Consider the following 82,034-nt stretch of genomic DNA (forward strand, 5'->3'; position numbering starts at 1 on the left):
TTCGAACGGTGCGCTCTAGCTTTTCCATGTTTTGGTGACGTTTCACTAATTTATTCGTTTCATCGTTTGTAGATTGTACTCCGATTTCAAATCGGAAAATACCCGGAGGTGCATTGTCATTTAAAAACTGTAGTAACTCTGGTGGCATAATGTCCGCGGTAATTTCAAACTGGAATTGACATCCTTGGTGATTATCAATTAAAAACTGAAAAATCTCTTTCGCATATTCCCGTTGAATATTAAAAGTACGGTCGACAAATTTAATCATTTTCGCACCATTTTCAATCAAGTACAATAAGTCCCTTTTCACTATTTCAATGTCAAAATAGCGGACACCGTACTCGATGGACGATAAGCAAAACTGACAACTAAAAGGACAGCCGCGACTCGTTTCAAAATAAGTAATCCGTTTAGACAAAGCTTCTTTATCTTCTTCAAATCGATAAGGACTAGGAAGAGTCGTCAAATCCAATTTTGGCCGTGGTGGATTGATGACAACTTCCCCATCTTTTCGGTGAGCTAGTCCTAATATGAGGTGGTACTCTTCGTTACTAGAGATTTCATCAAGCAACTGTTTAAACGTTTCTTCTCCTTCATTGCGAACGATAAAATCGACAAAAGGGATTCGCTCCATCCAATATTCCGTGTCGTATGTTACTTCCGGGCCACCAAATACGATTTTTAGCTCTGGCTTAATCTTTTTCAACATGGATGCTACAACAATCGTTTCTTCAATGTTCCAAATATAACAAGAAAAACCGATGACGTCGGGATTTTTTTCAAATAAATCGGTCACGATGTTCATCGCCGGGTCATGGATTGTATACTCTGCCATTTCAACATCATATTCAGGTTCCGCATATGCTTTTAAATAACGTAACGCTAAGCACGTATGGATATACTTTGCATTTAGCGTACTTACAACTACACGCATTCTCGGTGTCCTCCTTTATCACGAAAAAACATCTTCGTTTCATTATCTCAAATGGACGAATAAAAAGAAAGGAACGGACAATAAGCCGATATTATGTAAAAGAAATAAAAGAGACCGATTTGCACGTGAGAGATGATATAATAAGTTCATTACATAAAATATAAGAAGGAGGATCCTATTGGCGAACGTCATCTGTCCAATTTGCCATCATGCCAATCATTGTGAAGCAGGAGAGAACAAACAGTGCTGGTGTACGGAAGAGGAATTTCCTAAAAAAATTTTTGACCTCGTCCCGGAAGAAAGCCTTTATAAGCATTGCATTTGTAAAAATTGCTTAACAGAATTTAAAGAAAAAGAATTTTTAGAAAACAGCTAAACATATCACTTTTTTCAAGAAGTGGTTGAGACATAACTATATCATTCCGAACAAAATACGAATAATGACTATCGCTTCGGTAGAATACTTCGCTTTCCGCGGGCACGGCCTCCTCGCGGGAAACCACCGCTCTTAGGTCTTCCGACGGACAGGATGTGTGAGTAGCGGACGTTGCGACAGAACGTCGCGGTTTTAGTCCGCCTCCATTTTACCCTACGCATGGAGTCTACGTATTCTGCCTACGCTAGTATAGGTTAAAAAGGAAAGGAGCTGTCCAAAAAGTCATGATTGGTGACTTTTTGGACATTTTTTTGTTACCACTTCATCAAAAATTGCTTCTGGAAACGCCTCTTGACCGAATAGGCATGTTTCCAACACCAAATTGTTGATGGAAGTAAGTCGTGGATGGGTCATGCCATCGTTTCATCAAAGTATTGCTTGTGGAAGCAAGCCATGGATCGCTCATGCCACCGTTTCATTCAAAAATAGTTTGTGGAAACAAGCTATGAACGGATCATGGTACCGTTTCTGCGCTAAATGATTGTTCAAAGGAACTCTCAATTTATTTTTCAGAACTTATTAAACAGCCTCTTCTTTGTGATTAAAATACTTTTGTCTCATCCTCTTCTTTCGTTAAAATACACATTCTTTCATTTTTAAAAAAATAAGAAAACAAAACCCAAGGGATACTTTCTTCATCTTTTATCTACACTATACAAAAACATAACTCTTTCCTTACTCCTGATGATCTTTTTTCATGAAAAAGTTGCAAGAACAAAAATACCCCTTATAGTATATTTGTATACCTCAATGGGTATAAAACAGGTAGAAAGGAGGAAGGTTTTGGTTGAAGAAGCTGTACGTATTTCCACAGAAACATTTACTCATTAGTGTCCCGCTTACATTAATTCTCGGTTTTATCGTTGGTTCTCTCGTAGATACATCGGTACTGCGACCGACGATTCTTTTCGCAACAATCATTATGATATATGCAACAATGGTTGGCTTTAAATTTAAAGAACTAACCTCCTTTCAAGGTTCCAAAGGGTTAGGTTTGTCTTTGTTGCTTAATTTTATCGTTATTCCTCTCGTTGCTTACGGGATAGGCGTATTGTTTTTACGAGACTATCCACTGATGTTTGCAGGACTTGCGTTATCAGCGTTGCTTCCGACAAGTGGAATGACAATTTCGTGGACAGCAATTCAAAAAGGGAATGTCGCATTAGCAGTAAAGCTCACGGTCTTTGGACTCATCATTGGGTCATTGTTAACCCCATGGTATTTGCTTCTCATGGTCGGAGAATATGTGGAAGTGAATATTTTACGGACGTTTCAAACGATTTTAATGGTCGTTTTTGTTCCGATGATTCTCGGACATATTACGTTTAAAATACTCATGAAAAAATATTCCCAAGAGCAATTTCAAAAGAAAATTAAACCATCCTTTGGACCGTTAAGCATATGGGCGATGTTATATGTCGTGTTTGTCAGTGTCAGCACGCAAGCGTCAACTATTCTTGCAAACGTACAATTCATTATTGTCGCTCTTATCGTCTTAATTTTGTTTTACCTGTTGAACTTTGTCATTAGCACGATGACAGCGAAAGCGTTTCTGCCACGAAAAGATGGCATTGCATTAGTAAATGGTACTGTATTGCGCAATTTATCGATTGCCATTGGAATTGCTGCCACTTCTTTCGGAGCGGAAGCAGCTCTCCTCGTGACAATTGCTTTTATCGTGCAACAACAAAGTATTGCTTACTACAGTAAATTATCACTGAAATATTGGTTTAAACCAAAAACAGCAAATTTAACATAAAGGAGAAGATCATCATGAAAAATATGAAAGTGTTAGTTCGTACAGAAACAGATGGAATGACAACATTTGCGAAGGCTGGAAAACATGAGTTGATTATCGATGAAGGAAGTCAATTAGGTGGAAATGATAAAGGGGCCAACCCCATGCAAACCGTTCTCAGTGCCCTTGCCGGATGTGAAAACGTCACGGCGCACGTCATTGCAAAAGAAATGGAATTTGATTTACATGACATTTCTTTTCGTATCACGGGGGAATTTAATCCAAAAGGTTTCATGGGAGACCCAAATGTAAAGCCATATTTTGAATCAATTCACGTTTAAGCTACCGTTACAACATCTGAAACGGAAAGTCGCATCAAAGAATTGCAACGACAAGTCGAATCTCGTTGCCCAGTGTATACGTTAATAAAAGCAGCAGGCGTCACATTAAACGATACGTGGAAAAAAGCATAACAAAACTACAACCACGAGCATTGCTTAAGAAGTGATGCTCGTGGTTGTTTTGCTTATCTCTTCTTCTACTACCAGTTTCTTCTCTCTTTTTCGAAACACCATGCTTGATAAAAGAATGCTGCATTCATATAAAAAGATGAGCGGTATGATGACAAGTACGTCTGACAAAAAGTCCGGTGGAGTAATCATGACAGAAATAACGACGAGAAAAAAATACGCGTACTTCCGCCATTGTCTCAACCGAATTGGAGTGACAATCCCTAAACTAGTAAGGAACATCACTACCACCGGCAATTCAAACAAAAATCCAAAAGGAAGCGTCATATGTAATAAAAACTTAAAATATTTCTCTGTCGTAAAAAATGTCGTAAACATATCTTCTGAAAGAGAAAGCAAAAAATGCATGACAATCGGAAATAAAATAAAGTAGCCAAACAAAATACCAACGACAAAAAGCAAAGATAACAGAGGGATATATGCAGCGGTTACTTTCCGCTCTCTTTCTGTTAGTGCCGGACTGACATAACGCCACGTTTGGTAGGCCGCAACCGGAATCACACATATGATAGCGACGACCGTTGCAATCATAACATATACCCAAAGGATATCGGAAGGGCCTAAAACAGCCAATGGCATAGAAATATCTTTCACGAGCCAATGATAAATGTCATTGACAAAAAGAAATGAAACAAAAAGAAATGCAAGAAAAGCACCGACGGTAATGAATATCCGTTTTCGTAATTCGGTCAATTCCGCCACAACGTCCACATTGGATTCATCCATCTTCTTCTTCCTTTCTTCCAATGAATCGAGTAGGAGGAGGGGATGAACCTCCGTCCTCTCACACCACCGTACGTACGGTTCGCGTATACGGCGGTTCAATTAAGATGGGTAACGCAAGACTTCCTTCCGTGAATAGCTTATCTTCTTATGCCAGCAGTCACTCCACCCTCCAAGAGGTCTTCCACGGAATTCACCGTTTCCTTCCTCAAGTGAGGTACTCGCGTTTTCTGTGTTCATCATGACTGACTGAATGCAAAGGGCTATTCTCTCTTCATTGTTCCGTCCTTCCAAACCGTTCTAGACCGATTTGTACTATGACCTCTGCTGACTTCTGATGGTTCAGCTACTCCTCATGAAGTAGGTTATGAAGGGTACTTCACGTATCCATCAGACCTCCCTGGGTAAGGATGTCATCTTTCCTTCCATCTATCCGCTTCATTTACTCTGTATCACCTTTGGCATGTCTTGCAAACTCATCCAATGATACCTAGCCTTGTATGAAGTTCGTGTTCCTCGAGACCTAGTTTCGCGCCCGCTTCCTTCAGATTCCGCGTCGCCACGGACACCCTTGCGTTAAGCTAACCACTACTTCTGCCTTCGTGGCTCGGGACTCTCATCCTATAGATTACACCCATGCCAGGCGCACAATGAAGAAAAGATGCAAGCTATTCACTTACATCTTCTCTCTTTAATTTAAGAAACGGCGTCATCTTTTTCCTTTTTCTTCTCTTTTTTATAATCATCGCTCACAAGTTCACTGGCAGATTGCTTAAATTCTTTTAAAGTGGTACCAAAAGCTCGTCCGATTTCAGGTAATTTTGACGGTCCAAAAATAATCAAAGCAATGACTAAAATAAGAATTAAGCCTGGAATCCCAATATTAAACGGCATTTAGCTTTCTCTCCTTTTAAAATTCATATTTAAATCCCGTAATGGCAATTACCGCCGGTCGAGGCATATTGTCTCCTGCGCGATGAGGCCACATGCTCGTAGGATGATGAAAATCTTCCGTCATTTCTCCTGGATGCTGGACGGAGAGAAACAAGGTTGTTTCGTCTGGTGTAAACCACGGACCTGTCATTTCTGCTTCCACTGGAGCAGAAGCAAATTGATACGCTTCTCCGGCATGCTCTCCGACGGTAGGAATGACAAATACACCGTTGTTTGCAAATGGAGTGAACACATTTTTATTAAGAGAGCCAGAGGAGATATCTGTAACCGTCCATAAATTGGCGTCACTATCAAAACTTAAATTGTCCGGTGCACTAAACCCGCTTTGTGGACCTCCTGCAGCAAAAATTTCAAAATGGAATTCTAAAGATCCTAGATCATTATCTTTCTCAATAAAGCGAGTGACATGTCCATGAATGTTTCCGTGACGATCATTGTTTGTATGGGCAATGAAAATCGAACGATCAAATGGACTGATTTCCACATCTTCCGGACGATCTGTCGGCGTGCCACCAATTAACATTGCCGCTTCATGGGTATGGACACATACGTCGGCTTGAGTTTGAAACTTTTCTAGCAATTCGGCATTACCATCTGCTGCTTTTCGTACCTCTTCAATCGTTAATGGTAACCAGCGTCCTTGTTTCATATCCGCGACGTAAAGCGTTCCTTCTTCTAATAACTTTGAATTTTCTTTCCCGCGGGATTCGACATACTTGTCTTTACTTATGTATTTATACACACCGGCGTCTTTCTTGTCGTCCCCCATATATACAACAAGGCGACCATCTTTTGTCGTGCCTACTGCTGCGTTTTCGTGATTGAAACGTCCAAGCGCAGTATGTTTGCGAGGTTGAAAGTTCGGATCAAATGGATCTATTTCCACGACCCATCCATAATGAGTATCATCTAAACCTGCGTCAGCTGCTGTCTCTTCAAAGTTTTCTTCACAGGAGAGCACCGTGTTCCAAGGAGTTCTTCCCCCGGAACAATTTGCAAAGGTACCTTGTGCCATTTTTGCTCCGTTCACCGCTTCACTGCCTCTTGCAGGTCCTCTCAATTCAAAAGGAGTAAAACCATCTATGCGACGAGCATATTTGGAATCTGTGTTCATTTTCCAAACGCCTTCGCTGTCTCTTTCAATTTCAATAATCGAACCACCTTGAACTTCTAATATTTTTTTTATTTGTTCTTGGGAAAAAGCACCATTTTTCTTTGGACCAGACACAAACACTTCACTGCTATATTCATGATTTACCCAAAGAAGTCCATGTCTGTTTGATCCATTGATTGGCAAATACATGGTGAAATCGTTGTTAAAGCCAAATTTTTCTCCTTTGTTATTAATTACGTCTCCGTAAGCCGCAATGACATCATATTTGTACCCTTTTGGCAGGATGACTTCATCTTCTTTAGAAGGTTGAATCGGAGTGAAATTTAAACTAGCTACTCGTTTTTCTTTTCCAAATAAATGACTGCTTGCTTTAAATTCTGCGTTTTCTTGGGCGTTTACTGTGTCAGAAGATAATACACTTCCTAAACCGGTTGAAGCTACTGTCATTGCAGTGACACCCGTTCCTACGTACGTTAAAAATTTCCGGCGATTTTTGTTTACTTCCACAACGATCCCTCCAAATGGTGATGTACTTCTAAACACTTTTCATCTTAAAGAAAGATTGTTAATCTAGCGTGGAAAAGTTATTAATCCTTATTAAAGATTTGTAAAGTAAAGAAAATTGTAAAAGTAACCATAAAAAAGGAACCTATCGGATGCTATTACGATAGGTCCCTTCGTTTTTACCTTGTCTGTTGATAAGCTTCTTGTACTTTCGGAATGAGATCGTCCCATTCAGCGTCAGGTGTTTTATTGATTGTCACAAAATCACCATACCCGAAAATATTATCAACACCATCTAATTCAAGCAGTGCTTTGGCAAATGGATGGTCGGTACTATCTCCAGGTTTTAAAGAAGTACTCTCTTCAAAAAGTGTTTCATTCGCCGTAAACTTGATCGCATTCGGATTCGGAGTTTGACCTACTTTTAATTCCATTATAATCCCCCTATCAATCCGCATCTTTACTCATATTCTATCCTATCATTCACCAATTAAAAAGAAAAAATTTATGACTCTATAATGATGAACGCTTTTTACAAAACGGTTCTTGTTCAACAAAATAACACAAGATGTTACTTAGTCAGACATTGACTAATCAATTACTTATTATTTATACTTTTTACAGACTCCTTCGACAATGATTGCAATCAAAGGGGAGATGTTTATGGATCATCGCTCATTGCTTTTACTCGGACTACTGATGAACCAAAGTCAACACGGATACCAAATTCACGACTTCATCGAAACAAATTTACCATTTGTGACGGATATAAAAAAAGCAACAGCCTATGCGCACTTAGACAAATTAAGCAAAGACAAGTACATTGATGTAAAAGTTGAATACGATGGAAACAGACCTCCTCGGAAAGTGTATTCTATTAATGAAAAAGGAGTCGCTTATTTTAAAGAGTTACTTGCTTTTAATTTATCGACAGCGGATACCGTCTTTTATAAAGGGGATATTGGATTATTATTTCTTCATCATCTTCCTAAACAAGACGTCATTCGCTACTTACAACAAAGACGCGACAAAGTGAAAGAAGAAAAACATAAAGTAGACCAAACACCTATACATAGCAAAAGTACTGGGGTGAACATTGCCATGTTACATCAACAAACGATGCTTCAAGCCGAATTATCTTTTCTCGAACGAACGATGAACCAGTTAAAGAACGAAGTGGAGTGAACATCTTTTGACTACAAAAAAAGCGTTACCTGTTTTGTTTGCCGTGATGTTTTTCGTCATGGTCGGATTTGGAATTATTATTCCGGTCTTACCCTTTTATGCGGAAGAATTAGGAGCTTCTCCTTTCCAATTAGGATTATTAATGGCCGTGTACTCAATCATGCAATTTATTTTTGCTCCTATGTGGGGGAGACTGTCTGATCGCGTAGGAAGAAAACCACTCATGTTATTAGGTATTTTAGGACTTTCCTTTTCCTTTTTCTTCATGGCATTGGCCGAAGAATTATGGGTTTTATTTGCAGCACGAATTCTTGGTGGCTTTTTATCTTCTGCCAATATGCCTACCGTACAAGCATATGTTGCTGATATTACTTCAGAAGAAGACCGAGGAAAAGGAATGGGAATTGTCGGAGCAGCGGTGGGACTTGGCTTTGTATTTGGTCCGGCAATAGGTGGTATCTTTTCACAAATGAGTCTTGCGATGCCGTTTTATGTCGCCGGTTTTTCTTCTCTCGTCACATTTTTACTCGTTTTATTTGTCGTCAAAGAATCCCTGCCTCAAGGAGAACGTGGCCAAAACGTTGCGGCAGAAAAAATACCTTTTCTCCAATCATTTAAAAGCTCTTTAACCATTCTTTACTTTCTACAATTTTTTGTGTCCATTTCTCTTGCTGGATTGGAAGCAACTTTTGCTTATTTTGCCGCGGAACGAGCAGGATTAGGAACAGTGGAACTTGGCTACATCTTTATGATTATGGGATTTGCTGGCGCATTGGTGCAAGGTGGACTCGTCGGTCGCATGACGAAAAAATTTGGGGAAGGAATCGTCATTCAAATTGGAATTATTATGTCGGCTTTTGGATTTGGTCTCATACTGTTAGTCGACAACTTTCTGACTGCTGCCATCTTTTTAAGCCTCTTTGGCATCGGCAACGGCGTCATTCGTCCAAGCGTTTCTGCTCTCATTACAAAAACTGCAACAAAGGGGTATGGAAGGGCAACGGGAATGTTGTCTTCCTTTGATTCCCTCGGACGAATCATCGGTCCTCCTTTTGGTGGCTGGTTATTTTCCATCGCCGTGGGACTTCCGTATATTACCGGAATCGTTCTCTCTGCAGTAGCTTTTTTCTTGTATTACGTGTATTACATGCAGCAAAAAAAGAAAGTTCCTACCACCGCCACACACGCATTAAAATGAGAAAAGTAAGGACGGGTATTTGTCCTTACTTTTCTTTTCGGTAGACCTTCATTAATTCTTGCACCGCTTGGGCAAGAGGAATTTCTCCTGTTGTTACTTTCTTTTTCATTTCCGGGAGAGTCTTTTTAATTTGTTGATGTTCGTAAAATGACATTTTTAATTCATCTTCAATGAGACGATCCATCCACTCTGACAGTTGATTTGCGCGATTTTCTTCAAAATAACCGCTTTCTTTCATTTTTCGTTCATAATCTTTAATCACTTCCCATATCGTTGGCACGCCATCTCCTGTTAAGGCAGAAACAGTGTAAGCTTTTGTTTTCCAGCCAGGACTTGCTGGTTTTAGATAATGAAGCAAGCGGTTGAATTCAGCTTTAGCTGCTCGTGCTTTTTGGACGTTATCACCGTCTGCTTTATTGATAAAAATCGCATCGGCAATTTCCATGATTCCTTTTTTCATTCCTTGTAATTCATCTCCTGCACCGGTAAGCATAATGACAAGGAAAAAGTCGACCATCGAACGTACGGTAATTTCATTCTGTCCTACACCGACCGTTTCAACAATGATGACATCATAACCGGCTGCTTCACAGATAAGCATCGTCTCTCTACTTTTTCTCGCAACACCACCAAGGCTACCACCGGATGGAGAAGGCCGGACATAGGCATTCGGATGTCGCGAAAGCTTTTCCATTCTCGTTTTATCCCCGAGTATACTTCCTCGGCTAATTGCAGAGGAAGGATCGACTGCAAGTACCGCCACGCGATGATCTTGCTCACAAAGCATGGTGCCAAATGCTTCAATAAGGGTACTTTTCCCTGCCCCAGGTACGCCGGTAAAACCGATGCGAATTGATTTCCCCGTGTAAGGCATGAGGCGTCTCAACAATTCTTGTGCCATGTCAAAATGTTTCGGTGAATTGCTTTCCACTAATGTTATTGCCCGAGCAATCATGGCTCGGTCTTGATTTAACACACCATTGACGTAATCATCCACCGTTAACTTTTTTCTTTTTCGTGGTTTTGTTTCTTCACCCACGCGCGACTCCTCCTTTCCATTTTCTTTCTCTCCAAGAATTTGTCCGGTCGCATGTTGTTTTCACTTATGTTGTAAGAAAAGGCTGTCCTGCTTTTTTTGCAAGCCAGCCTTTCAACTTTTATTAATCATCTAAACGTCGGTTAATTTCTTCTAGTACTTTTTTTGCTGCAACTGGAATAACCGTTCCTGGCCCAAAAATAGCAGCGGCTCCTTTTTCTTTCAAGAAATCATAATCTTGAGCCGGAATGACGCCACCGACGATGGTGACAATATCTTCCCGACCGTGTTTCTTTAATTCTTCCACCACTTGAGGAAGCAATGTTTTGTGTCCTGCTGCTAAAGAACTCATTCCTAACACGTGGACGTCATTTTCCACTGCTTGCAGAGCTGCTTCTTCAGGTGTTTGGAAAAGCGGTCCAATGTCTACGTCAAACCCTAAGTCCGCAAAAGCAGTAGCAATCACTTTCGCCCCGCGATCGTGTCCGTCTTGTCCCATTTTCGCGACCATTATGCGCGGACGTCTTCCTTCTCTTTCCGCAAATTCATCGGTCATTTTCCGTACTTCTTCCATCATCTCTTCTTCTCCAAATTCTGAACTGTACACCCCACTAATGGAACGGGTGACTGCTTCATGTCTTCCACATACTTTTTCAATCGCATCGGAAATTTCTCCAAGACTTGCGCGAGCTCGAGCTGCTTCCACCGCTAAAGCGAGCAAGTTTCCTTCTCCACTTTCCGCTGCTTTCGTAATGGCGGAAAGCGTTTCCTTCACTTGATCTTCGTTCCGCTCTTGACGGAGCTTTTCTAATCGTTCCAGTTGGGCGTTTCGCACAGCGGTATTATCAATATCAAGAATGTCCAGTGGTTCTTCATGATCGACACGATATTTGTTCACTCCAACGACCGTTTCACGACCAGAGTCAATATGTGCTTGACGTCGAGCTGCCGCTTCTTCAATTCGCATCTTCGGAAGTCCCGCTTCAATTGCTTTCGTCATTCCCCCTATTTCATCGATTTCCTCGATATGTTTCCATGCTTTCGCAGCAAGTTCTGCGGTTAATTTTTCAACATAGTAAGACCCGCCCCATGGATCAACGACATTTGTAATGCCAGTCTCTTCTTGTAAGTATAGTTGCGTGTTTCGGGCAATTCGGGCGGAAAAATCTGTTGGAAGGGCTATAGCTTCGTCCAATGCATTCGTATGAAGAGACTGCGTATGTCCCATTGCTGCTGCCATCGCTTCAATGCAAGTCCGGACAACGTTATTATATGGATCTTGTTCGGTTAAACTCCAGCCGGACGTTTGAGAATGGGTGCGCAGTGCCATGGACTTTGGATTCTTTGGATGAAAAGGTTTCATTAAACGTGCCCACAACAGTCTTGCCGCACGCATTTTTGCAATTTCCATATAATGATCCATTCCAATCGCCCAGAAAAATGAAAGCCGTGGCGCGAATTGGTCGATATCAAGCCCTGCTTTTAAGCCGGTGCGAACATATTCTAAGCCGTCTGCGAGAGTGTAACCAAGTTCTAAGTCTGCAGTCGCTCCCGCTTCTTGCATATGATATCCCGAAATTGAAATGCTGTTAAATTTCGGCATATTTTCTGATGTATAAGCAAAAATATCGGCGATTATCCGCATAGACATTTCCGGCGGATAAATGTACGTATTCCGCACCATATATTCTTTTAAAATGTCATTTTGAATCGTTCCTGCGAGTTGTTCTTTTTTCACTCCTTGTTCTTCCGCTGCCACGATATAAAAGGCCATGACAGGAAGAACCGCCCCGTTCATCGTCATCGACACAGACATTTGATCGAGAGGAATACCATCAAACAATATTTTCATATCTAAAATGGAATCCACCGCAACCCCTGCTTTTCCAACGTCCCCGACCACCCGGGGATGATCGGAGTCGTAGCCGCGGTGGGTCGCAAGGTCAAAAGCAATAGAGAGTCCTTTTTGACCGGCAGCTAAGTTTCTACGGTAAAAAGCATTGGACTCTTCCGCAGTTGAATATCCCGCGTATTGACGTACCGTCCACGGTCGGGTGATATACATGCTTGGATACGGACCTCGTAAATACGGAGCAATTCCTGAGACATAGCCGGTATGTGGAAGGTCTTTCGTGTCATCAGACGTATATAGCGGTTCAACCGGAATCTTTTCCACGGTACGAGAAGTTAAAGTTTTTAAGCTTTTCCCGGTCTGTTTTTGGATATCTTTTTCCCACTTGTCTTGATTGGAAGTTACTTTGCCAGCGTCATAAGATATTTTCGTAAAATCGGGATGCCTCATTGTTCCACCGCTCCTTTCACACGTTGAAGCCAGTGTAAAGTTTCATAAACGTTCGAATGACGATGAATCGTACCATCTAAACCTTTTTCTTTCCATAAAGCCTCATCGAATAATTGTCCGGCAAGTAATACTGTTTTATCCGGCGCTTGTTTTTTTATACCTTCTACAATTGATAGACCGTATGTTTCATATGCTTCATCCCGGCCACATAAAACGATGATCGTTTCTTTGCTTTTCACCGCTTGTGCGATCGCTGTTTCCGCGTCATCAAAACCGTCCGTTTTTTCTATCTCAAAACCACCTGTCTGCAAAAATCCAGCCGCAAAATCAGCCCGGGCTTTATGGTGAGCAAGAGGACCTAATCCGACTAAAAGAGCGGATAAAGGCTCATTTTTCGTTTGTTTGAATTGTTCCGCTCGCTCACGAAGAGATTCAAATAACTCCGCTTCTCTAAATACTGGAAGCGATGTAATCGGTTCTTGTTCTTCTTTCCAGCTGCATGCTACCCGTTGTGAAAATAGTGTTGTATTCTCGGAAGCAAATTCTATTAGTTGAGCTGTTTTATTCTCGTTATCTTGCAGTTCATTATGAACAATGCGGGAAGCATTGTTTGCTTCGAAGTAACGAACAATTTCTTTTTCATCGCTTTCTGGTGTCACGGATACTGGTTTTTCATATATATCCGCATATTTATTTACACCTACGTAGACTCTTTCTTGATGCTCCACTTGCTCTTTTCTTTGTTTTCGAAGCGTTTCTAATTGTGTTTGAATTCGTCCTTCTCGAAGGGCTTTTTCAAAACCACCGTCCGCTTCAATGTCTTGAAATAATCTCCACGCTTTTTCCCCAAGTTCATGAGTAATGTTTTCTACATAGTAAGAACCGCCAGCTGGATCGATCGTGCGTCCGAGATGGGATTCTTCTTGCAAAATAATTTGCGTGTTCCGGGCAATTCGTCGCGAAAAAGAAGTTGGACGTTGAAACACTTCATCAAAAGGAGTAACTTCCACACTGTCAACTCCTCCTGCTGCTAATGAAAACGCTTCTGTTGTAGCTCGCAACATATTGACGTACGGGTCATATTTCGCTTTTGTCTTTTTCGAAGTGACGCCATACACAGTCATCGTGCGCTGTTCTTCATTGATGTCGTAAGCGGTTTGAACATGGGACCATAGCACTCTTAAAGCACGAAACTTGGCAATTTCCATAAAGAAGTTTGCCCCCGCCGGTAAATGGAACTGCATGTGGGAGATGGTTTTTTCTGGTTCAATTCCCCTCTCCGCTAACTCTTTAATATAAGTAACAGCGGTGGCGATGATATAGGCAAGCTCTTCCGTTGCACTGGCACCAGCAAGATGATACGGTTCGCTGGAGACGAGAATCGTTTTCACATCCACCTTTTCTTCATCGCACCAACGGATCACATCCGCCACGTGGTCAAAGCATGTGGACAAAGGAAGTGGAAGAGTGCCGTATTTCACCCAATATCCAAAAGGATCCGCAGCAACGCTTCCTTTGATAAACTTTGTCGCACCTTTCTTTTTCATCGCAGCCATCCACATGGAGAATAGTGGTAGTGGATCCGGACCGGTCTCTACATGAAAAGGATGAGCGTCCAAGTCGATTCCATCAAGTAACGTCAGTAAATCGTCTACGGAAGTAACAAGAACCCCTTGGTCTTTGATATTGTCTCGCGAAATTTCACGATGTTCCCAAAGCGCCTCGTTCCATTCAATTTTCACCGCATGTTGTCCCCGCTCCAGTCCTTCTTTGATGACTTGATTTGCAAGCGCTGGAACTCTTTCCGATACGGATTGGGAAATTTCCCACGGACGAGACGGAAGTTTTCCCGCTTCTGTCCCTCTCACATAAGGAGACTGTCCCGGCATCGTATGTTGATATGGAAGCTTGTCCCGATCTTCTTCTCGATATAAAGGCTTTAACGTAATTCCTTCCAACGTTTTTGTGAAGAGTGCTTCTTCAATAGAACGACCTTTTAGCGACTTTTCTGTCACTTTCTCCCATTCTTCTTGCGTAGGAACCGGAAAGTCACAAATTTCTTCTAACACTTGACGGATACCTTCTTCATGACTCATCAACTTCCCCTCCTTTATTACAAAGGTATGTTGCCGTGTTTTTTCTTCGGATTTTCTTTTTTCTTATTGCGAAGCATTTCTAACGCACTGCGTAAATATTTTCTCGTATCTCTCGGATCAATGACATCGTCTACCATCCCGTTGCTTGCCGCAACATACGGATTTGCAAAGCGCTCGCGATATTCTTGAATTTTTTCTTGACGCGTCTGTTCTGGATTGTCACTTTCATTGATTTCTTTCGCAAAGATAATGTTGGCAGCTCCTTCAGGTCCCATCACGGCAATTTCTGCATTTGGCCAGGCGTATACCATATCTGCGCCAATTGCCTTACTGTTTAAAGCAACATAAGCACCGCCAAAAGCCTTTCGTAAAATGACCGTAATTCTCGGTACCGTCGCTTCCGAATAAGCATATAAAATTTTTGCTCCGTGACGAATAATTCCTCCATGTTCTTGTTGCACGCCAGGGATAAATCCGCTCACATCTTCAAACGTAATTATCGGAATGTTGAAACAGTCACAAAAACGGATAAATCGTGCACATTTATCAGAAGAGTCAATATCTAGGCCACCTGCCATCATTTTCGGATTGTTCGCAACAATGCCGACGGTCTCGCCATCAATTCGCCCGAAACCGATGACAATATTTTTCGCAAATTTCGGTTGCACTTCCATAAAATCGCCGTCATCTAACACTCGTTTGACCACTTCGCGCACATCGTATACTTTCATCGCGTCAATTGGAACAATGTCCAGCATGTCATCAATTCTCTCTTCAAAATCAATGTTATTTTTTGGTTCTTTTCGTGGTGGTTTCTCCTCAAAGTTTTGTGGTAAATAAGAGATGAGGCGACGTACTTCATTTAATACATCTTCTTCCGTTGCCCCTGTAAAGTGAGCATTTCCGCTTTTCGTTGCATGGACTTTTGCTCCACCAAGGTCTTCTGCGTTGATTTTAGCGCCAGTGACCGTTTCAATCACTTTCGGTCCCGTAATAAACATCTTGCTTGTCTTTTCCACCATAAAAACGAAGTCAGTAATAGCTGGAGAATAAACCGCTCCCCCAGCAGATGGACCCATGATGACGGAAATTTGGGGCACAACACCAGAGTAAATGGAATTTCGGTAAAAGACGTGGCCATATCCATCCAATGAAAGAACCCCTTCTTGGATTCTTGCTCCGCCAGAGTCACTTAAACCGATTATTGGTGCGCCATTTTCTGCAGCGAGATCCATCACTTTCGCAATTTTTAACGCATGCATTTCTCCAAGGGCACCGCCGTAAACAGTAAAGTCTTGCGCAAACACAAAAACAAGACGGTCATCAATTTTTCCGTAGCCCGTGACCACACCTTCTCCCGGTGCTTCTTGGTCCGCATAGTCCATTCCCCGATTTTCAATAAATGGATTGACTTCAATAAACGTGCCTTCATCTAGAAGAATGTCAATTCTCTCTCTTGCCGTCAGCTTCCCCCGTTCGTGCTGGGCATCAATGCGATCTTGTCCACCGCCTAATTGGACTTTTTCCCGTCTGCGTTCCATTTCCTCTATTCGGTCAAATATATCACTCATCGGAAAAAGCCTCCCTTTCTTTATTTTTGACATTATGTTTGATTCATCCGAGGTTCAGTAGATCCTCCCACTGAACCCGGTATGTGTGATTTACGCTTGTTTGACACGGAAAAGCGGTTGTCCATATTCCACAAGTTCTTCGTTTTCTACAAGAATCTCGACAATTTCTCCAGACACTTCTGCTTCCAATTCGTTCATCAACTTCATTGCTTCTACGATACAAACGACCGTATCTTCTTCCACTTTATCCCCAACTTTGACGTAAGGATCTGCATCTGGCGCCGGGGCCCGATAAAATGTCCCGACCATTGGAGATGTAATCTCAACAATGGAGTCATCATCCGCTGGTGCTGGTGCTTTTGTTTCTTCTTTTCCTTCTGATTTGGTTGTGGATTCTACGGCAGGTGCTTCTTGAGCGGTTGGAGGTGCTGCATCAGGTACACTTGCTTCTTCTGCTACTGGCTGAACGACTGCTTGTCCAACAGCTCCTTGTTTTCTAATCGTTAATTTTTCTTTGTTTTCCCCTTTAATTTCTAGCTCTGCGACACTTGAATTGTCCAATGCCCGAATTAACTCTTTAATTTCATTCACTTTAAACATCGTTAAACACTCCTTTTTTCTTGACCGTTTAATTTTTTTGTTTTTAAAAAGAAACGTTGATACTTTGGATTCTTTAATGCTTCTTCTGTTAAAACGGAATGCATCACTAAATCAGCAAAAATTTCCGCAATTTCTTCTACGGAATATTTCCCATCCGCTTTGTACCATTTGTACGTCCAGTTAATCATTCCAAATATCGCCATGGATGTAATTGGAACCGGTAACTCTTCTCTAAACTCACCGCATCTTTTTCCTTCTTCTACAACAGAAAACATCATTTCTTTGTAAATATCCCGCTTTTTCTTAATGCTGTTAAAATACGTCGGTGACAAATAAATGCTTTCTTGGTAAAAAACCGTCACATGCGCTCGGTACATGTCAAACATTGTGACAAAAGAACGTACCGTTTCGTACAATTTTTCGGCAGGGGTATCGTACTTGGAATGGGCTTCTTTTGCTTTATCAATGACATACGTAATAAATGAATCGTGAATGGTATAAAGCAGTTCATCTTTTGATTTAAAGTTGTGGTAAAACCCACCTTTGGATGTGTTGCTATCTTTTACAATTTTGTCAACGGTGACTGCGTGAAAGCCGTGCTCCTCAAACAGTCGTAATGCGGATTCAGTAATCCTATCTTTTGTGGATTTGGCCGGCACATCTATCACCTGCTTTCACTAGCTACTAGTCCTCTTCTAACACATTGTACATTTCTAAAAACTTCGTGTTAAAGTCGCCATCTTGAAACTTTTCATGATCCATTAATTTCAGATGGAATGGAATCGTCGTATCGACGCCTTCAATGACAAATTCCTGTAATGCTCGTTTCATCCGCGTAATCGCTTCCTTACGGGTGTTTCCGCGAACAATCAATTTTGCCACCATTGAATCGTAGTGGGGTGTAATCGAGTAACCCGGATACACGGCGCTATCAATGCGCACTCCAAGTCCTCCAGGCGGTAAGTACATATCAATTTTCCCAGGGGAAGGCATGAAGTTTTTGAGTGGATTTTCGGCGTTAATTCGGCACTCAATCGCCCATCCGTTAATTTCAATATCTTCTTGGGATACAGAGAGCTTTTCCCCTGCGGCAGCGCGAATTTGTTCCTTAATGAGGTCCATTCCCGTTACTTCTTCAGTTACCGGGTGTTCCACTTGAATTCGCGTGTTCATTTCCATGAAGTAGAAATTTTTATGTTTATCCAATAAAAACTCCACCGTACCAGCGCCACAATAGTTCACTGCTTTTGCCGCCTGTATCGCTGCTTGTCCCATTGCTTCCCGTGTTTTTTCATCAAGTGCCGGGGATGGAGCTTCTTCCACAAGCTTTTGGTGACGACGTTGAATGGAGCAGTCCCTCTCTCCGAAATGAACGACATTTCCGTGGGCATCTGCCATAATTTGAATTTCGACGTGACGAGGTTCTTCAACAAATTTCTCCATATAGACGCCCGCATCACCAAAGGCTGTCTCTGCTTCTCGTTGTGCCATTTTAATCGCTTTTTTCAAATCTTCCGGGTCTTCTGCCACCCGCATGCCTTTTCCACCACCTCCGGCTGTCGCTTTGACGATGACCGGATAACCAATTTCATCCGCTCGCTTTAATGCTTCTTCTTCTTTTTCAATGATGCCATCTGTACCGGGAACGATAGGTACCCCTGCTTTTTCCATCGTCTCTCGGGCAACGGCTTTTGCTCCCATTTTATTAATTGCTTCGGGAGACGGTCCAATGAAAGTAAGATCGTGATCAGCACACATTTCGGCAAATTCTGCATTTTCCGCCAAAAAGCCATATCCTGGATGAATCGCTTCGGCTCCCGTTTTTAATGCTGTCGACACAAGATTGTTTTTATTTAAATAACTTTCGGCTGATGAATAAGGACCAATACAATAAGCTTCATCTGCCATCATGACATGAAGTGCTTCTTTATCCGCTTCGGAATAAACTGCAACGGTTTCAATTCCGAGTTCACGGCAAGCACGAATGATGCGCACCGCAATCTCCCCACGGTTTGCAATCAATACTCTTTTAAACATGATGTAGCACCTTCTCTCGTTTAAAATTCTTACATCAAGAATACATGGAATGCTTCATAATTACTGCAACACCTAGACCGACTAGTCAGTCTGGCCGTAATCCGATTGTAAGAAAATTTCTATCATTTGTCAAGTTTGTTCGCAAAGAAAAACTTTTCTTCTTATACCGTTTCCTATCCCTTTTCTCTTATACACCGGCAACGATTGAAACAATGTGAAAAGTCTCCAACAGTCATATGTGTACCATTGGAGACTTTAAATCCATTTATTTATTCGGGTAATTCTGGGATGTCGATTTCTGGTACGTCGCCACTAATGGCATGCAAATAAGCAACTAAAGCTTCCTTTTCTTCCTCCGTAAGACCTAGCGGCTGAATGAATTCGGATTGATTTACATGTCCATCACCGCCGCGGTCGTAATAGTCGACTACTTCTTCTATCGTGTCGAATCTACCATCATGCATGTACGGCGCCGTGGCTGCAATGCCGCGCAAGCCCATCGTGCGGAATTTCCCCATGTCTTCTTCCTCTTGCGTCACGTCATATCTTCCAGGGTCATCACTGTCTATTCCGACATGATGGTAATTATTGTCGGTAAAGTTTGGTCCGGAATGACATGTTAAACAGTTCCCTTTTGTCACGAAAATTTCCATTCCAAATTTTTCTTGTTCCGTCAAAGCATCATTATCTCCAGCGATGAAACGATCGTGTTTCGTGTCATCTAAAATAATCGTTCTTTCAAATGCTGCAATTGCTTTGGCAATATTTTCCGCATTGATTTTTCCATCGAACACTTCGTCAAACATCGGTTGATATCCTTCAATTCCTTCCACTGTTTCTACTAATCCATCTAATGTTTGATTCATTTCCATTGGATTTTGAATCGGTCCAAGGGCTTGTTCTTCTAGGCTATTCGCTCTTCCATCCCAAAATAATTCATCATAGTACGCCGTGTTGATGACACTCGGCGTATGTCTATCTAACAAAACTCCTTCAAATCCTTTAGATTTTGCCTTATTATCCGCATACCCGGCTCCAGGCGCATGACATGATAAACAACTTAATGTTTGGTCTCCAGAAAGACGATGGTCAACAAATAACGTTTTTCCAAGCTCCACTTTCTCCTCTGTCATCGGATTATCTTTAGGAACCGGCACAGGACCTAGTGGTTCAAAATATCCTCGTAACTCACTATCCGTTAATGTACGTGGGGACGATGCTGGAATGCTTTCTTTTGCTTCCTGCTGCTCTTGATTTAATTCACCATCTACAGCTGCTTCTTCCCCATTACACCCCGTCATCAACGAGAGTATGAAAAGGAAGAAAAGAACAACTCCCCCTCGTCGTAACATGCTTCTCTCCATCCTCTATTCACTCCCCCATATACGAATATTCGAATCACTCATGACCATATACCTATACATTTTCTCTATCAGATCAATTAGTGATTCTAAATTCATTATAAAGTAATCGTTTTATGTATAATGATGGAAAAAAATGAATACTTTACAACATTTGTCGAATTTTTTCGAAATGGATGGTTGTATAAAAAAATCTCCAACTGCATCACGAAAGACACGGTTGGAGATGATTTTTTTATGACGTGATAGCTGACGGATTTTCCTTGCCATCTCTCTTGAGAAGAAGCTCCCCATTATCGTTTAAATGACCATACACGTTGCGTGTGTTTTCCGTAAAAATGTAGCTTTGTTTTCCAACTTTGATGACGGTATCTTCCATTGCAAGCTGTATTTGAATGGCTGCATTTTCCGGAACTTCAATGATTGATTTTACTCCGGTTTTAGAGCCTACCATTCCAATTTCTACTCCTTTTCGAGCAAAGATCGTTCCGCCTACAAAAGAACGGGGGATACGCACCTGCCCTCCTGCTTGAATCGTTGTATGGGAACAACCTTTTCCGGTTACTAATACATCTCCGCTACTTGCAATCGTACTATGCAAAGCGGAAGAAAAAGTCACATCTCCTCCTTGATGAGCATGTGTTTGTCTGGTGGATTGGAGCCATTTCATTTGTTTCAACAAAAGACTTAATTCTTCTTTCGTTTGTACCCCTCGTTCATGTAAAATGATGAACGACCGATACAACCTTTGAGCAACATAGAGCCATTCTTCATGAATGACACTTTTTTCTCGTTCTACTTGTTCAATAAATTGTTTTACTTTTGGAAGGAAAGTTTGGAATCGTTTTTCGATGAGTAAAGAGAGAAGTGATTTGAATTCGGCAGGATCATGAATCTTTAGCTTAGTAGAGGATGCTTCATATAGTTGATGGATGGAGTAGATGATTTGTTGCATTTTTTGATTGAGTAAGGCAAGTTGTTGAATTAATTCTTTTTCCTTAAAATAGTGACTGCCTACAATCACTTTACTTTGAACAATGCTATTTTTTACAAGAAGTGCATTTCCAGCTGTTGCTGCGGCATGCCATATATTTCCATGAACATGCAAATCTCCATACGCTTTTACGACCATTGTCTCTTCAATGTTTCCTAACACTTCTACGTCTCCAACAAAATCAATGTTACCGCTTTCCATGTTGACATTTCCTTGTTGCGTAAACTGAGGAAGTACAGATAGACGAACGATTCTTCCGCTTTCTTCTACTTGAGGTCTTCCTCTTTGTGTTGATTTACATAAAGAGGGTTCCTTTTCCTCCTCGATCACACCTTCTCCCAACTTTAAAATCACAGGTTTTCCGTGGCGTGGCATGACCTCTTCTCCATACACATTTCGACCTTTTTGTCCTTCAATTGGTGGTATTACTTTGGCAATGACGGTGTTTTTATCGACATTGGGAATTTCTCGTGAATAGCGAAAATCAATCGTACCATCTTCTAATTGCTTCCCAACAACATGTTTCTTTTTTACATCTACATAGTACACAATTTTCCCATCGGTTCCGTGTACCACTTCTTTTCCTTGGGCAATGGTGTACGTTCCTGGCGTTTCAGCGGCAAGCGCCCTTTCTATTTCTTCTCGTTGGATTCCGTAAGCAATTTGTTTTTCTGTTAATGCTTGATAAATATCCTCTAAAGTGACGGTTTGTCTCTGTTCTTTCTTTTCTTCTAATTCTAAAACGAACGTCTCAGCCGGCTCTGTATCTTTTAATACGTAATGAAGAATGTAACCGGGGGTGATGTGCAATTGTACGCGTTGCTTGTCTTCTGTCACTTCGATGGACCAATTCGTCTTCTTTTCGGTGGTAGGCAAAATAAAAGTGATATCGTCTTCCTCTTTCATCACGAACCCTTCTTGCTTTTCGACTCCGTTATGAAATAATCGCGCATCCGGATGGGGGTAGATGACGGGGCCATTTTCACCGTTTTTTACATAAATATGATTATCTTTCGCCCAAGCTAGACCAGTATTATTTCTTGCTTTTCCCGTTTCTTCTTTTGTAGACGGTTTAGCATAAGGTCGCACGTGAATGACCGTCATTTTTTTCTGAAAGCCGAAAAAAGAAAACTTTTCCTCTGATGTAATTTTTTCAATTACGAGGTTTTCTCGACTCGTTTGCAGCGTTTTTTCCGCTTTTTGAAAAGCTTCTTCGGCATTTTTACCTGTAAATTTCATCTGATCACCTCCTCGTGAGGGTCAATATTCCCTTCAATTGATGACATAGTGAGGTGCTTATATTATATAGGTCTACTCATTTTATAGCAAGAATTGTCTCTTTTTTTCGACAATTATACGGACTATTTAGTGAACAAAAGGACTGCTTCATGCAGCCCTCCGTGATTATTGTTGGTTCATTTCTTCTTTTATTACGAATCGTCTTGCTTGCTCCTTAATGTCTTCCATGTCCCGCATCATGCGTTCATATTTTTCTTTTCCTATGCGATACGCTTTTTCTTCTCTTTTTTTCATGCGATCTTTTGCTGCTTGTGGGTAGGTCTTGATGGTTTCCATCCGGTTGGATAGATTCTCTCGGACTTCTTTACCGCCTGTTGGTGCAGTAAGCAACACTGCCATAAAAGAAACGAAAAATCCGGTAATAATACCTGTAAAAAGGCAAGTACTACGATTCATTCACATCTTTTCCTTTCTTTATATCTTTCAATGTTTGGCGCTTTTGATACATAAAATAGACAAAAGAAAGAAGCCCGTAAATTCCGCTTAAATCTTTTTCCTTCGTTACTTCTTTGCCTTTCTCAGATGACTTCTTTATCGTATTTGTTACATCGACAAGAGAAGACGATAATTTTCTCGACGCTTCCCCTGCATCCGCAATCATGTAAAAAATTGGATTCAATGCATGTAACTTTTCATTTAAATCAAGAATCGTTTCATTGCTATTATGGATAACTACTTCCGTCTCTTTTAACATGCCATCCAATTGTTCTGGCAGTTTTTCAATCGTTTTGTTTGTGTTTTCGAGTATGTTGCTTAAGCGATTCAATACGTTAATAATAAATACTGTCAAAACTGCAAAGGCAATGGCAATGATAAGTATACTAATTCCAATCAAATCCACTCAAACCATCCTCCATTCTCTCATATGTGCCTAATCTATATTTCGACTTTTACTTCTTAATTCCTTTCTTGTTCGATCACATCTAACAGATTGCCAATATACTCTCCAATAATCGGCAACGTGACGAACTGCGAAAGGAGGAATAACAATAGTGCGATAATCATAGCAGTTCCTACTGTCATGCCTAATCCGCGCGCAACTCCTGCGATGATATTCGTTTTAATAACTTCCTTTGGATTGGTATAATGATAAGCTAAGTCTTTCATACGGGACTGGGTTGTCATTGTCTCTAGACGGTCAACAATTTTTTCTAGCTGTTTTACTTCTTCATTCGACATTGGACGACGCTTTTTCTCTAGACGCCTTCGTTCGAGTTCATCTCGTCTTGCCATGGAACCCTCTCCCTCATTGCAACCTGATTTCGTTGTTATTGTATACCCAACCTTTCCTTTCATTAAACGGAGAAACAACAAAGAAACGGTCGCAAGAGAAGTACTTTAGCGATTATCAATTGTTTCAGGATACATATCGTGATACAGCAAACGTTTCTCTGCCATCTCTTCATATTTCGTATTCGGTCTCCCGTAATTAACATACGGATCGATGGATATCCCTCCCCGCGGGGTAAATTTTCCCCATACTTCAATATAACGAGGATCCATCAATTCCACGAGATCATTCAAAATGACATTCACTGCATCTTCATGAAAGCCACCATGGTTGCGAAAGCTAAATAAATATAACTTTAACGATTTACTTTCCACCATTTTTTTATCGGGAATGTAACTAATGTATAGCGTCGCAAAGTCTGGTTGTCCCGTTTTAGGGCATAGGGTCGTGAATTCGGGACAATTAAATTTTACAAAGTAATCTCGGTTCGGATGATTATTATCGAAGGTTTCTAATAGTTGCGGATTGTATTCAAACGTGTATGTTGTCTTTTCACTGCCGAGATGGGTAAGCCGTTCAACGTCTTTTCTATCAGACATATTCTACACTCCTTGTTTATTCCCCCAAAGCAGCGTATGAAGTTGTGGGAGAACTTTTACATTTCGTAACTCTTTTGATTGCATCACTTGCTCCACTAACCACTCATATTTTCTCAGTAAATGAGATAATAACCACTCCGTATCATCTTGTTTCGTTTCGTCATTCCCCGTTTGTAAAAAAAGTGGTACATGAGGGTAACGTGCATGCACTTTCTTCGCGTAACGGAGATCGTGCTTATCAAAAATCACTACTTTTAAACTTACCCTCCTCTGCGATCGTTCTGTTAACCGTTGAATATACAGATCAAGCTTTTTCCAATCCGTTGTCATGTTAGAGCTTGGCGGTTTTGGAGAAATCGTCACGTCATCAATCATCATCATCCATTCTTGCCAGATGGAACCTTGCGTCTCCACTGCCGTTTTCATCCCTTTTTCTTTAAGTAGTGTAATCAACGCTTCTAACTGGGAGTAAAGTGCCGGATTCCCTCCAGAGATTGTGACGTGGCAAAACGTATCTTTTCCTTTTTCTTCTAATTTCTGCAAAATTTCTTCTGCAGTAAGTAACGTGGCACGTTGCGATCCATCCCACGTAAAAGATGAATCACACCATGCACACCGATAATCACAACCACCAACTCGGACAAACATCGTCTTTTGGCCGATCACCATTCCTTCTCCTTGTACGGTGGGACCGAATATTTCCAACACAGGTATCTTTTTCATGAGTGAAAATCCTCTTTCTTCGGTCGATAGACGACATAACTGGTCGGCGTTTCACGGACGAGCACTTGCACACAACGGGGCTGATTCGGCTCTTTATCTAATTCTTGTTGGACTAACTTCCAAATCGTGCGAGCCACTACTTCCGTCGTTGGAAAATAGTTAGGGTCCTCTTTATTTGCAAAAAGAGGATCTTCATTCAGCAGGTGGTGATCGAAACGACTGTGTACAATTTCCTTTAAACGCTGAAAATTAATGAGAAAACCGGTCTCATTTAACGTATCTCCCGCAATGGTTATGTTGATGACATACGTATGACCATGCATATTGGCACATTTTCCTGCCTCCTTCGCAGGAATGAAGTGCGCCGCAGAAAGATGCATGTCTTTATTTAGTTCATAGCGAAAGTCATGGGGTACTTGTGGATAAAACTGATGAAGCATTATTTTTCCCATCCCTTTTCTAACATGTATTGTTCATACCCTTGTCTCCGCAAACGGCACGCTGGACATTCCCCACAACCGTCCCCACGAATGCCGTTGTAACAAGTGAGGGTTTTTTCTTTCACATAGGAGAGCTTTCCCAATTGATCCGCTAACTCCCACGTTTCTTTCTTATCTCGCCACATCAAAGGTGTATGAAGGACGAGATTTTTATCAAGCGCTAAATTAATCGAGACGTTTAATGACTTGACAAAGCTATCACGACAGTCTGGATAGCCACTATAATCCGTTTCGGACACACCAGTCACGATATGTTTCGCTCCATGTTGAGAAGCGTAAATAGCTGCAAAAGAGAAAAACAATAAGTTTCTCCCTTCCACAAATGTGTTCGGCATCTCTTCGCCATCTTGTATTTCCATTTCTTCTCTCGTTAATGCGTTCGGTGCAAGTTGATTTAACAAACTCATATCTAAAATCGCATGTTGTACTCCAACTTCCTGTGCGATTTCTTTTGCCACTTCTATTTCTTCACGATGCCGCTGTCCGTAATCAAAAGTCACCGCTCGTACTTCTTGAAATTTTTTTAATGCCCAAAACAAACACGTTGTACTATCTTGTCCGCCACTAAAAACAACCACTGCTTTTTCTTTTGCCAAACTCAAGACCAATACCTCTTTTCTATCTGAAACTATCACGAGTCTTCCTCAGTATAAAGAGCAGTTTTATTATAACATGTCCGTTCTCTCTTCGCTTCCTTCACCGCTCTTATCAAAAAAGCCGTCCAAAAAGAACGACTTTTCGGACAGCTTTTGTATAAAACATTATCGGATCGCTTCTTTCCAATGAAAAAAAACCGGTTCTTTGAGACGATGTTGAATCGTAAGGAAATGCATCCAAGTTAACAAAACAACCCCCGCGTTCATCCCAATAATAATTCCATCCATTTGAAGCGACGGAAGCGAACCTAAAACAAACATACATACATAGGAAAAGAACGTTGACCAAACAGCATGGTAAAAGGCATCTTTGATTAGCCCGAGTCCAATGAGAAACGCTTGCATCGGAATGACAAAAAAATGAAAGAAAAAGTAGGGAACGAGCAATTGTAAATAAAGACTTGCTAACGATTCATCGAAAAATAAAGCGGTTAACGGATCAGCAAAAGAATAAAAAAGGATAGCAGCAGGTGTTGCATACACCATTGTTCCTTTCATCGCATTCCAAAATAAACGCTTCAGCTGTGGGATATTTTTTTGGGCATAAAGGCGCGAAACGGCAGGGATAAACACGATTAACAATACGTGCGCAATAAAAGCAGGAAAAAAACCAATGGCAAAAGCGACCCCAGCGAGCTCCCCGTACTGGGATACCGCAATCTCTTCTTCCACACCAGCTTGCATAAGAGCAAATTTAATTAAAAAAGGCTTCACCGCAAAAGAAGCGGCATGAAAAACACGAAGACCAGTCGTCGGAAGAGAAACGGAAAACAACCGGCGAAACACCGTATCGTTTTCGATCGTTTCACTCATTTCCTTTTTCATTCCCTTTATATCTTTCCACAAAAAAAGCGATAAAAACGTAAGTACAACTGCTTCTGTTGCAATGAGCGTACTAATACTAAGAAGAATAGCAACTTCCCCTGAAACACGTAGCAATTGAAACAAAAGGATGAGAAGGACGAGTTGAACGGCTCTTCGTAAAAAGTTCGCTCCGGCAATCATCGTCATTTTACTTACACCCATAAAATATCCTCTTGCGACAGAAGAAAAGGAGATGATTGGAATCAATATAAACAAGAGAAATGGCAAAGCCTCATGATAAGAATTAAATACTGGAATTAACGGAAATAGAAGGATTGCCCCCACCATGCAAAAGAGTGTAAAAGCTGTGACGAAACGAATCACATGTTGCAGTAAACTTAAATGATAGCTCTCCTTCGTCTCCGCAATCATTTTCGACAAAGAGACCGGGATTTCAAAACTGGCAATAACGACGAGAAACATAATCGTCGGAAGAAGAGACATATACATGCCAAGTCCCTCTTCCCCTAATTCCCGGGCCAGCATCATTTGAATGAGAAACTCCAAACATTCTCCTAAAAAAGCAGCGATGAGCAACACAACGATATTTCCCCACATGCGACCGCGCATCCCTGTCCCCCCTCGTCCTACATTGATTGTATGACGAACAAATAAAAGAAATGCGGAGGCAATCGATTAGCGCGAATAGCGATGGAGGGGCGGTGCAAAAAGTTGCTTTTTGGCTTCTTCAGCAATCCAAAACGCTCGAGCGCCTAGATTTCGGAGCCAGACATAATAGCGGAGGCAACCGATTAGGGGCGTTGGCGATGAACGAGTGGTGAAGATAAACAATAAAAAAGAGAGAAAGCCGATTAGCTGCGACAAGCGATGAAGGAAACAGAAGGCCCTCTGATCTGAGCCTTGCAATTCCGAGGCTACACGAAAAACGGAATCTTGAAAGTCATGCGACCACTCAATAATTTTTATTGAAAATTAGCGGTCGTATGAAATCATCGTGCGACACTTATTTTCCCTTTCTTAGAAGTAACATGTCGTATGAAACATAAAATAAGCGTTTCTCTCCCATTGATTACCACTTTTACTTGCTATACGACACTTTTTCATGATTTTGATGCAAATAGACGTCCCATGAACTGTTCATGCGACGATTCAATTTTCTTTTTTGCCAAAAACACGTCGTATGAAGCGATATTTCACCTTTTGATCGCCTGATTTTTCCCATTTCTTCTTTCAGCGACATATTTACCGAGCTTATGCGAGATTAGATGTTCCATGAAAAGGTCATGCGACGTCTATTTTTTCTTTCCGAGCAAAAATTGGTCGTATGACCCGAGACCCTAAGCATAAAACACGTAATTTTTCTCATCCACCTCCATCATACGACACTTTTTCCCCGTTTCACACTGAAATCAGTCAGACAGGATTCGAGTTCGTATCCTTTTTTCAATTACCTGTTCCTCTACTTATTTTCAAGTCAGCCGTGAAACGACAGAAACCACTATTATTTTTACTTTTGCATCCTTCTAAACTACTCAAGCGGCTGGATTTCGAAACTATGGGAAAGGAAGGCGGAAACAATCGGTTATGGCTAAGCCGGGGAAGATAGAATCAAAACCAAAAAAACCATCAGCTCCTTCTTTTGAATCAAAGAAAGCTGATGGTTCACTTTCATTATTTTGTATCAAAGTCAAGCTCAATCTCATACCCTTGTTCTGAAATAACTTTTCCATTTTTATATTCTCCGATTAGCATGTTGTATTCTTCTGTTAACTCCTGAAACTGTTCTAGGTCCTTTTTGTCTAATGCTTCATCAATCATGCGTTGCAACCGCTCTTTGTTAAATTGAAAAACCGCATATTCCATTGTCATCTGTGCATACAGAGATTGAAGTACTTGGCGGGATGGACGCCTTCCATGCTTTTTAGACTTAATTTTTTTCATAAAGTGCTGTTCATGAGTAGGATGTAACATTTTCGTCGAACCCCCTGTCCTTTTACCGGTATCGTCCGGTTGACTTTTTCATATCTCGGCGGGCGACGCGCGTATGAAGTAACTGGCCCGGGCGATCACGTCTTGTTTTGGTTTACAGACTACATACCCGCATGCCTTCTTCTTTAAACGCCTTTTTCTTTTTCTCCTCTTCCCCAATCAACGCCTAAACCCTCATCTCTGCACGCGGATAAAATAGTTTTACGCTTCTTATGAAACGTGTTGTAATAACATACTATGTGCAAAAATGAAAGTCATGCGGGCGATTCTCCTTTTTTAAGAAAATTGTGTCAATAATATAGCTGCGTCTCCCCTCCGAGAGCGCTGTACGAGTTGATGTTCCCCTTTTTTAAAATAAGATAAAAAGGATAATGACTATGATGTATGCGCTTACTTTATAGTATAACGCATATTGCGAATTTTTTAAAATAATTGATTTATATTTTTACATTCCAAATAACTCCATTTGAAAATAAGAACATACGATCGTATAATAAAAAAGCGAAGGAATCCGTTTTAGGTGCGAAAGCTATCATGCGCCCTTTTACAGAATTCATATGAAAAGATGATACTCCTTTTAACTCGAACATCAGTCGACACTGAGTGAAATTTTCACGCGAAAAAGTTCTATGAATGGTTCATGGATAGCGTTTTGGAGAGAAAACTTGGAGTCACTGCGCTTATTGTTAGACAACGAAAACAGCTCTAGGAGGGATCCGAATGTCCATCACGGAAGAAGATCATATGATGATTCATTATTTTATTTTACTCCCTCTCGTCAAAACAGTATTAGAAAAAGATCGGCAACTAATTGCCAATAGTAGCATGAAAATAAAAGAGCCTTATTTCCAACTTATTGAGTCAGCATTGCAACGTTTACACCGAGATATGCGTGCTATTAAACAGTTTATGCAAAAACATCGCATTCAGGTCCTCTTTCAAGAAAATGATGGCACATTTTCACGTTATTCTTACACGTGTCGCGGGTATGAAGGTAAAAGCAGTTACTTAAATGCCAACTTAAAACGACAAGCAAAACGTGCGATAGACGTCTATTTTACTGGCAGCTCTCCTCTTCAACACGACCACGTCTTCCATTCATGATAGAATCTCCAATTGACAAAATTTTGCTATCAGAGTACATTACAATTATCTTTGGTAATGAAAAGCAGGGGGAGATGGCTGTGAAAAAACAATGTGCAGTCATTGGATTAGGCCGTTTTGGTGTCAGTGTAAGTTCAGAGTTATATAAGCTAGGACATGATGTCCTTGCGATTGATATCAATGAGGAAAAAGTGAACGAAGCTGTGCATCATTCCACATACAGTGTCGTTGCCGATGGAACAGACGAAAAAGAGTTGCGAAACCTTGGAATTGCTAACTTTGATCACGTTATCGTCGCCATCGGAGATAATTTACAAGCGAGTATCCTTTGCACGTTACTATTAAAAGAGATGAAAGTACCTTCTGTCTGGACGAAAGCGCAAAATCACTATCACCATAAAGTATTAGAAAAAATCGGAGCAGACAAAATTATTCATCCCGAACACGATATGGCAAATAGGATTGCACAACATTTAATTTCTGATAAAGTGATGGATTATATTGAGCTTTCAGACGAATACTCTATTGTAGAGATCGCTTCTTCCCCTTCTATGGATGGAAAAACGTTAGCTGAACTAGATATTCGTGCAAAATTTGGCATTACGATTTTAGGTATCAAAAGAAAAAAAGACATCAACATTTCTCCATTAGCTGACGATACAATACGTGAAGGTGACATATTAATCGTGATAGGTCATAGAAAAGACTTGAAACGCTTTGAACAACATGCTTAAAAAAAGAATGTACTACATTTTTTACTACATCCATTAGAGGAGTGACATTTGTTGAAGAAAGATTCTTACGAATACGAAACAGAAAAACCTGGTACTGTGTTTATCGTCTCAACGATTATTGTCTTCCTTTTTGTCGTCTGGGGATTTATCCGTCCAGATCAACTAGCAAAAGTCGCCAATGCCGGACTTGATTTTATGATTGAAACATTTGGCTGGTATTACATGATAGTGGCATCATTATTTGTATTATTTGTCATTTTTTTAGCAGTCAGTCCGTATGGAAAACTCCGCTTAGGAAAACCGGATGATCGTCCGGAGTTCTCCTTCTATTCATGGATCGCCATGCTCTTTGCTGCTGGTATAGGAGTCGGTTTCGTTTTTTGGGGAGTGGCGGAACCTGTTCTTTATTATGAAGATACCCCCCTTGGACAAACGGTGTCCTCTGATACAGAAGCAGCACGACTTGCATTAAATTACGGGATTTTCCATTGGGCCATTCATCCATGGGCCATCTTTTCCTTAGCTGCACTTGCGCTAGGTTACGTGCAATTTCGGAAAGATCAACCGGCGCTTATTAGCTCAGCGTTTTATCCATTATTCGGAAATAGCGTGCGAGGAAAATTAGGACAAGTGATTGATATTTTAGCCGTTCTCGCAACTTCAACAGGAGTTGCAACGACATTTGGCTTAAGTGCCATGCAAATTAGTGGTGGACTTTCCCATTTAACGGGTCTTCCTAATACTACCGCTACCCAGCTCATCATTATTGCCATTGTCGCCGTGTTATTTATGATTTCTACAGCTTCAGGATTAGATAAAGGGATTCGCTATCTTAGCAATATTAATTTAACCATCGCAGCGATTCTTTTACTATTTGTTCTCTTTGTAGGACCTACTGTGTCCCTTTTGGAAAATTTCACAAGTTCCCTTGGAGGCTATGTGTCCAATCTCATTCCGATGAGTTTAACGATGACACCATTTTCTGACAATTCTTGGCTTGGTACAAATACGATCTTTTATTGGGCTTGGCACATTTCTTGGGCTCCTTTTATGGGATTATTTATCGCACGTATTTCTCGGGGACGTACGATACGACAATTTGTCGCAGGGGCGTTGCTTCTTCCCGCTTTCTTAGCAGTGCTATGGTTTAGCGTCTTCGGAGGAGCTGCCCTTCATCTCGAAATAACAGGAATCGCACCAATTGTGGAAATTGTTCATGATACCGTCGAACTGGCATTATTTGTAACACTGGAACAATATCCACTTGCTTTCATTACCTGTGGAATTGCGGTCATACTTATTGTCATTTTTTTCATTACTTCCGCTGACTCCGCATCCTATACACTCGGTGCGATGACTTCGAAAGGAAGTTTACATCCAAATCTCTTTTCCAAATTAACATGGGGGATATTAATCGCAGGCACGGCAGCTGTGTTGTTGTTATCCAACGGTCTCGAAGCTTTACAGACCGCTTCGATTATAGCTGCTTTACCGTTTTCTTTTATCATGATTATGATGATTATCTCTATGGTAAAAATGTTTGAAGGAGATAGAAAAAAACTACAACAACAACAAATAGAAAAGCGACGAGAAGCCTTCAAAGAAGAAGTACGAGAAGAAATATTTGAAGAATTAGAAGAAGCAATTGACGATTTTGACAGAGAAGCAATCGAAAATAAAACAACCGATGAAAATACAAATAAAAACTCTTAACTAAAAGGAACTGTCCAAAAAGTCTTCAATGGTGACTTTTTGGACAGTTTTTTAGAAAAAGGATAGATGTAGGAAGTTGTTGCTATTAATTGCTTATGCTCTAGCTTGCGGCAATACTCCGTGGGCGAATATACCACCCTCACACCCAATTGGAAACAAACCATACAAGTCTCATGGCGACTTTTCAGCATAAAACTGATTGTGGAAGCAAGTCATGACCCGTGCATGACCCGTGCATGACACTGCTTCAGGGGATACTTTCTTTTGGTTACATGCCATGAAGTCTTATGGCATCGTTTCAGCTCTAACTCTTTGCTCGAATCAACCCATAACCGGTTCTTGGCATCACTTCAACACCAAATTGCTTTTGGAAACCAGCCATAGGTCGCTCATGACTTATGAATCGGTGCTAAGATGTGCGAAAGACAGCGCAAAAATTAGATGAAGGACCAACATAAAGCGATTGTACAAGTTTCTTATCTTATAAAGAAGCTGCTGGACCGAAAAATTCAAAATGAACGCGTTCGGATGGGATGTTCAATTCTTCGGTGAGTATTTGATTCGTCGCTTTTAAAAATGGAACGGGACCGCAGAAATAATATTCCGCTTCTTCACTTGGGAGAAGGGATTGCAACCATTCCGCATCAATCCGACCTTCTTTTTGTACGTATGGATCCTTTTTATCTTCTTCTGTGACACGATCATAACAAACATGGTAAGAAACCGTGTCTTTTTCATTTGCTACTTTGGAAGTATAGTCATGAAATGCATGTAAGTGACGGTTTTGTGCTGCTTGGATAAACGTCACCGGATGATCTTCTTCAATGAGCGTATTAAACATGCTCATAAGCGGAGTTAAACCGACTCCACCACTGATTAAAACAACTGGTTTATTATTCGTTTGAAGGACGAAATCACCAGCAGGAGCGGTTAACTCTAAAATATCTCCTTCATTCATTTTTTCATGCAAGAAAGTAGATACTACTCCAGGTGGATATTCTTCACTTCCGTCTTCTCGTTTTACGCTAATTCTGAAATAATCTTTTCCGGGTGCATCGGACAAAGAATATTGACGAAGATGTAAGTATTCTTCTCCTGGTATTTCTGCTTTTACCGTCACGTATTGTCCCGGTTGAAATTGTGGCAATTCTTTTCCATCGGTAGGACGAAGGTAAAAGGAAGTGATGACGTCGCTTTCTTTTACTTTCTTATCAATGACAAATGGTCGGAAGCCATACCATCCTCCCTCCATTTTAGCTGCTTCTTCATACATTTCTTGTTCCACATCAATAAATACTTGTGCAATGACACCGTAAGCTTCTTCCCACGCATTGATTACTTCATCTGTCGCCGCTTCTCCAAGCACTTCTTTCATTGCTCCAAGTAAATTTTCCCCAACGATTGGGTATTGTTCCGGTTTTACCTGTAAACTACGGTGCTTGTGAGCGATTTGTTTCACTACTGGCAAAATATTTTCTAGTTGTTCAATATTTTTCGCTGCAGCCAAAACAGAATTAGCAAGGGCTTGTGGTTGACGCCCAATTTTTTGGTGCGTATGGTTAAAAATATTTAATAATTCCGGGTTATTGCTGAACATTCGCTTGTAAAAATGCTTCGTAATTTCCGTTCCTCGTTCTTCTAAAATCGGAGCAGTTGCTTTCACAATTTCAATGACTTGAGGGTCTAATGTCGTTTTACTTTTGCTCATGATTACTCCTCCTTCAATGACTATTAAATAAGTATTTGTTTTACATGTTTTATTCTAGCATAAAAAAACTTTTAATATATATGTAAAATGCATATTAAAGTGTCAATTTCGTGAATTTATGATAAAATAAATGCAAATAATGATGAAGGAGTACCCGTATGCAACTTACTTTATATACAGACTATTCCCTTCGAGTGCTCATTTATTTAGAGACAGTCCCTTCTAATCAATTAACGAGCATTAAAGAAATTGCGAACGCGTATCAAATTTCTTATCACCATTTAACAAAAGTGGGACATGAACTAGCGAAGTTGGGATTGATTGAGTCCATTAAAGGAAGAAACGGGGGGATTCGTTTAGCAAAAAAGCCACATGAAATTAATATCGGTTGGGTCGTTCGTCATACGGAAGATAATTTAACTTTAGTAGAATGTTTCGATGAAAACAGTAACCAATGTGTGCTAAGCGGACATTGTCGTTTAAAAGGAATACTTCATGAAGCGTTACAAGCATATTTACATGTGTTAGATAAGTACACGCTCGCTGATCTTACTTCCAATCGTTCCATGCTTCAAGAATTACTCTTATCCTCCCAACCTCCAGTGGAATAGAGAAAACAGGGCAGTTACCCGCCCTGTTTTCTTTGATCAATCGTTCGGTAACGAAAAGTAACTGATTTACCGTCTTCAATTGAATGTATATGAATCAAAGAATGAGAACTTTGATGATTACTGATTCGTTGAAAGGCGATTGCTTCGGCCATATTTAATAATGTCGTTCGCTCTTTTTCAAATACATACAACACACGCGTATTGCAGCGTCGGATCATCGGGACGGTAAAAGCTTTCTCATCTCTCACATGTTTTCGATATTGAAACCAGCCGCTCCACTGTCCCGCTTCCTTTTCAAGAAATGGCAGCAATCCACTGGATATATGAACGAGCCATAAATAATACTCCGTTCGATTTCGAAACCATTGCGGAGATAATGTCAACCACCGGGATTTTAACAACTCAATGAGTACATCTTGGCTTCGCTCTTGTAGTGGATAAGACATCGCTTTGAAAATGACGTCATTTAACGTATCTTGCACGGCTCGTTTCCATTCTTTCACGTGGCATCCGTTCATTCGTACAAACTGATGTTCATCTTTATAAAAAAATCCGAAATGCTCGTTCATATTTCCATCCTCCTTTCCTTTCTACTTTCCATTGTACGTCTCAAGGGGAAAGATTGTAAACGCTTATTTTTGAAAAATATGACAACAACATGGTTGGGACATAACTAAATCATTCCAATCAAAATACGAACAATGATTACCGCTTCGGCAGAATACTTCGCTTTCCGCGGGCACGGCCTCAGCCTCCTCGCGGGAAACCACCGCTCTTAGGTCTTCCGACGCACAGGATGTGTGAGTAGCGGACGTTGCGACAGGACGTCGGGATTTTATTCCGCCTCCATTTACCCTACGCCGGAGTCTCCGTATTCTGCCTATGCTAAAACCACTCTAAAAAGGAAAATCCGAGCTAATGGATAGTTCGGATTTTTTATGATTCATATATTTTTGTCCCAACCTCATTTATAAATACTGTAATAAAGAAGTTGCCACGGTAAAATAAATAAGCAAGCTAATCACATCATTCAAAGTGGTAATAAAAGGACCGGAAGCAATGGCTGGATCCAGCTTCAATTTATCTATCACAAGAGGAACAATGGTGCCAATCACACTCGCCATCCCGAGGGATAAAATGATGGAAACACCTACGATGATGCCGATAAGCATTTCTTGATAAATAAGCGCTAAAAGAACCATGATGACAATGCCAGCCATCAAACCAATTAACAGTCCGGTGGAAAATTCTCGCAGAAATGTCTTTCCCCATCCTTTTTTTTCGAGCGTTCCTGTTGCCAACGCACGAACAGAAACAGCGAGAGATTGGGTTCCGGTATTTCCTGCCGAACCCATTATCATCGGAATAAACGCCGCTAGCAAGACAACTGCTTCTAATGTTTCTTCAAATTGACCGATGACTTCAGCCGTTAAAAGCCCAAAAAACATTAATAAAATAATCCATGGTGCCCGCTTTCTTGCTGCTTGGAAAGAAGTTAATGAGACATCCGTCGAACCGCGTGAAGCAGTGATTTCTCCAAAGTCTTCCGTTGTTTCTTCTTCTAATACGTCAATCACATCATCCACTGTCACAATCCCAACAAGTAAATTGTGATCAGTTACAACGGGTGCGGCTAAAAAGTCATACTTTTGAATGATTTGCGCCACTTCTTCCTGGTCCGTTTTCACATGGACAGAAACGACTTGCGTACTCATAATATCTTCAATTTTTTCATCGCTATGAGATGTGATTAAATCCCGAATGGAAGTAACACCAACGAGCAGCCCTTTTCGATCTACAACGTACAAATAATAAATTGTCTCTGCGGCAGGTCCTTCCCGCCGCAATTGTTCAATCACTTCTTCTACCGTATCCGTTTTTTTAATCGCGATGAACTCCTTTGTCATAATGGCGCCGGCTGTTTCTTCTTCGTACGTTAGCAGCTCTCGTACGTCTTCAGCCTCTTCTTTATTCATCGCTTGCAAAATTTTTGTTCGACTATTCTCTTTCACTTCAGAAAGAAAGTCCGCCACGTTATCAGCAAACATATGATTAAACATTTCAGCAGCATACAATTCATGCAACTCTAAAACGATCGTCTTTTGTTCTTCAATCTCCAATCCCTCAAATATTTCTGCAAATTCATCCGGGCTTATATATTCATAAACACGCATTCGTTCCTCCGTTTGTAAACGAAGAAATACATCCGTTTGATCCATCGGATGAAGCTCCAGAAATAGATGACGGAATGTGTCTACATCTTGTTGTTGTAAAGAAAGAATGATTTGTTCAATATACTCTTCTCGTGTTTGTTCATTTAATTTCACCATCGGTTACTCCTCCTGCCAAAAAAATAATCCTCTCACCCGATACATCGTTTTAGTTTTTCTCATTGGTTCATGTATTCCTTTTTTCGTGAAATTCTCATTCCTTCGAGATGTTGCTATTTTCTCCAACTCGCTCACCTTTCCTTATTTTTTCAGAATACGAACTATATTTTACCTGTTTGCTATATCAGTAGCAAGGCATTCTTTGTATCCATGACAACATCTTGACGACGATCCGGTTTCACTTGCTAAATAAAAGGAAATTCTCTAAAGTAAAATGGGTGGCTATTTTTGAGAAAGGAAGATAGTACATGGAGAAAAAACATATTTACAAATCTCCAAAACCGATCTCCATTGTCGTCATGGTGTTCGCAAGCATTACAATTCTGTTTTCCATCGCCTCCATCGTTGCAAGCACGATAGAAAAAAATATTTACGAAAATTATGATGGGAATGCCACAGTAGAGCAACTGACGGAAGAAGATTTTTCTACCATCTCTTCGATTGTGTTAAACATCGATATACCTAGCATTTTATTTTTTATTGCTGCCATTGCTCTATACCTCGTATGGATTTATCGTATTCATGCAAACGGTATCGCGCTACAATTAGAAAAAGTAAGAAACTATCCCGGTTGGGCCGTCACTTTTTATCTCCTCCCACTCATTAACATGATCGTCCCGCTGCTTTCTCTTCTTCAAATCGATAAGTCGAGCGCAAAGTTAGTATCAGAAAGAGAAAAATCACCTCAAAAACGGAAACATGCCATCATTTTCATTTGGTGGATTCTCTTTTGGACATCTTATTTTGTCTCGCTCGCAGGAAGCTTCGGTGGAGATGAAACCATTCAATCGATGAAAGAACAAGTCCCTTTCATGATCGCCTCAGAAATCATGTATATCGTATCAGGTCTCTTCTTTTTGTATGTCATACACTACTTAACAAACATACAAGTTAGAATTGCCTCCCATCAAAAAAAATAGCAAAAAAGAAAACCGCTCCGTTATTTCTCTTCGAAGGAAGCGGTTTTCTTATCACTCATTCTTTTTCATCAACAAAGACAAAAAGCCGTTGTAAACTGCATGGGCAGTGATTGGTGCCCAAAGTGCTTCTGTCCATAAAAACAATCCCCCTAAACCGAGCCCCATGATAAAAATGATGACGTGAATCAACACACTCCCTTTATATTGCGGGATGTGCAATGCCATGAAAATAGCCGAGACAATCACTAATGAAAAAACAGGGGAAAAATAGGAAACAAGCACTCCAAGCATTGCTCCTCGAAACAAAATTTCTTCTGATAGCCCAGCACCAAGCGCAATGGTCACAATGCCGTATCTTTTCTTTAGAATCTGAATAATAAGCTCGGTATATTCATTTTTTGGAAGCTGGATCCACTTCATTTTATATAGGAAGACAACGATTACTGCAAACAATATTCCTATGATACATCCACTGAAGACTTGATCGAGCAATCCATCTATCTTCCATAACGATCGAATATATTCTATCCGATTTCCACCGTAAAAAATGACGATCATGAGAAAACCAATGAGGACAAATATTCCAAAACTTTCCCAAACACTTTTTAATGGAATATCTTGAGGGAATTTATTCGAATTTTCCACGCACGCGACACTCCTTTTCATAGAGATCCAACAAGAAAACCTCCGTTTTACTTCATCGTACGAACGGAGGTATAGGAAAAGTCTTATTTCTTAGGAAGGAGCTATTTCTTCCATGTAACCTTGAATATGTTCTTCTGTCATGCCGCCTTCAATCACACGAACCACTTCTCCATTTTTATCGATAAGGAAAGTGGAAGGTAGTGGGCCTACCCCATAATAATCAACTACACTCCGATTCGGATCTCTTAAAATCGGAAAAGACAAGTCATGACGGTTAACGAAACGTTCCGTGACCAGCTCCGATTCTCCTACGTTCACAGCCAAGATCTCTACTCCTCGGTCTTTAAACACTTGGTATTGATTGTCCATATAGGGCATTTCTTTTTCGCAAGGCGGGCAATACGTTCCCCAGAAATTTAAAAAGACGCCTTGCCCACGATAATCTTCTAATTCTACCTTTTCCCCTTCCAACGTTGTTAAAACAAAATTAGGCGCAATATCTCCTTCTTGAATGAGTGTTTTTTCCTCTGCAATGAAGTTTGCATAAAGAACATATCCAAGTAAAATCGCAATGGCTCCTAAAATCGAAGAACGCATCATGAACCGCTTCCGCTTTTTATTCGGTAATATTTGCATGATGTTTCACCCCCTATATGCTTCCATTATACTGAAAGAAATAGACTTTCTCCCATTCAAAATATAGCAAAACATTGAAAGTTGAGATTGTTTATATTTGAGCGACTGCCTTTTCTATTGGTATGTCCCCTCCAATGACATCAAAAGATTTCCGATACGTATTCGGATTGTCCAGGACGGACAGAAGGACATGAGCTACGTCCGCTCTCGTAATCTCACCAGTTTCTTCAATTGTTTCTTGAATATGAACGTGACCCGTTGGCGCATCATTTGTCAAAATTCCCGGACGGATGATAGTGTAATCAAGACCGCTATCTCTTAAATAGTCATCTGCTACCATTTTTGCAACGAGATAATGTCGAATTGATTCGGGGCCTTTTTCCGGCGTTTTCGCTCGCATGGAACTGATCATACAAAAACGGTGAATGCCATGTTTTTTCGCAGCATCCACAGACTTCATCGCTCCCCACAAGTCAACGAGCAAAGTCTTGTCTCCACCTGTGTGACCACCGGATCCCGCAGCGAATATCACGGCATCTACCTCGGTAAATGCATGGTGAATATCTTTTTCCAAATCAGCAATGACTACTTCACTTGCACCTAGTTGAAGTAAGTCCTCTTTTTGTTCTTCCTTTCGAATCATCGCTTTCACTTGAATCTCTTTTTTCTCTTGGCTTGCTTTTTTCACAAATTCTCTCGCTATTTTTCCATTGGCACCAATTAATAGAACGTTCATTCTCATCACCTCATTTTTTTCATTTCTTCCTTCATTTTAACGGTTTTTACGTAGAATGAAAAATAATACAACGATTCTCTCCTCCTTTTCATCCCATTCCCCTCATATAGAAAGTGAAAGGGGGGATGACGATGGCTGAAATGATGAACAGTCGTCTCACATTAGAATTGGATGGAGGAGTCAACGAACATGGAGAAACCGTGTTCAAATATAAACACTTTAACAATGTAAAAGTGAATGCGGAAGATGCCTCGCTCAGAGAAGTTGCCTATGCGTTAAGTACCTTACAAGAGCGCCCACTTTTAATGGTACGTCGTGTCAATGAATACGATATTTCTTAATAAGCTAAAAGGAGGAAACTTTCATGAGCAAACGATTAGAACTACGTTTTCAAAACGAAGAAGGACGAAATGTGACCATTGCGTTAGATGAACCGGTGGAACCGACCGATGAAGAACAAATCTCCCAAGTGATGGACACGCTTCTTGAAGAGAATGTGTTCATATCGAATGGAGGAGATTTAACAAAAAAACGAGATGCCCGTATCGTAGAGCGGACGGTCACAACGGTTTATGAAAATTAAAACAAATGGGGCTTGCAGAAACGGCAAGCCCATTTTCACTTCATCTGAAAGGAGGATACGTCCACGATGGAATCTTGGTTAACGATTATAGGGGACCACGGAATGACAGCAGCTATCGCATTTTATTTACTTCACCGAGTCGAAAAAAAATTAGATCTGCTCATTCAAGTGGTCCAAACAGGGCATACTTTTTCCTATTCAAAAGGCACCTCCGCTTCAAAAGAAACTTCTTCTCCTTCCCGTTTTTCTTCATAACTCATCATCCGTTTTTCTAGGTGTGCTTCCATGGTCCAACAAGGACGCGTTGCACACCTTTTTAAATTTACTTTCGTCTTTCTCACTTCAAATGCACGCTTCATTGCCTGTTTTACGCACCGTTCGACTTGTGACACTGTTGTTTTGGACCTGATAGATTTCCTTCATTTCTATTCGTCTCGATACAAGGTATAATCAACAATGAAAAGGAGGAAAAAGTCATGCAACCAGCTCCGATCACAACAACGGAACGAATCATTACGCTCGATATATTAAGAGGGTTTGCTTTGTTAGGAATCATATTAGCAAACATCTTGTCTTTTAAGTCACCTTTATTACAAACTCAATCAACCGTTGAGTCAATCGCCACTTCCCCAGAAGGAGCAGACGCCGTTGGAGCTTTTTTATTAGAGTGGCTTGTCATCGGTAAATTTTACCCATTGTTTTCTTTTTTATTTGGACTCGGTTTCTTTATTTTATATGACAGATTACAAAGGCGCCAAGCACCGGCGAAAAAGTTATACATACGTAGGTTACTGTTTTTATTCATTCTCGGACTTCTACATCTAATTTTTCTTTGGTCCGGTGATATTCTTCATACGTATGCAATTGCCGGCTTTTTTCTATTGCTCTTTGTCGGACGACAACCGAAAAACGTTCTTTATTGGTCCATCGGCTTCATTTCTTTGTCAGCATTTTTCTATTTTTTCTTCATCAGTCTCGGTAATTTCGTCGTGTTTTATCTTGATGATCCGAATATGACAAAAGCTACAAACGAGCTGGTTCAACTCGCTTTTTCTGTTTACGGAACGGGAACGTACGGGGAACTATTATCGTTTCGCCTCTCTCATGAAATTCCGATCATTGCTAGTAACGTAACTTTTGTTCTTTTTCCCATCATCGGTTTATTTTTACTCGGGATGTTTGTCGGGATGAAAGGATATCTTCATCATTCAAGCAAACATCTTTCGTTCTGGAAAAAACTATTTATTGTATCTCTTTTCTTCGGTGGAGGTCTTTCTTTTGTTTACGCGTGTCTCACCCAAGGTTATAGTCCTCTTCCGGCTTGGATTGCTTCGGGAATGGCAGAAGGACTGAATATGATCGCTGGACCATTGTTGATGCTTTCGTATGTGTCTTCTTTCGTCCTTTTCTTCCACAATAGAAAAACCGGACGCATCTCCAAACAGTTGGCACGGGTTGGTCGCATGGCGCTTACTAACTACATTATCCAAACAATCATCTGCTTTTTCCTATTTTATGGGGTTGGATTTGGATGGTTTGGTCAAGTAAGCATCGTCGAAAGTATGGGGATTGCAGTCCTGATCTTTCTTGTCCAAGTGCTTGTCAGTTCACTATATCTTCGTTATTTTCAACAAGGGCCGCTCGAAAAAATTTGGCGTGCCTGGATGTATCGAACTTGATAACAAAGACGGGCTGATTTCCCGTCTTTTTCTTTTTATTCGATTTGGTTCATTTCATTCATCATCATGTCATACGTCATCGGACCCAAGCTAATATATTGAATGGTTCCTTCTGAATCAATCAAATAAGACATCGGAATCGGCTGCACACCATATTTGTCCGCCACATTCGATTCTTCATCAATCAAAATTGGAAAAGTAAGCTCAAAGTCTTCCACAAAACGTTCCACTTGTTCTATATTTGGCTCCGTTTCAAATAAATTGATAGCCAAAACAATCACATCATCCTCTTTGTACAACGTTTGCATATCCGGCATTTCCGCTCGACAAGGAGGGCACCAAGAAGCCCAGAAGTTGAGAAAAATTTTCTCCCCTTTAAAGTCAGACAAGCTTATTTCTTCACCGGAAAGCGTTCGCAGAGTGAAAGGAGGTGCTTGTTCCCCCACTTGTGGCATATTACTTACATCTCTCTCTTCTAATTCTACGCCACTATCTACCATCTCCATCTCCCTCATCATTTCTTCCGTTTTTTGTTCATTGTACGTATTCCAAAAAGCCCAACCTAACATTCCTACTAAAATGACACCGACAATAGCAATTCTCATTTTCCGCCTCCGTTTGTTTTTATGTATTTCGTCTTTGAACAAATAAATGGATACCACTGCTTAACAAGACGAAGAGCAGTAACAATATAAACCAGTTCATCGACACGTAAATAAATAACATTTTTATGGAGTGAGAGAGCAAACTGACTACGATCATACTCCCGCTATATATAAATAGAAGAACATAAAACTGCAACCAAGGTGGCGTTCTCTTCCGCAATGCAATATAAAGAAAAAACAAGACGAGATATACGGTCATCACGATCAAGGATGAAAGGGAAGACGTAGCGGTTACAGCAATATACATCCGGTAGAAAAAGTCAGTGAATATGTAAAGAAAGAAAAAATAAAGCATCATGATGTACCAAGCCGTTTGATTGTTTTTTAATTTAAAAGACATATACAAAACTACAGCAAACCAAGCAAGTCCCCAGTCAACGGATGTCCCGGGTCTGGCAAGGATAGAAAGGGGATCACGAAATGCACTGTTTATTTCGTAAATAAACGGGGCTAGCTGGTACACAATGATTAACATAGATAAAGCATGGACACGTAAATCATTCCTTAACTTCTTATCCAATGGGGGAAAATCATACGTATAATGAAGAATAACGACGGCAAGAAGATAAGCGAACAAAATGACAATCCATTCTTTCTGAATCATGAAAGAGCCGATTTGCCACATTCCGCTCATTTCACACACACCTTTTCTTTCTATGATAATCACATTTTGTGAAGTTTTTATGAAGAAAAAAAGAAAAGAGGATGAAACAAAACTTCAGTAATCGCTAAAATCTTGGTAAGGTTCTCTTTTGTATATTTAAAAATGAAAATGATGAAAAACGACACTTTTTTCGTGCAATCCGAACAACAGTGGTAGTAAGAGGATTAGGTGATTCAAAGCCTTTTTTGTTTCATGCGACGAATGATGCTTAAAAAAAGAAGATGAATCGTTCCATGAACGTTTCATGCGACGCTTCATTTTGTCAAACACCGGTCAAATGGTCATATGGTAGTTAAAATTGGAAGAAATTAGGATGGAAACAGGTCGCAACACGTTTCATACGACCTTTTATTAATGCAATGAAGTGTCGTATCAAAGATTCATACGACGAAATATCACACAAAATTCCTACTGAATGGTCTCATGACGGATAAGTAGCAATTGGGGGATTGCGTTGCATTCGGCCGTCCTACTTACTATCCGCGTACATCATATGATAGACATAGAATCTTATACTTCTTGTGTTAGAGACACAGAGAAATGCGCTTTTCGTGGGAAACTTAAGGAAATATACCGTTAGAAATAGTAACCCAACCAAAGAAGAAAGGAAAAAACCCTACAAAAATGGTTCCAAGCAAATTTCAGCACTTGGAACCATTCTTTTTTTCAGTCTCTTTTATCATGACTGTTCTCTGCGAAAATACATAAATATCATATTCAACGCAATACTTATGATTTTCAAAAATGTAAAGATGTCCTCATGCATCATTGGCGGTGAAATATCTGTTTGTACTCCTGTTTTTGCGGCTCAGTTGATATAGAACAAGAGATCCTGCTCCCAAATGTTTGAATGGCACTCCAACCGAGCGCATCAAGGGTGTTGTCCCCCATCATTGAGTCGACGATAGAATGAGCTGTTGTTGTGTCCATCGCGGAGTGATCTCATTTCATTTATATTATCAGTAGCAATAGCCATATTTATCGTAACACTTTTCGAATAGAATCCATGACACGATCTTCTTGGAAGGGCTTCACGATAAAATCTTTTGCTCCTGCTTGAATTGCATCCAACACCATTGCTTGTTGCCCCATGGCAGAGCACATCAGCACTTTTGCGTCTGGGTCTGCTGCAATAATTTCTTTCAACGCCTCAATTCCATTTTTTTCCGGCATTGTAATATCCATTGTCACTAAATCCGGGTTTAATTCTTTATACAGCCTTACCGCTTCATCGCCGGTTGTTGCTTCTCCAACTACTTTTAAGCCATTTTTCTCTAAAATCTCTTTTAACATCATGCGCATAAAGGCCGCGTCATCTACAACCAATACGGAAGCCATCTTTCCACCTCACATTTTGTCAGTCTTTCACTTTCGGAAGTATCTTCTCTAAATGGAGCAACGTAAAGAGACGGTCCCCCATTTTTACCACACCTCGTAAATACTCTTCCTTCACGCCCCCTACTACTTCTGGAGTTGGTTCAATATCCGTTGAGGAAATATCGATGACATCATTGGCTCCATCGACAATAAAACCAATCTCATCTCCATCTTTATTCAATACGAGAATACGGGTATTTTCTTCATAATCAATTTCCTCCAGTTGAAATCTGCTGCGTAAATCTACTACAGGGATAATGACTCCACGTAAATTCATGACCCCTTTTATGTATGAAGGTACGCCAGGTATTCTCGTGATCTTTTGCATTTTTTCAATGGAAGTAACATAATCTACTTCGATTGCATATTCTTCGTCTTTCAGTTGAAAAACAATAACTTTTAAATCTTTTTTCTCCGCTACCGTCATGCGTACACCCCCATTATTTTATTAACTCATTCGTATCCACAATCAATGCCACTTGTCCATCTCCCAAAATCGTCGCACCTGAAATGGCAAATACGTTTGTTAAATAGTTTCCAAGTGATTTCAATACGATATCATGCTGTCCAATTAACGAATCGACGACAAGCCCTGCTACTTTTTCTCCTTTATGAACAATGACAAGGGAATAAAAATCTTGTTCCTCATTTTTTAAAGGAGCATCAAAAATTTCATCGAGAAATACTAGGGGTACGACTTTCCCGCGGAAATCAATGACCTTTTGATTATGAGCGTTATAAACGTCCTTTTTCTCTACAATCGCTGTCTCTACAATCGCAGTTAATGGAATCGCATATTTCTCCTGCGCTACTTCCACTAACATGACATCGATAATTGATAAGGTTAATGGCAGCTGAATGGAAAAGAGCGAACCTTTTCCTAATTCAGAGTCAACTGTGACAACACCACCTAAAGATTCAAACGTCGTTCGTACGACGTCCAGACCAACTCCGCGACCAGAAACATCGGTCACTTTTTCCGCCGTACTAAAACCAGATGCAAAAAGAAGGGAATATATTTGTTGATCGGTCATTTTTTCTAAATCTTCGTCTGTTACGACACCATTTTCAAGCGCCTTGTTCATAATTTTTTCTTTATCGATTCCTGCACCGTCATCTTCAATTTCAATAAATACGTGATTTCCACTATGAAACGCACGTAATTTAACAATTCCCTCTTCCGGCTTCCCTTTTGCCACTCGTTCGTCCGGTGTTTCAATGCCATGGTCCAAAGAGTTACGGATTAAGTGAACGAGCGGGTCACCAATTTCATCGATAATCGTACGATCCAATTCCGTGTCTGCACCGATGATTTCCAACTTTACTTTTTTATTTAACTCGCGCGAAAGACTTCTTACCATCCGTGGGAAACGATTAAAAACTTGTTCAACCGGCATCATGCGCATATTTAAAATAATCTCTTGTAAATCGCCGGTAATGCGAGACATTCGCTCCACCGTTTCTTGCAGTTCATTGTTATTTAATTCACTGGATATCTGCTCTAATCTTCCGCGGTCAATCACCAGTTCCTCAAACAAATTCATCAACACATCTAATCGATCGATGTTGACACGAATCGTTTTATTTAACTCCATTCCTTTTTGCTTTTTATTGGAGGAAGATTTTTCTTTAGGAGAGGAAGATTGCTGGGAAGGCTTTTTCTCTTTTTTCCCCTTTGTTCCCTTTTCCTCTTTTTGTTGTGCCTCTTGATGTTCTTTCTCTTCTAATGCTAATTTTTTTTGTTTCTCTTGTTTTACATTTACTTCTTCAATTTTTACCGAAGCGATTTCAGAAATTTTTTCAATACGTTTTTGAATATCAGTTTTTGATTCGTGTGTAAGCAGGGTCACAACAAATGATAGCTCAAACTTCTCATTTTCTAAATCCTCTGCTGAAGGAGTCGATTTGATGATCTCCCCCGCTTCTTCCAATGTTTCAAACACCATAAAGACACGAACGCCTTTTAGCATCGTTTTCTCGTCTAAAGTCACCAAAATTTTAAACGCTTTATATCCTTGTTCCTCGGACTGAGATAGCACAGTTAATTCATATTCATCAAAGGTTTCTTCTATTTCATCACTCGTTTCCGTCGTTGGCGCCGCAGTAGCAGTGGCAGCGACTTCTTCTCCTGCATCTTCCGTCTCGATTCCTTGTAGTGACTCCAATTGTTTCGTTATTTCTTGGATATCTCGACTTCCATCTCCCCCGCTTGCAATATCCGTAACCATTTCTTCAATATCATCGACCGCATCAAAAATGATATCCATTACTTCTGGGGTTACTTCCAGCTCGCCATTACGAATCAAATCTAATACATTTTCCATATTGTGGGTCAAGTTCGCGAGATCTTCAAACCCCATGGTAGCCCCCATCCCTTTTAACGTGTGGGCAGAACGAAAAATTTCACTTACAATATCCATATTGTCTGGTTCATTTTCTAATTTTAATAGATTGTCATTTATTGCTTGCAAATGTTCTTCACTTTCATCGATAAATACCTCTAAATATTCAGATTGACTCAATTTTCTAACCCCCTGGGTCTATAAAGCTTTGTATACAAACAAAGCGAGACAAAAACTCACATTTATGAATAGTATCCTACGTCTATACTACTACCTATGATACTACTAAATGTTGAATCTTGGAAGAGGCATGGAGTTTCTTCCACAAATTTTCCTTTTTCCAGTAAGGAGCATTTCGATATAGAAACCTTCCATTTTTATGTAAACAAACTCATTTATTTTTTAAAACATTTCCATATCTATACCATCAACGGATGAATCTCTAGAGCAAATGGCGATAACGTATGAATGAATTCTCAAAATATTTTATCTTGGCAGAAGCAAAAAAGAAAGAGGCTCCTTCCATCGAAGGCCCCTTCCTTAATTTAAATCTAAATGTTGACCGTTTTTTTCATAAATGACCCACTCGGCAATATTGGTTGCATGATCGGCCACTCTTTCGACGTATCGTCCAATAAAAGCAAGTTGTATCGCTTGTTCCATTGCTACGTCTTTTGTGGAAGTAAACAACATTTTAATAAATTGTTTATATTTTTTGTCCACAACATCATCGATACTTGCTACTTGTTGCGCATGAAGCAAATCCCCTTCATGATAAGCTTCCATTGCCTCTTTTACCATTTGGAGCGCAATATCTGCCATTTCATTTAACATCATTAACTCCAGTTCATTGGCACCTTGGATGAGCCGTTTGGTTGCTTTTAGAATGTCAACTGTCAAATCTCCAATCCGCTCCAAGTCGCTCGCCACTTTTAACGCAACGATTGTCATTCTTAAATCCGTAGCGACCGGCTGTTGCCTTGCAATCATTAATGTTACTTGATCGTGAATGGAGAGTTCCATTTCATTAATTTTCTCATCTTTTTGTAACAAAGGGGCAATGGCGTCCCGATGATTTTTTCTTAATATATCAATGGATTGAGAGAAGGTCTCCATCACTTCTTCTCCCATGTGGAGTACTTCTTTTTTTAACTCCGCTAATTGGAGTTCATACGCTCCTCTTACGCTCAATGGAAATCCTCCCTCATCTTTTTACCCAAATCGTCCCGAAATGTAATCTTCTGTCCGTTCGTCATGCGGTTTAGAAAATATGGTAGAGGTATCATCATATTCGATTAATTCGCCGTTTAAGAAAAAGGCGGTTTTATCTGAAATTCGAGCTGCTTGTTGCATATTGTGGGTAACAATGACGATACTGTAATCTTTTTTAAGTTCTTGTACGAGTTCTTCAATTTTCAAAGTAGAAATCGGGTCTAAAGCTGAGGTAGGCTCGTCCATTAAAATGACGTCCGGCTCGATGGCAAGACAACGCGCAATACAGAGACGCTGTTGTTGCCCCCCCGACAGTCCGTAAGCATTTTCTTTTAAGCGGTCCTTTACTTCATCCCATAATGCTGCTCTTCTTAAACTTTTCTCTGCAATTTCTAGGAGCGTTTTTTTATCGCGAATTCCATGAATTTTTGGTCCGTACACCACATTTTCAAAAATTGATTTCGGAAAAGGATTCGGTTTTTGGAAAACCATTCCTACTTTCGTACGCAATTCTTCTACTTTATATTTGCGATGGAAAATATCTTTGTCTCTATAATAAATACTTCCGGAAGTTTTCACAGAAGGAACAAGTTCCGTCATCCGGTTTAACGTCTTAATAAACGTAGATTTCCCGCAACCGGATGGTCCAATAATGGCCGTTACTTCATTTTCGTAAATTGGCATCGTGACATTCATTAATGCGTGAACATCTCCATACCATAAATTTAATTGATCCACGTTGTAGACTACTTTTTGTTCTTTCGGTTCTATCTTTTTTACGACCTCTAATGATTCTTTCGTCTTTACTAGCATGCGTGCGGCTCCTTTCTCAAACCGTTGTCCGCTAATTTACAAACTACTAGAATTATAAAGTGTCATTATTAAGCGAGTGTCGTCCTTATGTAAAGATTGTGTAAAGATCAGCCGAAAGTACAATCAATCGTAGATCCAATTCTTATCCATTCATAGCGTTTTTTAAGCGACATCACCCATCTGGATTGCACTCATAGATGGCTCATGAAATGCACACATCAAGCGAAAGTTAGAGAGTGATACTCCAGCCGGACGTTGCAATATCAACTTTTACATCCAGACATTCTTCTTTTGCTTCTTTTATTAATTTTTGATGATTCCCAAAGTGTGGTAGGTGCGTAAGTAACAGCTGAGGAACCTTTGCCATGTGAGCAAGCCTCCCTGCGTCACTGCTATTCATATGCCCCGCCGGTGTCGCATCTTGTCCTTTATACATGCTGCATTCTGCAATCATTAAGGATGAACCGAACGCCGCTTCTGCAAGAGACGGTGAAAAACTCGTATCCGCCGTGTAAAAAATGGAAGTGTTTTTTGTTGCTATTTTCATGGCATAACAAGGAACGGGGTGAATCGTCGGATAAAATGTAAAAGTAAAAGGACCGATGACAAGCGGCGCGTGAGAGGAATACGGGATTGCTGTCACGACATCTTTATAAGAAAGTCTTTGAAACCCTTCTTCATCATCACGGTGACCATATATCGTAAAAGGCTTCACGGAAGAAGGATTCGTATATTTTTGTAATAACCGGAAGTAATGGAAGGCGCCAACGTCTGCGATATGATCTTGATGATAATGAGAAATGACAATTGCGTCAATGTCTTCCAGGGCTACGTAACGCTGCACTTGGGAAATGACACCGCTTCCACAATCGACTAAGATAGAATAACCATCTTCTTCTATTAAATAACCAGAGGTGGCACTCTCTTTTTCTGGATAAGCATGCCAATATCCAACCACTGTCACTTTCATCGAACTTCCTCCTTCAATCAAGTATAATGAGTACGAAAAAAACGCCCCGAAAAAGGGACGTTTTTATGATTACGCTTCTTTTGGATACACGCTTACTTGTTTACGTTTTTTACCGAGACGCTCAAATTTCACTACGCCATCAATTTTGGAAAAGAGGGTATCGTCACTCCCTTTTCCAACGTTTTCACCAGGATAAATGCGAGTACCACGTTGGCGTACGAGGATAGAGCCACCGGTTACGAATTGACCATCGCCGCGTTTTGTACCGAGCCGTTTCGCAATGGAGTCACGACCGTTCTTCGTACTCCCTACCCCTTTTTTCTGAGCGAAAAATTGAAGATTTAATTTCAACATCATCACTCACCTCCTATCGATCAAAAATTGTCATATGTTCACCGTACTCCTCTGCTATTGCTTGAAGAGACACGAGCATTCCTTCTAATAAAAGTTGGACATCTTCCTTCGTTCGCCCCGTTAAATTTGCCGGAACAACACAACGAAGGTAGCCTCCTTCTTCCGTCATATCGACTTCAAGCTCCACATCACACAGCGCATAAATAGCATTAACTGCTCCGAAAGAAACCGCTGAAGCGCCAGCACAAACAATATCATAGCCATATGGACCAGCTTCTGCATGTCCGGACATGGAAAAAGACGTAATTTCTCCATTCGCGGTACGGTTGACGTGAATATTTATCATCGAGCATACTCACTTACGCTTCAATTTTTTCAATCGTTACCTTTGTGTATGGCTGACGATGTCCCATTTTACGACGGTAGTTTTTTCTTCTTTTATACTTGAAAACAGTAATTTTCTTTTGACGGCCGTGCTCTTCCACTTTAGCAGTCACTTTTGCACCGTCTACGTAAGGAGCGCCCACTTTTGTGTTTTCTCCACCTACGAACACCACTTGGTCAAAAGTTACCGTATCTCCTGCATTTGCATCTAACTTTTCAACAGTAACCGATTGACCTTCTTCTACTTTTACTTGTTTTCCGCCAGTTTCAATGATTGCATACATGTTATGCACCTCCTATGACTCAGACTCGCCAATATAGGTGTCCAACAACGGAACTTCTTTACCTACATTTGTGCGGTTGTAGTTTGGGTGCGAACCAAACAACGAACAAAGAGATTGTAACATAGCCGTTGTGCTCTGTCAATGACGGGTCTCCACCCATTTTTTTGCGTTTTCTTTTTCACCCATATAGCGGAGGTGGATCGTTTCTATCTCTTCACTTGACTGAAAAAATAAAGCAAAAGGATATCTTTCTCTCCATTTGGCAAGCATATCTTGCCTTTCTTCATGGAGCCAATGAAATAGTCGCTTTGGGATGTGAAACACAAGGGCTTCATGCTCAACTTGTCGATATTCATGAATCATTCTTTCTAACTTGTGCATTAAAGCCTCCACGGACAAAATCTTTCCCGTCCCACCGCATGTCATACACGTGGTCAAATATGTTTCTGCTAAGCTTTTCCGCACTTTTTTGCGAGTCACTTCCACTAAGCCGAGACTGCTCATTTCTTTTATGGTCGTTCGGGTTCGATCTTTCGCCAACTCTTTTTCTAAATAAGCCACCACTTCTTTTTGATGCTCCATTCGTTTCATATCGATAAAATCGATTAAAATAATTCCGGAAATATTGCGCAAACGCAGCTGATAGGCAATTTCTTTCGCCGCTTCCATATTCGTTTTAAAAATCGTCTCCGCCACGTCATCTTTTCCGGTAAATCTCCCGGTGTTTACATCGATGACCGTTAACGCTTCCGTTTTCTCTATGAATAAGAACCCTCCATTTTTTAACCACACTTTCGGTTGCAGTGCTTTTTCAAGCTCTTTTTCCACTTGTTCCGCGTGAAAAATATTTTCCGTTCCTCGATACCATTCAATTTTCTTCACGTCTTTTTCTTCAAAACGAAACAAACGTTTTAAAAACTGAACATCGGCCACATTATCCACAACGATGCGATCAATGTCATCGATCGAGTAATCATGCAATAACCGTTCCATCATTCCTTTGTTTTCATAAATGACACTTGGTGTTTTCTTGTTTTTTGCTTGTTTTAAAATGTTTTCCCAGTCTTTTCGTAAATAGTCGATATCTTCGGCAATGACATGTTCCGGTACTGTTTCCGCACTTGTGCGCAAAATGAGGCCTTCTTCTTCCTTTAATAGATGTTTCACTTTTTCTCTCCATTTTTCCCGAACAGCTTCCGAAGACATTCGTTTGGAAATCCCGATATAGCCGCCATCTGGCATATATACGGTATATTTTCCAGGCAGAGACACTTGTTCTGTTAACCGAACCCCTTTCGTTCCAAATTCTTCTTTTGTTACTTGGACAATCATCTCTTGTCCTTCTTTAATAAAAGAAGAAATATTTTTCTTTCTTTGTTCTTCTCGAGCAGCACGTTGAAAACTTATGAGTTCACTTTTATGCAAAAAACCATTTCGTTCCCGCCCAATATCAATAAAAGCTGCATCCATTCCCGGTAATACGTCTGTTACTCTTCCTTTGTAAATACTCCCAACGACTTGATGTTCTCCAAGTCTTTCCGTAAAAAATTCTATTGTTTTTCCATTTTCCTTAATGGCTCCACGGCGCTCCGTTGTTGATGTATTAAAAATAAACTCCACATCGCTTCCTCCTCTCATGCCAACAAACAATTAATGTTGGAGGATTTCTTTCCATCGCATATGTTTGTTTCTTTTTTTCAAGATTGTCTCAAGAATAAACGATTCAGACAATCGTTGTCCATTTTCTTTAAAATAAAATTGCGTCGGGGCAGTTTTTCGAATCTGTTTTATCGTGTCATACGGGGAAGAGAGTAAAGAAATACATTCGGTATATTGGCAAGGAAGAAAGGGAGAGGTGTCTAACCATTTTGCTCTTGCTAACAAAAACCTAAAAAAACGATATGGTTGATGTTTTTTTTCCTGATAATGAACAAATATAAAAAAAATAAATAAAATCCATCCTTGTACATGCATCGGAATAAACACAACGAGTGCCACTCCTGCCAAACATAAAAAAAGAAATGACAAGTTCCAACATTGTTTTTGCGCCGTGTAAAAAGACCGACAAGATTGTAATATACAAAACAGCAACTTCCCACCATCCAGCGGCCAAATTGGAAGAAGATTAAATAATAAAAGGGTGAGATTGTATTTTATCCATAATTCATGGTCTGCGCTACTCCAGAAAGAAGCGGATAAGAGAAGATAAGAACATGCAATCAAAGGAAGATGCATAAGCGGACCGCTTAATGTCACCATTATTTCTTCTTTCAGCGGACGGTTTCCGTTTTCTTCTGTTTCCATCACGCCGCCAAAAGGAAGAAGTTCAATTTTTCGTATGCGCCAGCGAAAAAAAAGCGCTGCAAAAGCATGGCCTATTTCATGCAAAAAAACGATGAGAAACAACAACAATACTTCATAAAAATAACCGGTAAGAAGCGCCGCTCCCGCCACGATCCAAAAAAGAGGATGAAAACGAACGAGACGAAATTGATTAATCAAATCTCATCACACCGACCGGATCCACGTACTTCCCTTCTTCCATGAGCGCCAAAGAGAATCGGATGTTTCCGGTTTCCTCTTCGCTTCCTTTTCCAAGCACCGTCCCGGGAGCGATGTGATCATATAATTTCACATCAATGGATTCCATGAGCCCGTACCATGCCTCTCCACCATCATAATGATCAATTCCAACCGCTAAATCCCACTCTTCGTGTGGACCGGCATGAATCACTACACCACCTTTTAACGCCACGACCGCATCGTCTTCTCCGGTTTCAAATATAATTCCTTTTCCATTTTCAGAAAACGATTCTGTCACTGTCGCATTCACAGGAATGGACATTCCTGTCGAAGAGTCTGAAGAGGTGACTTCCCTTTCCATCGAAGTTTCAAATGGTAAAAATGCAAGGGGACTGCCAAAATGCTCTTCATACCACTTGGTCGCCGTCGCAAAGGAAAATTCTTCTTCAAAAGCAGTTTCGATATATCCTCTCGCTCCTTCCAAAGCCGGATGAGGGGATTGAAACAAAATAAGAACTAATAGAAATAATGTGGCGGCGAGAAAGCTTTGGATGACCAAACCACCACCGCTTTTTTGCTTGTCCGCTTTTCTTCCTTCCTTTTCTTGCTGTTGCCATACATAAAACTCGGGTTCATGATACGGTGCATCCGGATGATGGGGATAATAATGATAAGATGGAGGAGATGCTTCCTGTTTTCTACGTTCCCTTTGATACGTATCATATCGTCTTTTTCGTTTTTGATATAATTTTTTGCGAACTTTTTGAATGTCTTTTGACACAATACGACGCCCCCCTTCACGTACTAGCTTCCTAGAGGATGTATATGAAAGAGGGACAAGAAAGTATGACTACATTTTGTCTCTTGAAAAAGAGGAAGCGAACAGTGGGTCTTACTAAAAAATGATGGCTCCCTTTTTCATGCGGGACTTATTGATCTTACTTAAGATGTCCGTGCCCCCGTCTCGATTTCGATGACCTTTGATCTTTCCAACTGCTTGATACATGCTAGAAGAGTCGACTCTTTATTGAGAAACTCTACGGAAGAAGGCATCCAATCGGTTTTCGTATATCTCAACACAAGTAAACTTCAAAAAAGCGTTTCATTCAAAACTCGAAGGAAAATCAGCCCGTTTCTGGAATAAACAGAAAGATGACCCCTCCCTAGGTCATCTTTTGTCCGATTATTTCGTCAATTTTTCGCTGTTTATGATTTTTTCTTTTTTCTCTTCGAACTCGTGCTTTTTCATACATAATTGTAATTTCAGTCGTATACTTGCGCCAATCTTTCTCTTCTCGGGCATCATTGACTTTTTCTTTTAATTGCAACAATCTTTCTTTTTCTTCTTTCGATAAATAGTCATAATCGACCGTCATCATCATCCCTCCTGACAAATGAATGTGATTTACGAGACCTCTTCGACAGACAGCAGCACCATTTATCCATTTTTCTATCTTATCCTAAAAAGAAAACACGTATGCAAGTTCTCGTGATCCACACGCTTAGAATAGGAAATCATCACCATGAATTGGGAATAACTGACAATGACAGCGAGAGAAATGGGACAGGGAAGAAAAGAGTGTATATAAAAGAGGTATATGCCTTGCGTTTCTTTCATTGTATCATGAAGAACAAAGAAGGAAAATAAGTCTGCTTGTTAAGTGTACGTGAAGTTTTTTAACGTATGTTTTTCGCCAACATAAAAAACTACCTCCTTGAAGCGTGTAAACACCTTGGAGGTAGTAATAATTATGAAGAAGATTTTAAACCGAACATGCTTTTTAATTTAGCAAAAAAACCTTTTTTCTCTTCCAAGGCCATCAATGGTACCGATTCTCCTAAAATACGGCGCGCAATATTCCGGTATCCAATCGAGGCGTGACTGTCTGGGTCCATCACTATCGGTTGGCCTTGGTGCGCTGCTTTTAACACATTTTCATCATCTAAAATAATCCCTAATAAATCAATCGCAAGTAATTGGACGATATCATCGACGTCTAACACGTCCCCTTCTTGTGCCAGTTTTGTCCGGACGCGATTGACAATTAATTTCGGGGATCCTATCTTTTCTTGCTCCAGTAATCCGACAATACGATCTGCATCTCGCACTGACGATGTATCTGGTGTTGTGACAACGATCGCTTGGTCTGCTCCCGCTATTGCATTTTTAAATCCTTGTTCAATTCCGGCAGGACAGTCAATGAATATGTAATCATATTCTGGTTTTAACTCTTCAACAATCGCCTTCATTTGTTCCGATGTCAGTGCTGATTTATCTTCCGTTTGAGCAGCAGGAAGTAAATGAAGGCATTCGAAGCGTTTATCGCGAATAAGGGCTTGCTCTACGCGACACCTTCCTTCAGCTGCGTCCACGAGATCATAAATGATGCGATTCTCCAGACCCATCACGACGTCTAAATTGCGCAATCCGATATCCGTATCTATCAGACAGACATGTTTTCCTTGTAAAGCAAGGGCAGTACCAATATTTGCAGAAGTAGTTGTTTTCCCGACGCCACCTTTTCCTGACGTAATTACGATAGCCTCTCCCATGCATATCCTCCTTCCTAGCGAAAAACAGCGAAGCTCATTCGCTTCTTCAACTCGTACGACGAATAGATGGATAACGATGAAAATATCTTGCTTTTTCAAATGCTACTTCTTGTTGTTCTTCGTGTATGTATGCATATACAGGTTCATCAAACAAAGGTTCATCGGCATTTTCTTCTCTTTCATGGCGCTCCGGGGCATAAAAATAAACATCCGCAATGGAAATTTGTTTCGGCGTCATGACGGAAGCTGAGACAACTGCTTTTTGATACCCATCAATCCCCGCTCGCGCAATCCCTTTAAGCGTTCCTAAAACATAAATATTACCGGTTGCTTCAATCACTCCCCCAGGGTTTACATCTCCAAGTAACAACACGTCTCCTTTGACGGATATGACTTGACCCGAGCGAATAATTTGTTTCATCGTAGTAAGGGATGACTCTTCCAATTCTTTCTTTACGTCTTCGCGACTCATTACTTCACTGTGAAAAGAACCAACTCGAATCGTCTTCGTATCTTCAATAATCATACGAATATCTTCTTCTTGATCCTTGTTAAAATAGCGATAACCACCATCGACATTGACGACGACTTCCGGACCGTTTCCAAACAGATGCTGATCCCGGGTCATTTTCTCTTTTAATTCTGACTTCAAATCATCAAAGGAACATTGATCGTCTAAAAGAATCGTTAACCCATCCTTCGTTCCTTTAATTGTGACTAAGCTTTTGGAGGATCCCGTTTTCATGCCTTTCACCTCTTCGTGATGCAAATGTCCGACTATCCATCTTTCTATATCCATTCCACAAAAAATAAGATAAATCCTTCTATTTTTTAAAGAAACGGGAAGCGTTCGACAACAGGATCATCGTTGTTCTAACTCTTCATACGTCTCTAACTTTTGGAATAATAACCTTGCTGGATACAAAAGCACGATGGCCACCACTCCATTTAGTATCCAAGACGGAAGAAGACGCATCACAAAAAATTGTTCAAAATAAATATCTGTATAATCAATTAAATAATATAACCCATATGTCAGCCACTCAAAAATAAAGATTGCACAGAAAACAATTAGCATTTGCCACCAATTACTGTGACGAACCGCCGGTATCGTAAAGGAACTAATATAAGCCGTTAAGCCAAAACTGAACATGTACACACCAATTAATTCATTATAGACAAAATCATATAACACACCGACGAGGACGCCAAACATAATCCCTGAGCCAGCTCCACGATAAATCGCAATCAAAACAACCGCAATTAATGTAAAACGTGGAACGAGAACTACCCCATTATCCAGGTGAAAAGGAATGAAAATTTGAAACCATGTACCTTCTATGATGAATAACAGAAAAAGTAGGAAAGGAAGAACAAAACGAATCATGATGTACCTCCGTCCTCTTCCTCTTCATCCTCTTTTTCCGGAAGTAATAATTCATCAAGATTGGCACTCGTTCTTTCAATGACATTTACTTGTTCGATGTGATAAAAATCCGCAGCCGGTTTTACAAGGGCATTGTACGTTAAGCCAAACTCATCCGGTTCAATCTCAACAATTTCCCCAATGGCAAGACCACGTGGGAATATTCCTCCAAGCCCCGAGGTCATCACCAGTTGCCCTTCTTCTATCGTGCGAGATGATTCAATTTTTCTTAACATGAGTCCTTCTCGTTCCTCGTCCCAACCTTCTATAAAGGCATACACCGGCTCGTCATTGGTGACAACCATTGCAGATACCCGGTTTGTCCGACTACTATCAGACAAGAGCTGCACCGTCGAAGTGAATTCAGAAACAGAATCAATTTTACCAATAAGCCCTTCGGAAGTAACGACCGCCATATTTTTTTCAATTCCGTTTCTCTCGCCCACATTTAAGCCGATTGTTTCCGTCCAATGATCAGGCGAACGATGGATGACAAGGGCAGTTCGCATCACATAATCAGACAAGCTTTCTTCTACCTCAATCATGCTTTTTAACGTTTTATTCTCTTCCTTTACACTCGCAAGCTCTGCCGAAATCGCCGCATATTCATCAAGACGGGATTTTAATAATTTGTTTTCTTCATATACATTCAGTAAATCCTCAATGTCCTCAAAGAAACCCGCGACAACATGTGCGGGCCGACTAAAAATCGATTGCACAATTCCGGAAGTATCTCGGACGAACTTTTCCGGAAAAGTAATCGCATCCCTTTCTCTCATTGAAAAGCCTAGGAGCGCTACGAGCACGATAATACTCACCATCAATAAAATGAGACGTTTATTGGAAAAAAAATGTGGCATAATATCGACCTACTATTGGACATTCCGGCTAGATCGAGCAGTTATCCCTGCTTTTGAACGAAACAGATGCAAATTCTCGAGCGCTCGACCTGTTCCCAGTGCCACACAATCGAGCGGGTTTTCTGCTGTTAAAACGGGCATGTTCGTCTCATCGCTCAATACTTTATCCATATGCCGCAAAAGCGCTCCGCCACCTGTTAACACAATGCCTCGATCCATAATATCCGCCGCAAGTTCTGGTGGTGTTTTTTCGAGTGTATTCTTTACCGTTTCAATAATCGTATCCACGGTGTCTTTTAAAGCTCCGGTAATCTCTTGTGAAGATACGGAAATCGTTTTCGGTAAACCACTGATTAAATCCCGACCTCTAATTTCCAATTCTCCGACATCATCTGATTCATCAGCGGAGCCAATTTCCATTTTTAAAGTTTCAGCGGTCCGCTCCCCGATCATAAGACTATATGTCTTTTTAATATATTGAATAATGGCATCATCCATTTCATCACCGGCAACGCGAATGGATTGACTCGTGACAATTCCGCCGAGAGAAATAACAGCAACTTCCGTTGTCCCCCCGCCGATATCAACTACCATACTTCCGGTCGGTTCCCATACTGGCAAATCAGCCCCAATGGCTGCAGCAAAAGGTTCTTCGATCGTGTACGCTTCTTTTGCTCCTGCTTGTCTTGTTGCATCTTCTACTGCCCGCTTTTCCACCGCGGTAATTCCCGACGGAACACACACCATCACATTTGGTTTGCGGGTAAAAATCGCGCGGGATTTTTGCGCCTGTTGAATAAAATGTTTCATCATCGTTGCGGTTGTCTCAAAATCGGCGATGACCCCATCTTTCATCGGACGGACGGCAATAATATTTCCTGGTGTTCTTCCGATCATATTTTTTGCATCATTTCCAACGGCTTCAATGGTACCGGTGTCTGTTCGCATAGCAACAACCGATGGCTCCCGTACGACGACACCTTTTCCCTTCACGTATACGAGCGTATTCGCCGTACCCAAGTCAATTCCCAAGTCTTTTGAAAAACCACCAAACATCTATGTATCTCCCTTCATCCTTCAATTGTCCATCCTAATCTATCGTTTACTTCTATTATCTATATTTTTTATCGTCATTCTTATTTTTTCTTGCCAAATGTCACATATACATACTTAAACTATATTATACTGAAAAACAATTGAAAAACATAGCCTTCCACTTATTTTAATTCATTCCATCTTGCGCCTCTTGAGTTTCATCATGATATGGAACTTTGTCATTATAAAGAAAATCACTCGATTCTTCAAGGGAAGAAAGACGCTTTTTCTGTTTACATGTATCCTTTTTCTTTCAAACTTAAAAACTTGTGATCGCCAATAATAACATGATCAAGGACTTCAATTCCCAGTATTCGTCCACATTCAGATAATCTTTTCGTAACTTCAATATCTTCTGGACTCGGTGAAGGATCTCCGGAAGGGTGATTATGAAGGCATATGACGGAGGCAGCGGAACGGCGGAGCGCTTCTTTGAACAATTCTCTCGGATGAACGATGCTGGAATTGAGGCTTCCGATGAAAAGTGTTTGTCGGTGAATCACTTCATTTTTAACATTCAGACACAAAACGACAAAATGTTCCTGCGTATAAAAACGCATTTCTTCCATCACAAAAGCTGCGACATCTTCCGGAGAACGGATGGCATAGCGTTCCCTTTCTCGAAAGGTATAAATACGACGCCCTAGTTCTAAAGCAGCCTGTAATTCGGAAGCTTTCGCTTGTCCGATTCCTTTCAATGTCAGCAATTCTTCGATGGTTGCTTCTTTTAATAAGCGCAATCCATCAAAATGCAACAGTACTCGTTGCGCAATCTCCAAAACAGACTCATCTTTCGTTCCCGTTCGTAATAAAATCGCCAGCAGTTCTTGATTGGATAATTGCTGAGGCCCTTCTCGGATCATTTTTTCCCGTGGACGTTCGCTTACCGGAAAATCTTTTAACATCAATGATTGGGACATTTTTTTCCTCCTTCACTTTTGCGAAGATGTAAAAGAAGGAACGATAGAGAAGTGATGGAGCTCTCGGTATACACGGGATAATGGTAAACCGACAACATTGTAATAGTCCCCTTCTATTTTCCTCACAAACAGCGCACCGAATCCTTGAATGCCATAACTTCCGGCTTTATCATACGGCTCTTCAGTTTCCAAGTAACTAGCAATGAGAGAGGGAGAGAGAGGATAAAAATGAACCGTTGTTTTTTCTATCCATACTTTTTCTTTTTGAGAAGAGCAAATGGCCACAGCCGTGTACACGTCGTGACGACTTCCTGACAATCGCTCTAACATTTCTTTAGCTTCCATTGAATGAGAGGGCTTACCAAGGATTTGGTTTTCTTTTACAACAACTGTGTCGGCGGAAAGAACGACACGATCCGGGAAACGTTCGTACACGTTTTTTCCTTTTTTATAAGCCAGCTGTTTCACTGCATCAGGAGAAAAATGTGAGGATCGGAAGGTTTCTTCTACATGTGAAGGTTGTACGTCAAAGGAATATCCCGCACGTAAGAGAAGTTCTTTTCGTCTTGGTGACGTTGAAGCTAATATGAAAGAAGGCATGAAGAGGAGACCACCTTTCCAATAATATTTATGTATTATTGTACTAGGTGTATCCTCATATTACCAAATCCGGATGGAAGAAACAACGGTATTTCATTCAGCTGAAGTGGATCACTTTCTACAGAATACGTCGCTAATGATTTCAAAAGTCCGTTAAGCTTCTAAGCTTTTAAATTTGGCGAAGTTCGACAGGTCAATAATAGATTTTTTATATCCATAAGATTCTATTCTTCTTTTTCTGCTGCGATTTCATATACCGTTTCTTCAAAATGAAGGATTGCTTCCATGATCCATTCTTTCGTTACGCTTGACATGTCATTCTCTGACGTGATTTGTTTTTCTATTTCGATAAGAGCATTTCTTAGATTATTTAAAGAGGAGTTTTCTTTTTCGGCCCATTGTGCTGTGTCTTCAATGATTGTTTGCAACGTTTCTATCCCTCTTTCTTCCTCTCGTTCATTCGTCAAATGAATAATTATCTCTTCAATCTCTTTTAGCAACGCTTTCGTTTCGTCTTCATCCACCGACTGTATGCGTGAAATTGTCCGCGTTTTTTCGTAGACATCTATTCCTTCTTCTTCATAGAATTGAAGATTTTCCTGCGAACTTTCTTGGTCAAAAGTCATGTTTGTAAATAAATAATAGTAGTCACCGTCATGCGTAAGCAGAGCTGGGTATCCTTGATTTCGTAATCTATCCTGCATTTCCGTTCCTTTTTCCTGTGAAGTAAACGCACCGGCTTGAATAATATAAAGGGTGTGCGTATCAGCGAAGTCGGCAAGTACTGCTACATTCTCTTCTTCATAACCGGCATTTACGGGTGGTTCACTTTCCGTAAACAAATGCATCGTGAAAAAGCCAAATAATAAACCGACGGCTGTTGCTCCTCCTGTGATAGATAAAAAAGAAAGAAAGAGAGGACGCTTTCTTTGCTTTTGATTGTCCAAAAACGTAGCTGATTTCCTTTTTTTCTCTATTATTTTTTTTAATTGATGAGTGGATGTGTGCTCCGTAGAGGTGTGGTTGATGGGCTTGTCTTCTTTTTCTCGGTCCATCTCTTTTCCATTCAATTTAAAAGAGACACGGTGCTTGTCTTCTTTCACAATCTCCCTCCTCCAAACCTAGTCGTACAAGTACCGTAGCATAAGAAGTATGAAAAAGAACGAGACTCTTGTCGCCTCGTTCGTGAAAAGTTTGTCTGCTTATGTAAGGAAACTAAGATACCACGCAACTATTTCTTCCCCAAAAAATAACGTGAGGACACTCCCGATTGCAATTGCTGGACCAAAGGGCATCGGTGACTTTCGCTTTACTTTTCCAATGAGCAGTCCAATTCCACCGATCACTGCCCCAACAAAAACAGAGAAAAAGAAAGCGAGTAACACGTCTTGCCAACCAAAATACATGCCTAGAACCGCAAACAGCTTAATGTCCCCTCCCCCCATTCCTCCTTTACTGACAATGGCGATGATGAGCAATAGAGAAAAGCCAACCGCAGCTCCAACAAACACATCCCACCAAGGATGAAGAGGAGCGATTGTCAATCGGAACAGAAAAATGATCGTACCGAAAAATAAAAGAATTTTATTGGGAATGAGCATCGTAGATAAGTCACTTACCGTGATAATGACAAGTAATGAAACGAAAATCCAAGCTACTATGACTTCTGTCGACCAACCGAAGACAAGCCATACGCCAACATATAAACAGGCTGTCACCAGCTCAATCGTTGGGTACAGGGGAGAAACTCGCGCTTCGCATGTTCTGCATTTCCCGCGTAAAAAAATATAAGATACAACAGGGATTAAATCTATGCCAGTTAAAGTGCGCTTACAAGACGGACAGTGTGAACGAGGGGCAATGATAGATTGTCCATTCGGCACTCGGAGACCGACAACATTAAAAAATGAACCGAAGACAAGACCGATGAGAAAAACATACATGACAATCAATCCATCTATCATTTTTTCGTTCCTTTCTTATTGCGTAGTTAGTGAGTGGTTTAGCCCCTCTTTTTATGAATGAGTAACAACAACCGTCAACTGCAATAATTCCTCTCCATTTTCATTGACAGCCGTTAACGTTGCTTTTCCTTCTTCTAAAAAAGTAACTCGGCCGTCTTGTTCTATTTGAGCTACTGCTTCATTAGAAGTGGTCCATGTTTCGTTTTGATGTAGTGAAAATCGGTAAGGAATGTTGGTCACATACGTACCGGTAAAACGAGGACCGAAATTTTCAGTTTCCAATTCATTTACCGTAAAGGGAGACGTAGCGTTTGAAAAGGAGTTCACTTTGATTTCTACTTTTCCATCTAAATGAAAAAAGTCGACGATGTGTTGTCTCATATAATCAGGTCGTCGCTCTGCAAAACGTTCCATCAGACGAATTTCTTTTTCCCATTCTTCCATCGAAGCCGGTGCTTCCCATTTTTCAATGAGATCTGGCATCGCCGGTTCGATGGTTGCTTTCATCTCACGAATGAGCGTTTTCGTCCGGTCTGGATCAAACACCGTGTTCATTCGATGGGTAAAACGAGCAACAAATTCATTTTTAAAATCTTCTTGTGCAAGCAATGAACGGAAAAGAAGTGTTGCCCATGGAGGATTCGGCCAAGGATCCCCGTTCGGATCCGCCGCCATCGCTAGCGTATTGTGTTCTTCCATTTCATGTAAATATTCGTCTTTTTCGCGATACATATTATAGCCAAAATCAAGGTCCACTAACAGCCAACGCCACTTCCCATCGCCATTTCGATTACGCCAATATAATTGATTATTTCCGGGCCAATCTAGATTACGAGCGTATATGTTCACGATCCAAGTGTCCATAAAATTCTCCAGATCAATATGTTCTTTGACGTAACGATAATGGGTTGCATCTTCCAAGCCATTCTTTTGAACATAAGCCATTAACTCATCAAAGGCTTGCCGAGATCCTTTCTTCACTTCTACATGATTATTTTCTAAAAGGTCTAAATCTCGTTCATTCACGTTGTGAGTCCAACGCATATAGTGGTGATCGTATCTTTCTCGAAGATTATATAAGCCAAAATATTCACCATTCAAATATACAAGGACCGGCTGATAAGCTTGTGTTTCTACTTCCATGTCCGACACGAGTTGTTGGATCATTGCATCGCGAAACATCGTTTTATCCCAATCGTTCCCGGAATTTCTTAATATGAGCCGTTTGAATGCTCGAGGGCCATCCTCTCCGAACATAGGATAAGGAAACACGTGTGTGCCATAACGATCTCGGGCATAGAGCCGAAAAGATTTCCGATCGTACCCACGGGAAGCTCCTCCATGAATACGAATGCCTGCATCTTGAGAAAAAACAGGAGGTTCTTTGAAGCCTTTGGGATAATAAGAGACGTGCACTTTTCTTTCCCAATCACGACCTTCTTGCATGAAATTCCCTGACAAGTTCGGATTCGGTGCGTCGGGATCAAAATGCTTTCCCTTTGCATAAATCCCTTTTTCATCCCCAAAGAGGTCGTCAGGATTCATCGATAAATGAAGGACAGGTAGGTCACCACTTGGGGACTCACCGAAAAAATACGTTTTTGTTAATGTATCTCCACTTTGTTGATCAGGAGTGAATAATTTGGCCCGCAACACCGTTGTCTCTTCAATTGTAATCGGATCTGCATCTTTCGGATGTTCGTTTCTTTGGTTGTAAGCTTTAGAAGCAGCGGTTGGTTCACTGCCATCCAAAGTGTAGCGAATAATTCCATCTTTATAATCGCTCAAAAGCCGCACTTTAATTGGCTGTTCATAGGTGCCGCTTTCCACGGATGCTTCCACTCGTAAACGAGGATCGGAAATATCAATGTCACTTGTGTTCTCATATAAATAAATAATCGTCTCATCTACTTCAAAAGGATTTCCGCTAATATATACTTGTTCTTTTAATCGTTCTAACGGAGCTAGCGGTGAGAAATCTGACACAAGGTTATTGGAAATATCCAATTGTCGCAGTCGTGTTAAAGAAGACAACGGTGCAATGCTTTCCACCCGATTATCCCGCAGGCTTAGCACTTCAAGATATGATAATCCTTCCAAAGCCGTAATGTCCGCAATGTGATTCGTATCCGCTTCAAGATGAGTCAACGATGCAATTTCCCGAAGAGGTTCTAGTGATTGAATGCTATTGTCAGATACATTTAACTGACGCAAATGTTGTAACGATTGTAGTGGTGAGAGATCACGAATTTGATTTCCTTCCAATGACAGGGATTGCAAGTGCTCTAACTCGGAAAGAGGCGTCAAATCTTGAATTTGGTTGTGATTTGCCGACAACTCTCGTAAATTAGGGAATTTTTTTAAGTCAGTGAGACTAGTGATATGTTGATTGCTAATGTCGAGCGATGTGATTTCCTTTAAATGTTCTTTGGTAACAACAGTTCCCTCTCCTACTTCTGCTTGTACCATTGCTTCCACGCCAGGTTCTTCAAACGTTACCGTGCTAGAAGGAGCAATAAAATAAGCAGCAATCACGATCATGATGATCAGCGCGATTCCAGCAAGAAGGAATTGCCATTTTTGTTTTTTCATTCTTCTCCTCCCCTTCCGTCATCTGTCACTTGAACCCGTATAATTTCCTCAAACGAATTTCCTCGCTTTTTCGTTAAGAGAACGTCGCCAGTTTCTTCGGCTCGAGCGCTTGAATCATTTTCATCAATTGCTACAATCGCTTCATCACTTGTTAACCAAGGCCCGCCATCTAAGGGTATTTCTTCTCCCACTGCTAATTTCTTCTCCGTTATATCGTAATGATTGACTAAAATCTTAATTTCCCCTAATGGTTCTCCTGCTTCATTTGCAATATCAAGGGTTGCCTCTCCTTCTTCTTTTAATGTGAGCGTATTGGATTGTTCATCTACAAAAGCAACAGAAGGATTACTCGATGTTATTTGCACGCGTTTTCCTTCATATTCTAGCGGAAGGGCAACATTTGTCATCCAGTAAAACGTGCCGCAACAAGTATCTTCTCGTAAACAAAGGTTACGCCCTCCAACGGACAAGTGCGCTGCCAGTTTCGCATCCATTGTCACTTTTCCAACTCCATCTAATCCGAAGTAATCAGCGAGATGAAGCCGCACGTAATGAGGACGCTCTACTGCAAACTGTTTCATTATTTCTATATTGGACTGCCATGCTTCCATCGATGGAATCGTTTCCCAACGCTCCATATGGGCAGGCATTTCTTTTTCTATCCGTTTTCTAAACATATCAAGTTGACGTTCGATTCGTTCCGGAGCAAACACGCTATCCGCATATACCATCATCCGTTGAATAAATTGATCTTTTACTGCTTCATTTTCTAGAAGAGAACGTAATACTAACGTAGACCAGTCAGGATTTGGCATCGCATCGTTTCCCGCTTCCGTTGCTTGTTGCAAAGAATGATGACGATACGCATCTGGACCTCCGAAACGTCCGAAGCCAAAATCTAAATCATACAGAAGCCAGCGCCATTTACTATCCTTTGCCGTCCGGTCTTGATACATTTGATGATTATTTCCGGGCCAATCCGTGTTACGAACGTAAATTTGAGTGATGAAATAGTCAAGGGCATGGTCAATATCAATCATTTCTTCAACATAAGCAAAGTGTTCGTCATTTTTCAAATCATGTTCACGCAAGTAGTCCATGAGACGCGCCCATTCATGGCTTCTTCCTGATTGAATTTCTCCGTTATTTTCAATGTGATCGAGATTTTCTTTTTTAATGCCGTGCACCGTCTCAAAGTAATCTTCGTCAAACCGTTCACGGATGTTATAAATTCCCCAATATTCCCCATTTACATATAAGACCGCCGGCTCGTACAACTGGGTCTCCACATTTAAGTAAGGACGGACCAATTCTTGCAAAAATCCATCACGAAAAAAAGTTTTGTTATAATCATTGCCTGAGTTACGTAATAAGAAGGTCTTAAAATGGGAAGTTTCCTCTTCTCCAAAGAGAGGATAGCTGATGACGTCATTTCCGTAACTGTCCCGCGCATAAATCCGAAAAGACTTTTGTTCGTTGGCGCGTGATTCTCCTCCATGAATACGAATGCCGACTCGCTGAGAGAAAGCGCGTCGATGATCTTCCGAAAACAATTCTAGTTTTGCTTCCCTTTCCCATTCTCTTCCTCTCATCGCATAGTTTCCTGTACTAGACGGGCTGCTTGTTTTTCGATTAAAATTCACTCCCGGCACGTAAATTCCTTTTTCTTCATCAAACAAGTGGTCCGGATCTGTACTTAAAGAAAAAACCGGTAAATCATGGTCCACGTGAAATAAATACGTTTCCCTCACTTCTTCTCCTGTCGTTCCATCTGGCAGAATAGCGACTGCAGACAAGACAGTATTTTCAGTAATGGTAATTGGTTCTTCATATAAGGTGGAATGTTCATCGGGTGTTGAACCGTCTAACGTATAAAAGATGCGCGCTTCCGATTCATAAGGAAGAGATAGTGTCACTGTCACGCTTTCATCCTTGATTCCGCCTCTTTCCGAAACATCAACAAACAGCGCTAATTCTCCGATGTCTGAAGCTTGCAGTCGATCGGCATAGGAAAGAATGGGACGAATACTTTCAATCGGGTTCCCTGCAATGCGTAATTCTTTCACTAAATGTGTATGATTCGCAATTGGATCTAACTGCGTAATATTGTTATAACTAATATCTAACGCTTGTAATGTTGTTACTTGCTGTAAAGGGTCAATGGAAGTGATTTGATTTCCTTTAGCATATAATGTTTTAAGATAAGATAGATTCGTCAATGGTTCGAGAGAATGAATCAGATTGTGATTCATATTTAATGTCTGTAAATGCCCTAACTCCTTTACAGGACGAATATCCGTCAGGCGATTGTGTTCTAAAGAAAGGTGTTCCAATGACGGATTTTGCAAACTATCAATAGATTCCAATTGATTGTAACTAAGATCTAACGATGTTAAGTTCCGCAATTTCGAAAGTGGTGATAAATCTTCTATGTGATTATGAGATAAGTTTAATTCTCGAAGATTTGATAAATATTCAATACCTTCTAATGAAGTTAGGTGACGATCGGACAAGTCTAACGATTCTATTTGGCGAAGGGCAACAGTGGGATCGCTATCATCTACTTCGATTTGTGCTGCGTCTAATATAGCTTCTTCTAATTCTTTATCAAGAAAGGTTAGTGTTGATTCTACACGTTGTTCCGAGAACCAATACACACCTCCGATGAAAAGAAGAAGAGCAATAATAAGAATGGTTACTTTTCCATATGTACGTTTCATTCACTTCGACTCCCTTCTCTGTGCCCGAGCGTTTTGCAAAGTTCATACCGTTGAAATTATAGCAAAAAAGAAGCGGAGTGACTATGCACTCCCGTTGTGTTTCATACTTCTTTGTGAACTGCTCCCACCACTTATCAACCTTACGGTTTGATTGAAGTGGGGGCTTCTCGGGTAATCCCGTCTAATGACAGAAAATTGACCGAGCGAACCCTCTCGTTCCGAAAGTTATTATTCTTTATGCTAATAAGCGTAATCCTTCATTTCTGATATTGATTGCTGAATTGTGATCACGATCTAATACAAAACCGCAAGAACATTCATATACACGTTCAGACAATGGCATTTCTTTTTCCTTGCCGCAACATGAACATTTCTTAGTAGAAGGAAACCACTTATCAATTTGCACAAGTTGCTTCCCTTGTTCTTTTAGCTTGTATTCTAAGAAGCTTGTGAACATACCCCAACCGTTATCATGAACGCTTTTTCCAAAGTTGAGAGCTTGAGACATACCTTTCATGTCTAAATCCTCAATAATCACAGCGTCATAGGTTATCGCTAATTCTTTTGACTTGTGATGAAGGAAGTCTCTGCGTTGATTCGCTGTCTTTTCATGCAGCTTAGCTACTTTTAGACGCTGCTTTTCCCATCGTGCAGAACCTTTCTTTCTTCGGGAAAGTATTCGTTGTGCTTTTGCTAACTTGTCTAAGGCTTGTCGATAGTACCGTGGGTAATTGGCTTTCTCACCCTGTTCACTCTCGACATATAGACCATCCATAGCAAAATCTAAGCCAACAACTTTCTGAATTTTTACTGACTGAATATCTTTCTCGTATTCTGTCAAAATCGAAATATAGTATTTGCCTGTCTTTGTTTTAGAAATCGTACAAGATTTGATTTTATAATCAGCAGGTATTTCTCTATGCTGCTTCAATTTTATTGGCTTTTTGATTTTTGGCAGTTTAATATGACCATTTTCCAGCTTAATATTGCCGTTGACCATGTTGGTTGTATAAGATTGTTTCTTTTTCTTGCTTTTGAATCTAGGAAACTCCGCACGACCTTCAAAAAAGTTCTTATAAGCATTTTGCAAATGGATCTGTGCGTTTGCTAAAGCTAAAGAATCCACTTCTTTTAGGAATGGAAATTCATCTTTATACTTTGCTGGTGTCGGGAACTTTTGCTCCTGAATTATTCATACTTCCAATGAAGATTTAATTTGATACCAAATCCAATGATTTTTTGTTATCTAAACAAGTAAGAGCTGTTAATTTCGATAAACGTGATTAATGATAAAGGTGAATGGCAGTAAAATCCTGATTTAGGGCATACTAGCCCCTTGGTCTTTCATCCTTTTAAAAAACAGCGGATTAACCCCCTAATTTTGGACAATAACACTCTTAATCTTTCTTTATTGTAGAAATTCAAAACCACATAGAGCCTTCTTCTTTTGTCCTTTGGACAGGATAGCCAGTTCTTCCATTCCGTCAAGGGTAAAGGCTTCGCCCGTCGCTACGCGACGCCCCTGACTCCATTTCAGAACGGGCTGTTTGAAAAGATGATGGGACAAAAAGAAGAAAAAATGAAGGGGGGATCAAACCCGTATCTTTTTGATTCGTGTGTCCCCATCCTTTTGCAGCTTGTAAAATTCTGCTGGAGATAAGTCCAGAATGCTTGAATGGATGCGATGCTGATTGTAGAAATCCATAAAGGCAGCGATTTCCTTGTACGATTCTCCATATGTTTCAAACTGAAATCTTGATAAACAGTCATCTTCCAGAATGCGGTGGAAGGACTCGATATGGGCGTTCATATTGGGTGTTTTGGGTGGTATTCGTTCATGTTCCATGCCGGTTTTCTCACAGAACTGCCCAAAGGTATGAGAAATAAACTGTGGCCCATTGTCTGTCCGCATCACAGGCTTTTCCATTTTTGTTCGTATTGTTGGCGTTTTAATAAGGATCGGCTCAGTGTCTGGATGGCATCGTTCGCATTACACCTTAAACCGATGTGGTAGTCGATGATGGAACGATCGTACACATCAATGATGGAGAAGATAAAAAGAAAACGGTCTTCCCCTTCGATATAGCCGTATTTAATATCCGCTTCCCACAATTGATTGGAACCTGTAATAGACCGGTTGCGTGCTAGTTTCCTAGGATACGAAACTTTCTTCCTTCTTTGGGGACGTAAGATATCCAGCTCCTCACAAAGGCGATATACCTTCTTTTTATTGATCCTAAGCTTATATTTTCGTTGAAGGAGTACCGTTAGTTTGCGATAGCCATATCCATGACATTCGCCAGCTATTTCTTCCAGTAGAAATTCCTTGATCTGGTCATCTGGTATTTTCTTTCCGTCCTCTGTGTTGGAGTAACCTGGTGCTGGACGCCCCTCACTTACTTTTTTCTCTTCCACGCGATAATTCTTCCGGTAATAGTAGGTGGAACGTGGAATTCTTAGTATCTTTAGCACCATTGTAATCGCATAGCCTTTTTGAATCCATTTGTCGGCTATCTCAACTTTTTCAGCAAGTGAGGGTTTTTCTTTTTTATGAGATCTCGCAAAACGGCAATTTCCAGGTCTTTTTCGCCTAAAAGCTTCTTGAGTTGATCATTTTCGTTGGAAAGCTGCTTGGAATCCAGGTCGGGTACAACTGATACATCAACTTCACCGAAGTGTCCGTTCTTGTACTCCCGCACCCAACGGCATACCATGTTAGGGTTCAGCTCGTAACGGCGTGCCACAACGGATGTTTTTCCCGTTTCCAATGACTCTTTGATGACTTGTATTTTAAATTCTTTGGAATGTTTTGTTCGTTTCATGATGTTAGCCTCCTTAATACATGAATCAGTATATTAAAATTTACTCTTACTGTCCAAGTTCATTAAGGGGCTTATAAGCAACAACTGCTGCTACAACAACTGCTCCAAAAAGTGGTGCATTTGTTGAGAAAAATAAAGGAATAATTGTGTCACTATTCTCAACCGTTAATCCAGGTACAAGTCCAGGTGTATGTGCAACCATTCCTATAAATAATGCTCCTAAAGCCATTAACCAAGAATTCCAGAAAGGTGTAAATATTGATGTTTTTGCTAAAGTCATCGGTGAATTTGCTGAATAAAATTTTTGCCACATATGTGGCATGATCCAAAATCCAAACATTAAACCTAATGCTGTCTCTATTATTCCTGGAAAGTTTCCTTTATTCACTAATATTTCAGGTGCTGTTGACTGCAAGTTTACAAATGCATGGAACCCTCCAGCTTTTAGGATAAATATAAGTGTAATAACAAATAGTGTTGTGCCAAAGAATATCCCCATGAAAGTGTCTCCCCATGCAGCACCTCTACCTGGAATGTCAACACTAAACTGTACATATTTTTTAAGGAAATTCATTGATTCAATGAATGTCATATTTAAATTTTTAGTTCCAGATTTACAAATTTTCCTGTGCACTTAATTCCATATTCCTATTATTTTTTTACATCTTTTAGCTACCGCGCTTCGCTTGCTGCCCTGCATGTATTGTGACGTTCTAAAAACCAAGAACATCACAATACATGCAGGTTATAAAAAGACTTCAGATTACAGATGATTTAGCTTTTTGTTCGCGTTTATATTCGGCGGGTGTGCGATAGTTTAATGAACCGTGTATTCGAATATTATTAAACCAATTTACGTAATCAAAAAGTGCAAGATCAAGTGCTTCTTGGCAAGGAAAAACGGCACCGTTAACGAATTCTGTTTTAATGGTTTTAAACATTGCTTCAGCAACGGCATTGTCATAAGGGGTTCCTTTTTCACTCAAGGATCTCTTAATGCCAAATGCTTCGAGCGCGTCGTCGATAAGCTGATTTTTAAATTCACTACCTCTGTCGGTATGAAATAATTCAAGCTGATTTAGATTGTATGGAACCGATGCAAAGGCGCGCTGAACTAAAGCTGCAGTTTTTTGTGGACCAGAACTGTAGCCAATCATTTCACGATTATATAAGTCTACTAAAACACAGATATAGTGCCATTTATGACCAACACGGACATACGTTAAATCACTTACAACTACCTTTAATTCCTTATCCTGATTGAATTCTCGATTCAGTACATTACCAATTTCAGATTCATTTACTTTTAATTTTGTGGGTTTAAACTGAGCCACTGTATACTTAGATACAAGCCCTTGTTCTTTCATAATTCGACCAATGCGGCGGCGTGAAACTTGCCAACCAAGTTTTTGCAACTCTACTTTTATTTTTCTTTGACCATAAATATTGCGACTGTTTTTAAATATTTCAACAACTAATTTCGTGAGTTCTTTTTCCTGGTTATCACGTTCCTTCGCTTCATAATAATACGTACTTCTTGGAATTTGCAGGACGTCGCACATTGCTGATACCGAGTATTTGTGAGCGTTATTTCGAATCACATCTACGCATCAAGACATTATCAGCGCGGCTTGCTTTAAAATATCATTTTCCATCGCAAGCCTATGGTTTTCTTTTCTGAGTTTAAGTAACTCCTCTTGTTCGGGTGTTCGATTGTCCTTTTCTTCAAATGAACCAGTGGCTTTATGTTGGCGAACCCATTTATCAAAAGCAGATGGTGTTAGATCGTATTCTTTAATTATCTCACCTCTAGGCTTACCAGATGCATGAAGCCCGACAATTTGTTCTTTGAATTCTTTTGTAAACATTCTTCTTTTTCTTTTAGTCATCATTGATTCTCCTCCGACATACGTTGAATCAAGTTTATATGACCTTAATGAATCTGTCCAACTAAGTGTAACCTATCCAGATGGTTCAGCTACTCCTCATGAAGTAGGTTGTGAAGGGTACTTCACGTATCCATCAGACCTCCCCGGATAAGGATGCCATCTTTCCTTCCATCTATCCGCTTCATCTACTCGATATCACCTTTGACAGAAAGGACTTTGTTTTGTTTGGCAAACTCATCCAATGATACCTACCCTTATATGAAGTTTGTGTTCCTCGGACCGGAAGTTTGCCGCCCGCTTCCTTCAGATTCCGCGTCACCACGGACACCCTTGCGTTAAGCTAACCTCTACTTCTGCCTTCGTGGCTCGGGACTCTCACCCTATAGATGACGCCCATGCCGGGCGCACCATAAAAAAATGAGCCTAACTTTAGGTTCATTTTGTCAACGGAACAAACAACGTTCTATATTCTGAAGGAGTACATCTTTCTTTCTTTTTAAATACAGTTGAAAAATACGCACTGCTAGTAAATCCGACTTGATTTGCAATAACTTCAATAGGTAATGTCGTCATCTTTAAAAGTGATTTTGATTTATCTATTCGATAAGTCATTAAATAGTCTACGAAAGTAACACCCATTTTCTCCTTAAACATTCGACTGAAATGAGAAGTGCTTAAATATACTGTCTGCGCAACTTCATTTAACGTAATCGGTTCCTGATAGTGGGTTTGAATATATTGTAAAGCCGTTTCTATCGGATTTGCCAAATCAGGGTGTTCATTTATTTTACTTTCTTTTTGGAGAAGAGCTTTAGACTCTCTAGAAAGACTTTGAATATAAATACGATCAGTTATTTGAAAAAATTCTGTTTTAGTAAATGGTTTTAACAAATATCCTGCAAAACCTAAATTTATACTTTTTTGACAATTCTAATTTTATCGATTACACTATTAATCAACAATAATCAAATATGATGCGCGCAACTTTTTGCATTATTACCGTCTGACCCATGATAACCGCATTTTGCTTGGCGGCAGTGAAGCGCTCTATTATTACGACAGCCCGCTTCATGAAAACCGAAACGAACGAATGAAAGCGCTATTAATCGAAGACTTCCTTGACATTTTCCCGCAGCTTAAAGGAATCAAGTTCACCCACCATTGGGGCGGACCGATATCCGCAACGCTCGATTTGATCCCGTCGATCGGCCGGATCAATGACGATATTTGGTACAGCATCGGCTGCATGGGACATGGCGTGTCGTTCACCAACTACAACGGTTTGACGCTCGCCGAGTTGATCTTGGAGGAACGTTCGAAGCGAACGGAGTTTTTCATCATCAATCGCAGGGAAATCCCGTTGCCGCCTGAACCGCTCCGCTATATGACCGTATCGGCTATACGCAATTATTTGCGTTATGAAGACAAAAAAGGGAAGAAAGAAAAATTAAGGTAATAGTGAAAAATTTTACAAATTTGTTTTTGCGAATTATAATGAGCTTATTCAAAAACCTCGTACGAGGCTTATTTTTTACACGTCGATTGAATGAATGTTCATTTATTTCATCATCTATTTGGAAGGAGAATACACGACATGTCGAACGCTGATACACTTGCTCTTAAAGATGTGCAGCGAAAAAACGTGATCATGTTCGTTGCATTTGCCATTGCCGTCGTCGGCGCGATGGCTGTCGCTTTCGTCAATGGTGAAATGAAACGGGTGCTGCTGTACGGAGCAAGTTTGTCACTCATCATCATCGGATACTTCGGTTTGCAACATGTGGTGAAAAAATATTATTGGTTCCCTTATTATATGCTTTTTGTCGGCTTTGCCACGATGTACATCTACATCTATTTGTTCAAAGGCGGCCTGCAAACGATCGGCATCATGTTTTTCTTGCTCTTTTTGTCGACAGGTCATTTCATTACGTCGGTTTTTGTCTTGGGATACTCGTTAGGAATCGTCGGACTGATTTTGACGCGGCTTTTTCCGATCGCATCCGACAAAGCGACGATCGAAGCGGGGTTTTTGTCGATCATTGTCGCTTATGTATTGGCGGGCATCGTATCCATCATCGTCATCCGCCTGCACAAGGAACAATTCAACCAGCTAAAATCCTTCATTGCTAAAAGTGATGAAGAAGCGCGCATGAAAGAAAAAGAACGGGCCAGACTCGCCCGCCATATCGACGAATTGAACGAAGAAATCATTACGGTCAACGAACGATTGCAAAACAACTTGCACGCGCAAAACGAACTGGCCACTACCATCAACGAAATCGCCACGGGCAGTTCGGAACAAGCAAACCGCATCACCGACATATCCGAACAAGCCAATTTGAACGTTGAACAGATGAAAACAATGTTGAACGAATTGAATAAATTAAAGGAAAATTTCGCGCAGTCGCATGCCGCAACGCTTGAAGGAAACGAACGTTCGATCGAACTTGCCGGCAACATGAAAAAAATGACGGCGAATATCGAACATTTAAGCGATACGTTCAAACATTTGAACAATAAAATTGACGAAATGAGCCAGTTTTTGCGCCATATCGTCGATATAAACGAACAGACGAATTTGCTAGCATTGAACGCTTCGATTGAAGCGGCGCGAGCCGGTGAAGCGGGAAAAGGTTTTGCGGTCGTCGCCGATGAAATCCGCAAACTTTCGGAAACGACGAACGAAATCGCCGACAAAATCACCGCCAACTTGAACCAAGTGAATGAAGCGAGCAACATGGCGCTTATGGAAATGAAAGAAAGTTTGAACCATGTGAACGACCAATTGGCGGATACCGAAAAAGTGACGGAAACGTTCAAAAATATCACGGCTTACATGGACGAATTGAAAGATACGTTCGACGTGTTCCAACAATTTGCCAACGACGTCGACCAAAGCGCCTCCATCATCCATAACCGCACGTCGGAATTGTCTGCCATCATCGAAGAAACGACAGCCGGTTTGAAAGAGATGAGCGCTTCGGTGGAAAGTTTGAAACGCGACAACGAACAGATTGGGCAAGCGATGGAAAACATCGAACAAATCGCGACGGAAATTCAACGTTAACAAATAGCCTTAAATCGTTAGAACATGGCATGATGCGAATCGTTTTTTGCATTCGCTCATATGATGTTCTAACGATTTTTTTATCACCGTAAAAATCACACCGTTCATGATACAATTTACGTAACGAACGTGTACGAGAAGGAGGGGTCTAGGATCGATGCGCTCAAGTTAAGTTCTACGGTTGAACATTACGTCATTCAAGTCAGAAGACACTTGCATCAATACCCGGAATTGAGCATGCAAGAAGAAAAAACGATCCAATTCGTGACGGAAGAATTAAAACGGATGGACATCCCTTTTACAATCGTTCCGGACGGCGGCATCATCGGAAAAATCGAAGGGGAAAAGCCGGGGAGGACGCTCATTTTACGGGCTGACTTGGACGCGTTGCCGATGCAAGAAGCGGACGTCAATTTGTCGCAACGAAAAAACGTCGTCTCGAAAATCGACGGCGTCGCCCATACGTACGGCCACGACGCCCATACCGCGATGCTTTTGGGAGCGGCGGACATTTTGCGGCAACATAAAGAGTCGCTTTTTGGGACGGTTTTACTCGTCTTCGAGCAAGGTGAGGAAATCGGCGGCGGCATCCACCAATTGCTTGAACAATTGAAAAAAATCGGCGCGGATGGCATTTGGGGCATCCATGTGAAAAATGATCTGCCTTCGGGGAAAATTTCCGTAGAAGCCGGGCCGCGGATGGCGGCCGTCATGCCTTTTGACATCACGCTCAACGGAAAAAGCGGCCATGGTTCACGGCCGGACCTCGCCAGCTCGCCGATCGATTGCTTCGTCGACTTACATGCCCGTTTGTCGCAAATGCGCTTGAAATATTTGGACCCTTTAAAACCGGCGACGTTTTCCATCGGATCGGTCCATGCCGGGAAAGCCGCCAACGTCATTCCAGAAACATTGCGGTTTTCCGGAACGTTCCGCTATTTGCATGTGGAACAAGGAAAAGAAATTCAAAGGCATTTCAGAAGAATGTTGACGGAAACGTGCCGTGCACTCGATTGCTCGTTTGCATACAACATCGAACCGAAAGCAAACCACGGCATCGTTTACAACGACGAAACATGCGCGAACATCGCGGAAAAAGCGGTAATAAAGGCGATCGGCAGTGAAACGTTGGCCGAGCATCCGGCATGGATGGCTTCCGAACCTTTCGCCATCTATCAACAACATTTCCCTGGCGTGTTCGCCTTTCTCGGCATTTACAACAAAGAAAAAGGGACCGTGGCCGATCACCACAACGTCCATTTCGACGTCGATGAAGATGTGTTGAAGTTGGGCGTCGCCGTGACGGTGCAATACGCAATCGACTATTTGAAACATTTCCATTTTCAAGGTGAGATGGAGCGAAGGGGGAAAAGCGATGTGTGATACATTTGTTGCGCTCGGCAACGCCACCAATGACGGTTCGGTCCTGTTTGCGAAAAACAGCGACCGCCAACCGAACGAACCACTTTTGTTGACCCACATCCCGAGAAAAAAACATCCGCCCAAGAGCAATGTGACGTGCACGTACATCACGGTTGAACAAGTGGACGAAACGTATGCCCTCTTTCTATATAAACCGTCTTGGATTTGGGGCGGAGAAATGGGGACGAATGAATATGGTCTTACGATCGGCAACGAGGCCGTCTTTACGAAAGAAAAAGTGAACAAGACCGGCCTGCTCGGGATGGATCTCGTCCGTTTGGCGCTCGAACGTTGCCAAACGGCGGAAGAAGCGGTGCACTGCATCACCGATTTGATTGAAAGGTACGGACAAGCTACGAAAAACCGTTTACGTACCACAATTCATTTTTGATTGCCGATTACGAATCGGCATGGATCCTCGAAACGGCGGACCGCATGTGGGTAGCGAAACGCGTCGAAACGTTCGCCGCCATTTCGAACCGTCTGACGATCGGAGAAGATTATGATTTGGCGCATCCGGATGTCGTTGCTTACGCGGCCGAACGCGGTTGGCATAAACCGGGCGGGCCATTTCATTTCGCCAAAAGTTACAGCGATTTTTTATATACGAAATTCAGTGGATCGAGTGAACGATATGCGTATGCGCATGCGTTAATGAAACGTCATGAAGGCAAAATGACACTTGAGGTGATGATCGATATCTTGCGTTCACATGAAGAAGAACATCAGTTGCCTCCACTGCATCATTTTTCCGTAAAGAGCGTCTGCATGCACGCCGGATTCTTTTACGGCGACCATACGACAGGAAGCTATTGCATAACATTAAAAAAAGGCGAGCCGCTTATAGGATTTGCCACCGGAAGTTCCACGCCATGCATCAGCACGTTCAAACCGTTCCCATTGTTTGAGGCGCCGCTTTCGTACATTTGGGAAGAAGGGGACGAACAGGCGCTCCATTACTGGTTGATAAGGGAACGGCTTCACCGGAGATTGATGCAGACGACGCCGGAAATGTTGGCAAAGTACGACGAGGAGCGCAAACAATTGCAAAAGGAAATTTTCGTCTTGTATGAAAAAGGCGATTTACAAGCTGCATGGGAAAAGGAAAACGAGTTCGTCGAAACGTACGATCGTCTGCTTGCAGCCGAAGCGGGGACGATCCATGTCGGCAACTTTTATTTTAAACGGTTTTGGAACAAACAGAACCGTAAACTTTTTCAAAAACACCGCGACTTTTTCTTGTCAAATTGATGAAAACGAAACGTTATGACCCATCAAGTTTCACGATGTGAAAATGGCGGATATCGGAAGCGATTGCCGTACCTTTTGGCACCTTGAGGCCGATGACCGTATCGCCAATATGGATGTCATAATATTCACCGTTCAGTCCATCCTCTGTAAATTGTTTCCATGCAAAAACGTGGTCCACAATGCGAAAATCATATGATCGGTGAACACGCGAAAAATCGACGACTATTTCACCTTCTTCGACGATTACATCAGGCAGTTTGATATGCCCGGATACGTCGACGCCCGCGATGACGCTCGGCGTTTCGTAATGTTTGACGTGGACGGTGCCGGCAGCCGCTTCATCTTCCATGACGATGACGGGAATGAGTGTCGGGTTGAACCGGTCGTTATGTTTCACCATCAACTTGACCGCATCTCCTTTTAGCGTCATTTCCCACTCTTTTTTTACATACAGTTCAAGCTGCCGCAACGTGTATGTTCCGGAGGGCATGTCCAAGACGTTTACCGGTTTTGCCCTCGGTTCTTCGTTTACATTATGGCCCGGCTGGAGAAGGAGGACGATGATTGCACAAACAGCGAGCAGCCCGATGTAAGAAACAATAAAGGTGAACGCTTGCTTCGGTTGGACGACTTTATGAAAATGCCGCTGCCACAAAAGAAAACATAGGATGAGCAATATGAACACGAACGGCCACAAAGCCAACTGCATCATCTCCCCACCTCCGAACGTTTCTGCGTATTGTCAAAAGTTTCTAAGTAAAAACTTACATTTTTATTGATTTAATGCTATTTAAGATAAAAAAACTTGCCACCCCCTTAAATTTAGGTATTAATGAGGTTACCACACACTCAAAAATCCCTAAAAAAGGAAGTGGCAAGTTGTACCCTCAATTTATAGCCTATTTATTGAAAATAATCAAGTATCAAGAGAAAATTATTTTTGCTTTGATAGGAATTATCCTTGGTAAATCGGTAGCTCGTGGTCTATACGATGAACCAGTGAACAAACCTTACCGAAAGTTAGAAGTCGATCAAATGCCTATCATTGAAACTTTAGAAAAGCTAGATTACAAAATGCTTTTAGATGATTATCAGAACAAGCATGGCAAACCTTTAAAGCCAGTTATTCGGCGAAAAAATAGTGTGGTAAAAGTTCCAGCGAATCTTATTTGCCCGAAATGTTCTGCCCCATCTGACTATCTTTACGCTAACAATGGAGGTAAAGGACAATATTTGTGTAAAGTGTGTGAGTGTCTATTTAGTAAAAAGAATAGATTTTTGAAAGAAGCTATATTCAAGTGTCCACATTGTTTCAAAACTTTAGAACGTATCAAAGAGCGTAAAGATTTCTATGTTTACAAGTGTAAAAATGATAGCTGTTCTTATTACACTCAAAAGTTAAATCAAATGACAAAAGAAGAACGGAAACGCTTTAAACAAGATCCACAGGCGTTTAAAGTACGATATATTTTTCGTGAGTTCAAGCTTGATTTTGACCCGTTAGTTAAAGATTCACCTGTAAAACCAGAAGTGGATCTTTCACGTATTTATGCGTCACCCCATACACTAGGACTTATTCTGACGTATTACGTTAATTATGGTCTGTCAGCTCGAAAAACAGCGGCATTGATGTATGACGTACACCAATTAAAAATTTCGCATCAAACCATTTTAAATTACGCAAATAGTGTCGCACTTATAACCAAACCCTTTATTGATCATTACCCATACGAATTATCCGACAGGTTTTGTGGGGATGAGACATATATTCGTGTAAAGGGTAAATGGAATTATTTATTCTTTTTCTTTGATGCAGTTAAAAAAGTCATTTTGTCTTATCATGTTTCACCTAAACGAGATACACCATCTGCCATTAAAGCGATTGGTGATGTGTTAACTAAGTTTAAGGAAATCCCAGAAGAACTAACATTTGTCGTTGACGGGAATCCGATTTATATCCTAGCCCAACACTACTTCGCACAACGTGACATCGATTTTGATGTGTATAAGGTGATTGGTCGTACAAACGATGATCCTGTATCAGAGGAATATCGCCCACTAAAACAAATTATTGAAAGGCTGAATCGGACGTTTAAAGGCAATGACAGGGCGACTACTGGCTTTGGATCCCAAACAGGTTCTGTTTCTTATGTGACACTTTTTGTGGCTTATTTCAATTTCTTACGACCACATGCATCACTTGAAAATAAAATACCTGTTGTCATTCCTGAGCTTGAGAAACAGCCTCACATGCCAGCTAGATGGACAAAGCTAATTGAATTATCCCAAGGCTTCTTGGCTGAAGAGCAGCAGTCAGCCTAGCTTTTTGTTTAGCTGAGCCCGACAAACTAGCCATCGGCGCAAGCGAACTCTTGACAAACCGAACTAGACAATGGTTTAAAATGGTAAAAGTCAAGGGCTATTTGGCATGCCTACTTTTTGTTCCCTTCGCCCTTGACACCTCACACACAAACCATTGTCGTGTTTGTCAAGAGCGATGGCGGTCGTTTTTTGCCTATCTAAAGTTTAAAATTTTATTTTTTTCCTGAATTATTCATACCTCGAACATAAATCAGGGTTTTAGGCCATAAACGATTAGATTCCCGATCCCTTTGAAAGAATCATGGTTATTTTTCTTCTGAAAAGCATCTTTCTAGAATGAGGAGCGGAA

Annotated in this window: 79 protein-coding genes, 2 pseudogenes and 1 other annotated feature (1 of these 82 running past the window's edge); of the genes and pseudogenes, 20 read left to right on the plus strand and 61 right to left on the minus strand. The window is 40.8% G+C overall.

Annotated features, from left to right (window positions below):
• Positions 1-934: the 5' portion of a B12-binding domain-containing radical SAM protein gene (locus tag GJS40_RS03960; protein ID WP_270896315.1), read on the minus strand. The gene continues 821 nt to the left of window position 1, outside the view; the window shows 934 of its 1,755 coding nt (coding positions 1-934); the start codon lies at positions 932-934; the stop codon falls past the left edge of the window.
• A gap of 178 nt (positions 935-1,112) precedes the next feature.
• Here GJS40_RS03960 and GJS40_RS03965 point away from each other — a divergent pair, with 178 nt between their 5' ends.
• From GJS40_RS03965 to GJS40_RS03975, 3 genes are all read left to right on the plus strand, one after another.
• Positions 1,113-1,310: a cysteine-rich CWC family protein gene (locus GJS40_RS03965; RefSeq protein WP_270896317.1), complete on the plus strand. Its 198-nt coding sequence runs from the start codon at positions 1,113-1,115 to the stop codon at positions 1,308-1,310.
• Between the two features lie 847 nt (positions 1,311-2,157).
• Entirely contained in the window at positions 2,158-3,129 is a 972-nt protein-coding gene (locus tag GJS40_RS03970) for an arsenic resistance protein (RefSeq protein ID WP_270896319.1), read from the plus strand.
• 14 nt (positions 3,130-3,143) lie between these two features.
• Complete coding sequence (locus GJS40_RS03975) at positions 3,144-3,449, plus strand: OsmC family protein (protein ID WP_333723865.1); 306 nt, start codon at positions 3,144-3,146, stop codon at positions 3,447-3,449.
• A 156-nt stretch (positions 3,450-3,605) separates the two neighbouring features.
• Here the strand turns inward: GJS40_RS03975 and tatC are convergent, their stop codons facing one another.
• The 4 genes from tatC to GJS40_RS03995 form a co-directional block, all read right to left on the minus strand.
• Entirely contained in the window at positions 3,606-4,364 is a 759-nt protein-coding gene (gene tatC, locus GJS40_RS03980) for a twin-arginine translocase subunit TatC (protein WP_270896321.1), read from the minus strand.
• Positions 4,365-5,057: 693 nt separating this feature from the next.
• Positions 5,058-5,255 carry a twin-arginine translocase TatA/TatE family subunit gene (gene tatA / locus GJS40_RS03985; RefSeq protein ID WP_270896323.1) on the minus strand — a complete coding sequence of 66 codons (198 nt, stop codon included), beginning with the start codon at positions 5,253-5,255 and terminating at the stop codon, positions 5,058-5,060.
• Positions 5,256-5,271: 16 nt separating this feature from the next.
• Positions 5,272-6,876: a PhoX family protein gene (locus GJS40_RS03990; RefSeq protein ID WP_270896451.1), complete on the minus strand. Its 1,605-nt coding sequence runs from the start codon at positions 6,874-6,876 to the stop codon at positions 5,272-5,274.
• Between the two features lie 236 nt (positions 6,877-7,112).
• Entirely contained in the window at positions 7,113-7,367 is a 255-nt protein-coding gene (locus tag GJS40_RS03995; protein ID WP_333723866.1) for a NifU N-terminal domain-containing protein, read from the minus strand.
• Between the two features lie 229 nt (positions 7,368-7,596).
• Here GJS40_RS03995 and GJS40_RS04000 point away from each other — a divergent pair, with 229 nt between their 5' ends.
• Together GJS40_RS04000 and GJS40_RS04005 are read left to right on the plus strand one after the other, a co-directional pair.
• Positions 7,597-8,118 carry a PadR family transcriptional regulator gene (locus GJS40_RS04000; RefSeq protein WP_270896325.1) on the plus strand — a complete coding sequence of 174 codons (522 nt, stop codon included), beginning with the start codon at positions 7,597-7,599 and terminating at the stop codon, positions 8,116-8,118.
• A gap of 7 nt (positions 8,119-8,125) precedes the next feature.
• A complete protein-coding gene (locus tag GJS40_RS04005) occupies positions 8,126-9,316 on the plus strand; it encodes an MFS transporter (RefSeq protein ID WP_270896327.1) in 1,191 nt (396 codons plus the stop codon).
• A gap of 25 nt (positions 9,317-9,341) precedes the next feature.
• Here GJS40_RS04005 and meaB read toward each other — a convergent pair whose 3' ends face one another.
• The 18 genes from meaB to GJS40_RS04095 all read right to left on the minus strand — a co-directional run bounded on the left by meaB (position 9,342) and on the right by GJS40_RS04095 (position 29,117).
• Positions 9,342-10,355 (minus strand): methylmalonyl Co-A mutase-associated GTPase MeaB, encoded by a 1,014-nt coding sequence (meaB, locus tag GJS40_RS04010; protein WP_270896329.1) that lies wholly within the window; start codon positions 10,353-10,355, stop codon positions 9,342-9,344.
• A gap of 121 nt (positions 10,356-10,476) precedes the next feature.
• Positions 10,477-12,654, minus strand: a complete 2,178-nt coding sequence (gene scpA, locus GJS40_RS04015; RefSeq protein ID WP_270896331.1) for a methylmalonyl-CoA mutase — start codon at positions 12,652-12,654, stop codon at positions 10,477-10,479.
• Positions 12,651-14,750, minus strand: coding sequence for a methylmalonyl-CoA mutase family protein (locus GJS40_RS04020; RefSeq protein ID WP_270896333.1), 2,100 nt, complete (start codon positions 14,748-14,750; stop codon positions 12,651-12,653). The genes scpA and GJS40_RS04020 overlap by 4 nt, the downstream gene beginning before the upstream one ends.
• A 17-nt stretch (positions 14,751-14,767) precedes the next feature.
• Complete coding sequence (locus GJS40_RS04025; RefSeq protein ID WP_270896335.1) at positions 14,768-16,321, minus strand: acyl-CoA carboxylase subunit beta; 1,554 nt, start codon at positions 16,319-16,321, stop codon at positions 14,768-14,770.
• Positions 16,322-16,411: 90 nt separating this feature from the next.
• Positions 16,412-16,921 carry an acetyl-CoA carboxylase biotin carboxyl carrier protein gene (gene accB, locus GJS40_RS04030; RefSeq protein ID WP_270896338.1) on the minus strand — a complete coding sequence of 170 codons (510 nt, stop codon included), beginning with the start codon at positions 16,919-16,921 and terminating at the stop codon, positions 16,412-16,414.
• 2 nt (positions 16,922-16,923) lie between these two features.
• Positions 16,924-17,580, minus strand: a complete 657-nt coding sequence (locus tag GJS40_RS04035; RefSeq protein WP_270896340.1) for a TetR/AcrR family transcriptional regulator — start codon at positions 17,578-17,580, stop codon at positions 16,924-16,926.
• Positions 17,581-17,605: 25 nt separating this feature from the next.
• The gene (gene accC, locus GJS40_RS04040; protein WP_270896342.1) at positions 17,606-18,958 is read right to left on the minus strand and encodes an acetyl-CoA carboxylase biotin carboxylase subunit; all 1,353 of its coding nucleotides are present in this window, start codon (positions 18,956-18,958) and stop codon (positions 17,606-17,608) included.
• Positions 18,959-19,227: 269 nt separating this feature from the next.
• Entirely contained in the window at positions 19,228-20,310 is a 1,083-nt protein-coding gene (locus GJS40_RS04045) for a cytochrome-c peroxidase (protein WP_270896344.1), read from the minus strand.
• Positions 20,311-20,554: 244 nt separating this feature from the next.
• Entirely contained in the window at positions 20,555-22,552 is a 1,998-nt protein-coding gene (locus GJS40_RS04050; RefSeq protein ID WP_270896346.1) for a flagellar assembly protein A, read from the minus strand.
• Positions 22,553-22,717: 165 nt separating this feature from the next.
• The gene (locus GJS40_RS04055; protein ID WP_270896349.1) at positions 22,718-23,008 is read right to left on the minus strand and encodes a YtxH domain-containing protein; all 291 of its coding nucleotides are present in this window, start codon (positions 23,006-23,008) and stop codon (positions 22,718-22,720) included.
• A complete protein-coding gene (locus tag GJS40_RS04060) occupies positions 22,998-23,453 on the minus strand; it encodes a DUF948 domain-containing protein (protein WP_270896350.1) in 456 nt (151 codons plus the stop codon). Before GJS40_RS04060 ends, GJS40_RS04055 begins: the two co-directional genes overlap by 11 nt.
• Before the next feature lie 56 nt (positions 23,454-23,509).
• On the minus strand, positions 23,510-23,845 hold the full coding sequence (locus tag GJS40_RS04065) for a DUF5665 domain-containing protein (RefSeq protein ID WP_270896352.1): 336 nt from the start codon (positions 23,843-23,845) through the stop codon (positions 23,510-23,512).
• A 105-nt stretch (positions 23,846-23,950) separates the two neighbouring features.
• Positions 23,951-24,442, minus strand: coding sequence for a preQ(1) synthase (gene queF / locus GJS40_RS04070; RefSeq protein WP_270896355.1), 492 nt, complete (start codon positions 24,440-24,442; stop codon positions 23,951-23,953).
• A 3-nt stretch (positions 24,443-24,445) separates the two neighbouring features.
• Positions 24,446-25,165, minus strand: a complete 720-nt coding sequence (queE, locus tag GJS40_RS04075; protein WP_270896357.1) for a 7-carboxy-7-deazaguanine synthase QueE — start codon at positions 25,163-25,165, stop codon at positions 24,446-24,448.
• A complete protein-coding gene (gene queD / locus GJS40_RS04080) occupies positions 25,162-25,605 on the minus strand; it encodes a 6-carboxytetrahydropterin synthase QueD (protein WP_270896358.1) in 444 nt (147 codons plus the stop codon). The genes queE and queD overlap by 4 nt, the downstream gene beginning before the upstream one ends.
• Entirely contained in the window at positions 25,605-26,261 is a 657-nt protein-coding gene (queC, locus tag GJS40_RS04085; protein WP_270896453.1) for a 7-cyano-7-deazaguanine synthase QueC, read from the minus strand. The genes queD and queC overlap by 1 nt, the downstream gene beginning before the upstream one ends.
• Positions 26,262-26,426: 165 nt before the next feature.
• Positions 26,427-27,755 carry an oligosaccharide flippase family protein gene (locus tag GJS40_RS04090; protein WP_270896360.1) on the minus strand — a complete coding sequence of 443 codons (1,329 nt, stop codon included), beginning with the start codon at positions 27,753-27,755 and terminating at the stop codon, positions 26,427-26,429.
• Positions 27,756-28,817: 1,062 nt separating this feature from the next.
• Positions 28,818-29,117 carry an IDEAL domain-containing protein gene (locus tag GJS40_RS04095; RefSeq protein WP_270896362.1) on the minus strand — a complete coding sequence of 100 codons (300 nt, stop codon included), beginning with the start codon at positions 29,115-29,117 and terminating at the stop codon, positions 28,818-28,820.
• 738 nt (positions 29,118-29,855) lie between these two features.
• Here GJS40_RS04095 and GJS40_RS04100 point away from each other — a divergent pair.
• The 3 genes from GJS40_RS04100 (at position 29,856) to GJS40_RS04110 (ending at position 32,686) form a co-directional block, all read left to right on the plus strand.
• On the plus strand, positions 29,856-30,239 hold the full coding sequence (locus GJS40_RS04100; protein WP_270896364.1) for a hypothetical protein: 384 nt from the start codon (positions 29,856-29,858) through the stop codon (positions 30,237-30,239).
• A 74-nt stretch (positions 30,240-30,313) separates the two neighbouring features.
• Positions 30,314-30,973, plus strand: coding sequence for a potassium channel family protein (locus tag GJS40_RS04105; protein WP_270896365.1), 660 nt, complete (start codon positions 30,314-30,316; stop codon positions 30,971-30,973).
• A 51-nt stretch (positions 30,974-31,024) separates the two neighbouring features.
• Entirely contained in the window at positions 31,025-32,686 is a 1,662-nt protein-coding gene (locus GJS40_RS04110) for a BCCT family transporter (protein ID WP_270896366.1), read from the plus strand.
• 481 nt (positions 32,687-33,167) lie between these two features.
• On the opposite strand, the gene hmpA is transcribed toward GJS40_RS04110, so the two are convergent.
• Positions 33,168-34,394 carry an NO-inducible flavohemoprotein gene (gene hmpA / locus GJS40_RS04115; RefSeq protein WP_270896368.1) on the minus strand — a complete coding sequence of 409 codons (1,227 nt, stop codon included), beginning with the start codon at positions 34,392-34,394 and terminating at the stop codon, positions 33,168-33,170.
• Positions 34,395-34,552: 158 nt separating this feature from the next.
• On the opposite strand from hmpA, the gene GJS40_RS04120 reads away from it, so the two are divergent.
• Positions 34,553-35,005: an Rrf2 family transcriptional regulator gene (locus GJS40_RS04120; RefSeq protein WP_270896369.1), complete on the plus strand. Its 453-nt coding sequence runs from the start codon at positions 34,553-34,555 to the stop codon at positions 35,003-35,005.
• Between the two features lie 14 nt (positions 35,006-35,019).
• Here GJS40_RS04120 and GJS40_RS04125 read toward each other — a convergent pair whose 3' ends face one another.
• Positions 35,020-35,574 carry a hypothetical protein gene (locus tag GJS40_RS04125; RefSeq protein ID WP_270896371.1) on the minus strand — a complete coding sequence of 185 codons (555 nt, stop codon included), beginning with the start codon at positions 35,572-35,574 and terminating at the stop codon, positions 35,020-35,022.
• A 399-nt stretch (positions 35,575-35,973) separates the two neighbouring features.
• Complete coding sequence (gene mgtE, locus GJS40_RS04130; RefSeq protein ID WP_270896372.1) at positions 35,974-37,335, minus strand: magnesium transporter; 1,362 nt, start codon at positions 37,333-37,335, stop codon at positions 35,974-35,976.
• Between the two features lie 308 nt (positions 37,336-37,643).
• Between mgtE and GJS40_RS04135 the strand changes: the two genes are divergently transcribed.
• Positions 37,644-38,315, plus strand: a complete 672-nt coding sequence (locus tag GJS40_RS04135; protein WP_270896374.1) for a DUF4328 domain-containing protein — start codon at positions 37,644-37,646, stop codon at positions 38,313-38,315.
• Positions 38,316-38,366: 51 nt separating this feature from the next.
• On the opposite strand, the gene GJS40_RS04140 is transcribed toward GJS40_RS04135, so the two are convergent.
• The 3 genes from GJS40_RS04140 to GJS40_RS04150 all read right to left on the minus strand — a co-directional run bounded on the left by GJS40_RS04140 (position 38,367) and on the right by GJS40_RS04150 (position 40,332).
• Positions 38,367-38,960 (minus strand): CPBP family intramembrane glutamic endopeptidase, encoded by a 594-nt coding sequence (locus tag GJS40_RS04140; protein WP_270896376.1) that lies wholly within the window; start codon positions 38,958-38,960, stop codon positions 38,367-38,369.
• A gap of 90 nt (positions 38,961-39,050) precedes the next feature.
• Positions 39,051-39,596: a thiol-disulfide oxidoreductase ResA gene (gene resA, locus GJS40_RS04145; protein ID WP_270896378.1), complete on the minus strand. Its 546-nt coding sequence runs from the start codon at positions 39,594-39,596 to the stop codon at positions 39,051-39,053.
• Between the two features lie 91 nt (positions 39,597-39,687).
• On the minus strand, positions 39,688-40,332 hold the full coding sequence (locus GJS40_RS04150) for an SDR family oxidoreductase (protein WP_270896380.1): 645 nt from the start codon (positions 40,330-40,332) through the stop codon (positions 39,688-39,690).
• Between the two features lie 131 nt (positions 40,333-40,463).
• On the opposite strand from GJS40_RS04150, the gene GJS40_RS04155 reads away from it, so the two are divergent.
• The 4 genes from GJS40_RS04155 (at position 40,464) to GJS40_RS04170 (ending at position 42,594) form a co-directional block, all read left to right on the plus strand.
• On the plus strand, positions 40,464-40,673 hold the full coding sequence (locus tag GJS40_RS04155) for a DUF1659 domain-containing protein (RefSeq protein ID WP_270896382.1): 210 nt from the start codon (positions 40,464-40,466) through the stop codon (positions 40,671-40,673).
• A gap of 23 nt (positions 40,674-40,696) precedes the next feature.
• Complete coding sequence (locus GJS40_RS04160) at positions 40,697-40,915, plus strand: DUF2922 domain-containing protein (RefSeq protein WP_270896383.1); 219 nt, start codon at positions 40,697-40,699, stop codon at positions 40,913-40,915.
• 66 nt (positions 40,916-40,981) lie between these two features.
• Positions 40,982-41,170: a YvrJ family protein gene (locus tag GJS40_RS04165; protein WP_270896384.1), complete on the plus strand. Its 189-nt coding sequence runs from the start codon at positions 40,982-40,984 to the stop codon at positions 41,168-41,170.
• Between the two features lie 221 nt (positions 41,171-41,391).
• Positions 41,392-42,594 (plus strand): DUF418 domain-containing protein, encoded by a 1,203-nt coding sequence (locus GJS40_RS04170; RefSeq protein WP_270896385.1) that lies wholly within the window; start codon positions 41,392-41,394, stop codon positions 42,592-42,594.
• Between the two features lie 35 nt (positions 42,595-42,629).
• Here the strand turns inward: GJS40_RS04170 and GJS40_RS04175 are convergent, their stop codons facing one another.
• The 31 genes and pseudogenes from GJS40_RS04175 to GJS40_RS04325 form a co-directional block, all read right to left on the minus strand.
• Positions 42,630-43,199, minus strand: a complete 570-nt coding sequence (locus GJS40_RS04175) for a redoxin domain-containing protein (RefSeq protein WP_270896387.1) — start codon at positions 43,197-43,199, stop codon at positions 42,630-42,632.
• Between the two features lie 19 nt (positions 43,200-43,218).
• Positions 43,219-43,893, minus strand: a complete 675-nt coding sequence (locus GJS40_RS04180; protein ID WP_270896389.1) for a hypothetical protein — start codon at positions 43,891-43,893, stop codon at positions 43,219-43,221.
• 1,008 nt (positions 43,894-44,901) lie between these two features.
• Positions 44,902-45,261: a response regulator gene (locus tag GJS40_RS04185; protein ID WP_270896391.1), complete on the minus strand. Its 360-nt coding sequence runs from the start codon at positions 45,259-45,261 to the stop codon at positions 44,902-44,904.
• A gap of 19 nt (positions 45,262-45,280) precedes the next feature.
• Entirely contained in the window at positions 45,281-45,727 is a 447-nt protein-coding gene (locus tag GJS40_RS04190) for a chemotaxis protein CheW (RefSeq protein ID WP_270896393.1), read from the minus strand.
• Between the two features lie 13 nt (positions 45,728-45,740).
• Entirely contained in the window at positions 45,741-47,822 is a 2,082-nt protein-coding gene (locus GJS40_RS04195; RefSeq protein WP_270896395.1) for a chemotaxis protein CheA, read from the minus strand.
• A 360-nt stretch (positions 47,823-48,182) separates the two neighbouring features.
• Positions 48,183-48,833 carry a phosphate signaling complex protein PhoU gene (phoU, locus tag GJS40_RS04200; protein ID WP_270896396.1) on the minus strand — a complete coding sequence of 217 codons (651 nt, stop codon included), beginning with the start codon at positions 48,831-48,833 and terminating at the stop codon, positions 48,183-48,185.
• A gap of 21 nt (positions 48,834-48,854) precedes the next feature.
• Positions 48,855-49,667 (minus strand): phosphate ABC transporter ATP-binding protein PstB, encoded by an 813-nt coding sequence (pstB, locus tag GJS40_RS04205; protein WP_270896399.1) that lies wholly within the window; start codon positions 49,665-49,667, stop codon positions 48,855-48,857.
• Positions 49,668-49,896: 229 nt separating this feature from the next.
• Positions 49,897-50,637, minus strand: coding sequence for an MBL fold metallo-hydrolase (locus GJS40_RS04210; RefSeq protein ID WP_270896401.1), 741 nt, complete (start codon positions 50,635-50,637; stop codon positions 49,897-49,899).
• Between the two features lie 69 nt (positions 50,638-50,706).
• The gene (gene rpmA / locus GJS40_RS04215; protein WP_270896403.1) at positions 50,707-50,991 is read right to left on the minus strand and encodes a 50S ribosomal protein L27; all 285 of its coding nucleotides are present in this window, start codon (positions 50,989-50,991) and stop codon (positions 50,707-50,709) included.
• A gap of 13 nt (positions 50,992-51,004) precedes the next feature.
• On the minus strand, positions 51,005-51,337 hold the full coding sequence (locus tag GJS40_RS04220; RefSeq protein WP_270896405.1) for a ribosomal-processing cysteine protease Prp: 333 nt from the start codon (positions 51,335-51,337) through the stop codon (positions 51,005-51,007).
• Positions 51,338-51,350: 13 nt separating this feature from the next.
• A complete protein-coding gene (gene rplU / locus GJS40_RS04225) occupies positions 51,351-51,659 on the minus strand; it encodes a 50S ribosomal protein L21 (protein ID WP_270896407.1) in 309 nt (102 codons plus the stop codon).
• A gap of 11 nt (positions 51,660-51,670) precedes the next feature.
• Positions 51,671-51,747 (minus strand) — a sequence feature (ribosomal protein L21 leader region).
• Between the two features lie 50 nt (positions 51,748-51,797).
• Positions 51,798-53,279 (minus strand): Rne/Rng family ribonuclease, encoded by a 1,482-nt coding sequence (locus GJS40_RS04230; RefSeq protein ID WP_270896409.1) that lies wholly within the window; start codon positions 53,277-53,279, stop codon positions 51,798-51,800.
• A 30-nt stretch (positions 53,280-53,309) separates the two neighbouring features.
• Entirely contained in the window at positions 53,310-54,161 is an 852-nt protein-coding gene (locus GJS40_RS04235) for a site-2 protease family protein (RefSeq protein WP_270896411.1), read from the minus strand.
• Positions 54,154-54,963: a M23 family metallopeptidase gene (locus tag GJS40_RS04240; protein WP_270896413.1), complete on the minus strand. Its 810-nt coding sequence runs from the start codon at positions 54,961-54,963 to the stop codon at positions 54,154-54,156. The genes GJS40_RS04235 and GJS40_RS04240 overlap by 8 nt, the downstream gene beginning before the upstream one ends.
• Positions 54,964-55,345: 382 nt before the next feature.
• The gene (locus GJS40_RS04245; RefSeq protein WP_270896414.1) at positions 55,346-55,558 is read right to left on the minus strand and encodes a hypothetical protein; all 213 of its coding nucleotides are present in this window, start codon (positions 55,556-55,558) and stop codon (positions 55,346-55,348) included.
• 373 nt (positions 55,559-55,931) lie between these two features.
• On the minus strand, positions 55,932-56,735 hold the full coding sequence (gene minD / locus GJS40_RS04250) for a septum site-determining protein MinD (protein ID WP_270896415.1): 804 nt from the start codon (positions 56,733-56,735) through the stop codon (positions 55,932-55,934).
• A 46-nt stretch (positions 56,736-56,781) separates the two neighbouring features.
• The gene (gene minC / locus GJS40_RS04255) at positions 56,782-57,480 is read right to left on the minus strand and encodes a septum site-determining protein MinC (RefSeq protein ID WP_270896416.1); all 699 of its coding nucleotides are present in this window, start codon (positions 57,478-57,480) and stop codon (positions 56,782-56,784) included.
• A gap of 117 nt (positions 57,481-57,597) precedes the next feature.
• The gene (gene mreD, locus GJS40_RS04260; RefSeq protein ID WP_270896418.1) at positions 57,598-58,122 is read right to left on the minus strand and encodes a rod shape-determining protein MreD; all 525 of its coding nucleotides are present in this window, start codon (positions 58,120-58,122) and stop codon (positions 57,598-57,600) included.
• Positions 58,119-59,021: a rod shape-determining protein MreC gene (gene mreC, locus GJS40_RS04265; RefSeq protein WP_270896419.1), complete on the minus strand. Its 903-nt coding sequence runs from the start codon at positions 59,019-59,021 to the stop codon at positions 58,119-58,121. The genes mreD and mreC overlap by 4 nt, the downstream gene beginning before the upstream one ends.
• Positions 59,022-59,033: 12 nt before the next feature.
• Complete coding sequence (locus tag GJS40_RS04270; RefSeq protein ID WP_270896421.1) at positions 59,034-60,077, minus strand: rod shape-determining protein; 1,044 nt, start codon at positions 60,075-60,077, stop codon at positions 59,034-59,036.
• Positions 60,078-60,349: 272 nt separating this feature from the next.
• A complete protein-coding gene (gene radC, locus GJS40_RS04275) occupies positions 60,350-61,036 on the minus strand; it encodes a RadC family protein (RefSeq protein WP_270896423.1) in 687 nt (228 codons plus the stop codon).
• 12 nt (positions 61,037-61,048) lie between these two features.
• Positions 61,049-61,636, minus strand: coding sequence for a Maf family protein (locus tag GJS40_RS04280; RefSeq protein ID WP_270896426.1), 588 nt, complete (start codon positions 61,634-61,636; stop codon positions 61,049-61,051).
• 224 nt (positions 61,637-61,860) lie between these two features.
• A complete protein-coding gene (locus tag GJS40_RS04285; RefSeq protein ID WP_270896428.1) occupies positions 61,861-62,739 on the minus strand; it encodes a hypothetical protein in 879 nt (292 codons plus the stop codon).
• 99 nt (positions 62,740-62,838) lie between these two features.
• Positions 62,839-63,600: a prepilin peptidase gene (locus GJS40_RS04290; protein WP_270896430.1), complete on the minus strand. Its 762-nt coding sequence runs from the start codon at positions 63,598-63,600 to the stop codon at positions 62,839-62,841.
• A gap of 51 nt (positions 63,601-63,651) precedes the next feature.
• The gene (locus tag GJS40_RS04295) at positions 63,652-66,192 is read right to left on the minus strand and encodes a CotH kinase family protein (protein WP_270896432.1); all 2,541 of its coding nucleotides are present in this window, start codon (positions 66,190-66,192) and stop codon (positions 63,652-63,654) included.
• Complete coding sequence (locus tag GJS40_RS04300; protein WP_270896434.1) at positions 66,189-68,912, minus strand: CotH kinase family protein; 2,724 nt, start codon at positions 68,910-68,912, stop codon at positions 66,189-66,191. The genes GJS40_RS04295 and GJS40_RS04300 overlap by 4 nt, the downstream gene beginning before the upstream one ends.
• Positions 68,913-69,147: 235 nt before the next feature.
• Positions 69,148-70,104, minus strand: a complete 957-nt coding sequence (locus tag GJS40_RS04305) for an RNA-guided endonuclease InsQ/TnpB family protein (RefSeq protein ID WP_270896454.1) — start codon at positions 70,102-70,104, stop codon at positions 69,148-69,150.
• 399 nt (positions 70,105-70,503) lie between these two features.
• Positions 70,504-71,734 (minus strand): annotated as a pseudogene (locus GJS40_RS04310) (IS3 family transposase).
• Positions 71,735-71,780: 46 nt separating this feature from the next.
• The gene (locus GJS40_RS04315) at positions 71,781-72,368 is read right to left on the minus strand and encodes an SLC5/6 family protein (RefSeq protein ID WP_270896436.1); all 588 of its coding nucleotides are present in this window, start codon (positions 72,366-72,368) and stop codon (positions 71,781-71,783) included.
• Between the two features lie 124 nt (positions 72,369-72,492).
• Positions 72,493-73,623, minus strand: a pseudogene (locus GJS40_RS04320) (IS3 family transposase).
• 435 nt (positions 73,624-74,058) lie between these two features.
• Positions 74,059-74,514, minus strand: a complete 456-nt coding sequence (locus tag GJS40_RS04325) for a helix-turn-helix transcriptional regulator (protein WP_270896437.1) — start codon at positions 74,512-74,514, stop codon at positions 74,059-74,061.
• A gap of 97 nt (positions 74,515-74,611) precedes the next feature.
• On the opposite strand from GJS40_RS04325, the gene GJS40_RS04330 reads away from it, so the two are divergent.
• The 5 genes from GJS40_RS04330 to GJS40_RS04350 all read left to right on the plus strand — a co-directional run bounded on the left by GJS40_RS04330 (position 74,612) and on the right by GJS40_RS04350 (position 79,363).
• Entirely contained in the window at positions 74,612-75,079 is a 468-nt protein-coding gene (locus tag GJS40_RS04330; protein WP_270896438.1) for an NAD(P)/FAD-dependent oxidoreductase, read from the plus strand.
• Positions 75,080-75,217: 138 nt separating this feature from the next.
• Positions 75,218-76,690, plus strand: coding sequence for a methyl-accepting chemotaxis protein (locus tag GJS40_RS04335; RefSeq protein WP_270896439.1), 1,473 nt, complete (start codon positions 75,218-75,220; stop codon positions 76,688-76,690).
• 129 nt (positions 76,691-76,819) lie between these two features.
• On the plus strand, positions 76,820-78,073 hold the full coding sequence (locus tag GJS40_RS04340; RefSeq protein WP_270896440.1) for an amidohydrolase: 1,254 nt from the start codon (positions 76,820-76,822) through the stop codon (positions 78,071-78,073).
• A complete protein-coding gene (locus tag GJS40_RS04345; protein ID WP_270896441.1) occupies positions 78,066-78,503 on the plus strand; it encodes a carcinine hydrolase/isopenicillin-N N-acyltransferase family protein in 438 nt (145 codons plus the stop codon). Before GJS40_RS04340 ends, GJS40_RS04345 begins: the two co-directional genes overlap by 8 nt.
• Positions 78,500-79,363: a peptidase C69 family protein gene (locus tag GJS40_RS04350; RefSeq protein WP_270896442.1), complete on the plus strand. Its 864-nt coding sequence runs from the start codon at positions 78,500-78,502 to the stop codon at positions 79,361-79,363. The genes GJS40_RS04345 and GJS40_RS04350 overlap by 4 nt, the downstream gene beginning before the upstream one ends.
• Positions 79,364-79,376: 13 nt before the next feature.
• Here GJS40_RS04350 and GJS40_RS04355 read toward each other — a convergent pair whose 3' ends face one another.
• Positions 79,377-80,066 carry a hypothetical protein gene (locus GJS40_RS04355; protein ID WP_270896443.1) on the minus strand — a complete coding sequence of 230 codons (690 nt, stop codon included), beginning with the start codon at positions 80,064-80,066 and terminating at the stop codon, positions 79,377-79,379.
• Between the two features lie 176 nt (positions 80,067-80,242).
• Between GJS40_RS04355 and GJS40_RS04360 the strand changes: the two genes are divergently transcribed.
• Positions 80,243-81,685, plus strand: a complete 1,443-nt coding sequence (locus GJS40_RS04360) for a DDE-type integrase/transposase/recombinase (protein ID WP_270896444.1) — start codon at positions 80,243-80,245, stop codon at positions 81,683-81,685.
• Positions 81,686-82,034 lie beyond the last annotated feature (349 nt).

The organism is Aliibacillus thermotolerans (assembly GCF_027853235.1).
In the GTDB taxonomy this organism is placed as follows: domain Bacteria; phylum Bacillota; class Bacilli; order Bacillales; family Marinococcaceae; genus Aliibacillus; species Aliibacillus thermotolerans.

Coding starts and splice junctions, on each gene's coding strand:
- queE (WP_270896357.1), bottom strand. CDS start 25,165: ATGAAAAAGATACCTGTGTTGGAAATATTCGGTCCCACCGTACAAGGA.
- minD (WP_270896415.1), bottom strand. CDS start 56,735: ATGGGAGAGGCTATCGTAATTACGTCAGGAAAAGGTGGCGTCGGGAAA.
- accC (WP_270896342.1), bottom strand. CDS start 18,958: ATGTTTAAAAGAGTATTGATTGCAAACCGTGGGGAGATTGCGGTGCGC.
- GJS40_RS04090 (WP_270896360.1), bottom strand. CDS start 27,755: ATGCGCGGTCGCATGTGGGGAAATATCGTTGTGTTGCTCATCGCTGCT.
- GJS40_RS03990 (WP_270896451.1), bottom strand. CDS start 6,876: ATGACAGTAGCTTCAACCGGTTTAGGAAGTGTATTATCTTCTGACACA.
- rpmA (WP_270896403.1), bottom strand. CDS start 50,991: ATGTTGAAATTAAATCTTCAATTTTTCGCTCAGAAAAAAGGGGTAGGG.
- GJS40_RS04050 (WP_270896346.1), bottom strand. CDS start 22,552: ATGAAATTTACAGGTAAAAATGCCGAAGAAGCTTTTCAAAAAGCGGAA.
- rplU (WP_270896407.1), bottom strand. CDS start 51,659: ATGTATGCAATCATTGAAACTGGCGGAAAACAAGTAAAAGTAGAAGAA.
- GJS40_RS03995 (WP_333723866.1), bottom strand. CDS start 7,367: ATGGAATTAAAAGTAGGTCAAACTCCGAATCCGAATGCGATCAAGTTT.
- GJS40_RS04065 (WP_270896352.1), bottom strand. CDS start 23,845: ATGGCAAGACGAGATGAACTCGAACGAAGGCGTCTAGAGAAAAAGCGT.
- GJS40_RS04020 (WP_270896333.1), bottom strand. CDS start 14,750: ATGAGTCATGAAGAAGGTATCCGTCAAGTGTTAGAAGAAATTTGTGAC.
- GJS40_RS04175 (WP_270896387.1), bottom strand. CDS start 43,199: ATGAGAATTGCTATTGTCGGTGTCATTTTAGTAGGAATGTTAGGTTGG.
- pstB (WP_270896399.1), bottom strand. CDS start 49,667: ATGCTAGTAAAGACGAAAGAATCATTAGAGGTCGTAAAAAAGATAGAA.
- GJS40_RS04100 (WP_270896364.1), top strand. CDS start 29,856: ATGTCCATCACGGAAGAAGATCATATGATGATTCATTATTTTATTTTA.
- GJS40_RS04220 (WP_270896405.1), bottom strand. CDS start 51,337: ATGATAAATATTCACGTCAACCGTACCGCGAATGGAGAAATTACGTCT.
- tatC (WP_270896321.1), bottom strand. CDS start 4,364: ATGGATGAATCCAATGTGGACGTTGTGGCGGAATTGACCGAATTACGA.
- minC (WP_270896416.1), bottom strand. CDS start 57,480: ATGAAAACGGGATCCTCCAAAAGCTTAGTCACAATTAAAGGAACGAAG.
- GJS40_RS04270 (WP_270896421.1), bottom strand. CDS start 60,077: ATGTTTGGTGGTTTTTCAAAAGACTTGGGAATTGACTTGGGTACGGCG.
- queD (WP_270896358.1), bottom strand. CDS start 25,605: ATGCTTCATCAGTTTTATCCACAAGTACCCCATGACTTTCGCTATGAA.
- GJS40_RS04045 (WP_270896344.1), bottom strand. CDS start 20,310: ATGTTACGACGAGGGGGAGTTGTTCTTTTCTTCCTTTTCATACTCTCG.
- GJS40_RS04300 (WP_270896434.1), bottom strand. CDS start 68,912: ATGAAACGTACATATGGAAAAGTAACCATTCTTATTATTGCTCTTCTT.
- GJS40_RS04165 (WP_270896384.1), top strand. CDS start 40,982: ATGGAATCTTGGTTAACGATTATAGGGGACCACGGAATGACAGCAGCT.
- mreD (WP_270896418.1), bottom strand. CDS start 58,122: ATGATTCGTTTTGTTCTTCCTTTCCTACTTTTTCTGTTATTCATCATA.
- GJS40_RS04185 (WP_270896391.1), bottom strand. CDS start 45,261: ATGGCTTCCGTATTGGTTGTAGATGACGCGGCCTTTATGCGCATGATG.
- scpA (WP_270896331.1), bottom strand. CDS start 12,654: ATGAGGCATCCCGATTTTACGAAAATATCTTATGACGCTGGCAAAGTA.
- mgtE (WP_270896372.1), bottom strand. CDS start 37,335: ATGGTGAAATTAAATGAACAAACACGAGAAGAGTATATTGAACAAATC.
- GJS40_RS04180 (WP_270896389.1), bottom strand. CDS start 43,893: ATGAGCGGAATGTGGCAAATCGGCTCTTTCATGATTCAGAAAGAATGG.
- GJS40_RS04170 (WP_270896385.1), top strand. CDS start 41,392: ATGCAACCAGCTCCGATCACAACAACGGAACGAATCATTACGCTCGAT.
- mreC (WP_270896419.1), bottom strand. CDS start 59,021: ATGCCACATTTTTTTTCCAATAAACGTCTCATTTTATTGATGGTGAGT.
- resA (WP_270896378.1), bottom strand. CDS start 39,596: ATGCAAATATTACCGAATAAAAAGCGGAAGCGGTTCATGATGCGTTCT.
- GJS40_RS04055 (WP_270896349.1), bottom strand. CDS start 23,008: ATGAATCGTAGTACTTGCCTTTTTACAGGTATTATTACCGGATTTTTC.
- GJS40_RS04105 (WP_270896365.1), top strand. CDS start 30,314: ATGGCTGTGAAAAAACAATGTGCAGTCATTGGATTAGGCCGTTTTGGT.
- hmpA (WP_270896368.1), bottom strand. CDS start 34,394: ATGAGCAAAAGTAAAACGACATTAGACCCTCAAGTCATTGAAATTGTG.
- GJS40_RS04160 (WP_270896383.1), top strand. CDS start 40,697: ATGAGCAAACGATTAGAACTACGTTTTCAAAACGAAGAAGGACGAAAT.
- accB (WP_270896338.1), bottom strand. CDS start 16,921: ATGTTTAAAGTGAATGAAATTAAAGAGTTAATTCGGGCATTGGACAAT.
- queF (WP_270896355.1), bottom strand. CDS start 24,442: ATGTCTGATAGAAAAGACGTTGAACGGCTTACCCATCTCGGCAGTGAA.
- GJS40_RS04095 (WP_270896362.1), bottom strand. CDS start 29,117: ATGTTACATCCTACTCATGAACAGCACTTTATGAAAAAAATTAAGTCT.
- GJS40_RS04245 (WP_270896414.1), bottom strand. CDS start 55,558: ATGACGGTCGATTATGACTATTTATCGAAAGAAGAAAAAGAAAGATTG.
- GJS40_RS04000 (WP_270896325.1), top strand. CDS start 7,597: ATGGATCATCGCTCATTGCTTTTACTCGGACTACTGATGAACCAAAGT.
- tatA (WP_270896323.1), bottom strand. CDS start 5,255: ATGCCGTTTAATATTGGGATTCCAGGCTTAATTCTTATTTTAGTCATT.
- GJS40_RS04210 (WP_270896401.1), bottom strand. CDS start 50,637: ATGAAAGTGACAGTGGTTGGATATTGGCATGCTTATCCAGAAAAAGAG.
- GJS40_RS04155 (WP_270896382.1), top strand. CDS start 40,464: ATGGCTGAAATGATGAACAGTCGTCTCACATTAGAATTGGATGGAGGA.
- radC (WP_270896423.1), bottom strand. CDS start 61,036: ATGTCCCAATCATTGATGTTAAAAGATTTTCCGGTAAGCGAACGTCCA.
- GJS40_RS04125 (WP_270896371.1), bottom strand. CDS start 35,574: ATGAACGAGCATTTCGGATTTTTTTATAAAGATGAACATCAGTTTGTA.
- GJS40_RS04025 (WP_270896335.1), bottom strand. CDS start 16,321: ATGAGTGATATATTTGACCGAATAGAGGAAATGGAACGCAGACGGGAA.
- GJS40_RS03975 (WP_333723865.1), top strand. CDS start 3,144: ATGAAAAATATGAAAGTGTTAGTTCGTACAGAAACAGATGGAATGACA.
- GJS40_RS04295 (WP_270896432.1), bottom strand. CDS start 66,192: ATGAAAAAACAAAAATGGCAATTCCTTCTTGCTGGAATCGCGCTGATC.
- GJS40_RS04345 (WP_270896441.1), top strand. CDS start 78,066: ATGTGTGATACATTTGTTGCGCTCGGCAACGCCACCAATGACGGTTCG.
- GJS40_RS04290 (WP_270896430.1), bottom strand. CDS start 63,600: ATGATAGATGGATTGATTGTCATGTATGTTTTTCTCATCGGTCTTGTC.
- GJS40_RS04190 (WP_270896393.1), bottom strand. CDS start 45,727: ATGACGGTAGCGGAGAAAAAAGATTTAAAAGTTATTGTTTTTCAACTG.
- GJS40_RS04280 (WP_270896426.1), bottom strand. CDS start 61,636: ATGCCTTCTTTCATATTAGCTTCAACGTCACCAAGACGAAAAGAACTT.
- GJS40_RS04335 (WP_270896439.1), top strand. CDS start 75,218: ATGTCGAACGCTGATACACTTGCTCTTAAAGATGTGCAGCGAAAAAAC.
- GJS40_RS04120 (WP_270896369.1), top strand. CDS start 34,553: ATGCAACTTACTTTATATACAGACTATTCCCTTCGAGTGCTCATTTAT.
- GJS40_RS04135 (WP_270896374.1), top strand. CDS start 37,644: ATGGAGAAAAAACATATTTACAAATCTCCAAAACCGATCTCCATTGTC.
- GJS40_RS04150 (WP_270896380.1), bottom strand. CDS start 40,332: ATGAACGTTCTATTAATTGGTGCCAATGGAAAAATAGCGAGAGAATTT.